This is a genomic window from Luteibacter sp., assembly GCF_036499525.1.
GTDB lineage: Bacteria > Pseudomonadota > Gammaproteobacteria > Xanthomonadales > Rhodanobacteraceae > Luteibacter.
The window spans coordinates 1-115343 of sequence record NZ_DASYDO010000069.1; the positions used below are offsets into that span (position 1 = coordinate 1).

Annotated in this window: 88 protein-coding genes, 3 tRNA genes and 3 pseudogenes (1 of these 94 running past the window's edge); 56 read left to right on the forward strand and 38 right to left on the reverse strand. The window is 65.3% G+C overall.

Annotation, left to right across the window (positions count from 1 at the left end):
* Positions 1–86, reverse strand: an 86-nt coding sequence (locus tag VGM71_RS17695; protein WP_414675104.1) for a helix-turn-helix domain-containing protein, incomplete at its 3' end; no start/stop codon positions are given.
* Between the two features lie 122 nt (positions 87–208).
* On the opposite strand from VGM71_RS17695, the gene VGM71_RS14015 reads away from it, so the two are divergent.
* Positions 209–679 (forward strand): hypothetical protein, encoded by a 471-nt coding sequence (locus VGM71_RS14015; RefSeq protein WP_331546198.1) that lies wholly within the window; start codon positions 209–211, stop codon positions 677–679.
* 340 nt (positions 680–1019) lie between these two features.
* Here VGM71_RS14015 and VGM71_RS14020 read toward each other — a convergent pair whose 3' ends face one another.
* The 3 genes from VGM71_RS14020 to VGM71_RS14030 form a co-directional block, all read right to left on the reverse strand.
* Entirely contained in the window at positions 1020–1868 is an 849-nt protein-coding gene (locus VGM71_RS14020) for a DUF3014 domain-containing protein (protein WP_331546200.1), read from the reverse strand.
* A 120-nt stretch (positions 1869–1988) separates the two neighbouring features.
* Complete coding sequence (locus VGM71_RS14025) at positions 1989–5441, reverse strand: methylmalonyl-CoA mutase family protein (protein WP_331546202.1); 3453 nt, start codon at positions 5439–5441, stop codon at positions 1989–1991.
* Between the two features lie 85 nt (positions 5442–5526).
* On the reverse strand, positions 5527–6396 hold the full coding sequence (locus tag VGM71_RS14030) for an alpha/beta hydrolase (protein ID WP_331546203.1): 870 nt from the start codon (positions 6394–6396) through the stop codon (positions 5527–5529).
* Between the two features lie 392 nt (positions 6397–6788).
* Between VGM71_RS14030 and VGM71_RS14035 the strand changes: the two genes are divergently transcribed.
* Positions 6789–7892, forward strand: a complete 1104-nt coding sequence (locus tag VGM71_RS14035; RefSeq protein WP_331546205.1) for a Glu/Leu/Phe/Val dehydrogenase dimerization domain-containing protein — start codon at positions 6789–6791, stop codon at positions 7890–7892.
* Positions 7893–7972: 80 nt separating this feature from the next.
* Here the strand turns inward: VGM71_RS14035 and VGM71_RS14040 are convergent, their stop codons facing one another.
* On the reverse strand, positions 7973–8101 hold the full coding sequence (locus VGM71_RS14040) for a hypothetical protein (protein ID WP_331546207.1): 129 nt from the start codon (positions 8099–8101) through the stop codon (positions 7973–7975).
* Between the two features lie 406 nt (positions 8102–8507).
* Here VGM71_RS14040 and VGM71_RS14045 point away from each other — a divergent pair, with 406 nt between their 5' ends.
* The 18 genes from VGM71_RS14045 to VGM71_RS14130 all read left to right on the forward strand — a co-directional run bounded on the left by VGM71_RS14045 (position 8508) and on the right by VGM71_RS14130 (position 25981).
* Entirely contained in the window at positions 8508–8777 is a 270-nt protein-coding gene (locus tag VGM71_RS14045) for an acyl carrier protein (RefSeq protein WP_331546209.1), read from the forward strand.
* Positions 8778–8785: 8 nt separating this feature from the next.
* Positions 8786–9571: a glycosyltransferase family 2 protein gene (locus VGM71_RS14050; protein WP_331546211.1), complete on the forward strand. Its 786-nt coding sequence runs from the start codon at positions 8786–8788 to the stop codon at positions 9569–9571.
* Positions 9559–10167, forward strand: a complete 609-nt coding sequence (locus VGM71_RS14055) for an outer membrane lipoprotein carrier protein LolA (protein WP_331546213.1) — start codon at positions 9559–9561, stop codon at positions 10165–10167. The genes VGM71_RS14050 and VGM71_RS14055 overlap by 13 nt, the downstream gene beginning before the upstream one ends.
* Entirely contained in the window at positions 10164–12626 is a 2463-nt protein-coding gene (locus tag VGM71_RS14060; RefSeq protein WP_331546215.1) for an MMPL family transporter, read from the forward strand. Before VGM71_RS14055 ends, VGM71_RS14060 begins: the two co-directional genes overlap by 4 nt.
* The gene (locus tag VGM71_RS14065) at positions 12623–13849 is read left to right on the forward strand and encodes a beta-ketoacyl-ACP synthase (protein ID WP_331546217.1); all 1227 of its coding nucleotides are present in this window, start codon (positions 12623–12625) and stop codon (positions 13847–13849) included. Before VGM71_RS14060 ends, VGM71_RS14065 begins: the two co-directional genes overlap by 4 nt.
* Positions 13849–15075, forward strand: a complete 1227-nt coding sequence (locus tag VGM71_RS14070) for a beta-ketoacyl-[acyl-carrier-protein] synthase family protein (RefSeq protein WP_331546219.1) — start codon at positions 13849–13851, stop codon at positions 15073–15075. The genes VGM71_RS14065 and VGM71_RS14070 overlap by 1 nt, the downstream gene beginning before the upstream one ends.
* Positions 15072–15797, forward strand: coding sequence for a beta-ketoacyl synthase chain length factor (locus VGM71_RS14075; RefSeq protein ID WP_331546221.1), 726 nt, complete (start codon positions 15072–15074; stop codon positions 15795–15797). Before VGM71_RS14070 ends, VGM71_RS14075 begins: the two co-directional genes overlap by 4 nt.
* Complete coding sequence (locus VGM71_RS14080; protein ID WP_331546223.1) at positions 15773–16561, forward strand: lysophospholipid acyltransferase family protein; 789 nt, start codon at positions 15773–15775, stop codon at positions 16559–16561. Before VGM71_RS14075 ends, VGM71_RS14080 begins: the two co-directional genes overlap by 25 nt.
* The gene (locus VGM71_RS14085) at positions 16558–16821 is read left to right on the forward strand and encodes a phosphopantetheine-binding protein (protein WP_331546225.1); all 264 of its coding nucleotides are present in this window, start codon (positions 16558–16560) and stop codon (positions 16819–16821) included. Before VGM71_RS14080 ends, VGM71_RS14085 begins: the two co-directional genes overlap by 4 nt.
* A complete protein-coding gene (locus VGM71_RS14090) occupies positions 16809–17981 on the forward strand; it encodes a hypothetical protein (RefSeq protein ID WP_331546227.1) in 1173 nt (390 codons plus the stop codon). The genes VGM71_RS14085 and VGM71_RS14090 overlap by 13 nt, the downstream gene beginning before the upstream one ends.
* Positions 17974–18927 (forward strand): glycosyl transferase, encoded by a 954-nt coding sequence (locus tag VGM71_RS14095; RefSeq protein ID WP_331546229.1) that lies wholly within the window; start codon positions 17974–17976, stop codon positions 18925–18927. Before VGM71_RS14090 ends, VGM71_RS14095 begins: the two co-directional genes overlap by 8 nt.
* Positions 18917–19375: an acyl-CoA thioesterase gene (locus VGM71_RS14100; protein ID WP_331546231.1), complete on the forward strand. Its 459-nt coding sequence runs from the start codon at positions 18917–18919 to the stop codon at positions 19373–19375. The genes VGM71_RS14095 and VGM71_RS14100 overlap by 11 nt, the downstream gene beginning before the upstream one ends.
* Complete coding sequence (locus VGM71_RS14105) at positions 19372–20094, forward strand: class I SAM-dependent methyltransferase (RefSeq protein ID WP_331546233.1); 723 nt, start codon at positions 19372–19374, stop codon at positions 20092–20094. Before VGM71_RS14100 ends, VGM71_RS14105 begins: the two co-directional genes overlap by 4 nt.
* On the forward strand, positions 20091–21269 hold the full coding sequence (locus tag VGM71_RS14110; RefSeq protein ID WP_331546235.1) for a beta-ketoacyl-ACP synthase: 1179 nt from the start codon (positions 20091–20093) through the stop codon (positions 21267–21269). The genes VGM71_RS14105 and VGM71_RS14110 overlap by 4 nt, the downstream gene beginning before the upstream one ends.
* The gene (locus VGM71_RS14115) at positions 21266–21739 is read left to right on the forward strand and encodes a hotdog family protein (RefSeq protein ID WP_331546237.1); all 474 of its coding nucleotides are present in this window, start codon (positions 21266–21268) and stop codon (positions 21737–21739) included. Before VGM71_RS14110 ends, VGM71_RS14115 begins: the two co-directional genes overlap by 4 nt.
* Positions 21736–22464 (forward strand): 3-oxoacyl-ACP reductase FabG, encoded by a 729-nt coding sequence (gene fabG / locus VGM71_RS14120; RefSeq protein WP_331546239.1) that lies wholly within the window; start codon positions 21736–21738, stop codon positions 22462–22464. Before VGM71_RS14115 ends, fabG begins: the two co-directional genes overlap by 4 nt.
* Positions 22465–22601: 137 nt before the next feature.
* On the forward strand, positions 22602–24743 hold the full coding sequence (gene yccS, locus VGM71_RS14125; protein WP_331546241.1) for a YccS family putative transporter: 2142 nt from the start codon (positions 22602–22604) through the stop codon (positions 24741–24743).
* 80 nt (positions 24744–24823) lie between these two features.
* Positions 24824–25981 (forward strand): isovaleryl-CoA dehydrogenase, encoded by a 1158-nt coding sequence (locus VGM71_RS14130; RefSeq protein WP_331546243.1) that lies wholly within the window; start codon positions 24824–24826, stop codon positions 25979–25981.
* Between the two features lie 10 nt (positions 25982–25991).
* Here VGM71_RS14130 and VGM71_RS14135 read toward each other — a convergent pair whose 3' ends face one another.
* Positions 25992–28790 (reverse strand): S8 family serine peptidase, encoded by a 2799-nt coding sequence (locus VGM71_RS14135; RefSeq protein WP_331546245.1) that lies wholly within the window; start codon positions 28788–28790, stop codon positions 25992–25994.
* Positions 28791–28973: 183 nt separating this feature from the next.
* Between VGM71_RS14135 and VGM71_RS14140 the strand changes: the two genes are divergently transcribed.
* The 6 genes from VGM71_RS14140 to VGM71_RS14165 all read left to right on the forward strand — a co-directional run bounded on the left by VGM71_RS14140 (position 28974) and on the right by VGM71_RS14165 (position 36101).
* On the forward strand, positions 28974–30149 hold the full coding sequence (locus VGM71_RS14140; protein ID WP_331546247.1) for an acetyl-CoA C-acyltransferase: 1176 nt from the start codon (positions 28974–28976) through the stop codon (positions 30147–30149).
* Between the two features lie 155 nt (positions 30150–30304).
* The gene (locus VGM71_RS14145) at positions 30305–30688 is read left to right on the forward strand and encodes a hypothetical protein (RefSeq protein ID WP_331546249.1); all 384 of its coding nucleotides are present in this window, start codon (positions 30305–30307) and stop codon (positions 30686–30688) included.
* Positions 30689–30794: 106 nt separating this feature from the next.
* Positions 30795–32402: a carboxyl transferase domain-containing protein gene (locus VGM71_RS14150; protein ID WP_331546251.1), complete on the forward strand. Its 1608-nt coding sequence runs from the start codon at positions 30795–30797 to the stop codon at positions 32400–32402.
* A gap of 73 nt (positions 32403–32475) precedes the next feature.
* Positions 32476–33819 carry an exodeoxyribonuclease VII large subunit gene (gene xseA, locus VGM71_RS14155; protein WP_331546253.1) on the forward strand — a complete coding sequence of 448 codons (1344 nt, stop codon included), beginning with the start codon at positions 32476–32478 and terminating at the stop codon, positions 33817–33819.
* Between the two features lie 100 nt (positions 33820–33919).
* The gene (locus VGM71_RS14160) at positions 33920–35368 is read left to right on the forward strand and encodes an aldehyde dehydrogenase family protein (protein WP_331546255.1); all 1449 of its coding nucleotides are present in this window, start codon (positions 33920–33922) and stop codon (positions 35366–35368) included.
* 223 nt (positions 35369–35591) lie between these two features.
* Positions 35592–36101 carry a hypothetical protein gene (locus VGM71_RS14165; protein ID WP_331546257.1) on the forward strand — a complete coding sequence of 170 codons (510 nt, stop codon included), beginning with the start codon at positions 35592–35594 and terminating at the stop codon, positions 36099–36101.
* A gap of 11 nt (positions 36102–36112) precedes the next feature.
* On the opposite strand, the gene VGM71_RS14170 is transcribed toward VGM71_RS14165, so the two are convergent.
* Both VGM71_RS14170 and VGM71_RS14175 read right to left on the reverse strand, forming a co-directional pair.
* Positions 36113–37501, reverse strand: a complete 1389-nt coding sequence (locus tag VGM71_RS14170) for an FAD-containing oxidoreductase (protein ID WP_331546259.1) — start codon at positions 37499–37501, stop codon at positions 36113–36115.
* Positions 37502–37522: 21 nt separating this feature from the next.
* A tRNA-Arg gene (locus VGM71_RS14175) sits at positions 37523–37599 on the reverse strand.
* Positions 37600–37893: 294 nt separating this feature from the next.
* On the opposite strand from VGM71_RS14175, the gene VGM71_RS14180 reads away from it, so the two are divergent.
* The 8 genes and pseudogenes from VGM71_RS14180 to VGM71_RS14205 all read left to right on the forward strand — a co-directional run bounded on the left by VGM71_RS14180 (position 37894) and on the right by VGM71_RS14205 (position 47673).
* Positions 37894–39024, forward strand: coding sequence for a hypothetical protein (locus VGM71_RS14180; protein WP_331546261.1), 1131 nt, complete (start codon positions 37894–37896; stop codon positions 39022–39024).
* 39 nt (positions 39025–39063) lie between these two features.
* Positions 39064–39315 (forward strand): annotated as a pseudogene (locus VGM71_RS17700) (RHS repeat-associated core domain-containing protein); the annotation flags it as partial.
* Positions 39316–39573: 258 nt separating this feature from the next.
* Positions 39574–40176, forward strand: coding sequence for a hypothetical protein (locus tag VGM71_RS14185; protein ID WP_331546263.1), 603 nt, complete (start codon positions 39574–39576; stop codon positions 40174–40176).
* A 167-nt stretch (positions 40177–40343) separates the two neighbouring features.
* Positions 40344–41363 carry a hypothetical protein gene (locus tag VGM71_RS14190; RefSeq protein WP_331546265.1) on the forward strand — a complete coding sequence of 340 codons (1020 nt, stop codon included), beginning with the start codon at positions 40344–40346 and terminating at the stop codon, positions 41361–41363.
* Positions 41364–41387: 24 nt separating this feature from the next.
* On the forward strand, positions 41388–45410 hold the full coding sequence (locus VGM71_RS14195) for a hypothetical protein (RefSeq protein ID WP_331546267.1): 4023 nt from the start codon (positions 41388–41390) through the stop codon (positions 45408–45410).
* Positions 45411–45424: 14 nt separating this feature from the next.
* Entirely contained in the window at positions 45425–46582 is a 1158-nt protein-coding gene (locus VGM71_RS14200; protein ID WP_331546269.1) for an RHS repeat-associated core domain-containing protein, read from the forward strand.
* A pseudogene (locus VGM71_RS17705) lies at positions 46579–46806 on the forward strand (RHS repeat-associated core domain-containing protein); the annotation flags it as partial. The gene VGM71_RS14200 and the pseudogene VGM71_RS17705, both read left to right, overlap by 4 nt.
* Before the next feature lie 114 nt (positions 46807–46920).
* On the forward strand, positions 46921–47673 hold the full coding sequence (locus tag VGM71_RS14205; RefSeq protein ID WP_331546271.1) for a hypothetical protein: 753 nt from the start codon (positions 46921–46923) through the stop codon (positions 47671–47673).
* Between the two features lie 54 nt (positions 47674–47727).
* On the opposite strand, the gene VGM71_RS14210 is transcribed toward VGM71_RS14205, so the two are convergent.
* Complete coding sequence (locus tag VGM71_RS14210) at positions 47728–47988, reverse strand: hypothetical protein (protein WP_331546273.1); 261 nt, start codon at positions 47986–47988, stop codon at positions 47728–47730.
* 181 nt (positions 47989–48169) lie between these two features.
* On the opposite strand from VGM71_RS14210, the gene VGM71_RS14215 reads away from it, so the two are divergent.
* The 6 genes from VGM71_RS14215 to VGM71_RS14240 all read left to right on the forward strand — a co-directional run bounded on the left by VGM71_RS14215 (position 48170) and on the right by VGM71_RS14240 (position 56741).
* On the forward strand, positions 48170–49705 hold the full coding sequence (locus VGM71_RS14215) for an aldehyde dehydrogenase family protein (protein ID WP_331546275.1): 1536 nt from the start codon (positions 48170–48172) through the stop codon (positions 49703–49705).
* 16 nt (positions 49706–49721) lie between these two features.
* Positions 49722–50489, forward strand: coding sequence for a class I SAM-dependent methyltransferase (locus VGM71_RS14220; protein ID WP_331546277.1), 768 nt, complete (start codon positions 49722–49724; stop codon positions 50487–50489).
* Entirely contained in the window at positions 50489–51517 is a 1029-nt protein-coding gene (locus VGM71_RS14225) for a quinone-dependent dihydroorotate dehydrogenase (protein ID WP_331546279.1), read from the forward strand. Before VGM71_RS14220 ends, VGM71_RS14225 begins: the two co-directional genes overlap by 1 nt.
* Positions 51518–51534: 17 nt before the next feature.
* Positions 51535–52554 (forward strand): UDP-N-acetylmuramate dehydrogenase, encoded by a 1020-nt coding sequence (murB, locus tag VGM71_RS14230; protein WP_331546394.1) that lies wholly within the window; start codon positions 51535–51537, stop codon positions 52552–52554.
* Positions 52555–52704: 150 nt separating this feature from the next.
* Positions 52705–54864 (forward strand): polyphosphate kinase 1, encoded by a 2160-nt coding sequence (ppk1, locus tag VGM71_RS14235; protein WP_331546281.1) that lies wholly within the window; start codon positions 52705–52707, stop codon positions 54862–54864.
* A 266-nt stretch (positions 54865–55130) separates the two neighbouring features.
* Positions 55131–56741: a diguanylate cyclase gene (locus VGM71_RS14240; protein WP_331546283.1), complete on the forward strand. Its 1611-nt coding sequence runs from the start codon at positions 55131–55133 to the stop codon at positions 56739–56741.
* A gap of 89 nt (positions 56742–56830) precedes the next feature.
* Here the strand turns inward: VGM71_RS14240 and VGM71_RS14245 are convergent, their stop codons facing one another.
* Together VGM71_RS14245 and VGM71_RS14250 are read right to left on the reverse strand one after the other, a co-directional pair.
* Positions 56831–59095, reverse strand: coding sequence for a thiamine pyrophosphate-dependent enzyme (locus VGM71_RS14245; RefSeq protein WP_331546285.1), 2265 nt, complete (start codon positions 59093–59095; stop codon positions 56831–56833).
* A gap of 7 nt (positions 59096–59102) precedes the next feature.
* Positions 59103–60272: an acyl-CoA dehydrogenase family protein gene (locus tag VGM71_RS14250; RefSeq protein WP_331546287.1), complete on the reverse strand. Its 1170-nt coding sequence runs from the start codon at positions 60270–60272 to the stop codon at positions 59103–59105.
* Positions 60273–60406: 134 nt separating this feature from the next.
* On the opposite strand from VGM71_RS14250, the gene VGM71_RS14255 reads away from it, so the two are divergent.
* Complete coding sequence (locus VGM71_RS14255; protein WP_331546289.1) at positions 60407–61282, forward strand: DMT family transporter; 876 nt, start codon at positions 60407–60409, stop codon at positions 61280–61282.
* A 268-nt stretch (positions 61283–61550) separates the two neighbouring features.
* On the opposite strand, the gene VGM71_RS14260 is transcribed toward VGM71_RS14255, so the two are convergent.
* The 3 genes from VGM71_RS14260 to VGM71_RS14270 all read right to left on the reverse strand — a co-directional run bounded on the left by VGM71_RS14260 (position 61551) and on the right by VGM71_RS14270 (position 68429).
* On the reverse strand, positions 61551–62543 hold the full coding sequence (locus VGM71_RS14260) for a 5'-nucleotidase (protein WP_331546291.1): 993 nt from the start codon (positions 62541–62543) through the stop codon (positions 61551–61553).
* Complete coding sequence (locus VGM71_RS14265) at positions 62540–63298, reverse strand: NAD kinase (RefSeq protein WP_331546293.1); 759 nt, start codon at positions 63296–63298, stop codon at positions 62540–62542. Before VGM71_RS14265 ends, VGM71_RS14260 begins: the two co-directional genes overlap by 4 nt.
* 211 nt (positions 63299–63509) lie before the next feature.
* Positions 63510–68429, reverse strand: a complete 4920-nt coding sequence (locus VGM71_RS14270; protein WP_331546295.1) for an NAD-glutamate dehydrogenase — start codon at positions 68427–68429, stop codon at positions 63510–63512.
* A 443-nt stretch (positions 68430–68872) separates the two neighbouring features.
* Between VGM71_RS14270 and VGM71_RS14275 the strand changes: the two genes are divergently transcribed.
* Positions 68873–70099, forward strand: a complete 1227-nt coding sequence (locus VGM71_RS14275) for an efflux RND transporter periplasmic adaptor subunit (protein WP_331546297.1) — start codon at positions 68873–68875, stop codon at positions 70097–70099.
* A gap of 12 nt (positions 70100–70111) precedes the next feature.
* A complete protein-coding gene (locus VGM71_RS14280; RefSeq protein WP_414675140.1) occupies positions 70112–73453 on the forward strand; it encodes a multidrug efflux RND transporter permease subunit in 3342 nt (1113 codons plus the stop codon).
* Positions 73454–73555: 102 nt separating this feature from the next.
* On the opposite strand, the gene VGM71_RS14285 is transcribed toward VGM71_RS14280, so the two are convergent.
* On the reverse strand, positions 73556–74716 hold the full coding sequence (locus tag VGM71_RS14285; protein ID WP_331546299.1) for an acyl-CoA dehydrogenase family protein: 1161 nt from the start codon (positions 74714–74716) through the stop codon (positions 73556–73558).
* 175 nt (positions 74717–74891) lie between these two features.
* Here VGM71_RS14285 and VGM71_RS14290 point away from each other — a divergent pair, with 175 nt between their 5' ends.
* Genes VGM71_RS14290 through metH form a run of 3 tightly spaced genes read left to right on the forward strand, consistent with a single transcriptional unit; the run spans position 74892 to position 79611 of the window.
* Positions 74892–75836, forward strand: coding sequence for a metalloregulator ArsR/SmtB family transcription factor (locus VGM71_RS14290; RefSeq protein ID WP_331546301.1), 945 nt, complete (start codon positions 74892–74894; stop codon positions 75834–75836).
* Positions 75833–76915 (forward strand): homocysteine S-methyltransferase family protein, encoded by a 1083-nt coding sequence (locus VGM71_RS14295; RefSeq protein WP_331546303.1) that lies wholly within the window; start codon positions 75833–75835, stop codon positions 76913–76915. The genes VGM71_RS14290 and VGM71_RS14295 overlap by 4 nt, the downstream gene beginning before the upstream one ends.
* Positions 76912–79611 carry a methionine synthase gene (gene metH / locus VGM71_RS14300; protein ID WP_331546305.1) on the forward strand — a complete coding sequence of 900 codons (2700 nt, stop codon included), beginning with the start codon at positions 76912–76914 and terminating at the stop codon, positions 79609–79611. Before VGM71_RS14295 ends, metH begins: the two co-directional genes overlap by 4 nt.
* 117 nt (positions 79612–79728) lie before the next feature.
* Here the strand turns inward: metH and VGM71_RS14305 are convergent, their stop codons facing one another.
* The 8 genes from VGM71_RS14305 to pilV form a co-directional block, all read right to left on the reverse strand.
* On the reverse strand, positions 79729–80058 hold the full coding sequence (locus tag VGM71_RS14305) for a lipid-A-disaccharide synthase N-terminal domain-containing protein (protein WP_331546307.1): 330 nt from the start codon (positions 80056–80058) through the stop codon (positions 79729–79731).
* Positions 80059–80187: 129 nt separating this feature from the next.
* A tRNA-Val gene (locus VGM71_RS14310) sits at positions 80188–80262 on the reverse strand.
* A 51-nt stretch (positions 80263–80313) separates the two neighbouring features.
* Positions 80314–80916 carry a GspH/FimT family pseudopilin gene (locus tag VGM71_RS14315; RefSeq protein WP_331546309.1) on the reverse strand — a complete coding sequence of 201 codons (603 nt, stop codon included), beginning with the start codon at positions 80914–80916 and terminating at the stop codon, positions 80314–80316.
* A 7-nt stretch (positions 80917–80923) separates the two neighbouring features.
* Positions 80924–81352, reverse strand: coding sequence for a type IV pilin protein (locus tag VGM71_RS14320; RefSeq protein WP_331546311.1), 429 nt, complete (start codon positions 81350–81352; stop codon positions 80924–80926).
* Positions 81353–81368: 16 nt separating this feature from the next.
* Complete coding sequence (locus VGM71_RS14325; protein WP_331546313.1) at positions 81369–85052, reverse strand: pilus assembly protein; 3684 nt, start codon at positions 85050–85052, stop codon at positions 81369–81371.
* A gap of 2 nt (positions 85053–85054) precedes the next feature.
* Entirely contained in the window at positions 85055–85684 is a 630-nt protein-coding gene (locus VGM71_RS14330; RefSeq protein WP_331546315.1) for a pilus assembly PilX family protein, read from the reverse strand.
* 18 nt (positions 85685–85702) lie between these two features.
* Positions 85703–87028 (reverse strand): PilW family protein, encoded by a 1326-nt coding sequence (locus VGM71_RS14335; RefSeq protein ID WP_331546317.1) that lies wholly within the window; start codon positions 87026–87028, stop codon positions 85703–85705.
* The gene (pilV, locus tag VGM71_RS14340; RefSeq protein WP_331546319.1) at positions 87025–87561 is read right to left on the reverse strand and encodes a type IV pilus modification protein PilV; all 537 of its coding nucleotides are present in this window, start codon (positions 87559–87561) and stop codon (positions 87025–87027) included. The genes VGM71_RS14335 and pilV overlap by 4 nt, the downstream gene beginning before the upstream one ends.
* A gap of 181 nt (positions 87562–87742) precedes the next feature.
* Between pilV and VGM71_RS14345 the strand changes: the two genes are divergently transcribed.
* Together VGM71_RS14345 and VGM71_RS14350 are read left to right on the forward strand one after the other, a co-directional pair.
* Positions 87743–87928, forward strand: a complete 186-nt coding sequence (locus VGM71_RS14345; RefSeq protein WP_331546321.1) for a hypothetical protein — start codon at positions 87743–87745, stop codon at positions 87926–87928.
* Between the two features lie 118 nt (positions 87929–88046).
* Positions 88047–88307 (forward strand): hypothetical protein, encoded by a 261-nt coding sequence (locus VGM71_RS14350; protein ID WP_331546323.1) that lies wholly within the window; start codon positions 88047–88049, stop codon positions 88305–88307.
* Positions 88308–88322: 15 nt separating this feature from the next.
* On the opposite strand, the pseudogene VGM71_RS14360 reads toward VGM71_RS14350, so the two are convergent.
* The 7 genes and pseudogenes from VGM71_RS14360 to murJ all read right to left on the reverse strand — a co-directional run bounded on the left by VGM71_RS14360 (position 88323) and on the right by murJ (position 96512).
* Positions 88323–88878 (reverse strand): annotated as a pseudogene (locus tag VGM71_RS14360) (GNAT family N-acetyltransferase).
* A gap of 316 nt (positions 88879–89194) precedes the next feature.
* Positions 89195–89270: transfer RNA gene (locus VGM71_RS14365), tRNA-Thr, on the reverse strand.
* Positions 89271–89313: 43 nt separating this feature from the next.
* Positions 89314–90255 carry a 4-hydroxy-3-methylbut-2-enyl diphosphate reductase gene (ispH, locus tag VGM71_RS14370; RefSeq protein ID WP_331546396.1) on the reverse strand — a complete coding sequence of 314 codons (942 nt, stop codon included), beginning with the start codon at positions 90253–90255 and terminating at the stop codon, positions 89314–89316.
* Between the two features lie 67 nt (positions 90256–90322).
* On the reverse strand, positions 90323–90826 hold the full coding sequence (lspA, locus tag VGM71_RS14375; RefSeq protein ID WP_331546329.1) for a signal peptidase II: 504 nt from the start codon (positions 90824–90826) through the stop codon (positions 90323–90325).
* Between the two features lie 67 nt (positions 90827–90893).
* Complete coding sequence (ileS, locus tag VGM71_RS14380) at positions 90894–93752, reverse strand: isoleucine--tRNA ligase (protein WP_331546331.1); 2859 nt, start codon at positions 93750–93752, stop codon at positions 90894–90896.
* On the reverse strand, positions 93749–94729 hold the full coding sequence (locus VGM71_RS14385; RefSeq protein WP_331546333.1) for a bifunctional riboflavin kinase/FAD synthetase: 981 nt from the start codon (positions 94727–94729) through the stop codon (positions 93749–93751). The genes ileS and VGM71_RS14385 overlap by 4 nt, the downstream gene beginning before the upstream one ends.
* A gap of 175 nt (positions 94730–94904) precedes the next feature.
* Positions 94905–96512 (reverse strand): murein biosynthesis integral membrane protein MurJ, encoded by a 1608-nt coding sequence (gene murJ, locus VGM71_RS14390; RefSeq protein ID WP_331546335.1) that lies wholly within the window; start codon positions 96510–96512, stop codon positions 94905–94907.
* Between the two features lie 230 nt (positions 96513–96742).
* On the opposite strand from murJ, the gene rpsT reads away from it, so the two are divergent.
* The gene (rpsT, locus tag VGM71_RS14395) at positions 96743–97006 is read left to right on the forward strand and encodes a 30S ribosomal protein S20 (protein WP_072321609.1); all 264 of its coding nucleotides are present in this window, start codon (positions 96743–96745) and stop codon (positions 97004–97006) included.
* A 164-nt stretch (positions 97007–97170) separates the two neighbouring features.
* Here the strand turns inward: rpsT and cgtA are convergent, their stop codons facing one another.
* The 4 genes from cgtA to VGM71_RS14415 form a co-directional block, all read right to left on the reverse strand.
* Positions 97171–98238, reverse strand: coding sequence for an Obg family GTPase CgtA (gene cgtA / locus VGM71_RS14400; protein ID WP_331546342.1), 1068 nt, complete (start codon positions 98236–98238; stop codon positions 97171–97173).
* Between the two features lie 85 nt (positions 98239–98323).
* Positions 98324–98581 (reverse strand): 50S ribosomal protein L27, encoded by a 258-nt coding sequence (gene rpmA, locus VGM71_RS14405; protein ID WP_072321611.1) that lies wholly within the window; start codon positions 98579–98581, stop codon positions 98324–98326.
* Between the two features lie 20 nt (positions 98582–98601).
* Entirely contained in the window at positions 98602–98916 is a 315-nt protein-coding gene (rplU, locus tag VGM71_RS14410; RefSeq protein WP_331546347.1) for a 50S ribosomal protein L21, read from the reverse strand.
* An 892-nt stretch (positions 98917–99808) separates the two neighbouring features.
* Positions 99809–100309, reverse strand: coding sequence for a DUF2059 domain-containing protein (locus VGM71_RS14415; protein WP_331546350.1), 501 nt, complete (start codon positions 100307–100309; stop codon positions 99809–99811).
* Positions 100310–100510: 201 nt separating this feature from the next.
* Here VGM71_RS14415 and uvrA point away from each other — a divergent pair, with 201 nt between their 5' ends.
* The 4 genes from uvrA to VGM71_RS14435 all read left to right on the forward strand — a co-directional run bounded on the left by uvrA (position 100511) and on the right by VGM71_RS14435 (position 106386).
* On the forward strand, positions 100511–103426 hold the full coding sequence (gene uvrA / locus VGM71_RS14420) for an excinuclease ABC subunit UvrA (RefSeq protein ID WP_331546352.1): 2916 nt from the start codon (positions 100511–100513) through the stop codon (positions 103424–103426).
* Positions 103423–103863, forward strand: a complete 441-nt coding sequence (locus VGM71_RS14425) for a thioesterase family protein (RefSeq protein WP_331546354.1) — start codon at positions 103423–103425, stop codon at positions 103861–103863. Before uvrA ends, VGM71_RS14425 begins: the two co-directional genes overlap by 4 nt.
* Before the next feature lie 224 nt (positions 103864–104087).
* Positions 104088–105545: a DUF4139 domain-containing protein gene (locus VGM71_RS14430; protein WP_331546356.1), complete on the forward strand. Its 1458-nt coding sequence runs from the start codon at positions 104088–104090 to the stop codon at positions 105543–105545.
* 85 nt (positions 105546–105630) lie between these two features.
* On the forward strand, positions 105631–106386 hold the full coding sequence (locus VGM71_RS14435; RefSeq protein WP_331546358.1) for an enoyl-CoA hydratase/isomerase family protein: 756 nt from the start codon (positions 105631–105633) through the stop codon (positions 106384–106386).
* Between the two features lie 108 nt (positions 106387–106494).
* On the opposite strand, the gene VGM71_RS14440 is transcribed toward VGM71_RS14435, so the two are convergent.
* The 4 genes from VGM71_RS14440 to fdhF form a co-directional block, all read right to left on the reverse strand.
* Complete coding sequence (locus tag VGM71_RS14440; RefSeq protein ID WP_331546360.1) at positions 106495–107421, reverse strand: Nudix family hydrolase; 927 nt, start codon at positions 107419–107421, stop codon at positions 106495–106497.
* Complete coding sequence (locus VGM71_RS14445) at positions 107421–107951, reverse strand: dihydrofolate reductase (RefSeq protein ID WP_331546362.1); 531 nt, start codon at positions 107949–107951, stop codon at positions 107421–107423. Before VGM71_RS14445 ends, VGM71_RS14440 begins: the two co-directional genes overlap by 1 nt.
* A gap of 225 nt (positions 107952–108176) precedes the next feature.
* The gene (locus VGM71_RS14450) at positions 108177–108659 is read right to left on the reverse strand and encodes a DUF1641 domain-containing protein (protein ID WP_331546364.1); all 483 of its coding nucleotides are present in this window, start codon (positions 108657–108659) and stop codon (positions 108177–108179) included.
* Positions 108659–111631, reverse strand: a complete 2973-nt coding sequence (gene fdhF / locus VGM71_RS14455; protein ID WP_331546366.1) for a formate dehydrogenase subunit alpha — start codon at positions 111629–111631, stop codon at positions 108659–108661. Before fdhF ends, VGM71_RS14450 begins: the two co-directional genes overlap by 1 nt.
* Before the next feature lie 166 nt (positions 111632–111797).
* Between fdhF and VGM71_RS14460 the strand changes: the two genes are divergently transcribed.
* The 3 genes in view from VGM71_RS14460 to nrfD are tightly spaced (each overlapping or abutting the next) and all read left to right on the forward strand, a layout consistent with a single transcriptional unit that may run on beyond the window.
* Positions 111798–112400 (forward strand): cytochrome c3 family protein, encoded by a 603-nt coding sequence (locus tag VGM71_RS14460; RefSeq protein WP_331546368.1) that lies wholly within the window; start codon positions 111798–111800, stop codon positions 112398–112400.
* Positions 112388–115270, forward strand: coding sequence for a TAT-variant-translocated molybdopterin oxidoreductase (locus VGM71_RS14465; RefSeq protein WP_331546370.1), 2883 nt, complete (start codon positions 112388–112390; stop codon positions 115268–115270). Before VGM71_RS14460 ends, VGM71_RS14465 begins: the two co-directional genes overlap by 13 nt.
* Positions 115267–115343, forward strand: the 5' portion of a protein-coding gene (nrfD, locus tag VGM71_RS14470) for an NrfD/PsrC family molybdoenzyme membrane anchor subunit (protein WP_331546372.1). It continues 1267 nt past the right edge of the window; the window shows 77 of its 1344 coding nt (coding positions 1–77); its start codon is at positions 115267–115269; the stop codon falls past the right edge of the window. The genes VGM71_RS14465 and nrfD overlap by 4 nt, the downstream gene beginning before the upstream one ends.

Genomic DNA, 115343 nt, shown 5'->3' on the forward strand with positions numbered 1-115343 from the left:
GCTATCGCGCGGAGGCTATCGCCAGATCGCATGCGCTGCTGAATTTCCACGCGCTCGTCTAAGGACAGTTCTTGATACGTTCTCATCGCAACAGCCTAGCCTTTCGGAGGTGGGTGTTGCACGTGGAGTTTGAGATCGCCAAGCAATTAAATCGAAACTGAGGAAACTGTTCGATGACTCTGATCGCGAGGATATCGCTCACGCGTATATGGCGTACGAGTTCTTTTACGCCCCACAGCTCTCACACTCGTGGGACCAACTATCTAACCGACTGGAGAAGAACGGAAACTTCGATCCTTCGGACTATGTGTTGAAGTTCATATCTCCTCTCCACAAAAAGGGCTATCTCATAATCTTCGAGGATATCAATTTCGCTGCTTTGGCAATCTCTCGTCGCTCGGGAGCACTGCGAGACGCTCGGCTTCGACAGGTTTCTGCCCCTAAAATGCCTACTCCGACGAGCGACGATTACGACTCAATCAACGAAAAGGCCCTCTTCGGCACTGCGTTTGCGACGAATGACTTCAAAAATATTGACCAAGATTTTAGAACTGTGATCGCTTCTATTTCACGGTCTTTCATAAATCTTCCTGAGGCCGTCGATATGGGCGAAATCATCTCGCGACTTCAAGAGACAGTTGGAAGTTCAAAGCGTGCTCGTAGCAACAATATTTTCTAGATCGGTAAATCTGTAGGCCGCTGCGAAGAGCGACCCTTCTTGCCTAAGCCCCACAGCCGATCTGTCGAGACAGCGAGCCTTCGCCGCTGTGATCGCGCGAAGTGCAACCGCCGGCGACGACTTCTATACCCGCCCGGCGGGGAAGATCGACCTGTGCAACATCAGCGTGCCGGTACGCGATCCGTCGAAGAAGCCCTGACGGAAACGGGCAAGCTTGAGGCAAGCACCTATCGCCGACAGGGTCGGCTCCCACCGGGCAAGCGTCTCGTAAGGTGCGAGCTTGGTGGGAGCCGGCCCTGTCGGCGACGGGTGCTCGCGGCCAGGGCACGCTCCAGCTATCTCAGGCAGACGGGCGCGATCCCGTGGATGACGCATTGGCCGGCGCATCGGCAAGGATCGCCTCGCGCAATGCCCGCAACTTCGCCTTGAGTTTCGCCTCGTTCGCCGAGCCCACGCGTATCATGAACTTCTGCCCCACCGACAGCTGTTCGTCATCGGGATTGGCGTAGACATACCCTTCCTTCGCCGGGATCAGCTGCAAGATGCCCTTGGGCTCCGGCGCGGCGAGCAGGTGGTCGATGACTTCGATCAGGCGATCATTGAAATAGCCACCGGTACCGAGGTCGCGGTAGGCCTCCTGGAACAGCGGGTAATTGCGCTTGTACCAGGCAGCGGCGACCTGCGGATTCACATGGTCGGCGACGTACATGTACGTGTCGTAGCGTTCCAGGTTCTTCTTCGACTCGACGAACATGCCGTCGTCCGACTGCACCTGGAAGCGCCCTGTGGGCGTGCGCAGCGGCACGATGTTCATGCCGATGGTGTGCTTCGGCAGCGCGTCGATGGTCGAGACCATGCGCGAGATGATCGCCTGCGGCTTCAGCAGCGATTTCAGGGCATCGTCGCCGGTGAGCGCCAGGAGGCCGGCGAGCACGGCATCGTCGCTCTGGTCCAGCGGCGGCAAGGCCGCTGTCGATCCACTGGCCGGTCCGATCGGATGCTGCGGCAGTGCCGCGTCGTGGGCGGTTCCAGCATGGGCGGGCGCGGAGGAACTCGCGGTGGCGAAGGGCGGAGACGCCGCCTTTTCTCCTGCCAGCTTCTCCCTGTACACGAAGACGCCAACACCCGCGGCGATCGCCACGACCAGCAACCCCGCAACCCATTTCGAACCCGACGACTGACTTCTCAACGTACCGCTCCCACCATGACCAAGCCCCCATGGGACTACGAACCGGTGGTCGAGTTCAAATCCGGGTCTTGCGCGGAGGCGAGATCGGCGTCGGCCTGGCCCCACCTCTGCAGATCAACATCACATATTGCGGCGGTACTCTCCACCTACGTCGTAAAGGGCGTGGCTGATCTGGCCCAGCGAGTTGTGCTGCACGGCTTCCATCAGCTGTTCGAAGACGTTGCGGCGGTCGCGGGCGGTCTTCTGCAGGATGGTCAGGCTGTCCGGCGCCAGGCTGTTGCGGGCCTTGCCGTAGAGCAGCACGTTGTCGATCTGCTGGCCCTTCTCCGCTTCCGTGGAGCGGATCAGTTCGATCTCGGTGGCGATCTCGCCGCCGTGGTCTTTCGGCAGGAAGGTATTCACGCCGATGAGCGGAAGCGAGCCGTCGTGCTTCTTGTGCTCGTAGTACATCGACTCTTCCTGGATCTTGCCGCGCTGGTACATCGTGTCCATCGCGCCGAGCACGCCGCCGCGCTCGCTGATCGCCTCGAATTCCTTGTACACCGCTTCTTCCACAAGATCGGTCAGCTCGTCGACGACGAAGCTGCCCTGCCAGGGGTTCTCGTTGAAGTTGAGGCCCAGCTCGCGGTTGATGATGAGCTGGATCGCCACGGCGCGGCGAACGCTCTCTTCGGTCGGCGTGGTGATCGCCTCGTCGTAAGCGTTCGTGTGCAGGCTGTTGCAGTTGTCGAACAGCGCGTACAGCGCCTGCAGCGTCGTGCGGATGTCGTTGAACTGGATCTCCTGCGCGTGCAGCGAACGGCCGGAGGTCTGGATGTGGTACTTCAGCATCTGGCTGCGCGCGCTGGCGCCGTAGCGCTCGCGCATGGCGCGGGCCCAGATGCGGCGCGCCACGCGGCCGATCACCGTGTACTCCGGATCCATGCCGTTGGAGAAGAAGAACGACAGGTTCGGCGCGAAGTCGTCGATCTTCATGCCGCGCGCGAGGTAGTACTCGACGATGGTGAAGCCGTTCGACAGGGTGAAGGCCAGCTGGCTGATCGGGTTCGCCCCGGCTTCCGCGATGTGGTAGCCCGAGATCGACACGGAGTAGAAGTTGCGCACCTTGTGGTCGACGAAGTACTGCTGGATGTCGCCCATCATGCGCAGCGCGAACTCCGTGCTGAAGATGCAGGTGTTCTGCGCCTGGTCTTCCTTCAGGATGTCGGCCTGCACGGTGCCGCGCACTGTCGCCAGCGTGTATTCCTTGATCCGCGCGTAGGTTTCCGCGTCGACCACTTCCTCGCCCGAGACGCCGAGCAGGCCGAGGCCGAGACCGTTATTGCCCTGCGGCAGTTCGCCGTTGTAACGCGGGCGGTTGCCGTCCGGGTACAGCTGGGCGATGCGCGCGTTGGCGGCGTCCCAGCGCGAAGCGTCCTCATTGAGGTACTTCTCGATGTTCTGGTCGATCGCCGTGTTCATGAACATGGCGAGGATGATCGGCGCGGGGCCGTTGATCGTCATCGACACGGAGGTGGACGGCGCGGACAGGTCGAAACCGGAGTACAGCTTCTTCATGTCGTCGAGCGTGGCGATGGACACACCCGAATTGCCGATCTTGCCGTAGATGTCGGGACGCGGCGCGGGGTCTTCGCCGTAAAGCGTGACCGAGTCGAACGCCGTGGACAGGCGCGCGGCGCCGCCGCCCAGCGACAGGTAATGGAAGCGGCGGTTGGTGCGCTCCGGCGTGCCCTCGCCCGCGAACATGCGGGTCGGATCTTCGCCGGCGCGGCGATACGGGAACACGCCGCCGGTGTACGGGTAATGGCCCGGCAGGTTCTCGCGCATGAGGAAGGAGAGCAGCTCGCCCCAATCCCTCGTCTTCGGCGGCGATACCTTCGGGATCTTCTGGTGGCTCAGCGATTCGCGGTAATTCTCCACGCGAATGACCTTGTCGCGCACCTGGTACTCGTTGAATTCGGCGGTGACCGATTCGAAGCGGGATGGCCACTCGCGCAGCAGGTGGATCGCTTCGCTTGAGAGCTCGCGCACCGCCTCGTTGTAGCGCTGGCGCAGCGTGATCAGCGAGCGGTCGCCGTGTACGGTGAGCAGGTTGTGGTCGTAAAGGTCGAACGCGCGCGGCAGCGCCTCGTCACCGATATCCTTCAGCGACTCGTAGTAATGCTGCGCCTTGCTCGCCGCCGCGGCCTGGACTGCGATGGCACCGTTGACGCCACGTCCCTGTTCCGCGATCTCCGCAAGATAGCGCACGCGGTTGCCCGGAATGAGCACGGTGGCGCGCGGCTCGCGCAGGCTGGTGTCGACGTCCGGCGTCCAGGTGGCCTCGGGCAGCGAGAGCTTCTCGCGCAGCAGGCGGCACAGGTTATCGAACATCCAGGTGACACCCGGATCGTTGAACTGGCTGGCGATGGTCGGATAGACCGGCACCTTCTCGTCGGCCAGCTGGAAGGCCGTGCGGTTGCGCTTCCACTGCTTGCGCACGTCGCGCAGTGCATCCTCGGCGCCGCGCTTGTCGAACTTGTTGAGCACCACGAGTTCGGCGAAGTCGAGCATGTCGATCTTCTCGAGCTGGCTGGCGGCACCGTACTCGCTGGTCATGACATAGACCGGGAAGTCGACCAGGTCGACGATCTCCGAATCGCTCTGGCCGATGCCGGCGGTTTCCACGATCACCAGGTCGTATGCCTGGGCCTTGAGGAAGTCGATACAGTCGTGCAGCACCACCGAGGTGGCGGCGTGCTGGCGCCGCGTGGCCATGGAGCGCATGTACACGCGCGGACTGCGCAGCGAGTTCATGCGGATGCGGTCGCCCAGCAGGGCGCCACCGCTGCGGCGGCGCGTCGGGTCGACGGCAAGCACCGCGATGCGCATCTGCGGGAAGGCGTGCAGGAAGCGCAGGAGGAGTTCGTCCACCACGGACGACTTACCCGCACCGCCCGTACCGGTGAGGCCGAGGACGGGGGTCTTGCCGCCGGCGAGCTTCCACGCCTTGCGCAGACGGGCCAGTTCTTCCTCGCCCAGCAGGTCTTCCTCGATCGCCGAGAGCATGCCGCCGATGGAGATTTCGTCCTCGACCGAGGCAGCCGGTGGCGCGACTTCCACGCGCTGCTTCGCGGCGGCGCGCGTGCGCGACATCACGTCCTCGATCATTTCCACGAGGCCGAGCTTCATGCCGTCATTTGGATGATAGATGCGCTCCACGCCATAGGCCTGGAGTTCCTTGATTTCTTCCGGCGTGATCGTGCCACCGCCGCCACCGAACACGCGTACATGGCCGGCGCCGCGCTCGCGCAGCATGTCCACCATGTACTTGAAGTACTCCACGTGGCCGCCCTGGTACGAAGACAGCGCGATGGCGTCTGCGTCTTCCTGCAGCGCGGCGCGCACCACGTCTTCCACCGACCGGTTATGGCCCAGATGGATCACCTCGGCGCCCTGGCTCTGGATGATCCGGCGCATGATGTTGATGGCCGCGTCGTGCCCGTCGAACAGGCTCGCCGCCGTGACGAAGCGCAGCGGCGTCGCTTCGACGTCTGTGCTGCTGGCGGGAATGTGCTTGGGCTGCGAGCTCATGGAGACTCCGGGACGATCGACGACAATGGGGAACTGTGAATTCTACTGCGGCGCGGTCGAGGCCCCTTGCTGCAATGCAGCGAACTCAGGGCGAAGAGAGGAATGCCAGGGCCGCTTCCCTCACCGCCTCGTCGTCCACGACGGCGCGGTGCCCGAGGCCAGTCGTTTCCAGAAGTGTCGCGCCGGGCCAGAGCTTCATGTACATCGCAGCCTCGTCCACTGGCACCTCGGGATCGGCCCGGTCGTGGACCACCAGCACCGGCTGGGTGCGCTTCGGTGCGTGGTGGGCGATGTGCAGGTCGTCGATAAGGACACCGGTGCGCTCCGTGAGAACGTCGTGCAGTTTCGACCGCAGGTGTTCGCCCAGCCGCACGAAACGCGCGAAGCGGCGCGTCGCCCCCTGCACGTCCGCCGCGGCCGCGATCAGCACCACGCGTTTCGTGGTCCATCCGTCGTCGAGCGCCAGCGCCACGGCTGCGCCGCCCAGCGAATGGGCCACGACACCTTCCGGGTCGCCGTAATGCCTGGCAACCGCGCTCAACGTATGCGCGAAGTCCGGGAGCGTGCACAACTCGCCATCGCTGCGGCCATGCCCGGGCTGGTCAAACGCCACCGCCGCCCAACCCATCGCAAGAACCTGCGGCATCCAGCTTTCCCAGCGCAGGCCCATGCTCGACCAGCCATGCGCGAACAGTACATACGGTTGGGTCGCCGGATCGCCCCAGACATAGGTGGCGATCGACCTGCCGCCGATATCGACGCGCTCTTCCCGGGCCGATGTGAATGTGGCGGCGTACGCCGCACGCTCACGGCTGCTCGGCAAAGGCGTCTGGAAAACCCGCGCGGCGTGGGCAACGGTACGCCCTGGCGCCAGGCGGCTGCCGAAGCGGTAGGCCACGCGGATTCCAAGGAGTGTCGCGACGGTGCGGATGCCAAAGCGGCGGGGAGGTTTCATCCGCGAAGCTGAACGCATGCCACGGGAGGTAGTCAACCCGCCCGCAGGAGCCTGCGTTCTGGCGCACGAATCCGCATCGCGCGGAGTCCCGAAGGAGACTGCCATGAGCCTCACCCGCACTTTCGCCGCCGTGGCGCCCGTACGGCCACGGCTGGCGCTTCGAGCGGGAGACCTGGCACCGCGATCGCCACTGGCGCCGCTAGCCCCCGTGCTGCGGCGCACCCACACAGAGGCCCGCAAGGGTTTAAACTAGGCAGCTGACACGACATATCGCCCCCGCCTCCAAGGTTGGGGCGATTTTTTTGGACAGTCACAATCCACCGGTGGTCCCCACCGCCGGTTTCCACCTGAAAGGCGGCGCCCAAGCCGCTTGTAACTGGAGTTTGCGCTCGATGATTTTCGAAACCATCGCCAACACGGGCCACGAAGAAGTCGTCTTCTGCCATAACAAGGACGCGGGCCTGAAGGCCATCATCGCGATCCACAATACGGTGCTCGGCCCGTCGCTGGGCGGCCTGCGCATGTGGCCTTACAAGACCGAGCAGGACGCCGTGAACGACGTGCTGCGCCTGTCGCGCGGCATGACCTACAAGAACGCCGTGGCCGGCCTGAACCTCGGCGGCGGCAAGGCCGTGATCATCGGCGATCCCTCCAAGGACAAGTCGGAAGCGCTGTTCCGTGCCTTCGGCCGCTTCGTGAATTCGCTCAATGGCCGCTATATCACGGCCGAGGACGTCGGCATCGACGTCAACGACATGGAATACGTGTTCCGTGAAACCGAGTACGTCACCGGCGTGCACCAGGTCCACGGCGGCTCAGGCGACCCGTCGCCGTTCACCGCGTTTGGTACCCTGCAGGGCCTGATGGCCGCGCTGCAGCACAAGCACGGCAACGAAGACGTTGGCAAGTACAGCTACGCCGTGCAGGGCTGTGGCCACGTGGGCAGCGAGTTCATCAAGCTGCTGCGCGAACAGGGCGCCAAGGTGTTCGTCACCGACATCAACAAGGACGCGGTGCAGCGCTGCGTCGACGAACTGGGCTGCGAAGCCGTGGGACTCGACGAGATCTACGACGTCGACGCCGACGTGTACAGCCCGTGCGCCCTCGGCGGCACGGTGAACGAGCAGACCATCGATCGCATCAAGGCGAAGATCATCTGCGGCGCGGCCAACAACCAGCTGGCCACCGACGCGATCGGCGACGAACTCGCCCGCCGTGGCGTGCTCTACGCCCCGGACTACGCCGTGAACGCCGGCGGCGTCATGAACGTCTCGCTTGAAATCGACGGCTACAACCGCGAACGCGCCATGCGCATGATGCGCACGATCTACTACAACGTCGGTCGCATCTTCGATATCTCGGCACGCGACAAGATCCCGACCTACAAGGCCGCGGACCGCATGGCCGAAGAGCGCATCAGCGCCATCGGCAAGATCCGTCTGCCGCACATGGGCAACGGTGCGCCGCGTTTCCAGGGCCGCATGCGCGGCCAGTAATCGCTGCGGAAGTGAGAAGTGACAAGAGAAGCCGCCGGTTCGTCCGGCGGCTTTTTCCGTTTCCGTGCCCAGGGGTTCGATCAGCGGACGGCCGCGATGGACGGCGAGGCGACCGGGGCCGGCGAGGTGACCATCGCGCCCAGGGTCAGCAGGCAGGTCAGGACGGCGGCAACGAAGAAGGTCTTCAGCATGGCGGTTTCGTACTTCATGGTGTTTCTCCTGCGACGATGATGGAAGGGGTCTCGGGAGGTAGATTGCAGGAGCCGTGCCAACCGCCGGAAACACGCGCAAGCCGCATTCCAGAGCGGTATCCATTTCAAAGGCACCGCCACCTGCCCCTGTCCGCGGACGCCGAGCCCTTCCCGTACGGACAGTGTCCGGCCACTTCGGAAGTCGCAAGGACGCATTGTTCCGCAGCATGATCTGTTACACTTTGCGGGCCCCATGGCTCCTGTAAGGCTTTGCCTACACGGCGCTTTTGGGTCAGGGGGACCGCCCGAGGGGCGGAGACAACAGAGCCTTTCCGATCACCTTCGTCGCCTCGGTGATGGCGCCCGACACCGTCCTTGCGGTAGCGGGCCAGCCATCCGGGGATGAAATGGACTTAACCGAGCTATGAGCGCGATCCCAGCCGAAACCTTCACTTCCGACGACGTCCTCGCTCGCCTGCGGTCGGTCCTGCACGAGACCTTCGAGATCGACCCGGCCAAGGTGACCCCGGAAGCCAACCTCTTCACCGACCTGGAACTGGACAGCATCGATGCGATCGATCTCGCGATCCAGGTGCAGGACATGACCGGGACACGGATCAAGCCCGAAGACTTCAAGAGCGTGCGTACGGTCGGCGACGTGGTCGCCACCGTGCAGGCATTGCTCGCCCGCTGAGCGGACCGATGGCGGGCAGGCCCGGACCGCGCGCAGCCGCGGCGCGACCCTTCGCGCCTTGCGCCGTCGTACCCGTCTACAACCACGGCCGCACCGCCGGCGCGACGGCGAATGCCCTCGCCGCCCACGGCTTGCCCGTGTTCCTCGTGGACGATGGTTCGAACGCGGAAACCCGCGATGCGCTCGACCGCCTTGTGGCTGGCCGCGACGACCTTCGCCTGATCCGCCTGCCGAAGAACGGCGGCAAGGGCACCGCCCTCACCGCCGGCTTCCTGGCTGCGCACGAGGCCGGATACAGCCACGTGCTGCAGATCGACGCGGACGGCCAGCACGACACCGCCGACGTGCCGCGCTTCCTCGACGCAAGCCGGGCCGTTCCCGAAGCCATGGTTTGCGGGCGTCCCGTCTATGACGACTCCGTGCCGCGTGCGCGCCTTTACGGCCGCTATGTCACGCATGCCCTCGTATGGCTGGAGACGCTGTCCTTTGCCATCGACGATTCGATGTGCGGATACCGCCTCTACCCGCTGGACGAGACGCATGCGGAGATCTCGCGTAAACCGCTGCCTGCACGCATGGATTTCGATACGGAAATCGCGGTACGCCTCTACTGGCGTGGCGTGCCGGTGTGCAACCTGCCTACCCGCGTGATCTATCCGGAAGACGGCCTCTCGCACTTCCGCATGTGGCGCGACAACCTGCGGATCGCCGCCATGCACACGCGCCTCGTACTCGGCATGCTGATGCGTGCCCCTCGCCTGATACTTCGCAAGGACGCCCGATGCGCCGCCTGATCGCACTCGCCGCCCTGCTCTGCGCGTATGCCGCGCAGGCGCAGGCACCCACACTCGTGGACGACATCCTGGTCCACCTCGCGCAGCATGCGCAGGTGCGCGCCGAATTCACGCAGACGCGGGAGAATCCCGCGCTGGCGGAACCACAGGTAAGCCGGGGCGATCTGCTCTTCGTCATCGGCCACGGCATGGTCTGGCATACGCGCGACCCGTTCGAAGACAACCTCGTGCTCACCGCGGGCGGTACCTCGAGGATCGACGCGCAGGGCCGGCTCACGCGCGTACGCGACGGCAATCGCGGCGTCAGCCAGGTTTCGGGCATGCTGCAGTCGCTGCTTGCCGGTAAGTCCGACGAAGCCGCGCGCCAGTTCACCATCACGGCGGACGGCACGCCGCAGCGCTGGGCCCTGCACTTCGTGCCGCGCCAGGCGCGCATGGCCCGCGTGCTCGCGGGCATCACCCTGAAGGGCGACGACTTCCTGCAATCCATCGAGGTGGACCTCGCCAGCGGCGAACGCACCGTCATCGCCTTTGCAGGCACGCGTGACGCGGGCCCCCTGACCCTGCTCGAAGCCAAGGTACTGGGCGTTCCATGACGCGATCGCCGACCACGCTGCGCGCCGGCCTCTTCGCGTTCGTGGCCGTGGTCGCCTGCCTGTTCTGCGCTTGGCTGCTGTTCGGCCGTGGACGCTCACCCTTGCAGACGGATCTGCTCGCCATGCTGCCCTCCACCGAGCGGCACCAGCTCGCCGAAGACGCCGTGGAGCGGCTCGCGAAAGCCAGCGGCGACCGCATGATCCTGCTCGTCGGCAACGCGAACGACGACGCGGCGAAGGACGCCGCGCGACAGCTCGGTACCGACCTCGGCAAGGACGCGGTGTTTGCTTCGGTCGTGGCCGAGCTTCCGCCCTTCGACCTCGATAGCCTGGTCACGCCATTCCTGCCGTTCCGCTTCCACCTGCTCACGCCGGAAGATCGCGCCGCCATCGCCGCCCCGGGCTTCGATGCCATAGCCGCGCTGCGCCGGCGCCTCAACGAACCTTTCGGTGCCACCGTGGGCACCCGCCTCACCGATGATCCCTTCGGCTGGACACAGCATTGGCTGGATCGCCAGCCGTGGAACCGGGCGAACCTCGTGCCCGAGGACGATCTGCTCACCGCGCATCGCGACGACGGCAGCTACGTGCTGGTGATAGCGACGCTCGCAGGGTCGTCCTACGACGACGCCGTGCAGCGACGGGCACTCGCCGCACTGGACCATGCCGAGAAGTCCATGGTCGCAGGACATCCCGGTACACGAATGTTGCGTACCGGTGCGATCTTCTACGCCGCGGCGGCGCGCGCGGGCGCGGAGCGCGACACCCACGTGGTCGGCATCGCGTCCTCGCTTGGTATCGCGGCATTGCTGCTGCTGGTGTTCCGTTCGGTACGGCCCCTGCTGGTCGCGTTCCTGTCCACGGCACTCGGTGTCGTCGGCGCCATCGTCGTCACGGTGCTGGTGTTCGGGCAGCTGCACCTGCTAACCCTCGTTTTCGGTGCGGCCCTGCTCGGCGAAGCCGTGGACTACTCGATCCAGTACCTCTGCGCCCGCGCCAACACAGGACCTACATGGGATGCGCAGCGTGGCGTGCGCCAAGTGCGCCCTGCCTTGTTGCTGGCCCTCGCCACATCGCTGCTTGGTTATGCGCTGCTTGCCCTCGTGCCCTTTCCGGCGCTGAGGCAGATGGCCTGTTTCGCCATCGCCGGCATGGCCGTCGCCTGTGCCAGTGTGTTCTGGCTGCTCCCGGCGCTGCTCGCGACGCCTGCGCGGAAGCCGATATCCCCCGGACTCGTGAAGCTTGCGCTCGGTTGGCAACGCATCGCATCCGGGCGTCGCGCCCTGGTCGCTACTGGCATGCTCCTGCTGCTGGCCGTTCCAGGATGGCTGCGCCTCGGCCACGACGACGACATCCACCTGCTGATCTCGCCGCCGCCCTCGCTGGATATGCAGACCAGGACGATCCAGGATATCGCCGGCTTCGGCGGTGGCAGCCAGTTCTGGCTGGTGGAAGGACGGGATGCCGAAGAGGTGTTGCAGCGTGAGGAAGCGCTGACCGATCGCCTGCGCACATGGGTAGACGAAGGCAAACTCAAGGGATGGACAGGCATCAGCACGATGCTGCCCTCGGCAAGGCGGCAGACGGAAGACCTTGCCGCGGCGTCGGCAATCTTCTGTAGGAGCGCACCTGTGCGCGACGCCGTTGGAGCCGAGGCTTCGAGCTCACGCGTGAATATGGAGACCGGCGCGACGAGCTGTCGCGGACAGGTCCGCTCCTACATGGTTGCTGCGGGTTTCAAGGGTGAGGCGGCGGATGCGTACGAAGCTGCGTTTCCGGGGCGTCCCTTCACCCTCGCCGGTTGGCTGGCGATGCCCGCCTACACGCCGTTCCACTATCTCTGGATGAGCGGCGACCACGGCACCGGCAGCATCGTCGTGCCGCAGGGACAGGACGATACGCGCCTTCTGCGCGCGGCGGCCGAAGGCTTGCCGGGCGTCTCCCTGGTCGACAAGCCGGCCAGCATTTCCGCACTCTTCGGCCGCTACCGCGGATACGCCGATGTCTGGCTGGGTGGCGCGCTGCTGCTCGTGGGCGTCGCCTTCGTCTGGCGATATGGTCCGCGCGCCGCCTGGCGCGTGCTGCTTCCTCCGGCCGCAGGTATCGTGCTCAGCGTGGCCGCGCTCGGTTATCTCGGCGAGCCGCTGACACTGTTCCACATCATGGCCCTCATGCTGGTGCTTGGCGTGGGAGCGAACTACGCCGTCTTCCTGCGAGAGGGCGAGCCCTTCGTGGTGCACGCGCCCGGCGCGGCCTATGCCGGCGTGCTGCTGTCCGCCGTCACCGCCCTGCTTTCCTTCGGCCTGCTCGCGCTCGGCTCGATGCCGGCATTGCGCCACTTCGGACTCACCCTGCTCTTCGGCATCGGCTTCACGGCACTGCTCGCGCCGCTGAGCCTCCCTGCGGTAAAGACCCAACGCATGAACAAACAACACACCCCACGGGAGGACGCCCGATGAAGCGCGTCGTCGTCACCGGCATCGGCGGCATCACGCCGCTCGGCCACGACTGGGTCACCATCGAGGCGCGACTGCGCCTGTTCCGCAATGCCATCCGCCGCATGGGCGAGTGGGATTATTTCGACAAGCTCAACGGCAGGCTCGGCGCGCCGGTGGACGATTTCATCATGCCGGCGCACTGGTCGCGCAAGCACGTGCGTTCGATGGGCCGCGTGGCCCAGCTGGCCGTGGCGGCGAGCGAGCAAGCGCTCACCGATGCCGGCTTGCTCGGCAACGAGCACATCACGGACGGGCGCATGGGCGTCGCCTATGGCTCTTCAGGCGGCAGCATCGAGCCGGCGCGAACCGTGGGCCACATGCTGGAAACCGGCTCCATGCAGGGCGTGACCGCTACGAGCTACATCCAGATGATGGCGCATACCACCGCGGTGAACGTGGGCGTGTTCTTCGGCCTCAAGGGCCGCGTCATCACCACGTCCAGCGCATGCACCTCCGGCAGCCAGGCCATCGGTTACGGTTACGAAGCGATCCAGCAGGGCAAGCAGACGCTCATGCTCTGCGGCGGCGCCGAGGAACTTTCCGGTCCGGGCGCGGCGGTGTTCGACACCCTGTTCGCCACCAGCACGCGCAACGACACGCCCGAGTTGACGCCGCGCCCGTTCGACGCGGGACGCGACGGCCTCGTGGTCGGTGAAGGCGCGACCACGCTGATCCTCGAGGAATACGACCACGCGGTCGCGCGCGGCGCGCGGATCTACGCCGAGATCGTCGGCTTCGGGACCAACTCGGACGGCGTGCACATCACCCAGCCCACACGGGAGACGATGGCCGCCGCGATGCGCATGGCCCTGGCCGATGCGAACCTGCCGCCGGCGGCGATCGGCTATGTGAGTGCGCACGGCACCGCCACCGACCGTGGCGACGTCGCCGAGAGCCATGCCACGGCGGACGTCCTTGGCGGCGGCATTCCCATCAGCTCGATGAAAAGCTATGTCGGCCATACGCTTGGCGCCTGCGGCGCCCTGGAAGCTTGGTGGGCGATCGAGATGATGCGCGGGGGCTGGTTCGCGCCCACGATCAACCTCGAAAGCCCCGACCCCGAATGCGCCGGGCTGGATTACCTCGTGGGCGAAGGCCGCGAAATCCGCACCGGCTACGTGATGAATAACAACTTCGCGTTCGGCGGCATCAATACGTCGCTGATTTTCAAGGCGCACGGCTGATGCGGCGAGTGGTCGTCACCGGCATGGGCGCGGTGTCCTGCCTCGGCGCGGGAAGGAAGGCGCTGTTCGACGGCTTGCGCGCGGGCCGTACCGGCTTTCGCGCCATGGACGGCTTCGCCACCCTGGGCATGGGCTGCCGTGTGGCCGCGCCGGCCGATACGTCCGCACTCGAGCCGCCGCCGCGCAAGCTGCGCCGTTACCTGCCGCAGGCGGCGGAATACGCGTGGCATGCGACCACCGAGGCCCTTGCCGAAGCCGGACTGGACGCCACGCGGGTCCGCGCACGAGATGTCGGCATCGTGATGGGCGGCGCCGCCGCGCTGAGCGAATACGAGGCGGGCCTGGACGTGTTCCACGCCAAAGGCATCTCGCGACTTTCGCCGTTCATCGTGCCGCGCAGCATGGGCAGCGCGGTATCCGCCACCCTGACCCAGGCGTTCGGTTTCGGCGGCAGGGGTTTCACGGTGGGCTCGGCGTGCACCAGTGCGACGCATGCGATCGGACAGGCGATGGAGATGATCCAGCTCGGGCGCCAGGAGATCGTGGTGTGCGGCGGTGCGGAGGAGTTGCACGACAAGGCCGCCATGTGCTTCGACGTGATGAACGCCCTGTCGACGGCGAGCGTCGTGGCCCAGCGTGTTTCCACGCCCTATGCGGCGGACCGCGACGGCATACTGCTCGGCGGTGGCGCAGGCGTGCTGGTGCTGGAATCGCTAGGGCATGCGCAAGCGCGTGGCGCCACCATCCTCGCGGAGGTAGCGGGTTACGGCGCCGCATCTGATCTCGCGGGCATGATCAACCCCGCGGTCGACGGTATGGCCGAGGCGATGCGTCAAGCCATCGACCTCGCCGGCACGCTGCCCGGCTACGTGAACACGCATGCGTGCGCAACGATCCCCGGCGATCTTGCCGAATGGGAAGCATTGCGCCGTGTCTTTGCCGATCGCGGTGGCGACGTGCCGCCGATGTCCTCGATCAAGGGCCTCATCGGTCACGCGCCCGCGGCGGCAGGCGCGCTCGACGCCATCGCCTCGATCGCGATGATGACGGAAGGCGTGTTGCTGGGCGGAGCCATGCCCGCCCATCGTGATCCCGCCTTCGCGGAAGCGCCTCTCATCGACGGCGAACTCGTCCTGCTCGTCGATAGCGTGCTGTCGAACAGCTTTGGCTTTGGTGGTAGCTGCGCCGCGCTGATGATCCGCCGCTTCGACGAGGCCGCGGCATGATCGACCTGCATATCGACGCATGGCGTGCCTGGGCGCCGGGCGTGGAAGACACCGTCGCCTGGGCGGCCTGGGCAGCCGACCCGCACATGATCGTCGACCGCGGCGAACAGCCCGCCTGCGACTTCGTGCCGCCGATGCAGCGCCGCCGCCTGAGCCGGCTGGCACGCATCGTGATGCATGCTGCGTGGCCACTGTGTGGCGACGACGAGCAACTGCCCTTCGTGTTCGCCTCCCGTCATGGCGAGACGACGCGCACTTTCGCCATGCTCGACGAGATCGGCCGCGAGGCACCGCTGTCGCCGACGCAGTTCGGCCTCTCCGTGCACAACGCCATTGCAGGCCAGTGGTCGATCCTGCGCGGCCAGCGCGGAGAGTCCGTGGCCATCGCCGGCGAGGCCGATACCTTCGAACATGCCATCGTCGAGGCCGCCGCCCTGCTGGGCGAAGGCGCCCCGGCCGTGATCGCCGTCATCGCCGAGGAGTTCCCGGCCGCCGCCTACGAGGGCTGGATCGACGACGTGCCGTTCTCGTATACGCTGGCGCTGCGCCTGTCCCTCGCGGGCAGAGGGCCGCGCTGGCGCCTGTCGCTGGCCGGGAACGACGGCGCGGTGCCGGTCGCCGGCATCCCGCACGCCCTGCGCTTCATCCGCGCCCTGCACGATGGCGCGCCCCTGGACCACCCGTGGAAGACGCGACGATGGCACTGGCAGCCGACAACGTGAACCACCGCCGCGACGCCTGGGCCTGGCGTTTCGTCTGCACCGCACTGAGCTTCGCGCTGTTCGGCATCGGCGGCGTGATGCTGCGCGTGCTCATCCTGCCGGTGGTGCTGCACTGGCCGGGTCCACCGGCGGTCCGGCGGCGACGTGCCCGGCGTACCGTGGGCCGTGCGTTCTGGCTGCACTCGCAGTTCATGTACCGCACCGGGGTGCTCAACTACCGCTTCGAAGGCCTGGAACGCCTTGGCCGCCCGGGCCAGATGATCGTCGCCAACCACCCTTCGCTCATCGACGTGGTGTACCTCATCGGCCATGTACCCGATGCCAATTGCATCGTGAAGCACAGCCTGTGGAAGAACCCGTGCATGCACGGCCCCGTGCGCGTCGCGCAGTACATCAGCAACGACGGCAGCGCGGAGATGCTGGAGCGCGCGGCGGACGTGCTCCGCGGCGGCCAGACCCTCATCGTCTTTCCGGAAGGCACCCGCACCACGCCGGGCAAACCGCCGGTGTTCCACCGCGGCGCCGCCGCGATCGCGGTTCGCGGTGCACACACGATCACGCCCGTGTTCATCACGGTCCGGCCCACGACGCTCACCAAGGCCGAACCCTGGTATCGCGTTCCGCACCGCCGCGTGCAGATGGACTTCCGCGTGGGTGAGGACATCGCCGTGGCGGCCTTCAGCGATGGCGTCCCCGCGCCGATAGCCTCGCGCCGCATCAACGAACACCTGCACGCCCTCTACGCCAGGGAGCTCATGGCATGAACGATCTCGAACGCGACATCGCCCGGCTGATCATCGACACGCTTGCGCTCGATCACCTCACGGTGGACGACATCGCCGTCGACCAGCCGCTGTTCGGCCAGGGGCTGGGCCTGGACTCGGTCGACGCGCTGGAACTGGCGCTAGCCCTGCAGAACCGCTACGGCCTGCAGATCGCGTCCGATTCGCGCGACGCACGCCGCCACTTCGAAACCGTGCGCAGCCTGGCGCTCTACGTGGGGAGTTCCTCGTGCGCAAGCTGAGCGACCTCGTACTGGTCGTCGTCGGGGTGCTCTACCCCTTCATCGTGTACTTCGGCACGGATCATGTGTCGACGCCGGTCTTCGGCCTGATCCTCGGAGCCCTCTGGCTGGTGCGCGCCCCCGCGCTGCTGCGCCAGCCGGGCGGCCGATGGATGCTCGGCATCACGCTCGTCTACTGCGCGGTGCTCGCGTTCGGCGGCGGGGAACACCTGCTGCGCTGGTACCCCAGCCTCATCTGCGGCCTCCTGCTCGCGGCCTTTGGACTCAGCCTGAAGTTCGGTCCGCCGATCATCGAGCGCATCGCGCGCGTGACAGAGCCGGACCTCCCGCCTGTAGCGGTGCGCTATACGCGGCGCGTCACCTGGGTGTGGGTGGCGTTCTTCGCGTTGAACGGCATGGCTTCCGGCCTGCTGGCCGAGTGGGGGCCACTGTCCTGGTGGACGTTCTACAACGGCATCCTCGCCTACTCGGTCATGGGCGCCCTCTTCATCGGCGAGTGGATCCTTCGCCAGCGCCTGCGCCGGCGGATCAACAAGGCGCCGATGGATGGTGCGGCACAGCGCCTCGCCTCGCATCCCTGGGTCGCAGCCGCGGCCGGCGGCTACGCCGGAAAGCTGGGGCCCGGCATGGTCGTGGCACTCGACGGCGCGGGCCGCACGGCCCTGCTGCGGCACGGACGGGCGGGCCTGGTGAACGAGCTGGGACAGCACGCCGCCGGCGACGACGCCCTGTCCACGCCGCTTGTCTGGCGCTTCGTCGACCGCCTGCCGGAGGCCGCGAAAGTGGATGCGCTGCTGCGCACGGCCCTGCCCGAATCCGCGATCGTGCTCGGCGAGCGCCGCGAAGGCGACACCTGCATCCTCGATCTCGAGTTGCCGCTGGACCTCGCGTGCTTCGCCGATCACTTCCCCGATGCGCCGGTGTTGCCGGGCGTACTGCAAGTGGGCTGGGCGCTGGAGCTTGCCGCCTCGCGGCTCGGCACACCGGCCACGTGTCGCGCCATGGACGGGATGAAGTTCCAGCGCCTGCTGCGCCCCGGCGATCGCGTGCAACTCACACTGCGCCACGACGCCGTGCGTGGCCGCCTGCATTTCGCCTATCGCAGCGACGACGCACCGGTGTCTTCGGCGCACCTGCGGCTGGAGGGCACCGATGGCTGATTCCGTCGCCAGCGCGCACTGGACCGACCAGAAGGAACGCGGCAGCTTCCTCGGCATCAAGCTCACGGCGATCGCGGTGCGCGTGCTCGGCCGCCGCACGGTAACGCCGTTTATCCGGCTCGTCGTGCTGTACTTCTTCATCACCGGGCGTGCCGCGCGGCGTAACGTCGCCGAGTACCAACGCCGCCTCTCGGGATGGAGCGGCCGCAGCGACCTCTTCCCGCGGTCGCGCGCCGTCTTCGCGCAGTACCTGGCCTTCGGCGAATGCATGCTGGACCGCTTCGACGTCTGGCGCGGCAAACTGCGCCTGTCCTCGGTGGACATGGACGATCCGGACGGCGTGCGCGATGCGCTGCTTGCCGGCGGGCGCGGGCAGCTGCTGGTCTGCACCCACCTGGGCAACCTGGACGTCTGCCGCGCCATGGCCGAGCTGGGCGAAGGCGTGGCGCTGAACGTGCTGATGCACCTGCCCAGTGCGGCGCACTTCAACCGGCTCCTTGCCGAATCGGGCGACAGGCGGCTGCGCCTGATGCACATAGGCGATCTCGACACCGCGGCAATGCTGGATCTTTCGCAGCGCCTCGAGCGTGGCGAATGGATCGCCATCGCCGGGGACCGCGTCCCCGCCCATGGCAGCCGTGCCATCGACGCCGACTTTCTCGGCGCCTCCGCGCCGTTCCCTCAGGGGCCGTGGCTCATGGCGGCGATGCTGCGTTGTCCGATCAACCTGGTGTGTTGCCTGAAGCAGGCCGGACGCTATCGCATCCACCTGTGCCGCTTCGACGACGCGGCCAGCTGGGAACGCGGCCGACGCGACGCGATCATCGCCTCGTCCGTCGCACGCTACGCGGAATGGCTGGCAGGCCATTGCCTCCAGGCACCGCTGCAATGGTTCAACTTCCACCCGTACTGGCACGATGCGAACGGAGCGGCCCATGCGCGCTAAGGGGGTGCTCGCCACCGAGATCGACGTAACGGTGCCGTTCTTCGACGTGGATTCCATGGACGTCGTATGGCATGGCCATTACGTGAAATACCTGGAGATCGCTCGTTGCGCCCTGCTCGACGAACTCGGCCACAACTATGTACGGATGAAGGAAACCGGCTACGTCTGGCCGATCATCGACCTGCAACTGCGATATGCGCGTGCCGCGCGCTTCGGGCAGAAACTGTCGGTGCGTGCCGAGCTGGTCGAGTGGCAGAACCGCCTGAAGATCCACTACACCCTGAGCGACGCCGCCACCGGCGAGCGCCTCACCCGCGCCAGCACCATCCAGGTAGCCGTGAGGCTCGCCGACGGCGAGATGCAACTGGTTTCGCCTGCCGTTTTCGTCGACGACGTGGAGCGCCGCCTCGCCGCATCGTCCCAGCGCTCCACCGGAAACCCTCCATGAAGTACGCCAGCGCCACTTATGTCGAGGAAACCCGTATCGGTTTCGTCTTCCTGCGCACGCATACCTGGCAGCACCACGTGCTGCGGGTGGCGATCAACGACCTGAAGCGTCTGGCCGGAGAGCCGCTTCCGCGCGGCGGCACCCTGCTCGACGTCGGTTGCGGCCAGGGCCGTTCCTTCCGCCTGCTGCGCGACGCCTTCGCGCCGCAACGCCTGGTCGGCCTCGACGCCGATCCGCACAGCGTCGAACTGTCGGGTGCGGAGGCGGAACGGCAAGGCATCGAGGCCACCTTGCTGCTCGGCGACTGCGCCCGCATCGACCTGCCCGACGCGAGCGTGGACGTGTTGTTCTGCCACCAGACGTTCCATCACCTGGTGGAGCAGGAACGTGCGCTCGACGAATTCTGGCGCGTGCTGAAGCCCGGCGGCCTGCTGCTCTTCGCCGAGTCCACGAAGGCGTATATCGATACCTGGGTAATTCGTTGGTTCTTCCGCCATCCCATGCATGTGCAGAAGAGCGCGGATGAATACATGGCGATGTTGCGTGCTCGCGGCTTCGCCTTCGACACGGCCAATGTCTCGCTGCCCTACCTGTGGTGGAGCCGTTCGAAGGACTTTGGCTTGCTGGAACGCTGGGGCATCAAGGCCCCACTGCCGCCCGGCAAGCGTGAGGAAACCCTCGTCAACGTGGCCGCGCGCAAACCCCACGCAGGCGCATGAAGACCTATCTCAACGCACTTGGCGTGGCCTGTTCGCTCGGCGTGGGTAAGCGCGCCGTCGCCGACGCGCTGTTCGACGCGGCGGCGCATGGCCTGCGCTCCCTGGACGGCTGGGTACCGGGGCACGCGTTGCCACTCGGGCACGTCTCGGCGGAACTGCCGCCGATTCCCGCTGGCCTGGAACATCGCGATACGCGCAACAATCGCCTTCTGCTCCTTGCCACCCAGGAAATCGAAGGCGAGATCCGCGCCGCCATCGCGCGCTTCGGTGCGGCGAGGGTGGGCGTGGTGGTAGGCACCAGCACCACGGGCATCGAGGAAGCCACGCATAACATCGCCTCGCGCGGGAAGACGGGCACGTGGCCCGACGGCTACCGCTACGCCGACCAGGAACTGGGGGCGCCGGCCGCGTTCCTCGCCGAATGGCTTGGCATCGCCGGCCCCTGTTATGGCATCTCCACCGCCTGCACCTCGGGGGCGCGGGCCTTGCTCAGCGCGCGGCGCCTGCTGCGCCTGGGCCTGTGCGACGCGGTGATCTGCGGCGGTGCCGACACCCTCTGCCGTCTCGCCACCAACGGTTTCCATGCGCTGGAGGCGACCGCGTCCGAACGCTGCGTACCGTTCTCGCCGGCGCGACGCGGTATCAACATCGGCGAGGCCGCGGCGCTGTTCCTCATGACCCGCGGCGAGGCACCGGTGGCGCTCGTCGGCGGCGGCGCCAGCTCGGACGCGTACCATATGTCGTCGCCCGAACCCGATGGCCGCGGCGCGGTCGAAGCGATGCGTCTCGCCCTTGCCGCAGCGGCCATCGACGCCGGTACCATCGACTACGTGAACCTGCACGGCACCGCCACCGAACACAATGACGCGATGGAAAGCCGTGCCCTCGCCCAGACCTTCGTGCACGCGGTGCCCTGCTCGTCGACCAAAGCGCTCACCGGACATACGCTGGGCGCCGCCGGCGCGCTGGAGGCCGCGTTCTGCTGGCTCTCACTGGTGGACCCGCTCCGCCGCCTGCCGCCGCATGTCTGGGACGGCCAGCCCGACCCCGCGCTACCGCCGTTGGCATTCACCCAGGTGGGCGATACGTTGCCCCAGGGCCTGTGCCACCTGATGAGCAATTCCTTCGCCTTCGGCGGAAACAACGCCAGCCTGATCCTGGCGGGTGGCACATGACCATCTGGCCCATCGAAACGCTGCTGCCGCACGCGGGGCGCATGATCCTGCTCGATCGCGTCGTGACGTGGGAAGCGGAGCGCATCGTCTGCGAGCGGGTGGTCCGCCGCGGTGACACCTTCGTGGACGCCACCGGCCTGCCCGCCTGGGCGGGCGTGGAACTGATGGCGCAGGCCATCGCCGCATGGAATGGCTGCCAGGTGCTCGCCGCCGGTGGCCACGTGCGCCCTGGTTTCCTGCTCGGTACGCGCGCCTATCGTGCCGACGTGGACGCCTTTCCGCCCGGCGCCAGGCTCACGATCGAGGCGCTGCGCCATTTCCATGACGAGGACGGCATGGGCGCCTTCGCCTGCCGTATCGACGCGCCGGGCATGCATGCCGAGGCACGCCTCACCGTCTTCAGTCCGCCGGATCCCACGCCGTACCTCGATCCGCGAAACTGTTTCGATTCCAGGGGAACACCTTCATGACCAACACCGTTCTCGTCACCGGCTCCAGCCGCGGCATCGGCCGTGCCATCGCGCTCAACCTCGCCGATGCGGGCTACGACCTCGTGGTGCATTGCCGCTCGCGTCGCGAAGAGGCCGAGGCCGTGCAAGCCGAGATCGCCGCGCGCGGACGCAATGCGCGCGTCATCCAGTTCGACATCTCCGATCGCACCGCCTCCGCCGCCGCGCTGGAGGCCGACGTGTCGTCGCACGGCGCCTATTACGGCGTGGTCTGCAATGCCGGCCTCACCCGCGACGGCGCCTTCCCCGGCCTCACGTCCGACGATTGGGACCAGGTGCTGCGAACCAACCTCGACGGTTTCTACAATGTGCTGCACCCGCTGGTGATGCCGATGATCCGCCGCCGCGCAGCGGGGCGCATCGTCTGCATCACCTCGGTGTCCGGCATGGTCGGCAACCGCGGACAGGTGAACTACAGCGCATCGAAGGCCGGTGTCATTGGCGCTGCCAAGGCCCTGGCCGTGGAACTGGCGAAGCGGAAGATCACGGTGAACTGCGTGGCTCCCGGGTTGATCGATACCGACATGCTCGAGCCGGAGGTTCCGGTTGAGCAGATCCTGAAAGCGATCCCGATGGAGCGCACCGGTACCCCTGAAGAGGTAGCCGCCGCCGTGCGCTTCCTGATGAGCGCAGGGGCTGCTTACATTACCCGGCAGGTGCTAGCGGTCAACGGCGGGCTTTGCTGAAGCGGCCCCGTAGGAGCGCGCCTTGCGCGCGACAGTTTTTCGCAAAGAGAACCAGGCCCTGTTGCTCACGGCCTCAAAAGGATGTCGCGCGCAAGGCGCGCTCCTACAAGTCATGCACATCGGGCTAACCTAGGCGGATGTTGTCCTTCCGCCATCTCACCCAATCCGACCGCCTCGCCGACGTCGTCCGAGTCTTCCTGGCGCTCGCCGGCATCGTCGCCTGGTGCGTTCCTACGGGCCACGTCGATGCCGTCGTACCGGCGTTGCTCGGTGCCATCGCCTGCGCTCTGTCCGAGACCGACGATGCCTGGCGCGGCCGCCTGCGCGGCCTCGTCGTCACCCTCGTCTGCTTCGCCGCGGCAGCCTCGGTCGTCAAGGCCACGCTCGACACGCCGCCACTGTTTGCCGTGCTGCTGCCCGCGGGAACCTTCGTCTTGGTGATGCTCGGGGCCGCCAGCGGGCGTTACTCCACCATCGCCACCGGAACGCTGATCCTCTCGGTCTATACGATGCTCGCATCCGATGCGACCACGGCGAGACCCGGCAACTGGGATGACATGCTGGCCATCCTGGCCGGTGCGGCGTGGTACGGGTTGCTGTCGCTGCTATGGAGCACCCTGGCTCCCCAGCGCGCCGTGCGCCATGCGCTCGCGCGGCTTTTCGAATCCCTCGCGGATCTGATGGAAGCCCGCGCCGCACTGTTCGAACCCGTGCACGGGCTCGATCGCGACGCCCTGTCCGTGGAATTCTCGCGACGCAACCTGCACACCGTGGAGGCACTGGCAGCTACGCGCGCGGCGCTGATCGATCGCATCGGCCGGCGCCAGCCGCGAGGCAGGTCGGCGGCGCGTCTGGCCATGTTCTTCATCGCCCAGGACATCCACGAACGCATCAGTTCCTCGCACTACCCTTATGAGGACATGACCGAGGCGCTGTACCACAGCGACATCATGTTCCGCTTCGGCTACCTGCTCCGCTTGCAGGCCCGCGCCTGTCGCGCCCGCGCCGACGCCATTCGCCACGGCGAGCCGCCGGGTTCCATCGCTTTACCGCAAACGGCGCTGGGCGACGTGCGCGACGCGATCGCCTATCGTCGCCAGCGTGAAGCGATCGATCCGGCACTGGACGATGCGCTTTCCGCCCTCCTCGCCAACATCGAACGGCTCCAGGACGATATTGGCGATGAGGGACGCCTTCCCGACAGCACGGATGTCTCGCTACAGGACAGCGAGCCGGCATCGTTCCGCGAAGCCATCGCGCGTATCCGCGTGCGGCTCGACCGACGATCCCTCCACTTTCGGCACGCCGTGCGCCTCGCCACAGGCATGCTGGCGGGCTATGTCGTGATGCTTGTCCTGCATCCGAGCCACGGCTACTGGATCCTGATGACCACGTTGTTCGTTTGCCAGCCGGGGTACGGAGCGACCCGCAAGCGGACCTTGCAACGCATCGCGGGAACCGTCGTGGGCCTCGTCGCGGGTTGGGCGATGCTTCGGCTGTTACCGGGCGGCGACTGGCGCCTGCCCGTACTGGTCGCGACGGGCGCAGGCTTCTTCGCCTTCCGCCTGCGACGTTACACGCTGGCCACCGCGGTCATCACGCTGTTCGTCCTGCTCTGCTTCGGCCTGGCCGGCGACGGTTACGACGCCATCGGCCCGCGCCTGATGGATACGCTGCTGGGTGCGTTCGTTGCCAGCCTGGTGCTCCGCTTCGTGCTGCCGGACTGGCGAGTGCGCCGCCTTGAGGATGTCACCGCCGACGCGCTGATCGCCTACGCGAGGTACCTGCAAGGCATCGCGGCGCAGTACGCCACGGGCAAGGCGGACGACCTTCCCTATCGCATCCTGCGCCGCGACGCCCACGCTGCGCAGGCTGCCGTCGCCGGCAACGTGGCCGAACTGCTCGGCGAGCCCGGACATTCGCGCGAACGGGGCGAGCAGGCGCTGCGCCTCGTCTCGGCCCTGCAAGCCGGTCTTTCCCATCTGTCGACCCTGGGTGCGCATCGGCGCGCCCTTGCGATCGACGAGGCCGCCACGGTCGACACGTTGTGCGCCCGGGTCGCCCAAAGCTTCGACACCCTGGCAGCACAGTTTCGTCCGGGCGAACGCGGGGGCGGAGTCGTTTTTTTGCCGACGTTCCCACCGGTTGGAGCTCCCTTCGAAAAAAACGACTCTGACCCCGCGTTCCCGGATGCCTCCCCTACCCTGCGCCTGGTGGCCGGCCAGTGCCTGCTGCTGGTCCGCGTCCACGACCGCATCGCTACCCTCTCACCGGCCTGATGCTGCGTCGCGCCGTGGCTTGGCGCCACGCGCACGCTACGATGGGCAGGTTTCCCTGTATTCCCCCCCGGAGTTGCACCATGCGCCCGTTTTCCCTCGGTGAAGACCTCGACCTTCTGCGCGAAAGCGTCCACGCTTTTGCCGAGAAGGAGATCGCGCCGCGCGCGGATCGCATCGACCGCGAGAACGTGTTCCCGGAAGACCTCTGGCGCAAGTTCGGCGACATGGGGCTGCTCGGCGTCACCATTCCCGAGGAATTCGGCGGCTCCGGCCTGGGGTTCCTTGCGCACATGGTCGCCATGGAGGAGATCTCCCGCGCCTCCGCCTCCGTAGGGCTGTCTTACGGCGCGCATTCGAACCTGTGTGTGCAGAACATCTACCACAATGGCAACGACGCCCAGCGGCGCAAGTACTTGCCCAAGCTCGCCAGCGGCGAGTGGGTGGGCGCGCTGGCGATGAGCGAGCCTGGCGCCGGTTCGGACGTGGTCGGCTCCATGAGCTGCCACGCCGAACTCGTGGGCGACACCTGGGTCGCCAACGGCACGAAGATGTGGATCACGAACGGTCCGGATGCCGACGTGCTGCTGGTGTACATGCGCACGGCGCCCCGCCCGGCCGGTAGCCGCTGCATGACCGCCTTCATCATCGAGAAGGGCATGAAGGGTTTCTCCACCGCGCAGAAGCTCGACAAGCTGGGCATGCGCGGTTCGAACACCTGCGAACTGGTGTTCGACAACTGCGAGATTCCCGCCGAGAACATCGTGGGCGAGGTGAACGAAGGCGTGCGCGTGCTGATGGGCGGCCTCGATACCGAGCGCCTGGTGCTCTCCGGCGGCCCGATCGGCATCATGCAGGCGGCGGTGGACCTGGTGCTGCCCTACGTGCGTGAGCGCAAGCAGTTCAACGCGCCTATCGGTACCTTCGGCATGATGCAGGCCAAGGTCGCCGACATGTACACCGCGCTGCAATCGTCGCGCGGTTTCGCGTACATGGTGGCGCAGCAGTTCGACAATGGCGTGAAGTCGCGCATCGACCCGGCGGCCTGCCTGCTCAATGCGTCGACCAATGCGGTGAAGGTGGCGCTGGAAGCCATCCAATCCCTCGGCGGCAATGGTTACATCAACGAATTCCCCGCCGGCCGCCTGCTCCGCGACGCGAAGCTCTACGAGATCGGCGCGGGCACCAACGAAATCCGCCGCATGCTGATCGGTCGCGAGTTGTTCCACGGCAAGTCGTAAGGCTTCCCGCTTACCAGTTCATCCTGAACGACGCTCGCATTGAACGCGAGTGGTCGCGATCCGCGAAACGCTGGTCCACGTCGAAGCCCAGCTGCGTGCGCTCGCTCATGTCCAGCGACAGGTTGAAGCCCGCCGTGCCGGCGCGACGCGAGAGGCCGATGCCTTCGACCGGCGCCCACTGCGCAAAGTCCGTGTAGCGCGCGGCGAACACCTCGCCCTTCGTGGCGAACGCGTTCTGCCAGCCGAGCTTGCCATCCAGGTGCAGCCGGCCGAACGAGGTCAGCCAGGATGCCGCCGCCCGCAGTCCGAGGCCTGCCTGCCAGCGTGAGGTGGTCTGACCGTTCGCACTGAGGCCGAAGCCATCGCCGCCGAACTCCTGGAAGCCGTCGCGACGGATACTTGCGTACTGCACGTTTGCGAAAGGCGTGAGGGTGAATGCCGCGGCGTTCGTACGGAATCCTACTTCGCCGTACGCTGCAGTGTAAGTACCGTTCAGATCGGTACCGGCAAACGTCGCCTGGTCGCCAAACCGTAGCAGCCGCTGCATGTCGCCGCGGAAACTGCCGTACCCGACCTGGCCCACGCCGTACCAGTTCGAACCAAGTGAGCCGGCATAGAACATGCCCTGCGTGGCGCGGCTGCGCTGACGGTCGAAGCTGCCGTCGAGCTGGCCGTTGCTGTTCATCTGCGCGACCGCCACGCCGGCGAAGCCATTGATGCCAAGACGCACATCGTGCCCGATCAACCCACCGCCGAGATTGAAGCCGACGTTGCCGAACCCGCTACGGCTGAGGCCACCCTGGTAACCGAGCGACTGCGTCCACGAGCCCGTGCCCTGCTCATCCAGATGGGCCATCAGCGCATCGTTGCCCGCATCGATGCCAGCCAGCGTCACCGCCGTGCCCGCCGCGTACAATTGTCCGGACAGCGACTCGAGCGACGCCTGCGCCGTCTGCGTGTCGCGCGATTGCTGGATGCTTCCCGCGGCGATCAGCGTACCCTGAGCCAAACCGTCCCCGGCAGCGGCCGGCGCGGTGAGGCTCTTGTCGATCTGAGCGAAGGCGCCATCGAGGCGCTGGGCCGACGACGTCGCCGCAAGCGACGCCGACATGCTCGTGGAAGCGACCTGGGCGACGCTCAGCGCGGTCGTGTCGATCCATACTTCCGTCGGCAGATACGCCAGTGACTTCGCCAGGAAAACGCCTGGCCCGTTCGTGGTTGTGGCGAAGGTTCCGCTGATCGAGGCGGCAGCCAGCACCTGCTGGTGGGACGAAACGACATAGCCGGGAACCGCCCCTGCGATGTAGAAGTCGCCGTCCAGCGTGGCGCGACCGCTGACGATGAGTGGCGCGCCGAGTTTCTGCGCCAGGCGCCCGTTGGCGTACTGGTAGTAATCGCCTGCGATATGCACGGGCTGGTCGCCCGTGGTAAGCGTCGCATAGTTGAGCACGCGGCCGCCGATGTCCCCGTGGGCGATCACGTTGGCCTCGGCATCCACCCAAAGCGGGCCAGGAATCGCGAACATCGATTCCATGGTGGCCTGGTCGTGCACGTGCGTTTCGCCCCGGTACGTGTTGTGCCCGGAGAGCGTCAGCTTCCCATCGCCCACGACTTCGAGGCCACCCGCGCCGGCGATGTCATTGAGGAAGGCCGCGTCATGGCTAGCCGGAGCGCGTACGAAGAAATCGCCCCAGTCGAAAGCCGCCGGGCCGCGAATGGCCCTGCCCACGTTAAGGCGCCCATACCCGTAGACGGCGTCGGGGCCGGGATCGCCAAGGTCGTCGGCCGTACCAAGTATCGTTTGCCGGATACCGTTGATTTCCAGTCCGGGAAACATCTGCGCAACGAGTGCCGCGGCGCCGGTCACCTGGGGCGCAGCCAACGAAGTACCCGTCCACACCTGGTAAACCACGTGGGACGCGGTGGACGTCGCCGACGCCACGATGACCGATCCGGGAGCGGCAAGGCAATAGTTCTTCGCCACGCCGCACTTGTTCGAATACGACGCGATCTGCGTGGGGTGGTTGCTGTCCAGCGCAACGACCGTGAGCCAGCTCGTCTCCAGAGTCGGGTCCCGCGAGGGCAGCGCGGCGACATCCGAGGGATCGGCTTCGCCGAGATTGCCCGCCGCGAAGACGAACAGTTTGCTGCCGCTGTATGGGAAATACGCATTGTGGAAGCTCTGCGTGGTTGTGGTATCCGCCGCTTCCCAATACAGGCCTCCCCACGAGTTGTTGATGAAACGCGCCTGGAGCGCGGCATTGATCTGCCCCAGCGGATCGGCGCTGCTCACCTTGTTGCCCTCGCCCGTGCCGTCGTCCGTCGGCGACTTGTCCGCGATGATGCGCGCGGAAACGATCGTGGCATCCGGCGCCAGTCCACCGGCGAAATTCCCGAAGGGTCTGCCGGCGGCGATCTCAGCCACGGCCGTGCCATGACCCACAACGTCGTCGACACCGGTGTTGTTTGTCGACGGGTCGACATAGATGAGGTTGGCGGTCACCCGACCGGCAAGGGCGGGGTGCGTGGAGGTCACGCCACTGTCGACGATGCCGATGACTTCGCCCTGGCCGGTGATACCGGCGGTGTGCGCCACCCTCGCATTGGTGAGCGCGAGTTGCGCGTCGATGGGCGGGTCCGAACTGGGCGCGGTCGGTTCGGTAGGCGGGGGTGTCACAGGGGGCGGGTCAACGACCACGCCGCCGCCACCGCTCCGGGTTCCGCCGCCACCGCCACCACAGGCGGCCAGTCCGAGGCCGATGCAAACAGCCAGCACAAGCTCGCGCCGGCGTAAAACGATCCGTGCCATCACGTTGTCCCCTTACGCAAACCACGTCGCGCCGGGTGCCCCTGGCGCCCCCGGGGACATGGTGCCACTTAGAGGCGGCTGGCGCTTGCCGCGCCGCAGATTGCCCCAGCCCCGGCCCGCAGGGGATACTTGACGGGTTTTCCGACCCGAAAGGGCGGCCATCCGAGTCTCACGGAGTACCCCATGTCTGACATCGTCATCGCGGGTGCCAAGCGCACCGCCATCGGTTCCTTCCTCGGCCAGTTCACCGGCGTCCCCACCCCGACGCTGGGTTCCGTCGCCATCAAGGCCGCTCTCGAACAGGCCGGCATCGCGCCCGCCGACGTCAGCGAAGTGATCATGGGCTGCGTGCTGCCGGCGAACCTTGGCCAGGCCCCGGCTCGCCAGGCGTCGCTCGAAGCCGGCCTGCCGGCCTCCACCGGCTGCACCACTGTCAACAAGGTGTGCGGATCCGGCATGAAGGCGATGATGCTCGGCCACGACCTGATCAAGGCGGGTTCGGCCAGCATCGTGGTGGCAGGCGGCATGGAGTCGATGACCAATGCGCCGCACATGGTGGCCGCACGCACCGGCATCCGTTATGGCGACGGCCAGCTGGTCGATCACATGGCATGGGACGGCCTGACCAACCCATACGACGGCAAGTCCATGGGCGTTTTCGGCGAGCAGTGTGCCGACAAGTACCACTTCTCGCGCGAGGAACAGGACGCGTACGCCATCGCTTCCGTGGAGCGTGCGCAGGCCGCGCAGAAGAGCGGCGCCTTCGCCGGTGAGATCGTTCCGGTCACCGTGCAGGGCCGCAAGGGCGCGCAGGACTTCGCCGAAGACGAGCAGCCGGGTCGTTCCGACATCGCCAAGATCCCGACCCTGCGCGCGGCCTTCCGCAAGGAAAACGGCACGATCACGGCAGCCAGCTCCTCCAGCATTTCCGACGGTGCCGCCGCGCTGGTCCTCCTTTCGGCCGAGGACGCCAAGGCGCGCGGCGTGACCCCGATGGCCCGCATCGTCGCCCATGCCACGCATTCGCAGGAACCGGAATGGTTCACCACCGCCCCGGTGGGCGCCATTTCCAAGGTGCTGGAAAAGGCAGGCTGGAGTACCGCCGACGTGGACCTTTTCGAGATCAACGAGGCGTTCGCGGTGGTTCCGATGGCCGTGATGCGCGAGTTGGGCGTGCCCCACGACAAGATCAACGTCAACGGCGGCGCCAGCGCCCTGGGCCACCCGATCGGCGCCAGCGGTGCCCGTATCGTGGTGACCCTTCTCAATGCCTTGACGGCCCGTGGGGCAAAAAAGGGTGTCGCCGCGCTCTGCATCGGTGGCGGCGAGGCGACGGCGGTCGCCATCGAAGTGATGTGAAGCCGATGTCGAAAGGCGTAGGTATCGGAACCATCACGCGATATGCATGGGGTTTAATGCGCCCTGAAGCGACATGGCTCCATCTGTAGCTAAGTAGGTACAACTGAGCTATTAATACGCCCGCCTGATGGCATTCCACGGTTAAGGAGAAACATATGAATTTGACGCGTACCCTTCTCGCCTCTGCGCTCGTCGCGCTTCTGGCAGCTTGCAGCAACGGCGCGCAGGACTCCGCGCAGGACGCCCAGAAGTCGGCCGCCGATGCCCAGCAGCAGGCGGACAAGGCCCAGCAGGCCGCCGACCAGTCGCAGAACGCCGCGACCAACCAGGCTGCGGATCAGGCCCAGCAGTCTGCCGACCAGGCCAAGGATGCCGCTTCGCAGGCCCAGTCGGCTGCTTCCAGCTCGACCGCCGGTGGCGCTTCCGACGCCATGAAGCACGCCGCTTCCAACGCCGCCGATCAGGCCGACAAGTCGGCTGACCAGGCCAAGGACGCTGCCGACAACGCCAAGAGCGCTGCGGACGACAACAAGAAGTAAGCCTTCCGGTTTACCTCTGCTCCAAAAAAACGGCCACCTTCCGGTGGCCGTTTTTTTTGGCGCACACAGTATCATGGGTGTTTCTTGCCCTTGCATGATCGCTTCCATGCCTACCCTCACTTCGCAACTCGACATCCGTTCCGCCGAATTCCAGGCGGCCAGCCTGCGCCTGCGCGCGCTGACGGAAGACTTGCGTGAAACCCTCCGGCGCACCGCCGAAGGCGGGGGCGCGAAGGCACGCGAGAAACACGTCGCACGCGGCAAGCTGCTTCCGCGCGAACGCATCCGCGCCCTGCTCGATCCGGGTTCGCCCTTCCTCGAAATCGCCCCGCTCGCCGCGCATGGCATGTACGACGACGCGGCACCGGCTGCCGGTGTCATCGCGGGTATAGGCCGGGTGATGGGGCAGGAAGTGGTCGTCCTCGCGAACGATGCCACCGTCAAAGGTGGCACGTATTTTCCGATGACGGTGAAGAAGCACCTGCGTGCACAGGAAGTGGCGATGGAAAACCGTCTTCCATGCGTGTACCTCGTGGATTCGGGCGGTGCCTTCCTGCCCCTCCAGGACGAGGTATTTCCTGATCGCGAGCACTTCGGCCGCATCTTCTACAACCAGGCGCGGATGAGCGCCCAGGGTATCCCGCAGATTGCCGTGGTAATGGGTTCGTGCACCGCCGGCGGCGCCTATGTGCCGGCGATGAGCGACGAGACCATCATCGTTCGCGAGCAAGGCACCATCTTCCTCGGCGGACCGCCGCTCGTGAAGGCGGCTACCGGCGAAGTGGTGGATGCCGAAGCCCTGGGTGGCGCCGACGTGCACACGTCGATCTCCGGCGTCGCCGATCATTTCGCCGAGAACGACGCCCATGCGCTGGCCATCGCCCGCGACATCGTCGGTACGCTCAACCGGGTGAAGAAACAGCCGCTCGCGCTACGTCCTCCGCTGGAACCGCGCTTCGCCGCCGAGGAACTGTATGGCGTGATTCCGGAAGACACGCGTCGCCCGTTCGACATCCGCGAAGTGATCGCACGCCTTGTCGACGATTCTGAATTCCACGAGTTCAAGGCGCGTTACGGCAAGACGCTGGTCACCGGTTTCGCGCATATCCATGGCTATCCCGTGGGCATCGTCGCCAACAACGGCATCCTCTTCGGCGAGTCGGCTCAGAAAGGTGCGCACTTCATCGAACTGTGCAACCAGCGTAACGTCCCGCTGGTGTTCCTGCAGAACATCACCGGTTTCATGGTTGGCCGCAAGTACGAGAACGGCGGCATCGCGAAGGACGGCGCGAAGATGGTCACCGCAGTGGCCTGCTCGCACGTGCCGAAGTTCACCGTGGTGATCGGCGGCAGCTTCGGCGCCGGCAATTACGCCATGTGCGGTCGTGCGTATGGCGGGCGCTTCCTGTGGATGTGGCCGAACGCGCGCATCAGCGTCATGGGTGGCGAGCAGGCTGCTTCGGTGCTTGCCACGGTGCGTCGCGATGGCATCGAGGCCGGCGGCGGGCAGTGGAGCGCCGAGGACGAGGAAGCGTTCAAGGCGCCTATCCGCGAGCAGTACGAGCACCAGGGTCACCCCTATTACGCCAGTGCGCGGCTTTGGGACGACGGCATCATCGACCCGGCCGATACGCGGCGCGTGCTCGGACTGGCGATCTCGGCGTCGCTCAATGCACCGATCGAACAAGGCCGTTTCGGCATCTTCCGCATGTAAGAGCGCATCAACAATGTGAGCTAAGTCCCCGCCCCATCGACATTCCTGGCCGCCGTGCTAACCTCGGCGGTCCATGTCCGACCTCGACGCGCAAGCACGACAGATCCTGACGCCCTCCGGCCTCAACCGGCTGGTGCGCGACCTGCTGGAAGACGCCCTGCCCATCGGCGTGTGGATCGAGGGTGAGTTGTCCAACGTGGCGCGACCGGGGTCGGGGCATGTCTACTTCACCCTGAAAGATGCCAACGCGCAGGTCCGCTGCGCCATGTTTCGCACGGCGGCGTCACGCCTGCGCTTCCGTCCCGTCGACGGCATGCATGTGCTGATGCGGGCGAAGGTGGGCCTCTATGAGGCACGTGGCGAATTCCAGCTGGTCGCCGACCACATGGAACCCGCCGGCGAAGGTGCCTTGCAGCGCGAGTTCGAGCAGCTTAAGGCTCGCCTCGGTGCTGAAGGTTTGTTCGCACCGGAACGCAAGCGCACCCTGCCCGTCTTTCCACGCCGCATCGGTGTGATCACCTCGCCATCCGGCGCGGCGATTCGCGACGTGCTGAGCGTGCTCGGACGTCGCCTGGGGCTTGCGGAAGTCGAGGTGCTGCCGGTTCCCGTGCAAGGGCGCGAAGCGCCACCGGCCATTGCGGCCATGCTTCGTCGTGCTTCGGTAAGTGGTCGTTACGACGTGTTGCTGGTAACCCGCGGTGGCGGATCGCTGGAAGACCTCTGGGCCTTCAACGACGAAAGCGTGGCGCGGGCCATCCACGCCAGCGTGGTGCCTGTCATTTCCGCCGTGGGGCACGAGGTGGACTTCACCATCGCCGATTTCGTGGCCGACCTGCGTGCTGCCACACCGTCGGCTGCCGCGGAATTGCTCGTGCCGGACGGAGCGGACCTGGCGCGCCGGCTGGAACGCCTGCGCCAGCGCATGGCGAGCTTGATGACCCGGCGCCTGCAAGCGGCCGCACAACGTGCCGACCACTGGCAGGCGCGCCTCAACGCGCAGCGTCCGCAGGCACGCCTGGCACGCGACGCGCAACGCCTCGAATCCCTGCGCCGACGCCTCTTCGTCACCGTCGGTCAGTCGAACCATCTTCGCCGCGCGCGCCTCGAACGCCTGCAAGCGCGGCTTGAGGCGCAGCATCCCAGGCTGCGCCTCACGCCTTCGCGCACGCGTCTGGCCGACCTGCGCCAACGCATGACGATCACGATGTCGCGGCGCATCGAACACGATCGTCTACGCCTTGCCGAGCAGGCGCGTACGTTGCATGCCGTCAGTCCGCTGGCGACGCTTACCCGCGGTTACGCCATCGTGTTCGACGAGCGCGATGCTGTGGTACGCCGCGCCGCGGATGTTGCGATCGGCGAGCGTGTGCGCGTGATGCTGGGCGATGGCCAGATGAAGCTGCGGCGGGACGAATAACCGCCGGCGTCTCGTACCGTCGTCTTTCGGTTCCCGGGCTCACGAGAACTGAACGACCGACATACGATCATGGCCGGACGCCGCCGATGAGGTCCTGCCCGTGCTCCGGAAGAGCTATCCCTACTACCTTGCCAACAAGCCGGTGAAACCGGGCAAGAAGAAGCTCGACGTACTCGATAAGTACTCGGGAAAGATCGCGACCCACGTTGCCCTTCCCGATGCGGGGGCACTCGAAAGGGCGATCGCCGCTGCGGACGACGCGGCTCCCGCGATGAAACGCTTCCGGCCATACGAACGCCAGGCCGTGCTCGAGCACTGCGTGCGCCGTTTCGCGCAGCGTCGCGACGAACTCGCCTATGCGCTTTGCGTCGAGGCCGGCAAACCGATCAACGATGCCGTGGGCGAAGTAGACCGGCTCATCGATACATTCAAGATCGCGGCCGAGGAGGCCGTGCGCATCGACGGCGAAACGCTCAACCTTGAAATTTCGCCGCGCACGGCCGGTTACCACGGCTATACGCGTCGCGTTCCGCTGGGACCCGTCGCCTTCATCACGCCCTTCAACTTCCCGCTCAACCTGGTGGCCCACAAGGTCGCACCGGCGATCGCGGCCGGCTGCCCTTTCGTACTGAAGCCGTCGGAGCGGACGCCGCTGGGCGCGCTGATCATCGGTGAGGTCCTTGCCGAGACCAACCTGCCCAAAGGCGCGTTCTCGATCCTTCCGCTCGACGGCAGGCAAGCCGGCCCCCTCGTGACGGACCCGCGCCTGAAGCTGCTGTCTTTCACCGGTGGCCTTATCGGCTGGGACCTGAAGGCCCAGGCGGGCCATAAGAAGGTCACACTTGAACTTGGCGGCAATGCGGCGTGCATCGTGGATGGCGACCAGGGCGATCGCCTCGATGCCGTGGTCGACCGGCTGGTCTTCGGCGCGTTCTACCAATCGGGGCAGAGTTGCATCAGCGTCCAGCGCATTCTGGTCCACGACGACGTCTACGACACGCTGCGCCGGAAGCTGGTGGCGAAGGTAAAGGCGCTGAAAGCCGGCGACCCGAAGAAGAAATCGACCTTTCTGGGCCCTATGATCGACACCGCGGCAGCGGAGCGGCTCGAGGGCTGGATAGACGAGGCGAAGAAGGCCGGCGCGCGCGTCCTATGCGGCGGTGGACGCAAGGCTGCCATGCTAGAGGCGACGCTGCTGGAGAGCGTGCCACGCGAAGCAAAACTGCAGAGACTGGAAGCATTCGGCCCCGTTGCCGTGCTGCAGCGATTCATGAGCTTCGACGAGGCCATCGCTATCGTCAACGATTCGGACTTCGGCTTGCAGGCGGGCGTGTTCACCAACGACCTGAGCCATGCGATGCGCGCCTGGGACGAACTGGAACAAGGCGGCGTGATCGTCAACGACGTACCCAGTTTTCGCGTGGACAACATGCCCTACGGCGGCGTGAAATCGTCGGGCATCGGACGCGAAGGCGTGCGTTATGCCATCGAGGACATGACGGAAACGCGGTTGATGGTGATCCGGGACGTTGGCGTTGGAGAAACCTGAGCGGGGGGTATCACCGGTGACAGCTCCCTGCAGGTAACAGTCGGATTTTAACACCCACAATCATTGCGATTTCGAGGGTTCCGAAATCGCTACGAAAATCCTGCAAGTGAAATGCCTTTGACCTCGTCCCTGGGCCGAAAACGGTCAGGTCGGAGTTTCTGCTTATTGACTTAAGTTCGGCGTGCGCGAATATGCCCCCACAGGGATAACCAAGGAGAGTGCCATGTCAGGGATCCGACTACTATGTTCTGCGGTCATTTCAACGGCCGTGCTGATGGCTGGCTCGGCCGGGGCGAAAAACCTGGCCGATACAGAGAAGAACACGAAAGCCGCCCCGGGAAACAGGGAGGTTTATGGATTCATTCGATTCTACGAGGGGAAAAGCGGCACCCAGGATACTTTTTGTCCGGTAACGGTCACGACACTGCCTTACCATTCGAAGGAAAAGATGTGCAAGAACGACGAGGCCCAATCGCTGAGAGTCGAGAGCCTTCCGGCGGGTACCAGGATTTGGGTCTTCGACAATTCGAATTGCGATACCGGCGACGATTGGGCTTTGATCACGACACTCAAGCGGGCCAATGTCGGCAATGAGGGCCCTATCACGATATGGCATTTCGAGGAGGGTTCACCCAGTTCTGATCCGACACGCTACGCGATTGAATACCACTATCAGGACGGCAATCTTGACGGCAAAGTCTCATGCAGAATCATCGATGTACCTGCAGGGTGACGACGAACCGCCTATCCGGCTGTACGGGAAATCGGGACAAGATCGCCCAGCATCGTGGGAATCAACTCGGACACCGTCGGGTGGATGGGCACCGCCCACTGCAGGGTGCCGATGGAGGCATCGGCGTTCATCATGTCGATGATGCCGTGGATGGCTTCGTCGCCACCCGTGCCGAGGATCGCGGCGCCGAGAATCTTCTTCGTCTCGGCGTCCGCGACGATCTTCATGAAGCCATGGGTCTCACCCTTCTCCACGGCGCGGCCCACGCTGGTCATAGGACGCTTCGACACCAGCAGCGGCCGGCCGCTTTCTCGCGCCTGGGTTTCGGTCAGCCCGACACGGCCCAGGGGGGGGTCGACGTACAGGGCGTAGCCGGGGATGCGATTGCTGACCTTGCGCTCCTCGCCATCCAGCAAGTTAGCGGCAACGATTTCGTAATCGTTCCACGCCGTGTGCGTGAACGCCCCCTTTCCGTTGCAGTCGCCCATTGCCCAGACACCTTCGGCAGTGGTGGCAAGGCGATCGTCCACCTCGATGTAGCCGTGCTCGTCTACTTCGATTCCCGCCTTGTCGAGCCCCAGGTCTTCGGTATTCGGGCGTCTCCCCACGGCGAGTAGCACATGCGTCCCGATGACCTCGGGTGAGCCTTCTGCGCAATCCACCCCGACGCTCACACCCTCCGGATGTTTCGCCAGCGTGATGCAGACGGCGCGGGTGCGCACCTCGATACCCTCGTCCTCGAGAAAGGCGCGTATCTCTTCGGAGACGTCCTCATCCTCGCGCTGCACGAGCCTCGGCCCTCGCTCCACCACGGTCACCCTCGCGCCGAAGCGGCGGTACATCTGCGCGAATTCGAGCCCGATGTAGCTTCCCCCCACGATAACCAGATGCTCCGGTACCGATTCCAGCGGAATGATCGTGCTGTTAGTCAGGTAATCGACCTCGTCAATACCCTGAAAGTCCGGCACGTTTGCGCGTCCGCCCACATTGAGGAAAACCTGGGCTGCCTCGATTGACTCACCATTCACTTCCAGCCGGCGCGGGCCGGTGAAACGCGCGTGACCACGGATGAGGGTAAGCCCTGGCATGCTGGCTAGCCAATCCTCGCTATCCTTTCGCGAATCCAGGATCACCTTTCGCGCACGCGCAGCGACGGTCGGCATGTTGATGGAAACAGGTCCGATGCCTATGCCGTACTCCGCACCGCGCTGCGCGAGACGCGCGGCGTAAGCGCTGGCGATGAGTGTCTTGGTCGGCTTGCATCCGGTGTTGACACAAGTGCCGCCGACCAGGTGCCGTTCGACGATGGCGACAGTGCGGCCGGCGGCGGTCAGGCGGTTGGCCAGAGCAGGGCCGGCCTGCCCTGCTCCGACGATGATAGCGTCGAACCTATGAGCCATTGCGGGTCTCCGGGGAAAAGCTGGTGACCCCGGCCCGATTCGAACGGGCGACCTTCCCCTTAGGAGGGGGACGCTCTATCCAGCTGAGCTACGGGGCCAATCGGTCAAGGATACCGTAACGGAGCCCGGGGGAAAAAGATTTTAACCTCTGCTCGATCTCGGCGAAGCGAATTGGGCTGGCATAGGGGGCGCTCCAGCGCAAGGCGTGCCGCCCCCGTCACACGTGTCAGTCGGGACTTTGGCCATGAAAAAATGACGTTTGCGATGAACGAGTTCGACTGGATGTACCCGGAATCGCGTGATGATCGCCTAATACGCGCATCGATAATCCGTGACGTTACACCGGTGGACGCCATACTCCCTTACGGTTGGATACGACAAGGAGCAGTCCCATGGAAAAGCATTCCACCGAAGCAAACCCATCCGCAAACTGGGCACAAATCATCTTCTTCAGGATATACAAGGACGATATCGAAGGAACGCGCCCAGCCATCAAACTGTTCAACAACACACGACAGCGGTGCCCGGTTCGGGTGGCTCTCGTCGCCGCCGATAGCAATGGCAATCCTGTCTTGCTTAGCGAAGGGGATCTGAGAACACTCGAACTCATAGATTACATCACCAACGCCCCCCTCTCATCGACGTTGGACTGGCAGGTGTCCACTGAGCGTGGTGAATATACCTGGGACGAATCCATGATCCCAACAGTGGTGGAATCCACCGATGGGATAGCCACGGGCGTCACGCCACTAAGCGATGCCAACCGCGAGAAGCGTCAGGGCGCCCAGATGGTCACTCTGTATGTCTCCACAAGTGCGCTTTCGAGAAAGCAGGTAGCCGTACGGATTCCCCTGCCTTCGACCACGGCGCATGTATCGACCAATCATATCGGCGTTGTCGATCCCGATGGCTTCGGCGACGGGCAGGGCCGCTTCAACTCCTCCGTCATGATCGAGCCTGCCGCCTTCCCCTCCCTTGACATCGCCAACTATGGCGTATTCGATAGCCAGGGAAACCTTTTGCCGCAGCCCGTGGGCAATACCGATTATTTCTATAGAGCCGTTGAACACCACATCCACATCAGCTACAACGGCCGCATGTTGCCCCTGAAATCCGTCAGTGGCAGCAATTCGTCGATCGTGGGATTTTCCGTCCACAGAACTGACCGCCCCTTTGACCTCATGAAATGGGGGATGACCTATTACGGTCAACCCGGCCAGGCACAACCTGAGCATTTTCCGCTGGCACCGCTGGCTAAGCTGCGCCTGACTAGCGGATCGGAGTTTACCCCGGGCACCATGTTCAATAACTGCATAGGGCAGATCGTCGGGAAATCGACTACGCGCGTGGTCGTTGGCCTGATAGCGGGCAATCTCGAAGGAAAGTTCCTCAACAGCTCCAACGGCGAGATTCCCGACAGAATCGGTGCCTCGATGTACCTTCTCGATGATTATGGCAACTACCACGACCTCACGCTCTCCTTCGGCAGTTCGGCTGACAAACTGAGAATCACGATAACGTAGAAAAGTATCGTGCATGATCATCGAGATACCCACTTTGAAATGACCTCTGATCGGCCCATCAGAGCGTCACGGATCTACGGCGCCCACGGTGAATTGTCCTACGCGGCCCATCTCTCGCGGCCTGCCTATACCGGGCAGGCTGCTGAGCCGGGCACCGACTGGTACCTGTTCGGCGGCCGGCTTTACAGTCCACCGCTGCGCCGCTTCCTCGCTCCCGATCCGCTCAGTCCATTCGGTCGTGGCGGGCTCAATCGTTACGGCTACTGCAATGGCGATCCCATCAACCACGTCGATCCGTCAGGCAGCATCGCGCGTCCGTGGCAGCTCCGGCACGTCGGTGGTGTTCCGAGCAGCACTCCTGCGCGGGCCTCGGCACGAATGCGGCCCGGCACATCCCTTACCCCGAACCTGGCACTCGCGACCGCGGCCGCTACGGCGGACACGTGGGTAGTATCCGCAACCATACCCGCCGCCTCCCTGGCAGCGCCGGACGTTCCGGCCAGCGCAGTCCTAGGGCGCCTGACATACGATGGAAACGCCCCGAGTGACGTGGCAAGACCGGGGTCCGATAAGCTCGATCGAGCGTCGGCCAGGAAGAGGCGTAAAGTAGAAGTACTCCATGAGGAGGACTACCCCGCCGACAGGATAACGTCCGAACGGAACGGATATCCGACCCTCACGAAGAACTGGGTCGAACACACCCATTTGTTCAACGAGCAGAGCACCATCTGGGCCGCGGATACCGCGATTGCAGATAGGGATTTTCCAGACTTGTTCGAAACGCTCACGTTCCACAGTGTCACACACGTGACGCTCTACTCGGGCGCCCACGGAAGGCCGAGCGGAAGGAACTGGGGCCGTGATTCATGGTACAGGCCGGAGTTGGGGGATTTCGGTCTCCTGGCGCAAGACCTCGAAAAAACGAAGCAGGCCGGGGACGCCCTGGGGATTCATGTCCACCCGGTGGACATGGCGTCGATGAACAGGACCGCCATGCGGGAAAGCCTTTCCGAAGATGGCGTGCATGTCATTGGCTACTGCTACGGCGCAGCTGACAGTGAGGTCATGAGGGCTATAGGCGTCTCCCGCTCAACCGTGTTCGCCCCATGGGTACCGCCGCCGAAGTGGCGAAGGCCCCCTGCAACCCCATGAGGCCACCTGTCGGGACAAGACACAAAGAATGCGGCGCGCCGAGCACTTGGTCCGGCGAGGCCAGAATTGCACCACGTCCACCGATTACGCGCACGAATTAGTGTCGACACTCATCGGCACGCGGCATACGTTGTGACACCGCAAAAAAAAAACGGAGTTGGGGAATCATGGAAGAGACCTCCAGGCAACAAAGTGATTTGTGGCAGATAAACCAGGTTCGGATCACCCTGTCCCAGACACGCGTTTACCATAACGGACGCCAGCAAGCCCGAATCCTGCTCTGGCTCCAGGCGACGGAGGACGGGAAATTCGTCAGATTGACGCCAACCGAAAGGCAAAATATCCAGCTGGTCGACTACCGTAATTCCGAGGGCTACATACCGTTCAATGAAAACGGAGCGCCCAACAGCTACAGAGGCTGGTCGGCACAGCGGAACTATCTCGGGTACTCGTTCTATCCCGACCTTGCAAGCGGAAAGGGTGGCGACGAAGAAACGATCGAGCTGGACCAGGATGCGGGGGAATCGTTCGAGTTCTATGTATCGGCCGAGGATGGCGCCCAGGTTAGCCGCTTCCTCTCCATTTCATTCTCCATTCGCGGCGACAACGGGTCCGTCTGGCGTACCACCGGCATCGTTAGCTATGCCGACAACAGCGACGATTACTTCAGTCATCTGGACGTGCGGGAGAACATTGAAATCACCGCCGTTCCTCCCGTTTTCTATTCCGCCGACAACTTCCACCTCGATCGGCGAAGCATCATAGCGATCCAGCCAACCTCCGCCGCCTTGTTCGACGACATGGTTACGGTGTCGATCGTTGCCGCGGGCGGACGGATCATAGGCATTCGTTCCATGGAATGCGTCCCGGCGGGAATGATCCATTGGATAAACGATATGCCTGACACGTCCAATCCTTGCTTCACCGGTTATGTGAGACCGGGCGAGGCGAGTGTCCAGTGGAATCCCGCCGTTCCCAAGGGGTCGCAACCCTTGCCGAGCCTGCCCGCTCCCGAACGGACGAAGGGCGTCATCGTGTTGTGCGGGCGCATCGACATCCCGCGGGCTGATCATACCGATCCGCCCCGTGGCCCCTTATCCATAGTTTCCATCGACGAGTACGGCACGCTTCATGCCCGCCAGCTCTTGTTCGTTCGCGGCCAACGCGACGAACTCAAGATTCAATAGACCGAGACATCACAGGAGTGAGCCATGACGGACATGGATGTTGCCGCCCCGTTGGAAACCGGGGACATGTATTCCACCGCGTTTCAGTTCTATAGCCATATCAGCGCCAGCGTAGATCCTCGCACCGGCATGTATGGGGCGAGCGTCGAGATTTCTTCCGGCGAAGGAAACCGCCTTCGCGGACCGCACCTGCCGTTCCGGCTGTCGTACAGTTCCCTCGGCGCAGGTATCAATGAGGGTTTTGGCGAAGGTTGGCGTCTCGCGCTGACCGAAGTCGACCTCACCGCGCGCATCGTGACGCTTTCCAGTGGCGACAGCCACAGGTACGAAGGTCTGCTTCCCGGCGCGTCGGCGACTTTCCCGGACCGCAAGCTCGACAGCTTCTCGCTGATCAGGCCCGGCAGCACGAACGATGTCGTGGTGGAACACATCACGGGTGTGATCGAACATCTCAGCCTGATTTCCGGATCGACCCGATACCTGCGTCCCGTCCGCATCGTCAATCCCAGCGGCGACGCGATCCATCTGCACTGGAGTTTCGCAGCGGGCCGATACCTGCTGGAGCGGGTTACCGATGACGAGGGCGACACACTGCTGACTATCGCCTATACGTTGTCGAGCGCCGAACTGACCCTGCACCTCGGTCATGGGGTCATGAGCATGCATTTCGAATTAAGGGGCCCGGAGCTATCTCGCATCAGGGTTCCACTGATCAATGAACTCAATGCCAGGGCTGTACCCCGGCAGGATGAGGCCGTATGGCAGTTCGACTACCACCCGCTCTCGAACGGGATGCGGCTGCTGAGGGGCGTCATTTCCCCCGACGGTGTTTCCGAGGAAGCCACGTACGATAATTCGGCGCTGCTGCTACCGAGCGGAGCGCCGATGACCTCGATGCCCGCAGTCTCCCGGCATACACGACTCAGGATGTCGGACAGGAGCGCGATCCAGGAAAGCCGGTTTTCCTACACGAAGTTCGCTCGCAACAACTTCTACGGATATCCGGTCGTGCGCAGCTGGGAGAACCGCAACGACCAACTGTTGCACCTGATCGGCCAGGGCGCGTTCCAGTACGGGTCGACGGAAAGCCAGTACGACGGTTCCACCGTGATAATCGCCATCGAAAGGGACTACAACCAGTTCCATCTCATCACGCGAGAAAAAACCACGCGCGGTATCTTGGTCCAGGACGTCGTTACCGAGTACGGACACGTACCGAACCAGCCTATCGAACTTCAGCCAAAGGCTTTCCAGCTACCGAAGAAAATCACGACCACCACTTACGACAGCGGATCGCCCGGAATCCAGCAGGCCACCTATGTCGAGATGGAGTACGACTCCCAGGGCAACATCCAACGCCGTTACGATAGCGCCACCGGCACGACCGAGATCTCCATGTACTACTCCCCGGAAGGAGAAACGGAGGGCGATACCGAACTGTGTCCACCCGATCCGATCGGCCTGGTGCGTCGCCTCAAGAGCCGAAGGATGGAGCCGGGCGCGAAAGGCGGCCCGATCCGCGAGACGCGTTACCGATACACCCGTGTCCCCGTCCGGGAAACCGCGCGGGCGTGGACCCGCGACCGTACTTACTACGTGCAGGCCCGCGAGGAAACCTCTTTCTCTATGGAAGGGGGCGAGACGCAGCGGCTTGAGCGTAACGCCCAATACTTCATCGTCGACCAGGGGCCGCAGCACGGCAGCCTCTCGAGCGAAACACACGAACAGGACGGCCTGGAGGAAACCCGCGAGTACGGTTACGAGACCGACGACGCCGGGAAAACCATCACCAAACACACCCGGCACACCACGCATGACGGTATCGTGGTGGAGACCAGCGAAACGCTGTATTTCCTCAGCGGCCTTGTGCGCTCCATGAAGGACGCGCAAGACAATGCCACCTGGTACGACTACGACGGCATGAGCCGTCGCGCCGTGGAAGTGGTCGCACCCGACGACCATCCCTACCGGGTAGACACCCGATGGAACTACCAGTTGTCCCTGACGGAACGGTGGGTGCAACGCATCGGCATCACCGGCCTGCCCCACCGGGTGTGGATGGACGAGCGAGGGCAAGTCATCCGTCGCGAAGAGCCACTCGAGGACGGGACGCTGGTCGTGGTGGATGAACTGGACTACGATATTTTCGGCCAACTCGTGCGGGAGGCAGAGATCGATCGCCTTGGCGAGCGCGTCGTGCGACGGGAATCGCGATTCCAATACGACGATTGGGGCCAGCGCCGGCTCGAGACGGCTCCGGACGGCAGCGAGACCGTAACCCAGACCAGCCTGGTCCGCGATCCCGACGACGGTGGGGTTCTCACGCAGACCTTGCAGTGGCAGATCCACGGTCAGGGTGAACGAACGGGCTGGAGCGCAACCTGGACGGACGCGGCCGGACGGAAAGTACGGGCACAGACCGGCGAATGGTCCGGGAACGACCGCGTCCCGCAGATAACGAGGCGATGGGAATACGACGGCCTGGGCCGTTGCGTGACGATGACGGAAGCCTTCGAAACTGCGCCCCCCCTGGCCAGGGGCAGACGGCATGTCGAGAAGGTCACGCGGCAGACCTGGGATTCGTACGACCGGCTGGCGACAAGCGTACTTCCCGACGGAACGATCGTGAAGCGCGGCTATGCGCCTGGTCACGACGGCGAACTCTTGTCCAGCCTTGCCGTCGTTCCGCCTGGCGAAGTGACAGAATGGCAACTCGGCACGCGTACGTGGGACGGACTGGAGCGACTGGCGAGCGAGGAAGCAGGCAGTCTGGTCTCGACACAGGAGTACTCACCGGGACAGATGAGCCCGGCCAGGAAAACGATGCCCGACGGAAGCGTGCTGAGCATGAACTACGATCGGCGGCTGCGCGAGGTGCTGCTGGATTCCACCCTCATGGATGCACGCACCCACGCGCAGGCTATCGTCACCGAGGCCTCCTACCACAAGCAGATCGGCCTTCCGTCGCTCATTACGACGCCGAACGGAAGCATGGAAGTCACGCTCGACTACCTCGGCCGCATGACCGACCAGACGATCGCTCTGCAGGGCACCGCGCCGCGCCGCTGCCACGTGGTCGTCTCGCCCGGCGGCGCGGTGCTGGAGACGACGGGCACTGACGGCATCACGCGGCGTTTCGAGTACGACGACATCGGCCGGCCGACGAGGGTGTCGGACCAGGACGTGGAGGTCGAGCTTGCGTACGACGCGCTGTCCCGCCTTGAGCGGCGAACCACGTCGTCAGCCGGTGGTCGTTCGGTTATGCAGGCCTTCGAATACGACCTACAGGGGCGCATCGCCGTGCAGACATGGGAGCACGTCGATGCAGTGGGTTCCCTGAAGCGCAAGCTCGTGTTGACCTGGAGGCCAGACGACAAGCTGGCGGGTAGACGCTGGTACGACGGCGCTGACCGACTGATGCGCGACGAAACGATGGAGTACGACGATCGCGGACGCCTGGTCGATCACCTCATCCGGGCAGAAGCCGGCGAACATCCCCAGGACGAGATGCTGCAGCCCTACGTGCGGCAGCAGTTCGAGCACGACTGCGTCGACAACCTGCGCAAAGTGACGACCACGCGCCTGGACGGACAGGTCAACGTCACCGACTATGGCTACGATGCGACCGACCTTGACCGGCTCGTTAGCGTCCAGAACAGCCTGGCTGAATATCCTGGCCATGGCACGCCACTCCGGCTCAGTTACGACGCGAACGGCAACCTCACGGATGATGGACAGGGCCGCACGCTCGAATGGGATGGCATGAGTCGACTGGCTTCGGTCACCCTGCCGGACAACCGGGTGATCCGCTACCTGCACGGACCGGACGCCCGGGTATGTCAAGTCATCAGTCCGGAACGAGCGACCTACCGGTACCGGGAAAATGGCGTGATTACCTTCGAGGTCGACGAAACCGAGGGGCGCAGGTACATCCGGGCGGAAGGTGCCATCGTCGCGGAGACGCGCATCGCCGCCTCGATACGGGACGTACTGTTACTGGGCACCGACCCGCAGGGATCGGTGGTGACGGAATCCGGTGCAGGCTGAGGAGGAGCGCAATCATGCCCGGGAAAGAAAGAGAGAACCTGGTGTCGCGCAACTACGGTGCTTACGGGGAAAGCGCCGCCTCCGCGGGCGCGCGCATGTTGTATGCGGGCGAGCTTCTCGAGCACGATACTGGCTGGTATCTGCTTGGCCAGCGCCCCTACAGTCCGGTGTTGCGCCGCTTCCTGGCGCCGGATCCGTCTAGCCCGTTCGGCGATGGGGGGGGCAATCGGTACGCGTATTGCAACGGCGATCCCGTGAACCGCATCGACCCAACCGGCGAGTCGTGGCTGAACTGGCTCGTCGCGGGGATAACGATGACCTTTGCCGTCGCCGCGGTCGTCGCGAGCGCTGGGATGGCCAGTGGCATGATAATGCCTGCTGCCGGGGCGGTAGCATCAGCGGCGGCGTCCGGGGGCATGGCAGCCGCGGCGGTCAAGGCTGTGGCGGTGGCAACGCCCGCCATGGCCGCCGCGACCGCTGCTGTCGCGGCCGACGCAGTGGGAGTTGTCGCCGCCATCGGCTCTACCGTCACGATGGCAACGCAAGATGCGACATGGAATGCGGTGTTCGGATGGGTGGCGATGGGTGCCGGCATGGCATCCGGCGTCGGCATGGTAGCGGCGGTGAAGCTGCAAGCTGCTGGCAGTGGAGTAGGCAAGGCCGCTTTAAAAGCACCTGCGGCCGCCCGGTCTTCGCCCGGGAAGGCGGCGGCACATATGAGCGGCGGAAGCACCACGAACACCGTGGTCCGTTCGATCCGTACGGGAATGGATACCCTGCGCCAGACGGCCGTAACTGGCACCCGAGCCGCTCAAGTGGCGCCAAATCGCATGGCAGAGGATGCAAGTACCCGCGGTGCCCTTTCCGCGAAGGCCACCGTCAGCATGTCGGGGTATGTTCGTGGAAGCAGTGGACATGGAGACATCAGCAGGCCCTCCGCGCCTTATGACAACCCGCGAGATCCGAACCAAACGAGCGCGTTGGAAAACGCGCAGGTCCCCGTCTCGCAGACAAACCCACGCACACGCGGGCAGACGCAGGAACAGTTAACCGATATCGGGCGTAGAGTTGAGGTCACAGTAGCCGGCACGGTGGACGAAACCACGCTCAGGGCGCTGAATTTTCCAGAGGTGCTTCCCGGCGATCCGGAGTGGACGGGCCCCTACGTATGACTCACATTTACGATGCATACGGCGTCCATGAACGAGTGGGGAAGTCACGCTCCGCTTATACAGGCCAACGCGCCGAATCCGATACAGGCTGGTACCTTCTGGGAACCCGTGCGTACAGCCCCCGGCTGCGCCGCTTCCTTGCGCCCGATCCGCCAAGTCCGTTCGGAGACGGTGGGCTCAATCGGTATGCTTATTGCGAAGGGGACCCGATCAACCACATAGACCCGTCGGGTCACGCCCGACGCCCCTTGCAGAGACTTCGAGTCGATAGCGTGTCCACTGGCACGCCTGCGCGACTTTCCACCGGGGAAGATCCGGGTACGTCCGGGACACCGGGCATGGCGATGATCGCCGCGACAACCGCGCATCCGTCGACCGTATTGGCCGGGCCGCCGTCGGCTTCCCGGACGCCTCCCGTCATTCCGGGAAACGCGGTACTTGGCTCGTTGGCCATCGACGCGGACCGTGCGTCGGATAGCGCGGCCCAGCCACCACCGAAGAAGAGAAGAGTTACCACCGCAGAGTCCGCGACGACTTCACAAGGCCTGACTGAGCCACCCGGACGCCGCGTCGACATCCTCTCGGGCGAAGCGATACCCGCGGCCCGGTTCAGTCCGAACCGTGCGACGGGGCGCGGGAAACTCTTGACGCAAAGCTGGATCAGCGGGTCGCCGCCGGGCATGCCTGGTACCGCGCTATGGGCAGCGGACACGATGATCACCGGGAGCCGCACGGTGAACATCTTCCAAACGGCGCGGAACAAGGGCATCAAGAAACTTATCCTCTACTCCGGGGCCGACGGGCGGCCGGACGGCGACAACTGGGACATGACGACAGGCCAAAACAAATACCCGAACCCCTCGTATTTCACCGACGACGGCCAAACGGTCGCGGACCATGCTTCAGCCTTCGGCATCCAGACAGAACTAGTCGACGTGGGCCGATCAACACGAAGCGAGATGAAACATCTGCTCTCGCGGGACGGTGTTCACGTCCTCCTGTATTGCTTCAGCGCGGCGGACGAAGTCGTCATGGAGGTCTTGGGCGTTCGTCATGTCACTGTGTACGAAGATCGGATCCAGTGTGTCTGACCGTGCCGACGCGGCCATAACCCTTTCCGACCATGTGGCCAGTGGCCGAACTATTCAGCGAACGACGGTAAGGGGCGGTGCCGGAAGTAGCGGCGGCTTCGCTGGCCGCTTGGCATCGCTACCGAAGGGGCGCCAGATACCGTCCGCGCCTTCGACGCCGATGCTGGTGTCGCCCCCGTCGGCGGCGGCACGGTTGACAGCGGCACGAAGCGCTTCGAAACGCGACGCAAAGCGGCCGATGGGGCATCCGGCCACGCTCACTGTCCAGGAAGCCCCCTCGTCGGGCTGGTAGGGAATCTCGTAGACGCGGGTCATCAGCGGCTCCACCGGCTCCATAAGTTCAGGCATAGCATGGGCTTGCAGCCGTCTTCGCGAGGTCGTCGCAAGTGCGGGCGATGCATACGCCGTCGCGACGTCCGTCCTGCGCCGCACAACGGGCCGTGAAGGGGGTGTTTGCTAGAATCGGCGTTTTAACTGTGCCGTCCCAGGAGTTCCCATGTCCGCCAAGATCCTCGCAGCGCTCGGTCTCAATACGACGGAGTCCGGCACCTACCTCGGCCGAGGCCAGTGGGCCGGCACCGCCGACGCCGGCACGATCCAACCGGTAAACCCGGCGACCGGCGAAGTGATCGCGACTGTGCAGGCCTCCAGCGCGGCCGATTACGAAACCATCGTGCTGCGCGCCCAGGAAGCCTTTGCCATCTGGCGCACCGTGCCTGCCCCTCGTCGAGGCGAAGCCGTACGCCTGTGCGGCGAGGCGTTGCGCAAGCACAAGGATGCACTGGGTTCGCTGGTCGCCCTGGAGATGGGCAAGATCAAGCCCGAGGGTGACGGCGAAGTGCAGGAGATGATCGACATCGCCGATTTCGCGGTGGGCCAGAGCCGCATGCTCTACGGCTACACCATGCATTCGGAACGTCCGGGCCACCGCATGTACGAGCAGTGGCATCCGGTTGGCCTGGTCGGCATCGTCAGCGCCTTCAACTTCCCGGTGGCCGTGTGGGCATGGAATGCCTTCCTCGCCGCCATCTGCGGCGACATTTGCCTTTGGAAGCCGTCTCCCAGGACGCCTCTCTCCGCTATCGCCACGATGAAGATCTGCAACGAGGCGTTGAAGGAAGGTGGCTTCCCGGACATTTTCTTCCTCTTCAACGATGCCGGCACCGAACTGGCGCAGACCTTTGTCGACGACAAGCGCATCCCGCTTATCAGCTTCACCGGCTCCACCAAGGTAGGCCGCATGGTCGGCGAGCGCGTGGCGAAGCGCATGGGCCGCAGCCTGCTTGAGTTGGGCGGCAACAATGCGATCATCCTCGACAAGTCGGCCGACCTTAAGCTCGCCATTCCCGCTATCGTGTTCGGCGCGGTCGGCACCGCCGGCCAGCGCTGCACCAGCACGCGCCGCGTGCTGGTGCACTCATCCATCCATGACGCCGTGGTGGATACGCTGGTAAAGGCTTATGGCCAGGTGGAGCAGAAGATCGGCGACCCGACCCTGTCCACTACGCTCATGGGCCCGCTGAACAGCCCGGAAGCCGTGCAGACCTTCCTTGGCGCCATCGAGAGGGCCAAGGCCGCCGGCGGCACGGTTCGCACCGGCGGCAAGGCGCTTACCGATCGCAAGGGCAACTTCGTGCTTCCGACGATCGTTACCGGTTTGAACAACGGCGACGAGGTCGTGCAGACCGAAACCTTCGCGCCGATCCTCTATGTGATGCCGTTCGACACGCTGGACGACGCCATCGCCCAGCAGAACGCGGTGCCGCAGGGCCTGTCTTCCGCCATCTTCACGCAGGACCTGAAAGCGGCCGAGCAGTATCTCTCCACCGCCGGGTCGGACTGCGGCATCGCCAACGTGAACATCGGCACCTCGGGCGCCGAGATCGGCGGCGCCTTCGGTGGCGAGAAGGAAACCGGCGGTGGTCGTGAGTCGGGTTCGGACGCGTGGAAGGTCTACATGCGCCGCCAGACCAACACCATCAACTACTCCGACGCCCTGCCGCTGGCGCAGGGCATCAAGTTCGAATTCTGACCCACCGGGGGACGCCATGAACGACCTGCGCTCCACGGAACGTTTCTCCGATCGCGTCGAGGACTATGTCCGCTATCGTCCGGATTACCCGCCGGCGGTGGTAGGCTGGTTGCATGGCCTGGGCGTCCATCCGGACTGGACCGTGGCCGATATCGGCGCAGGTACAGGCATCTCCAGCAAGCTGTTCCTGGACGCCGGTCACCGCGTTACCGCCGTCGAGCCCAACGCTTCCATGCGTGCGGCGGCGGAACGCTGGCTCGGCAGCGAAGACCGTTTCCATGCGGTCGACGGAAGCGCCGAAGCGACGGGTCTCACCGACTCCTCGGTGGACCTCGTCATCGCGGCGCAGGCGTTCCACTGGTTCGATAAAGAGAAGGTGCGCGCGGAGTTCGCGCGCATCCTGTCGTCGCAGGGTCTCGTGGCCGTGTTCTGGAATTCGCGCCGGCTGAAGGGCACGCCATTCCTGGAAGGCTATGAGCGCCTGCTGCTCGAATACGGCCTCGATTACCTCAGCGTGGCCGAACGTTATACCGACGACGAGTCCATGGCCCGCTGGTTCGGCCAGGGCTACCGCGGCATGGCCAGCGTCCCCCATGGGCAAAAGCTTGATTACGAAGCCCTTCTCGGCCGCCTGATGTCGTCTTCGTATGCACCGAAGGCGGGGCATCCCAATCACGAACCGATGCTCCACGCCCTGCGCGCACTCTTCGATGCAACGCAGGACGGTGGTACGGTCGATTACGATTACGACACCCGCATTTTCGCGGGTCGCCCGGACGCCTGATGTACGACTTGATCCGCCCCCTGCTCTTCATGCTGGATGCCGAAACCGCGCACGGCCTCACCCTTTACGCCTCGGACGTCGCGCAGCGCAGCGGACTTTCCGGATGGATCGCGACGCCTCCGTCCGACCTGCCCGTGCGTGCCTTCGGCATCGACTTTCCGAACCCCGTCGGTCTCGCCGCCGGGCTGGACAAGAATGGCGAGCACCTCGACGGCCTTGCCGCGCTGGGCTTCGGCTTCGTGGAAATCGGCACGGTCACACCGCGCCCGCAGACGGGCAACGACAGGCCACGCATGTTCCGGCTGCCCGCGCACGAGGCGGTGATCAACCGGCTGGGCTTCAATAACGGCGGCATCGACGCGCTGGTCCGCAACGTGGAAAAGACCGCGTTCCGCGGCGTGCTCGGCATCAACATCGGCAAGAACAAGGACACGCCGAACGAGCGCGCCATCGACGATTACCTCCTGTGCCTCGAACGCGCCTATCCGCTTGCCAGCTACGTCACGGTAAACATTTCGTCGCCCAATACGCAGGGACTGCGCGACCTCCAGGAAGAAGAAACACTGCGCCGCTTCATCGGCGAACTGCGTGAAGCGCAGGAGCGCCTCGCCGGCTGGCATGGCAAGCGCACGCCCATGCTGCTGAAGATCGCTCCCGACCTTTCCGACACCGAACTCGATGCGATCGCCGACGTGCTGCTCGCCTCGGCAATCGATGGCGTCGTCTGCACGAATACGACCATCGACCGTACCGATGTGGCGGGCGATCCAAACGCCCGGCAAACCGGTGGTCTCTCCGGTCGCCCGCTCTTCGCGAAGTCCACGGCCGTGCTGCGCGGCATGCGCGCGCGACTTGGCGATAAACTGCCGATCGTCGGTGTCGGCGGCATCCTTGACGGCGACACGGCAGCTGAAAAGATGGAAGCCGGTGCTTCCCTGGTGCAGGTCTATTCGGGCCTTGTGTATCGCGGGCCGAAGCTGATCGCCGAAGCAGTCGCGGAAATCCGCCGGCGCGGGATCCTGGCATGAACAACGCGCCGGTGGACATGGGCGGATTCACCCTCGCCAGCGACGCACCGCTGGGCGGACGCAATACCCTGCGCGTGGACGCCCGCGCGAAGCTGCTCGCCGAAGTGCGCGATCCGGTGAAGATTCCGGAACTGCTCGCCTATCCCGCTGTGAAGGCCGGCAAGATCCTCGTGCTGGGCGAAGGCAGCAACCTGCTCATCAAGGACGACTTCGACGGCACCGTGCTCGCCATGGCGACGCGCGGCGTGGAAACCTTCCAGCGCGACGACCGCGTGCTGATCCGCGTGGCCGCGGGCGAACGCTGGGACGACTTCGTCCGCTGGTCGCTCGGCCAGGGCTATGCCGGCCTCGAAAACCTCATCCTGATTCCGGGTACGGTGGGCGCATCGCCGATCCAGAACATCGGCGCCTACGGCGTCGAAGTGGCGGAATTCATCGACACGGTAGAAGCCTGGGACACGCACAAGGGTGAGTTCGTCGTGCTGGACAAGGCGGCCTGCGCCTTCTCCTATCGCGATTCCAGCTTCAAGCGACAGGCGGGCCGTTGGATCGTCGTGGCAGTGACCTTCGCGCTACCGCGCGAACGCCCGTTGTCATTGGACTACGCGGGAATCCGCGAGGAAGTGGAGAAGATGGGCGTGGCCCGCGCCACGCCCTATCACGTGGCGGAAGCCGTCGTCCGCCTGCGTTCGCGGAAGCTTCCCGACCCGGCCGTCATCGGCAACGCCGGCAGCTTCTTCAAGAATCCCATCGTGCCCGCGGTCCAGGCTGACGCTCTCGCCCTCGCCCACCCGGGTCTGCCGGTGTGGCCGCACGCGGGTGGCACGGCGAAGATCTCCGCTGGCTGGCTTATCGAAGCCGCGGGTTTCAAGGGCGAGCGCGACGGCGATGCCGGCATGTCGAATCGCCATGCGCTGGTGCTCGTGAACCATGGCAAGGCCACGGGGCCGCAGTTGTGGACGTTCGCGCAGAAGGTGATCGCCGGCGTGCAGGCGAAATTCGGCGTGGCGCTGGAACCGGAACCACTAGTCGTCTGACTGATCCCGCCGTGTGTGGGAGCCTTCAGCAGCGACGGGTGCTTGCGGCTGGGCGGTGTCATGCGGTTGTAAGGCCACCGTCATACGCTCCGCCGGGCGGCGTACTATGAATGCGTCGCGATCAGCGACGAGGACGCCGTTCTGGACACGATGACCCCACCCAACGAATCCACCACCAGCGTTAAGGTCGCCGCCTCCCGGCAACCTGTCTCCGTGGAGGTGCCCGATATCGACCTGAACGACCCGGGCCTCTACGCCCACCGCGAGCTGTCGCAGCTGCAATTCAACGTCCGTGTGCTCGACCAGGCATTGGACGAGTCGAAGCCGCTGATCGAACGACTCAAGTTCCTGCTGATCTTCTCGTCCAACATGGACGAGTTCTTCGAAATCCGCGTGGCCGGCCTGAAACAACAGATCGCCTTCGACCACGAGGTGATCGGCGCCGACGGCATTCCGCCGCGCCGCGCCCTTGCAGAGATTTCCGACGTGGCGCACCGGCAGATCGAGCGCCAGTACGCCATCCTCAACGAAAAGATCCTTCCCGCGCTGGCCGACGAAGGCATCCGCATCGTCCGGCGCAACCAGTGGACGCACAAGCAGAAGCTCTGGGTGCGCCGGTACTTCCGCAGCGAGGTCGCGCCTCTGGTCACGCCGATCGGCCTGGACCCGACGCATCCGTTCCCGCGCCTGGTGAACAAGAGCCTCAACTTCATCGTGCAACTGGAAGGCACCGACGCTTTCGGCCGCGATTCCGGCCTGGCGATCGTTCCTGCGCCGCGCATCCTGCCGCGCATCATCCGGTTGCCGGAAGACGTGTGCGATGGCGGCGACAACTACGTGCTGCTGTCCTCGATCATCCACGCCCACGCGGACGATCTTTTCCCGGGCATGCGCGTGCTCGGCTCCTATCAGTTCCGGCTCACCCGTAACGCAGACCTCACCATCGATCCGGAAGACGTCGAAGACCTTGCGCGCACGCTGCGTGGCGAGCTGTTCTCGCGCCGCTACGGCGACGCCGTACGCCTCGAGGTAGCCGATAACTGCCCGAAACCGCTGGTCGACTACCTGCTGAAGCAATATGCGCTGGAAGCCGACGCGCTATACGAAGTGAACGGGCCGGTGAACCTTGCCCGCCTGTTCGAGATGACCCTGCAGCCGGCCTATGCGCGCCTCCAGTTCCCGTCATTCGTGCCCGCGTTGCCCAAGGCGCTGGCCGAAGCCGAGGATATGTTCACGGTGATCGGCAAGCAGGACATCCTGCTTTACCACCCGTTCGAATCCTTCTCGCCCGTGGTCGACTTCCTGCGCCAGGCGGCGAAGGATCCGCAGGTGCTGACGATCAAGCAGACCCTGTACCGCAGCGGCGCCAACTCCGAGATCGTCGACGCGCTGGTGGAAGCGGCACGGGCAGGCAAGGAGGTGACGGCGGTGGTGGAACTGCGCGCCCGGTTCGACGAGGAATCCAACCTGAGCCTCGCCTCGCGCCTGCAGCAGGCCGGCGCCGTGGTGACCTACGGTGTGGTGGGGGTGAAGACGCACGCCAAGCTGATGCTCGTGCAGCGTCGCGAGAACGGCAAGCTGGTGAGCTACGCCCACCTGGGCACCGGCAACTATCACTCGGGCAATGCGCGCCTCTATACCGATTACAGCCTGCTGACGTCCGACGAGGCGCTGTGCGACGACGTGCATCGCCTGTTCCGCCTGCTCACGGGCATGGGCAAGGCGCTGAAGATGAAGCGCATGCTCTATGCGCCCTTCACCCTGAAAAAGGGACTGCTCGACCTGATTGCCCGCGAGGCGGCCCATGCCGTGGCCGGCAAGAAGGCCGAGATCGTCTGCAAGATCAATGCGATCACCGATCCCAAGGTCATCCGCGCGCTCTACCGCGCCAGCCAGGCCGGCGTGAAGATCGACCTGATCGTGCGCGGCATGTGCAGCCTGCGCCCCGGCATCCCCGGCGTTTCGCAGAACATCCGCGTGCGTTCCGTCGTCGGCCGCTTCCTTGAACACAGCCGGGTGTACTGGTTCCTCAACGACGGCGAGCCCGACCTCTTCCTGGCCAGCGCCGACCTGATGGAGCGCAACCTGGAGCGCCGCGTGGAGACCTGCTTCCCCATCGAGGGCAAGAAGCTGCGCCAGCGGATCCGGCGGGAGCTCGAGCTTTACCTCACCGATAATCATTCGGCCTGGGTCCAGCAGCCCGACGGGGGTTACACCCTGCTCCAGCCGCAGTCCGGCCAGGCCGTCCGGGACGCTCAGACCCAGCTGCTGGAACGATTTGGCGGCATAGCGGCCCCCGGTATCTCCTGACGCCCTAACTTTCACCCACCCCCAACGGCCAAGGCGACATCCTGTTGCAGGCAAGGCACAATGGCCTTGCTGTTAAAGGGGGAGACGGGCTTTCTCTCGAAACGCTTCCGGATCCACACCGCGCACCGGGCAGGTGCGCCGTACGCTTGTCGCGGGTATCGGGAATGCGTTTCTGCAACCGGCAGCGCGGGTGGATGCTTCGTCTCCTGCAGGCGACCCTACTCTGTGGGCTGTGTTTCGCGGGCGCCGCCGGCGCCACCGCGCTCATGGCCAATATGCGCGACGTGCGGACGGGCGAGCAGCCGACGGACGTCCTGGCAGAGGCGGCCCAGCGCCCTTTCCCCTCCTTCGACCCCACCCGCCTGCAGATTCTTCCCAATTCGCCCAGCGGTAGCTGGGTGGTCGTGCGTACCCCGCCTCCCTGGACCAGCGGAGAGCGGGTCCTCAGCATCCGCCATCCGGGCATGGGCGCGGTCTCGCTGTACGACGGAAACACCCTGATCGCCACCACGTCGCTGGAAGACTTCGGGCCGCCGCTGCACGGCCACGGGCGCCTGATCTTCAATGTTCCCGCTTCCGTTCCCGCCTCCCGGCCACTCCTGCTCAAGTTCGAAGGTTCCTCGGCGCCATCGGGCGCGGTGACCATCTCGATGGATTCCTGGCCCGACTACCTCCGCGAGGATGGAAGCTGGATGGTATTCGCTGCCGGTTCGTTCGCCGTGATGATGACGATGGCGCTGATGGCGTTCTGCTTCGCCCTCATGCTGCGCGATATGACCTTCGGCTGGTACACGGCCTATCTGGTCTGCTACGCCCTCATCCAGGGACTGCGCTCCGGATTCGTCTTCCACCCCCTGGAACTGGAGTCGCTGGCGGGGATGGCGGACAGCCTTGGCGCCGCTGTCACGGCGTTGTCCGTGTCCTTCGCGGCGCTCTTCATGCTTCGTTTCGCCCGCGTCGACGAATACGTACCCCTGCTACGCACGCCCGTGCTGTCGTTCGCGGTGGTGATGCCCCTGCTTGTCATCCTGCGCGCTACCGGCCTCAGTGTCCTGGTGGGCATGGCGCAGTTGCTGCTGCAGCCGCTCGTGCTGCTCGGCGCCCTCCTGTTGCTCGTGGCAGGTGCGTTGGCTGCGGCGCGCGGTTCGCGGCATGCCTGGTTCTTCCTCGCCGGCTGGACGCCCCTGCTGATCCTCACCGCACTCTGCGGGGCACAGCAGCAGGGCATGCTTGCAGGTGCCCCATGGCTGCCGGATGCGGCCATCGCCATGGGGGCCTTCGAGGCCATCGTACTGTCCATCGGGCTTTCGGACCGTGCCCTCACCATCCGCCACGATCGCGACCGCGCGCGCCAGCTGGCCGACAGCGATCCGCTCACCGGCCTGCTCAACCGCCGTGCCTGGACCGAAGCGGCACTGGAGGTCCTGGATCAGGGACTTGCGCGTCCGGTGGCGGTGCTGTTCTTCGACCTCGACCACTTCAAGGCACTCAACGATCGCCACGGCCATGCGGCGGGCGACGAGGCCCTCGTGGCCGTGGCCGCCGCGCTCCGCCAGGAGCTTCGCCCCTCGGACCTGGTCGGACGCTATGGCGGCGAGGAATTCGTAGCGTTGCTGCAGGGCGTGGAAAGGGAAAACGCGATGATCATCGCCACGCGCCTGTGCCGCCGCGTGCATCGGCTCGAGGTGCACGTAAGCACGACGGATATGCTCACCGTATCGATCGGCGTGGCCATGCGCACGCCGGCCGACACGATGCAGTCGCTGGTGGAGCGTGCGGACGCGGCGATGTATTCGGCGAAGCTGGCCGGGCGCAACCGCGCCACGTGCGCGGGCCATGTGGGCCCGGTGCTGGTCCGCCGCTCGGACGTCAGGTAGGAGCGCGCCCTGCGCGCGACAGCTTTTCGCGAAGAGCAGCAGGTCCTGTAGTTCACGGCCCCAAAAGCTGTCGCGCGCAGGGCGCGCTCCTACACCAGTTCGGATGCGGCCGTGACGATGTCGTCGACGCCCGGAAGAACGAGAAACGCAGCGCCAGCCAGCGGCGTGAATGTGTCGGCACCGACCACGCGACGTAGCGGCAGGTGTCCAAGGCCGGCCTCGACGATGGCGGTGATAATGCCTTCGCCCACGCCCGCGCTCTTGCGGCCCTCATCCACCACCAGGATGCGTTTCGCCGTTGCGGCCTGCTTCGCGATGAAAGCGTCGTTGAGCGGCACCAGCCAGCGCAGGTCCACTACACGCACCTTCCAGCCACGCTCCGCTTCGATGCGGCGGGCGGCGCGCAGGCTCATCGGCACGCCGTTGCCGAAGGTGAAGACCACCAGGTCATCGGCACCTTCGTCGTAGACGCGGCCCTCGCCCAGCTCCATCGCCTCGCCCGGCGCCGGATAGCCGAACTGCCACCGGCCGTCACCGGCCTCGTACAAGTCCTTGGTCATGTACAGCGCGATCGGCTCCAGGAAGGCCGTCACGCGACCGTCCACCTTCGCCAGCGCAGCGAGCGTCCGCAGCATGGTCGCCGCATCGTCGCCGCGACTTGGGCAACCCACCACGAGGCCGGGGATGTCGCGCAGCGCGGCGATCGAATTGTCGTTGTGGAAATGCCCGCCGAAGCCGCGCTGGTAACCCAGCGACGCCACGCGCATCAGCATCGGATTGCGGTACTGCCCGTTGGAGAAGAACTGCAGCGAAGCGGCCTCGCCACGAATCTGGTCGCAGGCGTTGTGGAAGTACGCGAGGTACTGGATCTCGGGGATGGGCAGCATGCCCATGTTGGCGTAACCCTGGGCCAGGCCAAGGATCATCGTCTCGTCGAGCAGCGTGTTGAACACGCGCGTGTTGCGGAACGCCTTGTGCAGGCCCTTGGTGACCGTATAAACACCGCCCTTCTGCGCCACGTCCTCGCCGAAGAGCAGGCTCTCCGGGTACTTGGCCATGAGGTCGTGCAGCGCCTGGCCGATCTGGATGGCGAGATGGCGCGGCGGCTGCCTTTCCGGAAGCTTTTCCGCGCCGCCGAAGACGCGCTCGCGTTCGGTCGCGTCGCCTGCACGCGCGGCTTCGGCACGTACCGCATCGGGCGTGTACGGCGCCAGAGGCGCCATCACGTCTTCCAGCCTGGTCAGGCGCGGCCGGCTGCCAGCGTCTTCCGCAGCCTCGTAGCAACGCTTGCGGGTGGACTCGTACAGATCCATCAAGCCTTCGCGATCGTAGAGGCCCGAAGCGAGCGCGATCGCCGCGCTGCGCAGTAGCGGATCGGTGGCCTCCAGCGCGACGAGTTCCTCCACGGAACGCCATTCGATCTCGAAGTCGGTACCTGCATGGCCCATGATGCGCGTGGTGCCGAGATGCAGGAAGGTCGGCCGGCGCGTGTTCCGGCAATGCTCCACCGCGCGCTGCACGTCCGCGTAGCCGCCGGCGAGGTCGAGGCCGTCGGCATGGAAATAGTCGAGGCCCGGACGATGGCGGAAGTTGTTCGCCACCCAGCCGCCGGGTGTCTTCACCGAGATACCGATGCCATTGTCCTCGCAGACGAAGAGCACTGGCGCCGGCAGCTTCTGGTAAGCCGTCCACGCGGCAGCATTGAAGGCCGTCTGCGCGGTGGCGTGGTTCGAGGACGCATCACCGAACGAGCAGACGGCGATGGCATCTTCCGGTATCGGCAAGGCGTGGCCGATACGACGAGCCTGCTCGATGGCGATGGCCGTGCCCAGCGCTTTCGGAAGGTGCGAGGCGATCGTCGAGGTCTGCGGCAGCACCCACAACGGCTTGCTGCCCCACACCTTGTGTCGGCCGCCCGACGCGGGATCCTCGCTGCTCGCGGCGAACGAAAGCGCCGAATCCATGACGGGATCCATGCCCGGAAGCTTGCGGAAACGTTCCGCCATGAAGCCGCCGCTGCGGTAGTGCAGGAACGCAGGATCGGTGTGCCGCGTAAGGCGGGCGACCATCGCGTTGCCTTCGTGGCCGGATGAACCGATGGTGTAGAACACCTTGTTCTGCACCCGCAACACGCGCGCCATCAGGTCGAGGTGACGGCTGATCAGCTGCGATTCCAGCAGGTCGCGGAAGCCGCGCGCATCCAGCGCGCTGCCCGGCAGCACCGGTTCGTCCTCACGCGGCGCGCGGGCGATATCGCCCCGCCATGAGTTCACGAACTCGGCGAAGTTATGGTCGACGATCTCGGCGCGGTTGAAGCCCTTGTGGCGGGCGGCGATGGGTTGCGTGACGGACATGCGAACCTCAGAACGCGTTGATGCCGGTGAGTTCGCGACCGACCACCAGCTGATGGACGGTTTCGGTGCCTTCATAGGTGATGACGGATTCGAGGTTCAGCGCATGACGGATCGCCGAATGTTCGGTGGTGATGCCGGCGCCGCCGAGGATGTCGCGGCATTCGCGCGCGATGTCCAGCGCCATGCGCACGTTGTTCCATTTCGCCAGCGACACCTGGGTGGGCTGCAGGCGACCAGCATCCTTCAGCCGGCCCAGCTGCAGCGAAAGCAGTTGCGCGGTGGTGATACGGCGGGCCATGTCGGCCAGTTTCAGCTGCACCGCCTGGTTGGCCGCGAGCGGGCGGCCGAAGAGCACGCGCTGCGCGGTGTAATCGAGCACTTCCTTGAGGCACGCCTGCGCCGCGCCGATGGGGCCCCAGGTAATGCCGTAGCGGGCCTGGTTGAGGCAACCCAGTGGGCCTTTCAGGCCCTTCACGTTCGGCAGGCGGGCGCTGTCCGGCAGGCGCACGTCGTCGAAGAACAGCGCCGAGGTGACCGAGGCGCGCAGGCTCATCTTCTTGTGCACCTCCTGCGCGGCGAAGCCCTTCGTGTCCGTCGGGACGACGAAGCCCTGGATGCCGTCGTCGGTCTGCGCCCACACGATGGCGATGTGGGCGAGGTTGCCGTTGGTGATCCACATCTTGGCACCGTTGATCACCCAGTCGCCGCCGTCCTTGCGCGCGACCGTCTTCATGTTCGCCGGATCGGAGCCGCCGTGTGGCTCGGTGAGGCCGAAGCAGCCGATGATCTCGGCCGCGGCCATCCGCGGCAGGTATTCGCGCTTCTGCTCTTCCGAGCCGTAGGCGAAGATCGGGTACATGCACAGCGAACTCTGCACGGAGGCGAAGCTGCGCAGGCCGGAATCCCCGCGCTCCAGTTCCTGGCAGATGAGGCCGTAGCTCACGCCGTTCATGCCGGCGCAGCCGTATTCCTCAGGCAGCGTGGCCCCGAGCAGACCCAGCGAGGCGATCTCGGAGACCAGTTCGGATGGGAAGCGGCCCTGGTCGAAGGCGTCACCGATGATCGGCAGGACCTTTTCGTCGACGAAGCGGCCAACGGCGTCCTGCACGGCGCGCTCCTCGTCGGTGAGCAGCGAACGGACGTCGTAGAGATCGAGCGGGTCGAGACGGTGGGCCATGCGGGGACTCGTACTTGGTCAGCCGGAAAGCTCGTGATTGTAGCCACGGGCCGTCGTCCGGTCATGGCGGGGCGCAACAATCCATGTCACCGGGCGGTCCCATAATGGACCCTCCCCACCGCCGGATCCCTCCCATGTTCAAAGGCGTATTCCTGGGTTTCGCCTGCTACGCCGCCTATGCGTGGAGCGATGCCTTCGTGAAGTCGCTCGAAGGCAGCCTGCCGGCCTATGAGGCGGTCTTCTTCGGGGCGGTCCTGGCCATGGCGGCCCTGCCGTTCCTGAAGAAGCCCGGGGATCGGTGGAGCGAAGCGGTGGTGTCGAAACTACCCGGACTCTGGCTCCTGCGGGCCGTGGCGGGCGCTATCGGTAACGTGACCGCGGTCATGGCCTTCACCGCCCTGCCGATGGCCGAAGCCTTTTCACTGATCTTCCTGCTGCCGATCTTCGTAACCATCCTCTCTGTGGTGTTCCTGCGCGAGCATGTGGGCTGGCGGCGCTGGTCGGCCGTGATCGTCGGCTTCCTGGGCGTGCTGGTGGTGTTGCGCCCCGGCTTCCGCCATCTCGGCACCGGGCATGGGGCCGCCATCGTGTGTGGCCTTGCCGGCGCCTTGTCGATCGTCGCGCTGCGCATGGCCGGGGCCACGGAGAAGCGCATCACCCTGTACGGCGCGGGGGTTGTCGGTCCGATGGTGGCGGGCTTCATCATGATGCTGCCGCACTTCGCCTGGCCCGACGCGCACCAGTGGCTCCTGCTGCTGGGCTACGGGCTGTTCGCCGCGGCCGGTGCCGTGCTGCTGATGCTGGCGACGCAACATGCGCCGGCCAACCGGGTCGCGCCCACGCAGTACAGCCAGATGCTATGGGCGATCCTGTTCGGCTACCTGCTGTTCCACGACCACCTGGACTGGCCGATGCTGATCGGCATCGCGATGATCCTAGGGGCGGGGCTCTTCACCTTCGTGCGCGAGGAGAAGAAGACCCAGTGGTGGCGGTGGACCAATATCGTTTGACCCATGGACTTCTTGATCGTCGGCCATGAGCTTCTTGATCGCCTGGCCATGAGCTTCTTGATCGCCTGGCCATGGGCTTCTTGATCGCCTGGCCATGGGCCTTTCGTAGGAGCGCGCCCTGCGCGCGACATCTTTTCGCGCCGGTCCCCGGGCCGGCGCGCCAGCTCCGGGTCATGGCCTCAAAACATGTCGCGCGCAGGGCGCGCTCCTACAGGTTCGAGGGCCGTGGTGTGTCGGGAATCTTCGTGACGTCGCGGAGGTGCGGCGATCAGGGATTCGAGACGCCGTGGGGGACGTGGCCGGTGGCCACGTGCTTGCGGGCCGATTCGACGTTGGCCGGGGAATCGTCGAAGAAGATGTCCGCGCCGAAGGCATCCAGGAACGGACCCTTGTCGCGGCCACCAAGGAACAGCGCCTCGTCGATGCGCACGCCCCAGCGGCGCAGCGTGAGGATCACGCGCTTGTGCGCCGGCGCGGAACGGGCCGTGACCAGTGCCGTGCGAATGGGCGACGTCTCGGCGGGGAACGCCGCCTGCAACCGGTGCAGCGCGGCCAGGAAGCCGCGGAATGGCCCACCCGACAAAGGCTCGGCCCAGCGTTCCGACTCGTTGCGGTGGAAGGCGTCGAGGCCCTGCTCTTTCGACACCCGCTCGCCTTCGTCGCCGAAGATCACGGCGTCGCCGTCAAAGGCGATGCGGAGTTGCTCGCTGGACCGCTGTGGTGCGGTGGACGGCAGGATCGTGGCCGCCGCCACGCCGGCGCGCAGCGCGCGGCCCACGTCCTCGGCGTTGGCGGAAAGGAAAAGATCGGCACGGAACGGGGCGATGTAATCGGATGTGGGCGCGCCACTGGTGAACGCAGCGCGCGAGATGCCCAGTTTGTAGTGCTGGATCGCATTGAAGATGCGCAGACCCGTGTCGCCCGAGTTACGCGACAGCAGTATCACCTCCACGGCCGGCACATCGCCCGACAACGCGTTCAGCCCGAGCAGCTTCTGTACCAGTGGAAACGCCACACCCGGCTCCAGCAGATCGTTTTCATGCTCGATCTGATAGGCGCGGTAGGCGTCGAGGCCTTCGCGCTCGAACAGCCCGTGGCTGTCGCCCATGTCGAACAGCGCGCGCGAAGAAATGGCGACCACGAGCCGGTTGTCGCTCACGGACGACGACGCGTGCGCACCCTGCGTCGCGTCGGTACCGTCTTCGGGGACGGTCCGGGCCTCACCGGAACCCTTCGCGCGGCTATGGTCGGGATCGTTCATGGGGCGAACTGCTCGTCAAGGATGCGTTGCTGCAGGTTGTGCTCGGGGTCGAACAGCAGACGAACGGCATTACGCCGCGACTGCCTGATCTCGACGGTGCGGACGTCGCGCACTTCGTGGAAGTCCGCGGTGGCGCTGATCGGCCGCTTGTTCGGGTCTTTCGTGTCGAAGCCCACCTTCGTCGCATGCGGAAGGATGGCGCCGCGCCAGCGCCTCGGGCGGAACGGGCTGATCGGCGTGAGTGCCAGAACGTTGGCGTCCAGCGGCAGGATGGGGCCGTGCGCGGACAGGTTATAGGCGGTGGAACCGGCAGGTGTGCAGACGAGGATGCCATCGCAGACCAGTTCGTCGAGCTTTACCTCGCCGTTGAGGCGGACCTGCAGGTGAGCCGCCTGGTTGCTTTGGCGCAACAGCGCCACTTCATTGAACGCAAGCGCACGATGCTCCACGCCATCGCAGCAGATGCAGTGCATTTCCAGCGGATGCAGCACGGCCGGATGCGCCTTCTCGATACGCTCGGGAAGATGGTCCACGTCATGCTGGTTCATGAGGAAACCGAGACGCCCGAGCTTCATGCCGTAGAACGGCACACCGAGGGTCCTGTGCGCATGCAGGGTGCGCAGCATGAAGCCGTCGCCACCCAGCGACACGATGATGTCGGCCTCGCCAGGCTCAAAGCCGTCGTAGCGCTTGATCAGGGCGGCACGGGCGCGTTGGGCAACTTCGGTTTCGCTGGCGACGAAGGCTAGGCGCATGGGGAATGGGGCATCCGGGTCCAACCGGGAGCTTAGTCCCTAAGGCGGTGCGCCGGATAGGCCAGTTGTAGGAGCGCGCCCTGCGCGCGACAGCTTTTCGCCTCAGTCCTGAAGCTAGCGCGCCAACTCCAGGGCACGGCCTCAAAAGCTGTCGCGCGCAGGGCGCGCTCCTACGGGACCGGGCAGGCGGATCTTCCGCCTGCCGTATTCCTCAGACCGGAATCTGCGCCAACTGGGCCAGGCGGCGGACGGCGACCGAAGCGATCGGGTAGTCCGCGTTCTGGGTGAGGATTTCCGCAAGCATGGCGCGGGTGTACTTCAGCGTGGCGTCATCCCGATCCAGCCAGGCCTTGACCGGGCTGATGTCGGTGCGGTCGCCCGCGACGCTGAGCACTTGCAGGGCAAGGGCGCGGTGCTGGGCGTTGAGCTCGTCCAGCAACGAACCCCGGGCCTGCGCGTGCCATGCGCCTTCCACCGGGAGGGCTTCGATCTGGCCGCGGAGCCAGTCCAGATCGAGCGCCTCGCCCAGTTCATAGAACACCGTGGCGACGGTGGCGATGCCCTTGCCGCTCTGCTTCGACACTTCAACCATGTCGAGCGCAGAGCGCAACACCGGAATGCGGGCGAGGCGGACGGACAGCGTGTTCGGCGCGCCCAGTCCTTCCCACTTTTCCTGGCTGGCGGCAAAGTCGCCGCGGCCCGTGTCGGTGAGCGCATCAGGCAGCGCCTCGCGCAGCGCGGTGACTTCGCTGGCGTAACGGTCCACGTTGGCTGCGATATCCAGCGAACCGCCCGGACGGTTGAGCAGCCAGCGGGTAAGGTGGCGCAGCAGCGACCAGATCTGCAGGATCGCGTCGATCTGCGTGTCCTCGGCCACCGTGCCGTCCAGCGCCTCGATCTCGGCCCATAGGTCGCGGGCATCCAGGATCTCGCGCGCTGCCGTGTAGGCCTTGGCGATGGACGCCGGACCGTGGCCTGTATCCTCCTGCATGCGCATCATGAAGGTGGCGCCCATGCGGTTGATCGTCGAGTTGGTCACCGCCGTGGCGATGATCTCGCGCTTCAGGCGATGGCGTTGCATGTGCCCGGCGTACTTCTCGTGCAGCGGCACGGGGAAGTAGCGCACCAGTTCGCGCGACAGGTACGGATCTTCCGGCACGTCCGATTCCAGCAGCTGCTGGAACAGCCGGATCTTGTCGTAGGAGAGCAGCACCGACAGTTCCGGACGGGTCATGCCCTGGCCGCGCTGCTTCCGCTCGGACAGTTCGGCGGCCGTCGGCAGCGACTCCACCTGGCGATCGAGCAGGCCCTCGGCTTCCAGCGTACCGATGAAGTGGGCCATGGAGCCCAGGCGGCGCACCGACTGGTGCTCCATCATCGTGATGGCCTGGTTCTGCCGGTAGTTGTCCCACAGCACGAGGCGCGCCACTTCGTCGGTCATCTCCGCCAGCTGGCGGTTGCGGCCTTCGAAGCTGAGCTCGCCGCGCTGCACCGCGTCGTTGAGCAGGATCTTGATGTTCACCTCGTGGTCGGAGGTGTCCACGCCCGCGGAATTGTCGATGAAGTCGGTGTTCAGCAGCACGCCGGCCTGGCCGGCCTCGATACGGCCCTTCTGGGTCATGCCGAGGTTGCCACCCTCGCCCACCACCTTGCAGCGCAACTCGTTGCCATTTACGCGCAGCGCGTTGTTGGCGCGATCGCCGGCATCGGCATGCGTCTCGCTGGTGGCCTTCACGTAAGTGCCGATACCGCCGTTCCACAGCAGGTCCACCGGGGCCTTCAGGATCGCCGAAAGCAGATCGCTCGGCGCCACGTGGGCGACGTCGGCGCGGATAGCGAGCGCGGCGCGCACTTCAGGCGACACCGGAATCGACTTGGCGCTGCGCGGATACACGCCACCACCGGCCGAGATCAGCGACTTGTCGTAGTCGTCCCACGAGGAGCGCGGCAGCGCGAACATGCGCTGGCGTTCCGCGAACGACGTCGCCGCATCCGGGTTCGGATCGAGGAACACATGGCGATGGTCGAAGGCGGCCAGCAGGCGGATGTGCCCGGAGAGCAGCATGCCGTTGCCGAACACATCGCCGGACATGTCGCCCACGCCCACGACGGTGAAGTCCTGCGTCTGTGAATCGCGGCCCATCGCGCGGAAGTGGCGCTTCACCGACTCCCAGGCACCCTTGGCGGTGATGCCCATGCCCTTGTGGTCGTAACCGTAGGAGCCGCCGGAGGCGAAGGCATCGTCGAGCCAGAAGCCGTGCTCGGTGGAGATGGCATTGGCGATATCGGAGAACGTGGCCGTGCCCTTGTCCGCCGCGACCACGAGGTACGGATCGTCCTCGTCATGGCGAACCACGTCGTGCGGCGCCACCACCTTGCCTTCCACGAGGTTGTCGGTGATGTCGAGCAGGCCATTGATGAACATGCGGTAGCAGGCGATGCCTTCGGCCAGCTGTGCGTCGCGGTCGCCGCCCACCGGCGGGCGCTTCACGAAGAAGCCGCCCTTCGAACCGACCGGGACGATGACGGTGTTCTTCACCATCTGCGCCTTCACGAGACCCAGCACTTCCGTACGGAAATCCTCGCGTCGATCAGACCAGCGCAGGCCGCCACGGGCCACGGAACCGAAGCGAAGGTGGATGCCCTCGACGCGGGGCGCGCAGACGAATATCTCACGGAACGGCACCGGCTTGGCCAGGTCCGGCACGCGGTGCGAATCGAACTTGAAGCTGAGGTACGGGCGGAACGCGCCGTCCCAGGCCTGGAAGAAGTTCGTGCGCAAGGTGGCGTACACCAGCGCGATGAAGCTGCGCAGGATGCGGTCTTCATCGAGGCTGGACACGTTGTCCAGGAGCGCGTTGATCGCCTCCTCCACCGCGGTGACCTGTTCGGAGCGCGGAAGGCCGAGCGCGGACACGAGGTTGCCGATGAGGCCCGGATGCGCGGCGAGTACCTCCGCGTCCATGAGCGCGTGCATCTCGTGCGAAAGCATGCTCTCCGCGCGCTCGCGCTCGGCTCCGTCGAGGCTCTCGCGGCGCGGGTCGAAGCGTGCGTTGAACAATTCGATGATGAGGCCGGCGATGGCGGGATAGCGATTCAGCGCGTCTTCCATGTACGCCTGCGAGAACGCCACGCCGGTCTGCAGCAGGTACTTGCAGTAGCTGCGCAGCACCGCGACCTGGCGCCAGCCGAGCTTCGCACCGAGGACGAGGCGGTTGAAGCCGTCGTTCTCCGCGCTGCCGCGCCAGATGTGCTCGAACGCGTCTTCGAAGATCGCGCCGACCTGCTTCACCTCGAACACGAGGCGGCCCACCGGCTGCACCTCGAAGTCCTGTACGAACAGGCGGCCCTCGCCGAGCTTCACCGCGTACATGTGCTCGGTGAGCACACGGAGGCCGAGGTTCTCGAGCTGCGGCATCACCTCGGAAAGCGCAATGTCGGAGCCGGAACGGTAGACCTTGAAGCGCAGTTCCTCCGGACGATGCGGCGGATGGTAGAACGACATGCTGATGGCGTCGGGGCCGTCCAGGCCGGCCAGCGCCCTCACGTCGGCGGCGGCGACCTCGGGCGACACCTCGTCCACGTAGCCGGCCGGAAGCGACTTGCCGTAGCGGTTGGCGAGGATGATGCCTTGCTGTTCGCCGGCCAGTTCGATCAGGCGGTCGCGCAGATCGTCGTACCAATTGCGCGCGATCGACACGATCTTCGCCTCGATGGCGGCCGCGTCGTAGACCGGGTGGTCGCCGATGCGTGGGCGTACCACCACGTGCAGGCGGACCAGGGCGGCCTCGCCCATCAGCACGGCGGAATCGAGGTGCTCGCCATGGAAGGCGTCGCGCAGAACGTTCTCCACACGCTCGCGCACGCTGGTGTTGAAGCGATCGCGCGGGATGTAAACCAGGCAGGAGAAGAACCGGCCGTAACTGTCGCGGCGGATGAACAGGCGGCTGCGCGTGCGCTGGGCCAGCTCAAGGAGGCCCATGGAGAGCGCGAAGAGTTCGTCGGTGCTGCACTGGAACAGCTCGTCGCGCGGCAACGTATCGAGTATGTGGCGCAGGGCCTTGCCCGAATGTGAGTCGCGCTTCAGGCCCGAGCGCTTCATCACCGCCTCGCACTTGTCGCGCACCAACGGCACGTGCTGCGGATGGGCCATGTAGGCATTCGAGGAGAACAGGCCGAGGAAGCGCTGCTCGGCGCTCGGGCGGCCCTGTGCGTCGAACTTGAGCACGCCCACGTAATCCATGTAGCCCGGGCGATGGATCGGCGAACGGGCATTGGTCTTGGTAAGGATGATGGCATCGGTGGCACCCGAGCGCGGCAATTCGCTGGCCACCAGGGTGCGCAGCGAACGCGGCGCCACCGAGCGCTCGGCACCGCGCAGGATGCCAAGGCCGGACCCTTCCACGGCCTTCAGCACCTGGTCGCCCGCGTCGGCGGCCACTTCGTATTCGCGGTAGCCCATGAAAGTGAAGTGATCGTCCGCCACCCAACGCAGGAACTCGGTGGCTTCGCTCACCTCCTCGGCCGTGTAGGGCAGCGAGCGCTTGCCGAGTTCGTCGGCGACCTCGACCATCTTGTCGCGCATCGCGCGCCAGTCGCCCACGGCCTCGCGCACGTCGGCCAGCGCGGCCTCGACATTTGCTTGCAGCGTCTCGAGTTCGGTCTCGTCGATGCGATCGATTTCGAAGCGCATGACCGACTCGGTCTTCTCGCCCGCGCCTATCGACTCGAGCACGCCGGACGCCGAGCGCACCACCGGCACCACCGGGTGGATAGTCGCGTGGATCTCCGCGTGCGCCGCGGCGACCATGGATACCGTGTCCACGAGGAACGGCATGTCGTCGGTCACGACTTCCACCACCGCGCGGGTACCGGAGACGCCGGGGTTGTACACCCGCACCTTGGCCCTGCCCGGCGTCCGCTCACGCGCGAAGACGAGCAGGTCTGCGATCAGCGCGGCCCAACGCTCCGGCGCGTGCAGCGCGCAGTCGGCGGGGGCGATCCGCTCGAAGAAGGCCTCGATAAAAAAGCGCGCCTCGTTGAGGCGCTCCGCGGGGTAGTCGAGCTTTTTCAGTTCATCGAAGACAACGGCGTGGAATGGGCCGTTTTCGGCAGCGCGAATCGCATTCATGGGCGGATTATCGATGTGGGGAGGACGGAAATCCGTGAAAGCATAGCTCCCACCGGCGTCATGTAGCCACACCGGCAGGCGTCGTTCGTTGGCGTTTTTTCACTGCGATGCCGCATGGCCGTCGGCGCGTCGTGAAATTGAGTCGGCACTAACGGATAGCAAGGATGTGTGCATCGCAGCAATTCGCGTGCGAATGTGTAAACGCCCCGTTGACGCTGGGCAGCCTGAGATTCTAAACTGGACGGTATACTTACGTGTTGAATCAAGCCACGATGGCGCTGGGTATCGGCAGCGTCACGGGCGTCCTGTAAGTGCACGCGAGAGGCCGAAACGCACGGGACGGGTGGCTAGGCACGCGGTAACCGTATCCACGCATGCGAGCGGCATCATCCCGGTGCGGTAGCGCGATCGAACAAGAAACCTGGAAAAGGAACGAAGTTCTCATGAATCCCCTGCCCTTGCGCTCGACCCTGCTGGCCTTCGGCCTCGCCGCGGCGCTTGCCGCCTGCCATAAGCAGGAAGCTCCACAGCAGCCGCCTCCGCCGGAAGTCGGTGTCATCACGGTCCAGCCCCAGGATGCGCCGCTCGTCCAGGACCAGGTCGGCCGCCTCTCCGCCTATCGCACGGCCGACGTGCGTGCCCGCGTGCCCGGCATCCTGCTGCATCGGCTGTACGGGGAAGGTACGGACGTGAAGGCGGGCCAGAAGCTGTTCCAGATCGATCCGCAGCCGCTCAAGGCCGAGCTGGATGCCCAGCTGGCCAACCTCGCCTCCACCCGCGCCACGGCCGTCAACGCCAAGTCGCAGGCGGATCGCGCGCGCGGCCTGATCGGCAAGAACTACGTGTCCCGCCAGGACCTCGACACCGCCGAGGCCAACGAGCGCACGGCGAACGCGGCGGTCAAGCAGGCCCAGGCGAATGCCGAATCGGCACGGATCAACCTCGGCTTCACCGACGTGGTTTCGCCGATCGACGGCCGCGCCGGCCAGCAACAGGTCACCGAAGGCGCGCTAGTGGGCCAGGGCGACACCACCCTGCTCACCCGCGTCGACCAGATCGACAAGCTCTACGTGAACTTCAGCGTGTCGGTGTCTGACCTCGACGCGATGCGCCGCGCCGCCGCGGCCGGTGCGGCCACGCTGTCGCCGACGGACAAGGCCACCGTGCGCATCCAGCTGCCGGACGGCACCGACTTCGGCGAGGAAGGCACGCTCGATTTCTCCTCGGCCACGGTGAATCCGCAGACCGGCACGGTGAACCTGCGCGCGTTGCTCGACAATCCGGGCGAGCGCCTGCTCCCCGGCCAGTTCGTGACCGTCAAGGCCACCCTGGGCGACCTGCACAACGTCTATCTTGTGCCGCAGGCCGCCGTGCTGCGCGACGCCAACGACGCCTACGTGATGGTCGTCGGCGAGGGCCACGCCAAGAACCCGCAGACCGGTGCCGACACGACCGTGCCATCCGCCGCCATTCGCCGTCCGATCAAGGCCGATCGCCTCAGCGGCGCCAACTGGGTGGTCACGAGCGGCCTCAAGCCGGGTGACCAGATCATCGTCCAGGGCCTGCCGAAGGCGCGGGAGAACGCGCCCGTGAAGGCGTCCCCCGCCCAGGCCGCTCCTGCTGGCGCGGTGGCGGGTGGCCCCACGGCCGCCCCCGCCGGCAAGCAGTAAGGGAGTTTCGTCATGCCGAGTTTCTTCATCGACCGCCCCATCTTCGCCTGGGTGGTGGCGATCCTGATCAGCCTATGCGGCACGATCGCCCTGCTCAACATGGGTATCGAGTCGTATCCGAACATCGCCCCGCCGCAGGTCGTCGTCTCGGCGACCTATCCGGGCGCGAGCGCGGATACCACCGAGAAAACCGTGACGCAGGTCATCGAGCAGCAGCTGACAGGTATCGATCACCTGCTCTACTTCTCGTCCTCCTCCAGCTCCAGCGGCAACGCCCAGGTAACGCTGACCTTCGAGTCCGGTACCGACCCGGACATCGCCCAGGTGCAGGTGCAGAACAAGGTGGCGCTGGCAACACCGCGCCTGCCCTCGGAAGTGACCCAGCAGGGCGTCGTGGTGGCCAAGTCCAACCCCGACTTCCTGATGTTCATCGCGCTGACATCGTCGAATCCGGCGATCGACGGCGACCGCCTGACCGACATCGTGTCGTCGCAGGTGCTCGACCAGATCGCCCGCATTCCTGGCGTCGGCAGCACCCGACAGCTGGGTGCCGAGTACGCCATGCGCGTCTGGCTGAACCCGGACAAGCTGCGCGGCTACGGTCTGTCCGCCACCGACCTGCGTAGCGCCCTCAGCACGCAGAACGTGCAGTTCGCCGCGGGCTCCATCGGTACGGATCCGGCCGTGAACGGCCAGGGCTTCAGTGCCACGGTCTCCGCGGAGGGCCGCTTCACCACGCCTGAGCAGTTTTCCGAGATCATCCTGCGCGCGAACAACGACGGCACCGTGGTACGCCTGAAGGATGTCGCCCGCGTTGAGCTTGGCCCGCAGAGCTACGGCTTCAATGCGCAGTGGAATGGCACGGCCACCGGTTCGTTCGGCGTGCAGCTGCTGCCCGGCGCGAACGCGCTGGACGTGGCGAATGCCGTGCGCGCGAAGATGGACGAGCTGGCCAGGAGCTTCCCGGACGGCGTGACCTGGTTCGCCCCGTACGACACGACGAAGTTCGTGACCATCTCCATCGAGGAAGTGGTCCATACCCTCGTGGAGGCGGTCATCCTCGTCTTCCTCGTGATGCTGCTGTTCCTGCAGAACTTCCGCGCCACGATCATCCCGACCCTGGTCATCCCGGTGGCCCTGCTTGGCACCTTCCTGGGCCTGTCGCCACTGGGCTTCACGGTCAACCAGCTGACCCTGTTCGGCATGGTGCTCGCGATCGGCATCGTCGTGGACGACGCCATCGTGGTGATCGAGAACGTCGAACGCATCATGTCCGAGGAAGGACTGTCGCCGAAGGAAGCCACGCGAAAGGCGATGGGCCAGATCACCGGCGCCGTCATCGCGATCACCGTGGTGCTGGCGGCCGTGTTCGTCCCTTCGGCACTGCAGCCGGGCGCCTCGGGCATCATCTACAAGCAGTTCGCGCTGACGATCGCGGTGTCGATGGGCTTCTCGGCCTTCCTCGCCCTGTCGTTCACTCCGGCGCTGTGCGCGACGATCCTCCGGCACGAACCCGCCGAGAAGAAGAAGAACATCGTCTATCGCAAGTTCAACCAGCTGTTCGACTGGGTCACGCATACCTACTCCGGGCATGTCGGCAGTGCGGTGCGCCACGCGCCGCGCTGGATGGTGATCTTCGTCCTGATCGCGGTCGTCTGCGGCTTCCTCTTCGTCCGCCTGCCGACCAGCTTCGTGCCGGACGAGGACCAGGGTTACGCGCTGGCCATCGTGCAGTTGCCCCCGGGGTCCAGCCTTGCCCGCACCAAGAAGGTGATGGCCGAACAGCGCGCGATCCTCATGAAGGATGCGTCGGTGGACGGCATGTTCCAGATCTCCGGCTTCAGCTTCGTGGGCCAGGGCGAGAACGTGGGCATGACCTTCATCCGCCTGAAGGACTGGGGCGACCGCGAGCTCACTGCCACGCAGTTCATCCAGCAGGCGAACGGCAAGATGCAGGCCGTGCGCGATGCCACGATTTTCGTCGTCAACCTGCCGACGATCCGTGGCCTGTCGCAGTTCGGCGGTATCGACATGTACCTGCAGGCTCGTGCCGGCCAGAGCCGTCCTGACCTGACCGCCGCCCGCAACATGCTGCTGGGTGCCGCCGCGCAGAACAGCGCGCTGGTGGGTGTGCGTCCGAACACGCTGGAAGACGCACCGCTGCTGCAGCTGCACGTGGATCGTACCCAGGCACAGACGATGGGCCTCTCGGTCAGCGACATCTACACCGCCATCCAGCTCACGCTGGCACCGGTGTATGTCAACGACTTCTCCTACGAGGGGCGCGTGAAACGCGTGATGCTGCAGGCCGATGCGCCCTACCGCATGGGCACGGATGCGTTCTCGCACATCTTCACGCCGAGCATACTCGCCGCCGCATCGCCGGATACCTCGACGGATGGCTCGAACGTCGCCAGCACCACGTCGTCGGTCGACAATGCCATGATTCCGCTGTCCACCGTGGTGGACTCGAAGTGGATGATGGCGGCGCCGACGCTCAACCGCTACAACGGCTACTCCGCGGTGGAAATTGTCGGTAACCAGGCGCCGGGCTATTCCACCGGCCAAGCCATGAAGATCGTGGAAGGCATCGTCAACGACAAGCTGCCCAAGGGCTTCGGTTACGACTGGACCGGCCAGTCGTATCAGGAAATCCTCTCGGGCAACTCGTCGACGATGCTGCTGGCCTTGTCGGTGGTCATCGTGTTCCTCTGCCTTGCCGCCCTGTACGAGAGCTGGTCGATTCCGGTCTCGGTGCTGCTGGTGGTGCCGCTGGGTATCCTGGGCACGGTGGTGTTCTCGATGCTGCGTGGCTTGCCGAACGATATCTATTTCAAGATCGGCATGATCACCGTCATCGGCCTTGCGGCGAAGAACGCGATCCTGATCGTGGAATTCGCGGTGGAGCAGCAACAGAGGGGCACGACGCTCCGCGACGGCGTGGTCGAAGCGGCCCGTCTGCGACTGCGTCCGATCCTGATGACCTCGATGGCCTTCATCCTCGGCGTGTTCCCGCTGGCGATCTCCACCGGCGCGGGTGCGAACTCCCGGCATGCGATCGGTACCGGCGTCATCGGCGGCATGCTGTTCGCCACTTTCCTGGGCCTTCTGCTGATCCCGGTGTTCTACGTGTCGGTGCGCCGCATGCTGGGCGACAAGCTGGACGAGGTGTCGCAAACCATCCGCCAGGGCCATGGTCCCGACGATCGTCCGGACGGCGGCGGCCATGGGCCGCACGGCGGCGGCGATCCGCACGGCGGCAACCCGTCGACGAACGTCGGCCCCCACGCACCGAACGTCGGCGACGTGCCAGCCTTCGACTCGGACCCGCGACGGGGTACCGACCGCCCGTAACGACAGAAGCCCGGCGAAAGCCGGGCTTCTTCTTTGACCCTGGGAAAGATTTCACGGCGCCTCATGGCACGGGCGGCCTGTGTCGCTGGGGAGCTTAGCGCATCAGCGCAGGCCGGTCTCCGCGCGGGCGATGACCAGGCGCTGGATCTCGCTGGTGCCCTCGTAGATTTCCGTGATCTTCGCGTCGCGGAAATAGCGCTCCAGCGGCATTTCCTTCGAGTAGCCCATGCCGCCGTGGATCTGCACCGCCTGGTGGGTGATCCACATCGCCGCTTCCGACGCCACCAGCTTGGCCATCGAGGCCTCGGTGCCGAAACGGCCACCAGTCTTCTCGACCTGGCCCTTCGTCCATGCCGCGCGCAGCGTCAGCAGCAGGGCCGCGTCCAGCTTGCACTTCATGTCGGCGATCTTGGCCTGGGTCATCTGGAAGGTGCCGATCGGCTGGCCGAAGGCCTTGCGGTCGCGGGACCACTGCAGCGTGGCTTCATAGGCCGCGCGGGCGATGCCCACGGCCTGCGACGCGATGCCGATGCGGCCGGCGTCCAGCACGCCCATCGCGATGGAGAAGCCCTTGCCTTCCTCGCCCAGCAGGTCTTCCTTCGGGCAGACGTAATCGTGGAACTCGATCTCGCAGGTGGCCGAGGCGCGGATGCCGAGCTTCGGCTCCGTCTTGCCGGCCAGGAAGCCGTCACGACGGGTGTCGATGACGAAGGCCGACACCCCACGCGCGCCGATCCCCGGCGTGGTGACCGCGAACAGCACGATGTAACGCGCCACCGGGCCCGAGGTGATCCAGCTCTTCTTGCCGTTGATGACCCAGTCGCCGTCGGCGTTCTTCACCGCGCGGGTGTGCATGTTCGAGGCGTCCGAGCCCGACTGCGGCTCGGTGAGCGCGTAGGCGCCGATGGCGTCGCCCGAGGCGATGGCACGCACGTACTTCTGCTTCTGCTCTTCCGAGCCATTTTTCAGGATGCCGTTGCAGAACAGCGAATTGTTCACCGACATGATCGTCGACGTGGCTGCGTCGGCCGCCGCGATTTCCACCATCGCCAGCACGTAGGCCACCGGGTCCATGCCCGCACCGCCGTATTCTTCCGGCACTTCGATGCCCATCAGGCCCAGCTGGCCCATTTCGCGGATGTTCTCCAGCGGAAATTCGCCCCTGGCGTCGAATTCGGCGGCCACAGGGGCGATGCGCTTCTGCGCGAAATCACGGGCGATGGACTGGATCGACAGCTGGTCGTCGGTAAAGCGGAAATCCATGGGGTGTTCCTCTCGCCGGCCTGACGGGCGGCAATCGTGGGGTGGGGTGGAAACAAGCCCACCATTTTAACGGCCTTTCGACGCCTTGCCGCCGTGCACTGCAACATCCCGGCTTGACGGGCGCACGCGCGGGCCGCATCCTGCGTATCTCTATATCGCGATATAAGGATGTTGGATGGACCTGTCGACGGCCTCCACGGCGCTCCGGCTCCTGGCCGATCCCACCCGCGTCCGCCTCCTCGCCCTGCTCGATCGCGAGGAACTGACCGTGGCGGAACTGGCCGCCGTGCTGCACCTGGCCCAGCCGCGCGTGTCCACCCACCTTGCCAAACTCAAGGAAGCTGAGCTGGTGCGCGACCGCCGCGCGGGCGTATCCGCCTATTATCGGGCCAACGCCGAAGCCGATCCCACGCTCGCCGCCCTGGTTGCCTCCCTGCGCGACACCTTGAGCGACGCCCTGCTTCGCGAGGACGCCGAGCGCCTGCCCGCCGTGCTCGCCCAGCGCGCACGCGCCGAAGGGTGGGCCGACACTGTCGCGGGCGACATGGAACGCCATTATTCGCCGGGCCGCACCTGGGAAACCCTCGCCCGTTCGCTGCTCCAGCTGCTCGCCACCGGCGACGTGCTGGACATTGCTTCCGGCGACGGTGTCACCGCCGAGCTGCTTGCCCCGCATGCGCACTCCATCGTCTGCATCGACAGCTCGGACCGCGTGGTCGACGCGGCGCGCCAGCGCCTCTCCGGCTTTGCCAACGTCGAGGTCCGCACCGGTGATATGCATGCGCTGGACCTTCGCGACCATCAGTTCGACCTTGTCCTCCTCCTGCACGCCCTCACCTACGCGACGGATCCGCAGAAAGTGTTCGGCGAAGTCGCGCGCGTGCTGAAACCCGGTGGCCGCGTGCTCGCGTCGACCCTCGGCGAACACGACCACCGCGCCGTCGTGGAGCCCTTCGACCACCGCAACCTCGGCTTCAGCTGCGCCGGCCTCACGGACATGGCCAGGAACGCCGGGCTCGACGTGGTGAGTTGCGATCGCCTGAGTCGCGAGCGCCGCGCTCCGCATTTCGAAGTCATCAGCCTGCTTGCACGCAAGCCTTTCGTAGAGGATGCCCCATGAGCCAACTTCCCTGGCTTCACCCTGATCGTGTCGCCCTCATCCAGAAGGGTCTCGCCGAGCGCATCATGATCCTCGACGGTGGCATGGGCACCATGCTCCAGGGCCACAGGCTCGACGAGTCCGGTTATCGCGGGGAGCGCTTCGCCGGCGGTCACGACAGCACGCATGACCATGGCCACGACCATCCGGGCGAGTGCGACCTGAAAGGCAACAACGACCTGCTCCTGCTCAGCCAGCCGGAGATCATCCGCGGGGTGCACACCGCCTATCTGGAGGCCGGCGCGGACTTCGTCGAAACGAATACCTTCAACGCCACGCGCGTAAGCCAGGCGGATTACCACCTTGGGCACCTCGTGCCCGAACTGAACCGTGAAGGCGCCCGCATCGCGCGCGAAGCCTGCGATGCGATGACCGCACGCACACCCGACAGGCCGCGTTTCGTCATCGGCGTGCTCGGTCCGACCAGCCGCACGGCGTCGATCTCGCCCGACGTGAACGACCCGGGCTTTCGCAATGTCTCCTTCGAGGAACTGAAGACAAACTATATCGAGTCCGCCCGCGCCCTCATCGAAGGCGGCGCCGACACGATCATGGTCGAAACCATCTTCGACACGCTTAACGCGAAGGCCGCGCTGTTCGCCTTGAGCGAGCTTTTCCACGAGCTTGGCGCGCGCGTGCCGGTGATGATCTCGGGCACGATCACCGATCGCTCCGGACGCACGCTCTCGGGACAGACCGCCGAGGCATTCTTCTACTCGGTCGAACACATCCAGCCACTGTCCGTGGGTTTGAATTGCGCGCTCGGCGCCGAAGACCTGCGCCCGCACGTGCAGATGCTGGCGCGCATCGCGGGCAGCGCCGTTAGCACACACCCGAATGCGGGCCTGCCCAACGCCTTCGGCGAGTACGACGAGACGCCGGAAAGCATGGCCGAGACCATTCGCGGCTTCGCGGCCGATGGCCTCATCAATATCGTGGGCGGGTGTTGTGGCACCACGCCCGCCCATATCGCGGCGATCGCCGCCGCCGTGGCGCCGTACGCGCCGCGCACTTACAGGGACACCGCGCAAGCCGCATGAGCATCCGATACACGCGCCTCTCCGGCCTCGAACCGCTGGTCCTCACGCCGGACCTCAACTTCATCAACGTCGGCGAGCGGACCAACGTCACCGGCTCCGCCCAGTTCCGCAAGCTGATCAAGGAAGGCCGCTACGAGGAAGCGGTGGATGTCGCTCGCCAGCAGGTAGAGAACGGCGCGCAGATCATCGACATCAACATGGACGAGGGCCTGATCGACTCCGAGGCGGCGATGGCCCGCTTCATCAACCTGATCTCGTCCGAGCCCGACATCGCGCGGGTGCCGATCATGGTCGACTCCTCCAAGTGGAGCGTGATCGAGGCCGGACTGCGCTGCATGCAGGGCAAGGGCATCGTCAATTCCATCTCGATGAAGGAAGGAGAAGCCGCTTTCCTGGAACACGCTCGGCGCGTCCGCCAGTACGGCGCCGCCGTGGTGGTCATGGCCTTCGACGAGGCCGGCCAGGCGGATACGAAGGAGCGCAAGGTCGAGATCTGTTCGCGCGCCCACGAACTCCTGGTGAACGAACTCGGCTTTCCGCCGGAAGACATCATCTTCGACCCCAACATCTTCGCCATCGCCACGGGCATCGAGGAACACAACAACTACGCCGTGGACTTCATCGAAGCCACGCGCGAGCTTAAGAAGCGCTTCCCCTCGTCCCACGTGTCCGGCGGCGTTTCCAACGTTTCGTTCTCGTTTCGCGGCAACAACCCCGTCCGTGAGGCCATCCATTCGGTGTTCCTCTACCACGCGATCGCGGCCGGCATGGACATGGGTATCGTCAACGCCGGCGCGCTGGCCATCTACGACGACCTGCCGGAGGATCTGCGCGAGCGTGTCAAGGACGTGGTGCTCAACCGCCGTTCCGACGCCACCGAGCGCCTGCTCGACGTCGCCGAGCGATACAAGGGTGGCAAGGCCGAGGCAGCCGTGGAGACCGCGGCCTGGCGTGACAAGCCCGTTGTCGACCGCCTCAGCCACGCCCTTGTCCATGGCATCGACCAGTTCGTGGTGGAGGACACTGAGGAAGCCCGCCTGGCGACCCGCCGGCCGCTGGACGTGATCGAGGGCCCGCTCATGGCAGGCATGAACGTGGTCGGCGACCTGTTCGGCGCCGGCAAGATGTTCCTGCCCCAGGTGGTGAAGTCCGCTCGCGTGATGAAGAAGGCCGTGGCCCACCTCATTCCGTTCATCGAGGAAGAGAAGCGCATCTCGGGCGACGCGGGCAGGAACAACGGCAAGATCGTGCTCGCCACGGTCAAGGGCGACGTGCACGACATCGGCAAGAACATCGTCGGCGTGGTGCTCCAGTGCAACAACTTCGAGGTGATCGACCTGGGCGTGATGGTGCCGACGCAGAAGATCCTCGACACGGCGCGTGCCGAGAACGCCGACATCATCGGCCTCTCCGGCCTCATCACGCCGTCGCTTGAAGAAATGAGCCAGGTCGCGCGCGAGATGCAGCGCCAGGATTTCCATGTGCCGTTGATGATCGGCGGTGCGACCACGTCGCGCGCGCATACCGCGCTACGTATCGAGCCGCATTACAAGTCACCGACGGTGTGGGTGAAGGACGCCTCGCGCGCCGTCGGCGTGGCGCAGTCGCTGGTCAGCAAGGACCTTGTCGACGGGTTCATGGCGAAAGTGAAGGCCGAGTACACGGAAGTGCGTGAGCGCCATCGGAACCGCGGCGCCGGCAAGCAGCTGGTTCCGCTGGCGAAGGCTCGCTCGCAGCGTTACAACGGCGACTGGCAGGGATACCGGCCGCCCACGCCGCGCAACCCCGGCATCACCGTGTTCGACGATTACGACCTGGCGGAGCTGCGCAGATACATCGACTGGTCGCCGTTCTTCAACGCCTGGGAACTTGCCGGGAAATTTCCGGCGATCCTCACCGACGACGTCGTCGGTGCTCAGGCGAGCGAACTGTTTGCAGACGCGCAGGCGATGCTCGACACGCTGATCGCCGGGAAGTGGCTCACCGCCCGTGGCGTGGTCGGGTTCTGGCCGGCGGCCCAGCACGGCGATGACATCGAGGTCTATGCCGAGGCGGGTACGGGCAAGCGCAAACCTGTCGCCACCTTGCACCACCTGCGCCAGCAGGCGGACAAGCCCGTGGAGCGTCCGGACTTCTGCCTCGCCGATTTCGTGGCGCCGCGCGACAGTGGCGTCGAGGACTGGATCGGCGGCTTCGCCGTGACCTCGGGCATCGGCATCGACGCGCACGTGGCCCGCTTCGAGGCCGTGCACGACGACTATTCCGCGATCCTGCTGAAAGCACTGGCCGACCGCCTGGCCGAGGCCTTCGCGGAGCGCATGCACGAGCGGGTGCGCAAGGAGTTCTGGGGATACGAGCCGGATGAGGCGCTGGATAACGATGCGCTGATCGCCGAGGCCTACCGCGGCATCCGCCCTGCCCCCGGCTATCCCGCCTGCCCCGAGCATTCGGAAAAGCGCACGTTGTTCAACCTGTTGCAGGCGACCGGGCACACCGGCATCGAACTCACCGACAGCTTCGCGATGTATCCCACGGCGGCGGTCTCGGGCTGGTATTTCTCCCACCCCGACAGCCAGTACTTCGTCGTGGGCCGCCTGACCCGCGAGCAGGTCGAGGACTATGCGAAGCGCAAGGGCTGGGACCGCACGGAAGCCGAGCGCTGGCTGGCACCGTACCTGGACTACGACCCGGATTGACTGTAGGAGCGCGCCCTGCGCGCGACATGTTTTGAGGCCGAAACCGGGAACTGGCGCGCCAGCTTGCCGACCGGGGCGAAAACATGTCGCGCGCAGAGCGCGCTCCTACGGATGGGCTCAATCCTCGGGGCCGCCAGGCTTGACCGTCTCCTGCCTGTCCTTGTGCTTCAGGTGCGCGAAGACGTTGTAGAACGACACCAGCATCGGGAAGGCCGTCTGGATGATGCCTACCGAGTCGTTCTTGCCCCAGATGAAGTAGGCCAGGGTCAGCACGCTGCCGCTGACCGACAGGTACCAGAAGGACATGGGCACCGTGACCTTCTTGTTCTTCTTCGTGGCGTAGAACTGGACGAACCAGCGCGCCGTGAAGAGCAAGGTGCCGAGAAGACCGATGATCTTCCAGGGGGTGAGGGTCAGCAGGTGGAAATCGGCTAGGGCTTCATGCATGGCGGTGTCCGGGGCGTGCGAGGCGGCCCATTCTAAGGGGCTGGCCCCTTGATGGCGGCTTAGCACCGGAAAAGACCTTGCCGCGACTCAAAGAAAAAACCCGGCGCGAGGCCGGGTTTTCGAAATCGATGGTGGGCGGTACAAGGATCGAACTTGTGACACCTGCCGTGTGAAGGCAGTGCTCTACCGCTGAGCTAACCGCCCATCGAGCTGGGCATTTTAAGGGCTTGCCCGAGGCAGGTCAATCACCCGGGACTACCCCGCCGACAGGCAACTCGCGGAACTGGTCAGCTTCGTATTGATCAGCGAGCCGGAGACTCCCAGTGCCACCCGCGAGCCCGGAGATTCGCTGTTGTTCTCGCCCGGATCCTTCGTCTTTCCGGCCTGGCGGGAGCAGAAAACGAACTCCATGGCCGTCCGCGTGCCGTTGGTAGCCGGGAGACCGGTCTGCCCGAAGGTCAGCACGTCGCCGTCCGTCGCCTGGATGGATACGTCCGAGGTAATAGGTGTGGTCCGCAGCAACTCGTGCGTCGAATCGCTGGCATCGTAGGTCTGATTGGGGCCGTCCGCCGTGGCGTCGTAAGCGTAGATGATGTAACCGACGTCGTAATTCGACCCGTCGTTCGCGCATTCCTTGCCATCGATGCTGCGGCACACCGAGACGAACTTGTGGCGCATCGCCGCCTCGGAGCGCGCAAACTGGAGGTCGCCCACCAGCGTATTGACGCTGTCGCTGAGGTGGGCCCGGCGCATCGTCCCACGGAAGGTCGGCACGGCGATGGCCATGAGCACGGCCAGCACGGTCACCGTGACGATCAGCTCGAGGATCGTGAAGCCCTTGTTCTTCCGGATAGTCATCGCCGCGTCACCAGCAACGGCCGTTGGCCGTGTTCAACCCGGACTGCGACTTATTGCCGCGCGAATCCAATGTCAGGTCGCCGCAGCTGTCGCCCTTCTGGCTGCCGGCCGCCTGGGCGGTGGCAATGTAACCCGTCGCGAACGTCGTACCGTCGAGTTGCTCGAGCTTGATCTTGTAATAGCCGCCAGCGCTCACGTCCGAAGCGAACTTCAGGTCTGTCACCGGATCCTGCGCGTACTTGTTGTATGTGGCGTAGTAACGCTCCTGCGCATTGGCGAGGCGAAGCAGCAGCTCCTGCCCTTCGCCGCGACGCGCGCGGAACGTGTACTTTGTGTAGGAAGGCAAGGCGATCATCACGAGCACCGCGATCACGGTGACCACGATCATCAACTCGATCAGGGTGAAACCCTTCTCCGGCAATCGGAACCGACGCATCGGCACGCTCCCCCTGTTACAGGCCATTGTTGAGCTCCCGCCAGGAGCGGCGGCGCCAGACTGCGTCGTCGATGCCGAACGAGTTGCCGCCTTCGCCACCACCGCCACCGCCACCATCGCTGTTGATGATAAGTCCAGGCAAGACGATCCTGCCGCCGCCAATGGAGGTGGCTGCGGGCAACGATCCCGAAATCGGCACGTTCTCCACCCGGATACCCGCCGCGACGGTTCCGCTACCGAAACTGCCCGACCCGACATCCACGCCGCTGGCCGCGCCACCGGTGGCCGCATCGATCACGAGGATGGCGCCGCGGCGAACCGGATTGCAGGGATCGTCGTTCCCTGGAATGAGGCTCGTGATGATCGCGCGGCCGCTATCGAAGAGGGCCGTGGCATCGACTACCACGCGCTCGCCCTTGTTGGTTTGCGACGCGCCCGACCCGGTCTTCAGGTCGATGTACCAGCCGTCGATGGTGTCTCCCTCCTCGGAAGTGGCTGGGACCGGCCGCTGGGTCAGCCCGCGCGCGTCACCCGACTCCGACAGGAGCTGCGGGATCAGCGTAGAGCGCCCTGCCACGGTGACACTGTCCGGACCCCGATCGCGGATGCCGTAGACCGACTGCACCTTGGTCGCGTCCGTGGCGGTATTGTCGGTCACGCTAAGGTACTTGCCGGTGCCGAAGACCACCATGAAACGGGAGGACGTCGGGTCCGGGAACAGGCGGGGCATGACTGTGATCGGCTGGTCTTCCGGAGCCGGATTGCCATCGGTCCCGTCGCCGTTCGGTTTGTAGAGAAGCTTCACCTTCCAATTGGCGGGGTCCGCGTCGGAGAGATCGAAGCGCCAGAGATTGCCCACGAGGTCGCCCGCGAAGGCGACGTCGTCCACCTGGTCGTTTTCGTAGTCGCCGATGACGGGAGTGGACAAGCCATAGCTGGTATCGCCATCCGGAGTAACCAGCTCTTTGATCACCTCACCGGTTTGGGCATCCAGCACGAACAGCGAACTCTGAGTACGTTTTGCCGCGTCGTCGGAAGCGTACTTATCGTACGGCTTGCTCGTCGTATCCGACGGGAAATAGCCCGACGGAACAAGCACCACCCACTTACCATTGGCCAGTCGGCCGATATTCGGGCGACCGTAGGTGTATCCGAGGTTCGCACCACCCGTGCTGGTGTTGTTGAACTCCCAGAGGACCTTCGTTTTCGCATCCGCTTCGGACGCGGATGCTTCGGTGACATCGAGCGCATACACGCCGCGGCCGCCCAGGCGGAGTCCGCCAACCAGGATCGTATGCCAACCCTTGTCGCCGTTACGGAAGAAGACGTCCCTGGTCACGGGCGCGCCGTCGACCGTCGGGCGGAAGGTGAAATTCGAAACCGGCGTGAGGTAGCTCAGCTTGTCGTAGACGGTGAACGGCACATAGGCCCAGCGCTCCTTGCCCGGATTTGGCGGCAGGTCGAATTCGTCGGACTTGGTCGAAGGCAGCGTCGCGTCGAATGCGTGCAACATGCCGTCGTTGGCACCGACATAGACGGTGGGCGCACGCTTGGCATGGTCGCTGACGAATTTCTCGTAGCTGTACTTCAGGGCTCCGTTCTCGGTCTCCATTTCGGCGGAGCCCGCCGGAAACGTGTCCTTGTAACCACCGGTGGGGGCGCCGACGTACGCGACCTGTGAATTGATGATCGCGCCCAGCGTAGAGGCGCGCACGCGGAACAGCGTGCCCTCGTTGGAGGTATCGCCCCGGAGGTAAGCGATCATGTTGGCGTCGATGGTCGGGTCGGCGGCCGTGAGAGCAGTGCCCGCCCCCGTGCTGGTGAAGGCGGCGCCGTTCCCTGCTCCCACCGCCGTACTGGTGATGATGACACGGCTATCGCCCGCCTTGGCGCGCGCCGCCAGCAAGTCGCCCGCGCTCCAAAGGGCGTTGGTGCTGACGTTGCCGTCGACATCGACGGTCTTGGCCTTGAGCGAGCCGCTGTAGTTCGCGCTGTTGTATCCGGTTTCGTATACCACGCCATCGCCCGTCAGCACCGCGGTGCTCAGTGCACCCGGGGCACCCGAACTATTGCGGCCGAGGATGCGGCTGAGGAGCGTCTGCAGGGCAGTCGACAGCGTAGCGGGATCGCGCGCGCTGAAGTATTGGCCTCGGCTGTTGATCGCCGCGTGCCACGTGTCGTCCAGGTTCTCGGGAACTGTGTTGCCTTGGGTCGAAGGCTTCGGCCACTGCTTTGTGCCGGCGCGGAGTTGCGCATAGTCGCCGGGGAAGTTGAGCGTGCCACTGATGCCCAGTGCAATCATATACTGGACCACGTGCGGCCACGTGGCAACGTCGTTTGCAGGATTGAAATAGATCGAATCCGGCATGGTGCCCGTGCCATCCCACTTCACCGCTTTTCCGTTCTCGTCGGTATAGTCCGTGATCGACGGCGGCACATCGAGCTTGGCGGTTCCATCCGCTTTCTTGAAATCCGGACGCAGGTTGGTGGCCCAATAGTAGAGGGCGATATCCGCCATCGTGGTTATTCCCGATGTGGGAACATTCCAGAAGATCTTCGATGCAGTACTGCCGCCGGTACCCGGATAAGTCACCCCATCGGGCAAAGAGATCTTCCCGCGGGAGTAGTCGGCTGTGGGTGTCAGATTGCTAGCCGAGCCATTCCAATAACCGTCCGTCACCAGCAGGCTATAGTTCAGACGACAGCTCAGCTCGGAACCCTTGCTCGAATCGCTTGGATCCACCTCCCAATAGGGGTTGGTGGAACCCTTAACACCCTTACCGTAGGAAAATACCTTACCAACGGCGTCGATTCTCGAACGGGATTCGGTACCGCTATTGTTGCCCACCGCGTAGAGCCAGCTGAAGAATTGCAACCGCGAGTCGCCCGCGAATGGCTGAAACTTGGTCGTTCCCGTCGCGAGCTTCGTGCCTGTGTTGATGGTCTGCCAGACGACGCGGATATTTGATTTCAACGTAGCGAACACATTTGCAATGGCGCTGCGCGAGGAGAGGTTGCGGGTACGATAATAGCTGTACCAGTTCGCAAAGTTCTGTTCCTCCGCATCCGTTATTGTGAAGAGAGTGCAATTCGAATTGCTGTTCACCGTCGGGCACTTGTAGTAGAACGCTGCGCTGCTGTTCTTGGGGCCGATCGATGTATCGATGTTCGCGGTACCCGGAAGGCTCGCGGCACGCGTGGGGCTCGTGGCCATGCCAAAACCCGAGCGGAAGTTCGACGACAGGTCGACGAGGAAGGTGTCAGTGTCGTTCCTTCCCGCACAGGTCGTCACGGCGGCGCTGTTGGACCCATTCACCGCATAGCAGATGCCGTCTCTGGGTGCGTTCATGTACTTGGAGTCCGGGAAGCGGGTGACTCCGTCGGACTGCAACGGCGGCTGGTACGTGATGGCAGGGTTGTAATACTGCGAGTTACTGTTTGATGAGAAGTAATACTGCGTTTTTATCTTGCCGCTCGAGACCAGCGAGTCCAGCCCATCCGGTAGGTGCGTCGAACCCATCGAACCCGAATCGTCGAACGTCACCGCGATGTTGGGCGCGACGCTGATCGCGACGTCCGGCGGGGTCGTGGCCAGATCGGTCGTATTCGCGTAGGCCGTCCCCATGGGCGCTGCCAGGCCGCAAAGCGCCAGCGTCGCGATGAAGGAACCGAAACCGTGGAGCTTTGATGTCGCAGACATGGTCATTCGGCCTTCGCGGCAAACGTGGTTTCGATGATGCGGATGGCATTGGGGTTGTTGCCCATGCCGCGCGCTGTGATGCGGTACAGGTGCCGGGCGGTGCTGGTGTTGCCCGTTCCCGTGGACGAGGTCACGCCAGACTCGTGTTGCGGACCCGAGTTCTGCGGCAGGTCGAGGCCGAGGTCCTCGATGATGTAGTAGGGATTGCTGCCCAGCGCGAACGTCTTGTCCGAGCTTGCCTTCGTGAGGTCCGTGGCGTCGTACTCCGTCGCGCCGTCCGTCACCCATCCGGTCGAATTGCGGAACACTTGTACCTTGGAGGTCGCCGGTGCATCGGGATCGTACTGGTAGCAGCTCGAGTACGCGCCGCTGCCGCACTGGATCTGTGCCGAGTTGCTCGAGCTGGAACGCCACAGGCGCCATTCCACGCCGCGGATGGCGGACTCGGCGCTCCACTCGGCAAGCTGCGCGTTGCGCAAGCCGCCGGCGAGCTTCTGCTGCAGCAGCGAGGTTCCCGAGGCGCTGACCGCGAGCATCGTGATCAGCAGCAGGAAGATCAGGGCGACGACGAGCACCACGCCACGCTGGTGGCGGGAGGCGTCGAAGCGTACCGGTGTGAGGTGTCGGTTCATGGCGTCGTGTCCTCGCCGTTACGGGTTGTAGTTGCGCATCATGACGAGCGTGCCGAACTGTCGGCGCAGCATCTGGTTGGCGAAGCCCTGGTCGGCGGGCGCAATGCCGTTGTCGCCGCGATCGTCGGGAGCTCTCGGCGTCGTATTGCCTTCGGGCGCATACGCATAGGCGATATCCGGACCCTGCAGCGTATAGAGAGGCGCCTGCCCATCCATCAGCAGGTTCACTTCCACCGTCTTCAGCGCGCGCCAGAGGCAGCCCTGGTCGGTCGCCGTCGAACCCGGCGGGCCTGTCGGACAATCGATCGCCTTATCGGCGCGCGAGTCCACCTCGGCTGCGGTCAGGTAGTGCAGGAGGCCATTGCTATCCTCGACGCCGTAGCTGAAGTCCAGACGCTCGGCGCCGCGCACCAGTTCCTGGCACGCCGGCGTATTGCCACTGTCGCAGCGCATCAGTGCGCCCGTCTTGGCGCCTGTTTCCGTGCCGTCGTCGCTGACCACCTGGAGGAAATAGGTGATGGTGCGGAAATCGGTCTTCATCCGGAAGAAGCGCGGAGCCGACTGCGGTGTGAGCGCGCGCGGCGCGGAGAAATTACCCGCGGTATCAACCGGCACGAAATCCGGATTGCCGGTGGTCTGGAAGATCTGCGCCGTGGAGCAGTCGGCCAGCATCATGAACTCGTTGTCGGCGATGCCGGTGAGCGGCTGCTCGCCCAATGCGAGCTTCGGCGCGATGTGGATCGAACTGACGACACCGTTGTTACCGACCACCGTACTAGCGCCGCCGATCGCCCAGCCGCGGCCTGAATCCACATAGCGCAGTTGCAACACCGCCGCTCCCTTCACGCGGTCGCCGACCTTGTCGCCCATGGCCGGAACGCCATCGTCCGCCGTCGGAGGGCTCGCAGGGGCACAGTCGCTCTTGGTGCAATCGAAACCACGCATGTAAAAGAACGACGGAAGCGAATAGGCTGCCGTGGGCTTCGCGGGATAGGGGTCGCCCCAGGGCGTGGTGTTCTGGGGAAACGTCAGGTCCTTGGCAAGCACGGTCGGCGAGCGCAGGGAGTCCAGTGCTACACCGCTTTTATCGGCCACTGTGGCCACGCCACTGGTCCCGCTGCAGTATTGCGCGCCCCCCATCTTCAGGTCGGTGGCGATGCGCGTGACCGCGAAGCGCCCTTCTTCCTGCAGGCGCGCCAACTGCGTCTGTGCGCGATTGCTCGACGAGGTCGACAGGAACACGGTGACGATGCCGCCCGCGACGATGAGGCCGAGCACCAGTGCCACCATCAGTTCGATCAGGGTGACACCGCGAATGCGCTGGAAGGATCGGAACGTGCTCATGGCTCGAACACCCAGGTGAAGGATTGCAGGTTCCCGGAAGCGACCTTGTCGTCGCCTCCGGTGAGGCCGCGCTCGGCCCAGGTGATCGTCATCGTGCAGGTGCCGTTAAAGGGAGGCCGTTTGGAATACATCGATGAGTCGGGAGGGTTGCCGCCCTTCACGCAGTTGATGCTGCTCGGTCCCACGGCAGGGAGCGAGTCCTTGAGTTGCTGGCTCCACACGACCTGGTCGCGCAGGGCGACCTCCGACGGTGTACAGCCTTTATCGCAGTCGGGCACCGTGTCGTCGATGGGGTATCCCGTGGAATTGTAATTGTCGTTCCACAGCCCCAACGGGTTCGCGCGCATGCGGTCGCCCATGGTGCCGGCCAGGAACGTGACCTGCGTGCGGACCAGAGCGGACGCGTTGGACTTCGTGGCGGTGATCAGGAGTCCGCCCAGGCCGATCAGGCCGACCGTGAAGATCAGCACCGCGACAAGGACTTCGATCATCGACACACCGCGCTGCACGCGCGGCGATGGGATGTGGATCACGCTGGCTTCCCCCCAACAACCATTTGGACGACCTGACACTAACCAAGCCTGAATGGAATGCCAGCTTTGGCCGACGGTCGGCCGAATTATTCCGACAAGCGGCGTCCACCCTGCGCCGACCTGGCATTCACGTTCGCGCGCGCCCGATATGACCCTTCCCCAAGAACAAGGAGGCGTACCCATGACCCACCACGATCGCCAAGACGTCAAACACCCCGACCACGGCCAGCCCAAACATCAGGAAACCGAGGCCGAGAAAAAAAACCGCAAGCACCACGCGGACGAGAACCAGGACCATGCTCTGGAAGAAACCTTCCCTGCAAGCGATCCGGTGTCCCCGTTCGTACCGGCGAAGGCGCCAGACTGAACCGCAATCGACCGACGCGACGCCGCGGGTTTCACAGACACGACGGCGTCGCCTCCGCATAACGCAACGGTCACGAAAGCGCGGGGACAATGAGCGGGCTAAGAAGGGAGTTCGTTCCGTGCTCGCGCAGTATGTCTATTCGTCACCCGAAGCCCCGTTCCGCATCGTTAGCCACGGCCACCGCTGGCGCGCGCTGCGCGACGACGTCGAGGTCGGTCGGTACGACCTTCCCGAAGATGCCCTTCGCGATCTCCGCGATCGGCATGCGTCGGCGCGCCTGCCCCGCCGACTGTGCGATTGGCGATTCATTCCGGACGCGCCCTTGCGCCACCTGCCGCCGCCCAGTGCCGCGGTGATGGCGCGGCTGTCCGTGGCCTAGTGGCTTGATGCCCGCCTATACGTGAAGCCGTTCGCGAGCCAGCATCGCGAACACCACGTCGTCCGTCCATTCGCCACGCACGAGGCAGCTTTCCACGTGGTGCGCTTCCTTGCGAAATCCCAGCGACCGCAGAAGCGCCATGCTCGCAACGTTGCGCGGGTCGACGGAACCCAGGGCGCGACGATAGCCCCATGTGCCGAAGGCAAGATCAAGCATCGCGTTCAACGCTTCGTGCATACCCCCTACCCTGCCGCTCGGGCTTAAGTGTGACGCCGAATTCGATGGCGTCGACATGGCTGCCGGGGAAGTGGATACCGAGGTCGCCGACCAGATCGCCGGATGGCCGTTCGCGGACGGCTAGCTGGAACCAGCTGTCGGGTTCGGCGAACGCCTGCACGTCCTGCTTCGCGATGAAGGCCTCGACCTCCGCCAGTTCGGCGGGCTTCCACCCCTGGAAGCGCGCCACTGCATCGTCCCCGCGATAAGCGAGCAGCGATGGGGCATCGGCGGGCAAGAGCCGGTCCAGACGCAACCGGGGCGTGGCGATGGCGGTAAATTCGGGATGGTCCATTCCGGTATCCTCAGCGGATTCGGCTTCCCCTGCAAGCAAAGGGACCCTCTTGAATACGATTTCCGGCGGCTGCCGCTGTGGGCAGGTGAGGTACGTGCTTTCCGTAGAGACCTTGCCGGCAAGCTACGCCTGCCATTGCCTCGATTGCCAGACCTGGACGGGCGTCGCCTTCAGGAAATAAAACCGAACGGCGACTTTTACGGTTTCGGTCCCGCGAAAGCGCTTTCCCCGCGCAGTTTCTTTACAAAAAAACCCGCGTGAGCGGGTTTTTTTGTTTCCTCCGGGACCGCGCAGCGGCAGTCCGGGAAGTAATCGGTGGTGCCGGAAATAGGAATCGAACCTACGACCTCATCATTACGAATGACGCGCTCTACCAACTGAGCTATTCCGGCGAGAAGCGGAATTCTAGGGGAAGCCCGGTGCGCGGTGCAACCCTCAGCCGGCCATCCTCAGCTCCTTGGGGAGCGCAAAAGTGATGTTCTCGGCCTCGCCGTCGAGTTCGCGGACGCTGCCAGAGCCCCAGGACTGCAGGCGGGCGATCACCTCCTGCACCAGCTTCTCCGGGGCCGACGCGCCGGCGGTCACGCCGATACGCGATTTGCCGTCCAGCCAGCTGCGCTCGATGTGCTCGGCACCGTCGATGAGGTAGGACGTGACGCCCTGCTTTTCGGCCAACTCCTTCAGTCGATTGGAATTGGAGCTGTTGACCGAGCCCACGACGAGCACGAGGTCTACGGCATCGGCAAGACGGCGCACGGCATCCTGACGGTTCTGTGTGGCGTAGCAGATATCGTCCTTGCGCGGGCCTTCGATGGTGGCAAACCTCGCCCGCAGTGCACCGATGATGGCGATGGTGTCGTCCACCGATAGCGTGGTCTGGGTGACGAAGGCCAGCTTGTCCGGCTGGCTGGGGTGCAAGGCCGCGACGTCCTCCACGGATTCGACGAGGTAGATGATGCCGCTGTTGGCCGGGTTCCACTGCCCCATCGTGCCTTCCACCTCCGGATGCCCGGCATGGCCGATCAGCACCACGTCGTGGCCGGCGCGCCCGAGGCGCGCGACTTCCATGTGCACCTTGGTCACCAGCGGACAGGTGGCATCGAACACGTTGAGGCGACGGCGGTCGGCTTCTTCGCGCACGGACTTCGGCACGCCGTGGGCGCTGAAGATGACCGTGGAGCCATCGGGTACCTCGTCCAGCTCCTCGACGAACACCGCGCCATCGGCGCGCAGGCGTTCCACGACGTAGCGGTTGTGCACGACCTCGTGGCGCACGTAGATGGGCGCGCCATAGGACTCGAGGGCGCGCTCGACGATGGCGATGGCGCGATCGACGCCGGCGCAGAAACCGCGGGGATTGGCGAGGACGATGTCCAAGAGGAGCCTCGGGGCCACACGGGCCATGGTAGGGAACCCCGGCATTATCGCACGGCCCGGAATGGGTTCAGGGCGTGGCGGGCTTTTGCTGGCCGAACATGCTGAACACGATCAGGGCCACGGCGCCCACGCTGATGGCTGAATCGGCGACGTTGAAGACCGGAAAGGGGTAGCTGCCCAGGAAGACCTGGATGAAATCGGTGACCTTGGCCGCATGCAACCGGTCAATGACGTTGCCGAAGGCCCCGCCGAGGATCAGCGACAGGGGCGCCGCGGTGCGCCAGTCGCCGCGTGGCGTGCGGGAAAGCCAAACGCCCAGGGTGGCGCTGACCGCCACGGCCAGGAGTACGAAGAACCAGCGCTGCCAGCCGGCGCTGTCCGCCAGGAAACTGAACGCCGCCCCCGTATTGAAGGTGAGCGTCCAGTTCAGTATCCCCGGGATTACCGCATGCGGCGTCTCTGCCGGCTGCAAGGCCATGAGCGCCCACCACTTCGTCAGCTGGTCGAGCGCGATCATGGCGGCGGCGAGCCAGAGCCATGACAGGGCGTTGGGTTTTGGGCGTACGGTCATTCGGGAAGCCATTTGCTGATGGAAACCCGCGTCGCGGGGCGCGCGGGGTGCGTCGGGTGTCGACCGGTCAGAACCAGAGGCGGTCCTCGCCCGGCCCCGTCACGTTCTCCACGCAGCGGCCGCAGATCTGGGGATGTGCCGAGGCCACGCCGACATCCGTCCGATGCTGCCAGCAACGGATGCATTTGACAGCCTCGCTGACCGCCGCGGACACGTAAACCTCTGCCCCATCGAGCTCCACGCGCTCCGCCTCGGCCGGGCGACCCTCCAGCGGGGCGAGCGCAACATCCGACGTGATGAAGAAGAAACGCAGTTCGGAAGCGGACTCGGCCAGGGCCGATTGCGTGGCGAGATCGGCGTGGATGGTGAGCGTGGCATCAAGCGACGCGCCGATCTGGCCGGCCTTGCGCATGCCCTCGAGCACGCGCGAAGCCGTCTCGCGGATGGCCAGCAAGGTCGCCCACCAGCCGCGCGTGTCGCCGTCCTGGCGCACGTCGATGCCTTCGTAGAAGGTCTCGAACAGCACCGACTCATCGCGCGAGCCGGGCATGTGCGCCCAGGCCTCCTCAGCGGTGAAGCTGACGATCGGCGCGAGCCAGCGCAGCATCGACTCAAGGATCCGGTACATCGCGCTCTGCGCGCTGCGACGGCCGACGCTGTCTGTCGGCATCGTGTAGAGACGGTCCTTGGTGATGTCCAGATACAGCGCACCCAGTTCGTTGGTGCAGAAGTTCTGCACGCGCTGGACGATCTCGGGGAAATCGTAGCGCTCGTACGCGGCTACGATGGCTGCCTGGGTATCGGCTGCCTGCTGCACCGCCCAGTGGTCGAGTGGGAGGCAGGCGTCGGTGGCAAGCAGGTGCTTGTCCGGATCGAATCCGTCGAGGTTGCCGAGCAGGAAGCGCGTGGTGTTGCGGATGCGCCGATAGGTATCCGCCACGCGCTTCAGGATCTCGTCCGAGAGCGACATCTCGTTGCGGTAGTCGGTGGAGCAGATCCACAGGCGCAGGATGTCGGCGCCGAGAGTCTTCATGATGTCCTGCGGCTCGATGCCGTTGCCCATCGACTTGGACATCTTGCGGCCCTGCGCGTCCACGGTGAAACCGTGGGTCAGCACATGGTCGTACGGCGCGCGACCGTGGATGGCCGCCGACGTCAGCAGCGAGGACTGGAACCAGCCGCGGTGCTGGTCGGAGCCCTCCAGGTACATCACCTTGTATTCGCGGGCGTCCCCCGCCCTCAGTTCGGGACGCGCACTCAGCACGGCGAAGTGGCTTACGCCGGAGTCGAACCATACGTCGAGGACATCGGTCACTTTTTCGTACTTGTCCGCGTCGTCGCCGAGCAGTTCGCGCGCATCCAGCGTAAACCAGCTGTCGATGCCCTCGAGCGCGACTTTCTGCGCCACCTTTTCCATCAGCGGAACGGTGTCGGGATGCGGTTCGTGCGTGTCCTTGTCGATGAACAGCGTGATCGGCACGCCCCAGGTGCGCTGACGCGAGATGCACCAGTCCGGACGACCGTCGACCATGCCCGCGATGCGTTCCTCGCCCCAGCCCGGCACCCAGCGCACGGACTTGATCGAGGTGAGCGCGGTGCGGCGCAGGTCGGCCTGCTCCATGCCGATGAACCATTGCGGCGTGGCACGGAAGATCACCGGCGTCTTGTGCCGCCAGCAATGTGGATAGCTGTGCGTGAGCTTCGCCGAAGCGAGCAGCACGCTGCGGTCGCGCAGCAGGTCAACGATCAGGTCGTTGGCCTTCCAGATGTGCATGCCGGCGAAGGACACGTCGCCCGCCAGCGGAAGGTCGGCACGGTAGACGCCGCGGCCATCGACGTAATTGAGCGTGCCGATGCCGTAGTGCTGGCCCGCGACGAAGTCTTCCGCGCCATGATCGGGCGACGTATGCACGGCACCGGTGCCATCCTCGTCGGACACGTGATCCGCCAGGATGATCGGTACGCGCTTATCGTAGAACGGATGGTGCAACGGCTGGTTCTCGAGCACGACACCCTGCACGCGGCCGAGCACGTTCACCGTCTCCATGCCGTAGCGTGCGAGCGCCTTTTCCACCAGGGCCGAGGCGATCACCAGCAGCAGCGGCTTGCCGTTGCGCGAGGGACCTTCGACGAGCGCGTATTCAATTTCCCCGCCGAGCGAGACGGCCTGGCTGGACGGCAGCGTCCATGGCGTGGTCGTCCAGATGGGCACGGCGATGTTAGCGTCGCCGGCGGCGATACCGAACAACGCACCGAAGGACACCGGATCGACGGCGTCGTAAGCCACGTCGATGGCGGGCGAGGTCTTGTCGGCGTATTCGATCTCCGCCTCGGCGAGCGCCGAGCCGCAGTCGAAGCACCAGTACACCGGCTTGGCGCCGCGCACGACGTGGCCGTTGGCGACGATACGCGCCAGCGCGCGGATCATGTCCGCTTCATAAGTGAAGTCGAGCGTGCGGTACGGCTTTTCCCAGTCGCCGAGGACGCCCAGGCGTTTGAAGTCCACGCGCTGCAGGTCGATCTGCGCTATCGCGTATTCGCGGCATTTCTGCCGGAACGCGGCGGCATCGAGCTTGTCGCCCGCCTTGCCGAACTTCTTCTCGATCGCGATCTCGATGGGCAGGCCATGGCAGTCCCAGCCCGGCACATACGGCGCGCGGTAACCAGCCATCAGCTTGGACTTCACCACCACGTCCTTGAGCACCTTGTTGACCGCATGGCCCAGGTGGATGGCGCCGTTCGCATACGGCGGGCCGTCGTGCAGCACGAAGACCCTGTCGCGCCCGGCGGTGCGCTCCTGGATCCGGGCGTAGCGGCCCACGCGTTCCCACGTCGCCAGCCAGCCCGGCTCGCGCTTTGGCAGGTCGCCGCGCATCGGGAACGCCGTCTGCGGCAGGTTGATGGTGTTCTTGTAATCCTGGGTCATCGCTGGGAACCGTAAGCTTCTGGGACATCGACAAGTATGGGGTTCATCCCAAGGGCCTGCCGGGCGGCGATCTCGTCCTGGCGCATCTGCGCGGTCAGGGCGTCCAGACCGTCGAATTTTTCTTCGTCACGCAGTTTCCGCACGAACTCCACGCCGATGCGCTGGCCGTAAAGGTCGCCGGAGAAATCGAACAAGTGGGCTTCGAGCAGCGGCTCGCGCACTTCGTTCACCGTCGGGCGAAAACCGAGGCTGGCCACGCCGGGCCAGCTGCACGGACCGTCGCCCACGCCGATGCGCACAGCGAAGATGCCGAGGATCGGGCTGACACGGTCGCCGAGGTGCACGTTGGCGGTGGGATAACCGAGGGTGCGGCCGAGTTGTTTGCCGCGCTCCACGTGGCCATCGATCACGAAAGGCCGGCCTAGCAGGCGCGTGGCCCCGGCGAAGTCGCCTTCGGCCAGCAACATGCGCACGCGGGATGAGGACACGCGTTCGCCATCGACGACCACCGGCGCCACCGCATGCGCAGTGAAGCCGAGTTCGGCGCCCATGGACTGCAGGAGGGCGAAATCGCCGCCACGGCGGTGGCCGAAGCGGAAATCCTCGCCCACCCAGACCTCGCGAGCGGACATCCGTCCGACGATGACCTTGCGCACGAAGTCTTCCGCGGACATTTCGGTAAGCGCGCGGTCGAAACGCAGCGACAGCAATTCGCGGATACCGGCGGCGGTCATGCCCTCGGCCTTCTCGCGCACGCCGGAAAGACGCGGCACCGGCTCCTTCGAAAAGAAGGCGCGCGGCAGAGGATCGAAGGTGATCACGGCCGGAAGCAGTCCCGCGGCTTCGGCACGCCGACGCACCTCGAAGAGGATGGCCTGGTGGCCCAGGTGCAGCCCATCGAAAGCGCCGATCGCCACAATGCTGCCATCGGGCGCGAGGCACGGCCCGTCGACGTCGCGATGGAGTCGCAGCGTCATGCCGGGGGGCCCTGGAATCGATGCGGAATGAAAGCCATCGGGCCAGTATAGCGGCCCGCAGGGCCGCTGTACTGGCGTAGGAGCGGACCTGTCCGCGACAGCTGTTGAGGACGTGCCTTGGAGAGCACGCGTGAGTCAGGACCGAGGCGAAGAGCTGTCGCGGACAAGTCCGCTCCTACACCGCGCGCAGTTCGCGCAGGCGGAACCCAAGGGCGAAGAGCGTGGCGACGTAGGCGCCGCCGCCCGCACCGACCAGCACCGCCAGGCGCCATACCCGTTCCCACTTCTCGACGCCGCTCCAGTCTGGCCAGATGTACAGGCCGGCCAGGAGGACCACCACCATCACCGCACACGACACCCCGAGGCGGACCAGATGACGCCCCCACCCTGGCTGGCGCGTGTATACGCCGGCCTTGCCGAGCCAGCGCCAGAGCAGGATCAGGTTGAGATAGCTGGCCACCGCGCTCGCCATGCCCAGGGCCATGTGCAGGCCCGGGATCGTGGCGATCGCCTCCATCCACGAACCCGCTTTCTGTTCGGGACTTGCCCACAGGAAGAACAGGAGGGCAAGGAAGGCCATGTTGAAAACCATGTTCGCCACCAGCGACGCCACGCCGGCCCGCACGGGGGTCTTCGTGTCCTTGCGCGAGTAGAAGGCCGGCAGCACCACTTTGACCAGGGCGAAGGCCGGCAGACCGAAGCTCAGGGCTGAAATGGACAGCGACGCCATCTTCGTGTCGAAAGCGGTAAACCGGCCATGCTGGAAGATCGTCGCCACGAGGGGCACGGACAGGATCATCAACGCGAACATCGCAGGCACGGCGATCAGCAGCGTCGTGCGCAAGCCCCAGTCGAGCGCGCGCGAGAAGCCTTCCTTGTCCGTCGCCACATGGTGGCGCGACAGCGAAGGCAGGATCACCGTGCCGAGGGCCACGCCGAACACACCCAGCGGCAGCTCGAGGAAGCGATCGGCCTGCGACAGCCAGCTCTGCGAGCCGGCGATCAGCAGCGAGGCGATCACCGTGTCCAGCAACAGGTTGATCTGGGCCACCGAGGAGCCGAACAGGGTTGGCACCATCAGCGTCATGATCCGGCGCACGTCCGGCGAACTCCAGCCCCACCGGGGCAGCGCCAGCAGGTCCAGTCCGCGCAACGCCGGCAGCTGGAAGGCCAGCTGCAGCATGCCTGCGAGCAGAATCGCCCAGCCCATCGCCATGATCGGCGTCTGCAGCCGCGGCGCCAGCCACAGCGCGCCGGCGATCATGCACAGGTTGAGGATCACCGGCGTGAGCGCTGGCAGGCCGAAGCGATGGAAGCTGTTGAGCGCCCCGCCGCATAACGCGGTAAGCGAAACGAACAGCAGGAACGGAAAGGTCAGGCGCAACAGGTTGACCGTGAGTCCGAACTTCTCGGGTGTCTCGATGGCGCCCGGGGAGAACAGCGCGGTGACCTGTGGCGCGAAGATCACGCCGAGCGCGACCACCACCAGCAGCACCCCACCCAGCGTGCCCGCGGTGAGCGACATGAGCCGCTTCAGGTCCTCGTGGGGCCGGGTTTCTTTCACTTCGGTGAAGACGGGCACGAAGGCCGTCGAGAAGGAACCTTCGGCGAACAGCCGGCGCATGAAGTTGGGGATGCGGAAGGCAACCCAGAACGCGTCGGTGGCCGCATTGGCGCCGAACGAAGCATTGATCGCCATGTCCCGCACCAGCCCGAGCACGCGCGACACCATGGTCATGCCGCTGAAGCTGAGCATGCCGCGAAGGAGGCTGGGGGTTTTCATCCGGTCGAAGGCTACCTTGGGGCGATCGGAGCGGCCCTGGGGGCCGCCACAAACCCCTAGTTTGACAGCGCGGCCCGGGCGGAGGACAGTCCGTCCGCTGGAAATCTGCAGGCGATGTCGCCCTACCCGCCCCGGACCCGCTCGCGCGGGGCCTAAGCTATTGACGCGGCCCGCCTTTGGTTCCAAAATGGGCGTCTTTTTTAAAACCAACCGAACTCTGGAGCTTTACCTTGGCCAACATCAAGTCCGCGAAGAAGCGTGCGCGTCAGTCGGAGCAGCGCCGTCTGCGCAACGTCAGCGCGCGTTCCATGGTGCGTTCCGCACTGAAGAAGGTCGTCAAGGCGATCGACGCCAAGGATAAGGCCGGTGCCGTCAGCGCCTATGCCGTCGCCGTGCCGGTCATGGACCGTTACGCCGCCCGTGGCCTGATCCACAAGAACAAGGCCGCCCGTCACAAGAGCCGCCTGAACGCGAAGATCCGCGACCTGGCGTAAGCCTGCGCGACATCGCTTCACAAAAAAGCCGGCTGACGCCGGCTTTTTTGTTGCCTTGATGTAGGAGCGCGCTTTGCGCGCGACAGGTTTTCGCCGCCGTCTGCCAGTTTTGGCGCCAGTTCGTGGGGAGCGGCCTCAACAAATGTCGCGCGCAAGGCGCCCTCCTACAGATCGCGCATGCGGACGTCGTCGACAGCCTCGGTATGCTCGCGGCGCGCCGCGCGCTCCGCGTCGAAGAACTGCTGCACCTTGAGACAGACGTCCCAGGTACCGACTTCGCCGGCGGCGGAGACCAGGAACCAGGGGCCGGTCCACTCCAGGCGCGCGACGATATCGTCAACCACCTGCTTCAACTCGTCCTCGTCGTCGATGACGTCGGACTTGTTGATGACCAGCCAGCGCGGGCGGTCGACCAGTTCGGTGTCGAACTGCTGCAGCTCGTGCTCGATGGCGCGTACCTGCTCCACCGGATCGGAGCCGTCAATCGGGCGAATATCGACGACGTGCAGAAGAAGGCTGGTGCGCGAGACATGGCGAAGGAACTGGATACCCAGGCCCGCACCCTCGGCCGCGCCCTCGATGATGCCGGGAATATCGGCGATCACGAAGCTCTGGTCGGTGCCGATACGTACCACGCCCAGGTTCGGATGCAACGTGGTGAACGGATAGTCCGCCACGCGCGGCGTCGCCGCCGACACGGCGCGAATGAAGGTGCTCTTTCCCGCATTGGGGAAGCCCAGCAGACCCACGTCGGCCAGCAGTCGCAGTTCGAGCTTCAGGTCGCGCACGTCTCCCGGCGTGCCCGGCGTGGACTTGCGCGGCGCGCGGTTCACCGAGCTCTTGAAATGGATGTTGCCAAGGCCGCCGCGACCACCCTGCGCCACCTTCAGGCGCTGGCCGTGCACGGTGAGGTCGCCGATCACCTCGTCGGTATCGACGTTGGTGACCACCGTGCCCACGGGCACGCGGACTTCGATGTCCTCGCCACCCTTGCCATACATCTGGCTGCCCATGCCGCCCTGCCCGCGCGGCGCCTTGAACGAGCGCATATGGCGGAAATCGACGAGCGTGTTGAGGCCCTCGTCCGCCACCAGCCACACGGAACCGCCGCTGCCGCCGTCGCCGCCGTCGGGGCCGCCGAACGGGATGAATTTCTCGCGACGGAAGCTCACGCAGCCGTTGCCGCCGTCACCGGCCGAGACTCTGATTTGCGCTTCGTCGACGAATTTCATGGGGAGGAACCTGGATGGAAGGGGCGGCCTTACAAACGAAAAGCCCCGCCTATGGCGGGGCCTTCGTTATCGCGTCGGGTGAGGCTTATGCCTGGACGACGTCGACGAACTTGCGGCCCTTGTCGCCGCGGGTCTTGAACGACACGGTGCCGTCGACCAGCGCGAACAGGGTGTGGTCGCGGCCGAGGCCGACGCCCACGCCGGCGTGGAACTTGGTGCCACGCTGACGAACGATGATGTTACCGGCTTCGACAGCCTGGCCACCGTAGATCTTCACGCCGAGATACTTCGGGTTCGAATCGCGGCCGTTACGGCTGGAACCTACGCCTTTTTTATGTGCCATGACTTATATCCTCCGGCGACTCAGGCGTTGATGCCCGTGATCTCGATTTCGGTGTAGTGCTGACGGTGTCCCTGCGTACGCTTGTAGTGCTTGCGACGACGGAACTTGACGATGCGGATCTTATCGGCGCGGCCGTGGGCGCGAACCTTCGCGCTGACGGTGGCACCGGCGACCAGGGGGGCGCCGACGGTGATCGACTCACCTTCGCCGACGAGGAGGACCTGGTCGAACTGGATGGTGGCATCGACTTCGGCGTTGAGCAGCTCGACGCGCAGGACTTCGCCTGCCATCACGCGATACTGCTTGCCACCGGTCTTGATGACTGCGTAGCTCATGGTTAATTCCTGTTGCTGTTTATGTAGTTCTTTTTTGGTGTTGCGGGTGTTGCGAATCGCGAATTATAGCGGGCCGCAAAAGGCAAGGTCAATCAGGCGGTTATAGGCGGCCACAGGCCCTGCGCCCGGCCCCGCGAACCCCACTCGCCCTTAACTATCAATCACTTGACCCACCCAACCTTCAGGTAGAGGCACGCTCGCGCCGCCGCAGGTTCGGACGGCGAGGCGCAGAGCTTCACGTTCGGGCGGCGAGGCGCAGAGCCTTCGGTGTCCACCCTCGCTGCTCAGACAGGTCCTCCGCGTTCGATAAGGAAGGCCGCTACCGCGGCCCTTGTATCTGTATGGCCTACGGCCGCTCTCTTGTGCGGAACTCGCCTCGAGGGTGGACACCGAAGGCTCTCCCGATCCCTGAGGCTGACTGCTCGGAGAGCCGCCACCGTGCTAGCCGGGTTGTGGAGCCCCACCCTGCGGATTGATACCCGCGTCGGGTACGACCCGTCCGGGCGGAGCCTTGTGCGGCACACGGCGCACCCGCTTAGGTCGAGCAAAAGCCCGTGCCGGCGACAACATTGCACGCCAACGGCTCGCCCACCATGCAACCGTATCGCCCGGAAGAGAGCTTGGGGCCCACCCTCGAGGCGAGTTCCGCACAAGAGAGCGGCCGTAGGCCATATAAGTACATGGGCCGCGGTAGCGGCCTTCCTTATCGAACGCGGAGGACCTGTCTGAGCAGCGAGGGTGGGCCCCAAGCTCTCCCCGCGAAACGCTCACGTGTAAAGCGCGATGGCGAACGCCGAGCCTCCGCCCCGAAGCCGAAGGCGAGCCTGATCGCGCGAGACGACACGACCGCCCGCCTGAAGACCGTCCTCGTCCCCGGTAATGCGTGAAGAATCTATTTCTTCGGGGCGGGCGCGGGCTTGGCCGCGCCGGTAGCGGGGCACTGGCCCTGCGGGTTCAGGGTGCCCTGGCTCTGCAGCTGGGAGATCATCTGCTTGCCGCGCTCCTGGCCCCACTGCCTGCCGATCTGCATGCCCTCGGCCATGGTGGCCGGCATCTGCGTGATCACCTTCTGGCCCAGGGGCGAGCGGTAGAACTTGAGCAGGCCGTCGATGTCCTCGGACGTGAAGTGCTTCTGGTAGACCGGAACCATGCGGCCGATCAGCTGGTTGGTGGCGTTGGCGTCCACGAAACCCTGCCAATAGCTGGCCGGTACGCAGGGCAGCGCGCTTTGCATCACACCCGCCATCTGGCTGTTCATCTGGCTGAGCATGCGCCCCATGCCGACGGCGTCCATCAGCTGGCGTACCTGCTGCTCGGACGGCACCGCCGCCAGGGCCTGCCCCGCACAACCCGCCAGCACGAGGCCGGCGGCAATCCCTGTCCACTTACGCATGCGTGTCTTCCTCTTCGGATGATTGGCTGTGATCCCCCCAGGGGGCCGCGTCATGGTAGCCCCGCCGGGGCCTTGTGGCTAACCGGCGCGGGACGTCTGCCTGTCCCTCATAACAAATGTGATGAATCGTCAAAAGTCCATGCGGGATGAAGGCCGAAGACCCTTGGTATAGTCGTCGACTTCCCCCATTAACGTCGGCACATGGACAGCATTCGCATCCGCGGCGCCCGCACGCACAATCTCAAGAATATCGACCTCGACCTGCCCCGCGATCGCCTGATCGTGATCACGGGGCTGTCCGGGTCCGGCAAATCCTCGCTGGCCTTCGACACCATCTATGCCGAAGGCCAGCGTCGCTACGTCGAGTCGCTGTCGGCCTATGCCCGGCAGTTCCTATCGATGATGGAAAAGCCGGACGTGGACACGATCGAAGGCCTCTCGCCGGCCATCTCGATCGAGCAGAAGTCGACATCGCATAACCCACGATCCACCGTCGGTACGATCACCGAGGTGTACGACTACCTGCGCCTTCTCTATGCGCGCGTCGGCACTCCGCGTTGCCCGACCCACGGCATTCCGCTCGAGGCCCAGACGGTCAGCCAGATGGTGGATGCCGCGCTGGCGCTGGACCCCGACAAGCGCTGGATGCTCCTGGCGCCCGTGATCCGCGAGCGCAAGGGCGAGCACGTGCAGGTCTTCGATCAGCTGCGTGCGCAAGGCTTCGTCCGCGCCCGCGTGGATGGCGAGGTGTATGACCTCGACGCCGTGCCGCCGCTGACCCTGCGCCAGAAGCACACCATCGAAGCGGTGATCGATCGCTTCCGTCCGCGCGACGACATCAAGCAGCGTCTCGCCGAATCCTTCGAGACCGCGCTTCGCCTGGGCGACGGCATCGTGATCCTCGTGGACATGGACGACGCAAAGGCGCAGGAGCAGCTGTTCTCCTCGCGCTACTCCTGCCCGATGTGCGACTACTCGCTGCCGGAGCTCGAGCCGCGCCTGTTCTCGTTCAACTCGCCCGTGGGCGCGTGCCCCACCTGCGACGGCCTGGGCATCACCCAGGTGTTCGACCCGGCGCGCGTCGTGGGCCATCCGGAACTCAGCCTCGCCGGCGGTGCCATCCGGGGCTGGGACCGTCGTAACCCGTACTACTACCAGATGGTCGTGTCGCTGGCGAAGCACTATGGCTTCGATCCAGAAACGCCGTGGCGCGAACTGCCGAAATCGGCGCAGAACCCGATCCTCAACGGCTCTGGTCGCGAACTGATCCCGTTCCGCTACATCACCGAGCGCGGCGGCAAGGTCACCCGCGAGCACAAGTTCGAGGGCATCCTGCCGAACCTGGAACGCCGTTACCGCGAAACCGAATCGGCCGCCGTGCGCGAGGAGCTGTCCCGCTACATCGCGGACCATCCCTGCCCCGACTGCCAAGGCCAGCGCCTGAACCCGTCGGCGCGCAACGTCTTCGTGGCCGACCGGGCGATTCCGGAACTCACGTCGCTGGCGATCGACTCGGCTCTCAGGTTCTTCGAGAAGCTGAAGCTGCCAGGCTGGCGCGGCGAGATCGCGGTGAAGATCGTGAAGGAGATCCGCGAGCGCCTCACCTTCCTCAACGACGTGGGCCTCAACTACCTCACGCTGGACCGCCAGGCGGATTCGCTCTCCGGCGGCGAAGCACAGCGCATCCGCCTGGCCAGCCAGATCGGTGCCGGCCTCGTGGGCGTGATGTACGTGCTGGACGAGCCGTCGATCGGTCTGCACCAGCGCGACAACGAACGCCTGCTCGGCACGCTCACCCGCCTGCGCGACCTCGGCAACACGGTCATCGTGGTGGAACACGACGAGGACGCCATTCGCGCGGCGGACCACATCCTGGACATCGGTCCCGGTGCCGGCGTGCACGGCGGCCACATCGTGGCCGAGGGCACTCTGGAGCAGGTGCTCGCATCCCCGGCGTCGGTCACGGCCAAATACCTCAGCGGCGAACGCGGCATCCGGGTACCAGAGAAGCGCCGCGAGCCCCGCGACAACCAGTGGATCGAACTCAAGGGCGCCAGCGGCAACAACCTGAAGGATGTGGACGTCCGTATTCCGGTGGGTACCTTCACCTGCGTGACCGGCGTGTCCGGCTCGGGCAAGTCCACCCTCATCAACGACACGTTCTACCGCCTTGCGGCGATGGAGCTCAACGGCGCGGGCGAGCAGCCGGCACCTTACGAGTCCATCGAGGGGCTGGAACTGTTCGACAAGGTGGTGGACATCGACCAGTCACCCATCGGACGCACACCGCGTTCGAACCCGGCCACGTATACCGGCCTGTTCACGCCGCTGCGCGAGCTGTACGCGCAGGTGCCGGAGTCGCGCCAGCGGGGCTACACGCCGGGCCGCTTCAGCTTCAACGTGCGCGGCGGCCGCTGCGAGGCCTGCGAAGGCGACGGCATGATCAAGGTGGAGATGCACTTCCTTCCCGACGTGTACGTGCCCTGCGACGTGTGCCACGGCAAACGCTACAACCGCGAAACGCTCGAGGTCCTGTACAAGGGCCACACCATCGCCGACGTCCTCGGCATGACGGTGGAAGACGCGTTCAAGCTGTTCGAGAACGTGCCCGTGATCGCGCGCAAGCTCGAAACGCTGCGTGCGGTGGGCCTCGATTACATCAAGCTCGGCCAGAGCGCCACCACGCTCTCCGGTGGCGAGGCGCAACGCGTAAAGCTCTCGAAGGAGCTGTCCAAGCGCGATACCGGTAGCACGCTCTACATCCTCGACGAGCCGACCACCGGCCTGCACTTCCACGACATCGAGCAATTGCTCGACGTGCTGCATCGGCTCGTGGAGCATGGCAACACCGTTGTCGTGATCGAGCACAACCTCGACGTGATCAAGACGGCCGACTGGCTGATCGATCTCGGCCCCGAGGGCGGTGCCGGCGGTGGACGCATCCTCGTCAGCGGCACGCCTGAAAAGGTCGCCGCGACGAAAGCCTCGCACACCGGCCGTTTCCTGCTGCCCCACCTGAAGCCGGCCGCGCCGGTCGCGAAGCCCGCGGCCAAGGCTGCCACCAAGAAAACGGCCGCGAAAAAGGTGGCCCCCGTTAAAAAGAAAAAGACCGCATGAGCACCGAAGCCTCGCTTGACCCGTCGCCCATCCCGCTATTCATCACGCCGATGGACGTGCGCTGGCAGGACCTCGACGCGTACAACCACGTGAACAACGCCAACTACCTCGTCTACCTGCAGGAAGCGCGGTTGCAGTGGCTGAAGGACGTTCCGGGCGAGTGGTACAGCCCCGAGGCGGCGCCGGTCATGGCGCACAGCGAGTTGAACTACAGGCTGCCCATCGAGTGGCCGGCGGACATCCAGATCGAACTGTTCGTCAACCGTATCGGCAACAGTTCGATGACCATCGGTCATCGCATCCTCGACAGCAACGATCCGACGCGCGTCCACTGCGACGGCAGCATCACCATGGTGTGGATCGACACCCGCAGCGGCCGCCCGGTGCCGCTGCCGCAGGCGATCCGCGACGCGGCTGCGGAAGCGGAAAGGGCTTGAGGCCTTCGAACGCGCCCGGGGCTTTGTAGGAGCGCGCCCTGCGCGCGACATGTTTTCGCCCCGGTCCCGGAGTTCACGCGCCAGCTCCGAGGTCACGGCCTCAGAACATGTCGCGCGCAGGGCGCGCTCCTGCAAAAGGCGACGCAGGCCGCACGCTTTCGCAAAAGATCGCGAACGTTCAGTCCTCCCCGGTATGATCCGCCAGGGTCACCACGGAGAGCATCATGCTGCAACGTTCCCTCGTCCTTGCGATCGCCTGTGCCGTCGCCCTTCCCGCTTTCGCCGCCGATGAGCGCACCGCGCTCACGCTTTATCGCGCCGACGGCGACCAGCTGTTCTCCACCGGTGGCGACGCCGTCTCTGGCGATGGCTACGCGGTCGTCCACGAACGCCGCGCCTTCGACCTGAAGGGCGGCACGCAGGACCTGGCGATCGACGGCCTGCCCGCCGCGCTCGACAGCGAGGCCCTTTCCCTGCGCTTTCCCGGCAAGGAAACCCGCGTGGTCTCACAGCGCCTGCTGCTCGGCCAGGGATTCGACGGCGCCGTGGCCGGGCTCGTGGGCCGTAACGTCAGCGTGATCGGCGAGAGCGGCCAGCCCATCGCCAGCGGCACGCTGGTCCGCGGTGGCGACGCCCTCGTCGTGCGGGAAGCGAACGGCCAGGCGACCCTCGTGCGCCAGTACGCCGCGCTGCGCGCCGCGGACAGCACCGATTTCGCCCGCGGATCGACCCTGCAGGTACGTGTCACCGGCAGCGGCGCGGGCCATGCGAACGCCCAGCTGGACTATCCCACCTCCGGCCTCGGCTGGCGCGGTGCCTATGTCGCCACCCTCCAGCCCGGCAATGCCTGCCGCATGAGCTTCGATGCCGCCGCGAGCATCGCCAACCGCAGTGGCCGCGACTGGGAGGACGTAACGCTGAAGCTCGTCGCCGGGGAGGCGCGCCGGGCCAAGATGCCGCCGCAGCCAAAGATGTTCGATCGCGGCATGGTGGCGATGGCCAAGGCCGCGCCGCCGATGCCGGCCCAGGCCACGCTTGGCGATCTGCGCACCTATACCCTCCCCGCCGCCGTGGACCTGCCGGATGGCAGCGTCACGCAGACGCCTCTGTACGACCGCCGCACCCTCGACTGCGAACGCGAGGCAGTGTACGACTCGCAGACCGGGGGCTGGTTTCCGCCGCGTCCGAATCTGGAACGGCAGACGATTCCTCCCGCCAATGGCGTGCCCATCATTTCCAACCTGCGCTTCAAGGCTTTCGACAGCCTGCCCGCTGGCTACGTGCGCGTGCTGGCCACCGATCGTGACGGCAATGCCGAACTGCTTGGCGAGGGTCGCATCGACGACACGCCAAAGGGTCAGGAGAGCACCGTTTCGCTCGGCAACGCGTTCGATCTCACGGCCACGCGCGAGCAGACGGCCTTCACCGCGGATGCGAATGCGCACCGTATCGAGGAAGGCTTCCGCATCATGCTTTCCAATGCGGGCGACACGGCCCGCACGATCACCGTGCACGAGCACCCGAACCGCTGGAGGGCGTGGAGGGTGACGTCGTCTTCCACCAGGCCGACCAAGGTGTCGCCCGAACTGCTGGAGTTCAAGGTACAGGTGCCGGCCAATGGAAATGTCACGCTGGACTACGCGGTGCAATACACCTGGGTGGATGCGGATATCCCGCGATAACTGCGGCAAGCCCATCGCCGGCAGGGTCGGCTCCCACCGAGCTTTATCCGACCACATCAGACTCATCATTCCGGGGACAAGCACCATGCTCGATATCCTTCCGCACGACGGCGGCATCCACGAAATCCGCCTGGCGCGCGCGCCAGTGAACGCGTTCGACATCGGCCTGCTCCAGGCGTTGCGCGAAGCTATCGTCGAGGCACCGTCCAACGGCGCCCGGGGCATCGTGATTTCGGGGGCGCAGGGCATGTTCTCCGCTGGCGTGGACGTGCCCGCCCTTATCCAGCGCAACCGCGCCGGCGTGAAGGAATTCTGGAACGAATTCTTCGCCCTTTGCGGTGCCATCGCGACCTCGAGCGTACCGACGGTCGCCGCCATCACCGGGCACAGCCCGGCCGGCGGCGCGGTGGTGTCGCTGTTCTGCGACTACCGGATCATGGCGCACGGCGTTTACAAGATCGGCCTCAATGAGGTTCAGGTCGGTCTTTCCGTTCCCGAACCGATCCAGTTCGCCATGCGCCGCATCGTCGGCGCGTACCGCGCCGAGCGCCTGCTGGTGGCGGGCGCCATGGTCGACGCGGAACAGGCGCATGCGATCGGACTGGTCGACGAACTGTCCACGGTGGAGCAGGTGGTGACGCGCTCGGTGCTATGGCTCGAAGATCTGCTGAAGCTGCCACCGAAAGCCATGCTGCGCACCCGCGCCATCGCCCGCGCCGACCTCGTCGCCGTCTGGGGCGACACGACCAACCTGCTCGACCCGGGGTTCATCGACGACTTCTTCGCCGAGGAAACCCAGACGGTGCTGAAGGCCCTGGTGGCCCGGCTGAAATCGAAATAGAACCGTAGGAGCGCGCCCTGCGCGCGACAGCTTTTGAGGCCCTGTCTTGGAGCGGGCGCGCCAGCACCGGGAACCGGCGCGAAAGTCTGTCGCGCGCAGGGCGCGCTCCTACAGGAACGCTCCGATGCCTGCGACGCCCTGGCCGGCGTGCATTCTGGCCTCGGCCACATCGCCGGGACCAAGGCCACCCAAGGCGTAGACGGGCAGCGAGGCGGCTTCCGCCAGCCGGGCGAAACGCGGCCAGCCAATCGGTTCCGCGTCCGGATGGCGCACCGTCGCAAGAACCGGCGAAAGCGTCGCAAAATCACACCCGAGGCGTGAGGCGAGTTCCAGCTCCCGGGCATCGTGGCAGGAGACGCCGACCGCCACGGAAAGCGGCAGCGGCCTGGCGGCGAGTTCGTCCAGCTGTGACGACGCCAGGTGCACGCCGGTACCGAGCTCCAGCGCGCCCTCGATGTCACGGTTCAGCAGAAGCTGCGCGCCGACCCGGCGAACCGCCGGCAAGACTTCCGCAGCCACCGCGCGCACCGTCTCGACCGGCAAGGCCGGAAGCCGCCATTGCAACAAGCGCTCGCCCCGCGCCAGCGCCGCCAGTACCCATGCGGCCGCCTCGTCAGGGGAGGCGTCGGCCGGACTGATCGGGTAATGCGGGGGCAGGCGTAACGCCGCAAGGATCGGCCGGTCCGCGGGCGCCAGGAGGGCTGGGGCAATGGACGAAGGCGCGTGCCAGGCGATCGCCGCGGCGTCGAGCGCCGCTGGCTCACCCGTCCAACCTCGCACGAGCACCGCTTCCAGCAACATCTCACGCTCACCGTATCGCCAGGGTACCCGTATCAGGGCCTCGAAGGAGGCCGGATCGACCACGATGCCGAGTTCCTCGTCCAACTCGCGCTCAAGGGCCGCCATGGCGGCCTCACCCGGCTCAAGCTTGCCACCCGGGAATTCCCACATGCCCGCCAGGTGCTTTCCCGCCGGGCGCTGCGCGATGAGGATCCGTCCGCTGCCGTCGACGAGAACGCCGGCGACTACGTGCATCAGCGACCCCGGTGCTGGTCGTGATCCTTGTGATGGCCTACCGGGTCCTTCCTGACGTATTCGACCATATCGAATGAGTAGGGGTGATCCGCGTCCTTCTTATGGTGTATGCGGGATACCTCGTCCCAATCCTTGAAATCGATGCCTGGGAAGAACACGTCGGCGCCTTCCACGGCCGCGAAGACCCAGGTCAGGTACAGGGTGCTGGCCAGAGGCAAGGCCTCCCGGAACACCTCGCCTCCACCGATCACCATGAGCCCGGTGTGTCCACAGCTGGCCTGGGCTTCCTGGATCGAACGCACCGTGACCTGGCCCACATACGGGGCGTTGCCCTTGCGCGTCAGCACGTAGTTGTCGCGGTCGGGCAATGGCTTGCCGATCGACTCGGCCGTCTTCCGGCCCATCAGCACGGCCTTGTCCTTGGTGAGTTTCTTGAAATATTTCAGATCGTCCGGAAGGTGCCAGGGCAAGCCGCCCTTTCTGCCGATGGCAAAGTTTTCGTCGAGCGCGGCAACCAGGTGAACAGCCATGGAACATCCTTCGCGGTGAGTTGTAACGATCGGGCGCGTACGGCCCTGCGGGGCAAATAGTAGTCCTCTGTGTGTTAGTGCGAAACCATATCGTCCAAGACGATATCCTCGACAACGTGACGCCATGCCGCCCCGAAGAGCTGGGCCGAAGGGAGATCATGTCGCGGCCTGGGAGCAGCCCGAAGTCTTCGTCAGCGACTCCAGGGCTTCGTTCAAGACGATGCGCTACGCGTCGCTTTCCTTACCGCTGTAAGCGGTGATCGGCTTTTCGGGCGTTGGCCGCGCCATGGCGCGGCCGAAGATGCCGATCGCGCGGGCCAGCGGCGTCAAGGTCTGCCATAGCTCGTCGTCGTTGAGCAGGCGGTAGATGCCACGTACACCGGGCGCCGCATCGTCCGGTTCGTGCCGCCCGGCTTCGAGTACCTGCGCGGCTTCGCGAATGGCCTCCGCGAATTTGTAGACGGCTCCCGGTGGCACCTTGCCAAGCACCATCGCAAGCGCCGAGAGGTTCTGCATGACGTTACGCGCGCCGTCGGTTTCCAGCCCTTTCACCACGATGGCGGCGATACCCTGGTTAGCTGCGACGATGTCGTTCGCCAGGCGCAGCACGCCGTGTTCGTGCAGGGTTTCCACGAGCCTGTCCAGTTCCTCGCGCGCTGTGGCATGCGTGCGGACGGGCGTGGGTTTGAAATTGAGGGGCTCGGCCATCACAGCGTCTCCGGATGCTCGATGTGCCGGGGCGGTTGTTCGTATTCCGGACGTTCCCACTTCGCCCGCGCATCCGGGCCGCCGTTCGGCGTGCGCCGGCCGTAGCGGAAATTGCGATAGGGCAAGGCAGGCTCCCCTTTGGGGCGGGGCAGCTTCTCGATGCGCACGGCAAGCTCCTTGTAGCCGGGCGTGTTGACGTCGGGATCGTGGTGCTCGCCGGTGAGCGCGTTCACACCCGGCTTCGAGTGATGGATGGGCAAGAACAACGTATTGCCCTGCACCCGATCGGTAACCACGGCGCGCACTTCCACGCTGGCGCGTCGCGACGTCACCTTCAACCAGGTACCGTCCTCGATACCGCGCTCGCGCGCGAGATCCGTACCGATTTCCACGAACCAGTCCGGCGACAGATGGTCGATGCGACCGCCGCGTCCCGTCTGGTTCCTGGACTGGAAGTGTTCAAGCAACCGGCCGTTGTCGAGCATGAGGTCGTAGGTTTCGTCGGCTTCCTCACCTGGCGCCTTCCATTCCAGGGGGTACAGCTTCGCCTTGCCGTCGGGGAACTTGAACTTCTCCGTGTAGAGAAGTGGCGTGTCCTTGCCGTCGGCCGTGACGGGCCACTGCAGGGACTTCCAACCCTCGAGCCGCTCGTAGCTCACCCCGGCGAACATCTCGGCGATGCCGGCGCATTCGCGCATGATGTCCGCCGGCCCCGTATAGCCCCAGTCATGACCAAGACGCTTTGCCACCTCGTTGAGGATCCACCAGTCCGGCCGGCTGTCACCCAACGGCGGCATCACCTGGTGGAAGCGCTGGATGCGTCGTTCGGTGTTGGTGAACGTACCGTCCTTCTCCACGCTGGGGCATGCGGGCAGCACCACGTCGGCGAATTGCGCCGTCCGGCTCAGGAACATGTCCTGCACCACGAAGAAGTCCATGCCGGAGAAAGCTTTCTCCACATTCGAGGTATCCGCGTCGGAAATGGCAGTTTCCTCGCCGATGACCCACATCGCCTTGACCTTGCCCTTCCCCGCTTCCACGACCATGGCGAAATTGTCGAGTCCGGGTTCGTTCGAGAGGCGCTCCACGGGGACGCCCCAGGCTTTCGCCCATTTCGCCCGCACGGCTTCGTCGGTCACCTTCTCGTAACCGGGATAGATGTCCTTCAGGCAGCCGAAATCGCTGGCGCCCTGCACGTTGTTGTGGCCGCGCATGGGGTAGCCGCCCGTACCGGGCCGCCCATAATTGCCCGTGACCAGGAGCAGGTTCGACAAGGCCGTGCTCGTGTCCGACCCATGCGTATGCTGGGTGATGCCCATGGCCCAGAGCAGGCAGACGCTTCCGGCACCCGCGATCATCCGGGCCGCTTCCTCGAGCTGCGCGCGCGGTACCCCCGTCATCGCTTCCGCGAACTCCATCGTGAAGGGCGCCAGCGAGCGCCGGTACTCATCCAGCCCGTTCACGCGCTGCGCCAGGAAGTCCATGTCGGCCAGCCCTTCGTCCAGGATGTAACGCGCCGTCGCGCTGGCCCATACGAGGTCCGTGCTCGGCGTCAGCTGAAGAAACACATTCGCGCGATCCGCCATTTCATGACGACGCGGATCGACCACCAGCAATTTCTGCCCACGTAGCTTGTGCGCCCGTTTGATCCGCGTGGCGATCACCGGATGACATTCGGCCGTGTTGGAGCCCACGAGCACCACCAGTTCGGCCTTCTCGATATCCTTGATCGATCCGGCATCGCCACCGTAACCGACGGTACGGAACAGGCCCATGGTCGCGGGGTTCTGGCAGTAACGCGACGAGTTGTCCACGCTGTTGGTGCCGAAGATCGAACGCGCGATCTTCTGGGTGAGATAGGCCTCTTCGTTGCTGGCCTTGCTCGAACCGATGAAGCCCATCGCCTTGGGGCCGTGCTGCGCGTGCACTTCGCGGAGGCGGTTCGCCACGAGGTCCAGCGCCTCGTCCCAGCTTGCCTCGCGGAAGGCGCCGTTATCCCGGATCAGGGGTCGGGTGAGACGGTCCGGGCTGTTGACGAAATCCCAGCCGAACTTGCCTTTCACGCAGGTAGAGATGCCATTCGCAGGGGCATCGATGACCGGCTGCACCTTCAGGATATGCCGGTCACGCGTGACCATCTCGAAGGCACAACCCACGCCGCAATACGTGCACACAGTCTTCGTGCGGCGGACCTCGGCCTGCCGCATCGTCGCGTCGATCTCCGAAAGCGCCGTGACCGGCCGCGCGCCAGTGGTGTTCTCCAGCGCCTTCACCAAGTCGATCAGCGGACGTTTCACCCGCTCTTCCATGGCGGTGAACGGTCCTGCATCCGGTTGCATGGTCTTTTCCAGCAACGCGTTGCACGGACAGACGGTGACGCAATGACCGCAGGACACGCAGCTGGACTGATCGATGGGGCGGCCGCCGTCCCAGAGCACGCGCGGATGCTCCGCCGTGTAATCGATGCTGAGGGTTTCGTTGACCTCGACATTCTGGCATGCCTCGACGCAGCGCCCGCAGAGGATGCACTGGTCGGGATCGTACGTGTAGAACGGATTGCTCGTGTCCTTCGCGTAAGGCTTGCGTACGAAGGGATAGCGCTGGATCGGCATGTCCATCGCGGCGACGGTGTTGTGCAAGGTACAGTCGCCGAGGTTATGTTCGCAGACGGTGCAATACAACTCGTGCTTGGCAAGCAGGCGATCCATGCCTTCCTCACGTGCTGCCGCTGCCTTCTCGCCGCGCGTGTCGACATGACTTCCGGGCTGTGCGACGTGATCGCAACTGCGGACCAGCTCGCCATCCACCTCGACCCAGCACGTGTCGCACGTCTTCAGTGGACCGAGTGCCTCGTTGTAGCAGACGCGCGGCACCTCGATGCCATGGCGGATGAACAGGTCAACCAGTCGTTCGCCTTCCTGGACAACGCGCGGAAGACCGTCGATGACGATGGTGGGGGCAATGACGGACATAGGGTCAGCGTGAGCGCGAATCCGGCCACGTTCGGTGTACGCCGCGCGTTTCCCGGCTTCACGAATCCCGCACGGGCCCACGAATAGCGTGAACGCGTTAGGCCGGTACGAGAGGGAGATGGCACAGATTTTCCACCCGCGCTCCGGCCTCTACGCCAAGCTGGCGATGCTGGGCATGCTGGTGGCCGCCGTCACCGCCGTCTTCGTCTGGCGCGGCGTCACCGCGGAGCCGGACAGGGAAAACGAGGCCGTGGAACAGCCGGTACCTTTCAGCCACCAGCACCATGTAGGCGAGGTCGGCATCGACTGCCGCTACTGCCATGCGGGCGTGGAGACCGATGCATTCGCCGGCATACCGCCGATATCGACGTGCATGACATGTCATTCGCAACTTTTTATGGATCAGCCGCCGCTGGCACCTTTGATTGAAAGCTGGCGCACCGGCGTACCCCTGCACTGGAACCGGGTCAACGACCTTCCCGACTTCGTGTACTTCGACCATTCCATTCATGTGGCAAAAGGTGTTGGCTGCGTTTCCTGCCACGGACGGGTGGACCGCATGCCGTTGATGCGCCGCGTCGCCTCGCTGTCGATGAAGTGGTGCCTGGAGTGCCATCGCCATCCGGAACGCTTCGTGCGCCCACGGGACCAGGCGTTCGCCATGGACGACCGCCATCCCGGCGCCGACGATGCGCTTGGCATACACCTCGTCGACGCGTATCGGATCGACCGGCGTCGCCTGACGGATTGTTCGATATGCCACCGGTGAGCGCCCTCGATGCATTGCGTGAAGCGTTGCCCCCGCCGGGTTCGCCGCGGTTCTGGCGGGCACTGGACGAGCTCGCCGACGATCCTGCGCGCCGTGCTCTGGTGGCCGCCGCGTGGCCTCCGCTGGCCGACCTAGAACCCGCCCTCGATCGACGCGGGTTCCTGCGCCTGCTGGGCGCCTCCCTGGCATTCGCCGGTCTCGCCGGCTGTTCGGGGCCACCGCCCGGGCGCATCGTGCCGCAGGTCGGTCGCGACGGCCGCTCCGTCCCCCACGCTGCCCGCTATGCGACGGCGCTCGCCACCGGTGGCGACGTGGTAGGTGTCTTGGTCGAGCTGCGGGATGGACGCCCGGTCAAGCTGGAGGGCAATCCCCGCCACCCGGCCAGCTACGGCGGCAGCGACCCGCGCATGCAGGCAGCGGTACTCGACCTGTGGGATCCGGCCCGCTCAGACGCGCCGCGCCGGCAAGGTGCTCCATCGAGCTGGGCTGCCTTCGAAGGCGAAGCGGCGGCGTGGCGCCGACGCTTCGGTGAACGTGGCGACGGCCTGCGCATCCTTTCCGGAACCATCGCTTCGCCAACGCTGGCGCGTCAACGCGACGCGTTACTCGCACGCTATCCGGGCGCTCGCTGGCATGTGCACGACCCTGCGGGCGGGCGCCCGGGCCGGGTGTGGCCGGACATGTCCAGGGCACGCACGATCGTCGCACTCGATGCAGACCCCTTGGGTGCGTTCCCGGGGCACGTCCGTCATGCGCGAGACTTCGCTGAGGCGCGCCGGACAGCCGATACGATGTCCCGCCTCTACGCGATCGAGCCGACGCCGTCGCTCACCGGACGCAATGCGGACCACCTGTGGCCAGCGGCGGCGACCGAGATACCGAAAATCGCCGCGGCGCTGGCCTCGGCCCTTGGAGTGGCCGTCGATGTTCCCGGGCTGGACGCGTTCTCCCACGGACGGATCGCGGCCATGGCCGGGGATCTGCGCGCGAATGCGGGTGCGTCGCTGGTACTCGCCGGGCCTTATCAGCCTGCAGTGGTTCACGACCTCGTACGCGCGATGAACCGGCTTTTGGGTAACGACAAGACGGTGCTGCGCGAACTCGCGACGCAGAGCGATGACGAACCGCTCGAGGACCTCGTCGCCGACATGCACGCAGGCCATGTGGACACGCTGGTCCTGCTGGAAACGAACCCGCTGTATACGGCACCGGTTTTCGCGGAAGCACTGCGCCACGTGGCACACACAGCACACCTCGGCCGTTATCGCGACGAAACGGCGGAGGCCGTGCAATGGCATTTGCCCGCGTTACATCCCTTTGAAACCTGGTCGGACCTGCTCACGCTGGATGGCATCGCGAGCATCGTGCAGCCGGTGCTTGCACCGTTGTCGGATGCGCGCTCGATGCATGACGTGATGGACCTGTTGCTGGGTGGCGTGCCGAACGATGCGCGCGAGCGTGTGCGCTCGACGTGGCCGCAACTGGACGAGGAGGCGTGGACATCGGCGCTGCGCGATGGTGTTTTCGAATCCACGCCGCCCCCCGTAGGGGCGCGCCCTGCGCACGACAGCCTATCGCGAAACCCCACAAGGCCCGATGCCTCACCGCAAGAAGCTGTCGCGCGCAGGGCGCGCTCCTACATGCCCAACGCATTGGAACTGCTGTTCCGCCCCGACGAACACCTGTGGGACGGTCGCCATGCGCATAACGCCTGGTTGCAGGAACTACCGCGCCCCGTGACATCGCTCACCTGGGGCAACGCCGCCTGGATCTCACCCGCGCTCGCCGCGGAGCGCGACCTGCGTGACGGTGATGCCGTTCGCCTGGAGGCGAACGGACGACACGTCGAGGCACCGGTGCTCGTCGTGCCGGGACAGGCGACGAACAGCGTCACCGTGACGCTCGGCTATGGACGGCGCAGCGGGATCGCCGAAGGACTCGGTTATGACGCCTACACTCTGCGCGACAGCGACGACACCTGGCACATCGGCGGGCTGGTGCTGACGAAGCTGGATCGCCGCGACATGCTTGCATCCACCCAGGCCCAACAAGACATGGGCCGTCGCGACATCGTCCGCACGGGAACGCCTGCGCATCCACCCAAAGGCGGAAGTACCGTACCGTCCAGTCTTTACCCCGACGTGGCGCACGGCGAGTACCGCTGGGCCATGAGCATCGATTTAAATGCCTGTATCGGCTGCAACGCTTGTACGATCGCCTGCCAGGCCGAAAACAATATTCCCGTGGTCGGCAAGGAAGAAGTCGCCCGCGGGCGGCGCATGCACTGGATACGCGTGGACCGCTATCACGAAGGGTCGCCCGCCGCGCCGCTTACCTATCACCAGCCGGTGCCCTGCATGCACTGCGAGCATGCACCGTGCGAGGTCGTCTGCCCCGTCGAGGCGACCGTGCACGACAGTGAAGGCCTCAACCTGCAGGTCTACAACCGCTGCGTCGGCACGCGCTTCTGCTCGAACAACTGTCCGTACAAGGTGCGCCGGTTCAACTTCCTGCAGTACGCGGACCTCGCCAGCGAAAGCCTGAAGGCCATGCGCAATCCGGACGTCACCGTCCGCTCCCGCGGCGTCATGGAGAAATGCACGTACTGCGTGCAGCGTATCGAGCGCGCCCATATCGCCGCCGACCGCGATAGCCGGCGCATCGCCGAAAACGAGGTGACGACAGCCTGCCAGGACGCCTGCCCCACCCGGGCGATCGTCTTCGGCGACCTGGGCGACGAGGCCAGCGCGGTCGCAAAGGCGAACCGGTCGACGCGTCGTTACGTCCTGCTCGAGGAATTGAACACACGGCCGCGCACGACTTACCTGGGCGCCTTGCGCAATCCGAATCCGGCGTGGGGGGAGTCGTGACCGACCGCGAGCCCGCCCATTTCGCCACACCCGCCGAAGTCACTGACATCGTGACCGGCCTCGTACTGGTGCA

Excerpts from the sequence above, each read along its gene's own strand:
- VGM71_RS14015 (WP_331546198.1), top strand. The coding sequence starts at position 209 with ATGGCGTACGAGTTCTTTTACGCCCCACAGCTCTCACACTCGTGGGAC.
- VGM71_RS14025 (WP_331546202.1), bottom strand. The coding sequence starts at position 5,441 with ATGAGCTCGCAGCCCAAGCACATTCCCGCCAGCAGCACAGACGTCGAA.
- VGM71_RS14030 (WP_331546203.1), bottom strand. The coding sequence starts at position 6,396 with ATGAAACCTCCCCGCCGCTTTGGCATCCGCACCGTCGCGACACTCCTT.
- VGM71_RS14035 (WP_331546205.1), top strand. The coding sequence starts at position 6,789 with ATGATTTTCGAAACCATCGCCAACACGGGCCACGAAGAAGTCGTCTTC.
- VGM71_RS14040 (WP_331546207.1), bottom strand. The coding sequence starts at position 8,101 with ATGAAGTACGAAACCGCCATGCTGAAGACCTTCTTCGTTGCCGCCGTC.
- VGM71_RS14045 (WP_331546209.1), top strand. The coding sequence starts at position 8,508 with ATGAGCGCGATCCCAGCCGAAACCTTCACTTCCGACGACGTCCTCGCT.
- VGM71_RS14050 (WP_331546211.1), top strand. The coding sequence starts at position 8,786 with ATGGCGGGCAGGCCCGGACCGCGCGCAGCCGCGGCGCGACCCTTCGCG.
- VGM71_RS14055 (WP_331546213.1), top strand. The coding sequence starts at position 9,559 with ATGCGCCGCCTGATCGCACTCGCCGCCCTGCTCTGCGCGTATGCCGCG.
- VGM71_RS14060 (WP_331546215.1), top strand. The coding sequence starts at position 10,164 with ATGACGCGATCGCCGACCACGCTGCGCGCCGGCCTCTTCGCGTTCGTG.
- VGM71_RS14065 (WP_331546217.1), top strand. The coding sequence starts at position 12,623 with ATGAAGCGCGTCGTCGTCACCGGCATCGGCGGCATCACGCCGCTCGGC.
- VGM71_RS14070 (WP_331546219.1), top strand. The coding sequence starts at position 13,849 with ATGCGGCGAGTGGTCGTCACCGGCATGGGCGCGGTGTCCTGCCTCGGC.
- VGM71_RS14075 (WP_331546221.1), top strand. The coding sequence starts at position 15,072 with ATGATCGACCTGCATATCGACGCATGGCGTGCCTGGGCGCCGGGCGTG.
- VGM71_RS14080 (WP_331546223.1), top strand. The coding sequence starts at position 15,773 with ATGGCACTGGCAGCCGACAACGTGAACCACCGCCGCGACGCCTGGGCC.
- VGM71_RS14085 (WP_331546225.1), top strand. The coding sequence starts at position 16,558 with ATGAACGATCTCGAACGCGACATCGCCCGGCTGATCATCGACACGCTT.
- VGM71_RS14095 (WP_331546229.1), top strand. The coding sequence starts at position 17,974 with ATGGCTGATTCCGTCGCCAGCGCGCACTGGACCGACCAGAAGGAACGC.
- VGM71_RS14100 (WP_331546231.1), top strand. The coding sequence starts at position 18,917 with ATGCGCGCTAAGGGGGTGCTCGCCACCGAGATCGACGTAACGGTGCCG.
- VGM71_RS14105 (WP_331546233.1), top strand. The coding sequence starts at position 19,372 with ATGAAGTACGCCAGCGCCACTTATGTCGAGGAAACCCGTATCGGTTTC.
- VGM71_RS14110 (WP_331546235.1), top strand. The coding sequence starts at position 20,091 with ATGAAGACCTATCTCAACGCACTTGGCGTGGCCTGTTCGCTCGGCGTG.
- VGM71_RS14115 (WP_331546237.1), top strand. The coding sequence starts at position 21,266 with ATGACCATCTGGCCCATCGAAACGCTGCTGCCGCACGCGGGGCGCATG.
- fabG (WP_331546239.1), top strand. The coding sequence starts at position 21,736 with ATGACCAACACCGTTCTCGTCACCGGCTCCAGCCGCGGCATCGGCCGT.
- yccS (WP_331546241.1), top strand. The coding sequence starts at position 22,602 with ATGTTGTCCTTCCGCCATCTCACCCAATCCGACCGCCTCGCCGACGTC.
- VGM71_RS14130 (WP_331546243.1), top strand. The coding sequence starts at position 24,824 with ATGCGCCCGTTTTCCCTCGGTGAAGACCTCGACCTTCTGCGCGAAAGC.
- VGM71_RS14135 (WP_331546245.1), bottom strand. The coding sequence starts at position 28,790 with ATGGCACGGATCGTTTTACGCCGGCGCGAGCTTGTGCTGGCTGTTTGC.
- VGM71_RS14140 (WP_331546247.1), top strand. The coding sequence starts at position 28,974 with ATGTCTGACATCGTCATCGCGGGTGCCAAGCGCACCGCCATCGGTTCC.
- VGM71_RS14145 (WP_331546249.1), top strand. The coding sequence starts at position 30,305 with ATGAATTTGACGCGTACCCTTCTCGCCTCTGCGCTCGTCGCGCTTCTG.
- VGM71_RS14150 (WP_331546251.1), top strand. The coding sequence starts at position 30,795 with ATGCCTACCCTCACTTCGCAACTCGACATCCGTTCCGCCGAATTCCAG.
- xseA (WP_331546253.1), top strand. The coding sequence starts at position 32,476 with ATGTCCGACCTCGACGCGCAAGCACGACAGATCCTGACGCCCTCCGGC.
- VGM71_RS14165 (WP_331546257.1), top strand. The coding sequence starts at position 35,592 with ATGTCAGGGATCCGACTACTATGTTCTGCGGTCATTTCAACGGCCGTG.
- VGM71_RS14170 (WP_331546259.1), bottom strand. The coding sequence starts at position 37,501 with ATGGCTCATAGGTTCGACGCTATCATCGTCGGAGCAGGGCAGGCCGGC.
- VGM71_RS14180 (WP_331546261.1), top strand. The coding sequence starts at position 37,894 with ATGGAAAAGCATTCCACCGAAGCAAACCCATCCGCAAACTGGGCACAA.
- VGM71_RS14190 (WP_331546265.1), top strand. The coding sequence starts at position 40,344 with ATGGAAGAGACCTCCAGGCAACAAAGTGATTTGTGGCAGATAAACCAG.
- VGM71_RS14195 (WP_331546267.1), top strand. The coding sequence starts at position 41,388 with ATGACGGACATGGATGTTGCCGCCCCGTTGGAAACCGGGGACATGTAT.
- VGM71_RS14200 (WP_331546269.1), top strand. The coding sequence starts at position 45,425 with ATGCCCGGGAAAGAAAGAGAGAACCTGGTGTCGCGCAACTACGGTGCT.
- VGM71_RS14205 (WP_331546271.1), top strand. The coding sequence starts at position 46,921 with ATGGCGATGATCGCCGCGACAACCGCGCATCCGTCGACCGTATTGGCC.
- VGM71_RS14210 (WP_331546273.1), bottom strand. The coding sequence starts at position 47,988 with ATGACCCGCGTCTACGAGATTCCCTACCAGCCCGACGAGGGGGCTTCC.
- VGM71_RS14215 (WP_331546275.1), top strand. The coding sequence starts at position 48,170 with ATGTCCGCCAAGATCCTCGCAGCGCTCGGTCTCAATACGACGGAGTCC.
- VGM71_RS14220 (WP_331546277.1), top strand. The coding sequence starts at position 49,722 with ATGAACGACCTGCGCTCCACGGAACGTTTCTCCGATCGCGTCGAGGAC.
- VGM71_RS14225 (WP_331546279.1), top strand. The coding sequence starts at position 50,489 with ATGTACGACTTGATCCGCCCCCTGCTCTTCATGCTGGATGCCGAAACC.
- murB (WP_331546394.1), top strand. The coding sequence starts at position 51,535 with ATGGGCGGATTCACCCTCGCCAGCGACGCACCGCTGGGCGGACGCAAT.
- ppk1 (WP_331546281.1), top strand. The coding sequence starts at position 52,705 with ATGACCCCACCCAACGAATCCACCACCAGCGTTAAGGTCGCCGCCTCC.
- VGM71_RS14240 (WP_331546283.1), top strand. The coding sequence starts at position 55,131 with ATGGCCAATATGCGCGACGTGCGGACGGGCGAGCAGCCGACGGACGTC.
- VGM71_RS14245 (WP_331546285.1), bottom strand. The coding sequence starts at position 59,095 with ATGTCCGTCACGCAACCCATCGCCGCCCGCCACAAGGGCTTCAACCGC.
- VGM71_RS14250 (WP_331546287.1), bottom strand. The coding sequence starts at position 60,272 with ATGGCCCACCGTCTCGACCCGCTCGATCTCTACGACGTCCGTTCGCTG.
- VGM71_RS14255 (WP_331546289.1), top strand. The coding sequence starts at position 60,407 with ATGTTCAAAGGCGTATTCCTGGGTTTCGCCTGCTACGCCGCCTATGCG.
- VGM71_RS14260 (WP_331546291.1), bottom strand. The coding sequence starts at position 62,543 with ATGAACGATCCCGACCATAGCCGCGCGAAGGGTTCCGGTGAGGCCCGG.
- VGM71_RS14265 (WP_331546293.1), bottom strand. The coding sequence starts at position 63,298 with ATGCGCCTAGCCTTCGTCGCCAGCGAAACCGAAGTTGCCCAACGCGCC.
- VGM71_RS14270 (WP_331546295.1), bottom strand. The coding sequence starts at position 68,429 with ATGAATGCGATTCGCGCTGCCGAAAACGGCCCATTCCACGCCGTTGTC.
- VGM71_RS14275 (WP_331546297.1), top strand. The coding sequence starts at position 68,873 with ATGAATCCCCTGCCCTTGCGCTCGACCCTGCTGGCCTTCGGCCTCGCC.
- VGM71_RS14280 (WP_414675140.1), top strand. The coding sequence starts at position 70,112 with ATGCCGAGTTTCTTCATCGACCGCCCCATCTTCGCCTGGGTGGTGGCG.
- VGM71_RS14285 (WP_331546299.1), bottom strand. The coding sequence starts at position 74,716 with ATGGATTTCCGCTTTACCGACGACCAGCTGTCGATCCAGTCCATCGCC.
- VGM71_RS14290 (WP_331546301.1), top strand. The coding sequence starts at position 74,892 with ATGGACCTGTCGACGGCCTCCACGGCGCTCCGGCTCCTGGCCGATCCC.
- VGM71_RS14295 (WP_331546303.1), top strand. The coding sequence starts at position 75,833 with ATGAGCCAACTTCCCTGGCTTCACCCTGATCGTGTCGCCCTCATCCAG.
- metH (WP_331546305.1), top strand. The coding sequence starts at position 76,912 with ATGAGCATCCGATACACGCGCCTCTCCGGCCTCGAACCGCTGGTCCTC.
- VGM71_RS14305 (WP_331546307.1), bottom strand. The coding sequence starts at position 80,058 with ATGCATGAAGCCCTAGCCGATTTCCACCTGCTGACCCTCACCCCCTGG.
- VGM71_RS14315 (WP_331546309.1), bottom strand. The coding sequence starts at position 80,916 with ATGACTATCCGGAAGAACAAGGGCTTCACGATCCTCGAGCTGATCGTC.
- VGM71_RS14320 (WP_331546311.1), bottom strand. The coding sequence starts at position 81,352 with ATGCGTCGGTTCCGATTGCCGGAGAAGGGTTTCACCCTGATCGAGTTG.
- VGM71_RS14325 (WP_331546313.1), bottom strand. The coding sequence starts at position 85,052 with ATGTCTGCGACATCAAAGCTCCACGGTTTCGGTTCCTTCATCGCGACG.
- VGM71_RS14330 (WP_331546315.1), bottom strand. The coding sequence starts at position 85,684 with ATGAACCGACACCTCACACCGGTACGCTTCGACGCCTCCCGCCACCAG.
- VGM71_RS14335 (WP_331546317.1), bottom strand. The coding sequence starts at position 87,028 with ATGAGCACGTTCCGATCCTTCCAGCGCATTCGCGGTGTCACCCTGATC.
- VGM71_RS14345 (WP_331546321.1), top strand. The coding sequence starts at position 87,743 with ATGACCCACCACGATCGCCAAGACGTCAAACACCCCGACCACGGCCAG.
- lspA (WP_331546329.1), bottom strand. The coding sequence starts at position 90,826 with ATGACCGTACGCCCAAAACCCAACGCCCTGTCATGGCTCTGGCTCGCC.
- ileS (WP_331546331.1), bottom strand. The coding sequence starts at position 93,752 with ATGACCCAGGATTACAAGAACACCATCAACCTGCCGCAGACGGCGTTC.
- VGM71_RS14385 (WP_331546333.1), bottom strand. The coding sequence starts at position 94,729 with ATGACGCTGCGACTCCATCGCGACGTCGACGGGCCGTGCCTCGCGCCC.
- murJ (WP_331546335.1), bottom strand. The coding sequence starts at position 96,512 with ATGAAAACCCCCAGCCTCCTTCGCGGCATGCTCAGCTTCAGCGGCATG.
- cgtA (WP_331546342.1), bottom strand. The coding sequence starts at position 98,238 with ATGAAATTCGTCGACGAAGCGCAAATCAGAGTCTCGGCCGGTGACGGC.
- rpmA (WP_072321611.1), bottom strand. The coding sequence starts at position 98,581 with ATGGCACATAAAAAAGGCGTAGGTTCCAGCCGTAACGGCCGCGATTCG.
- rplU (WP_331546347.1), bottom strand. The coding sequence starts at position 98,916 with ATGAGCTACGCAGTCATCAAGACCGGTGGCAAGCAGTATCGCGTGATG.
- VGM71_RS14415 (WP_331546350.1), bottom strand. The coding sequence starts at position 100,309 with ATGCGTAAGTGGACAGGGATTGCCGCCGGCCTCGTGCTGGCGGGTTGT.
- uvrA (WP_331546352.1), top strand. The coding sequence starts at position 100,511 with ATGGACAGCATTCGCATCCGCGGCGCCCGCACGCACAATCTCAAGAAT.
- VGM71_RS14425 (WP_331546354.1), top strand. The coding sequence starts at position 103,423 with ATGAGCACCGAAGCCTCGCTTGACCCGTCGCCCATCCCGCTATTCATC.
- VGM71_RS14430 (WP_331546356.1), top strand. The coding sequence starts at position 104,088 with ATGCTGCAACGTTCCCTCGTCCTTGCGATCGCCTGTGCCGTCGCCCTT.
- VGM71_RS14435 (WP_331546358.1), top strand. The coding sequence starts at position 105,631 with ATGCTCGATATCCTTCCGCACGACGGCGGCATCCACGAAATCCGCCTG.
- VGM71_RS14440 (WP_331546360.1), bottom strand. The coding sequence starts at position 107,421 with ATGCACGTAGTCGCCGGCGTTCTCGTCGACGGCAGCGGACGGATCCTC.
- VGM71_RS14445 (WP_331546362.1), bottom strand. The coding sequence starts at position 107,951 with ATGGCTGTTCACCTGGTTGCCGCGCTCGACGAAAACTTTGCCATCGGC.
- VGM71_RS14450 (WP_331546364.1), bottom strand. The coding sequence starts at position 108,659 with ATGGCCGAGCCCCTCAATTTCAAACCCACGCCCGTCCGCACGCATGCC.
- fdhF (WP_331546366.1), bottom strand. The coding sequence starts at position 111,631 with ATGTCCGTCATTGCCCCCACCATCGTCATCGACGGTCTTCCGCGCGTT.
- VGM71_RS14460 (WP_331546368.1), top strand. The coding sequence starts at position 111,798 with ATGCTGGGCATGCTGGTGGCCGCCGTCACCGCCGTCTTCGTCTGGCGC.
- VGM71_RS14465 (WP_331546370.1), top strand. The coding sequence starts at position 112,388 with ATGCCACCGGTGAGCGCCCTCGATGCATTGCGTGAAGCGTTGCCCCCG.